General features: G+C 65.9%; 97 protein-coding genes, 1 tRNA gene, 1 pseudogene and 1 riboswitch (2 of these 100 only partly in view). Of the genes and pseudogenes, 56 read left to right on the forward strand and 43 right to left on the reverse strand.

Annotated features, from left to right (window positions below; translation table 11 throughout):
- Positions 1–445, reverse strand: the 5' portion of a protein-coding gene (locus HMA55_RS07705; RefSeq protein WP_181192474.1) for a hypothetical protein. 437 nt of this gene lie to the left of the window's left edge; 445 of the gene's 882 nt are visible here — the first part of the coding sequence; it begins with the start codon at positions 443–445; its stop codon lies off the left edge, out of view.
- Positions 446–819: 374 nt separating this feature from the next.
- On the opposite strand from HMA55_RS07705, the gene glpK reads away from it, so the two are divergent.
- Positions 820–2,280, forward strand: coding sequence for a glycerol kinase GlpK (gene glpK, locus HMA55_RS07710; RefSeq protein ID WP_181192475.1), 1,461 nt, complete (start codon positions 820–822; stop codon positions 2,278–2,280).
- An 18-nt stretch (positions 2,281–2,298) separates the two neighbouring features.
- Here glpK and HMA55_RS07715 read toward each other — a convergent pair whose 3' ends face one another.
- On the reverse strand, positions 2,299–4,161 hold the full coding sequence (locus tag HMA55_RS07715; RefSeq protein WP_257802504.1) for an N-acetylmuramoyl-L-alanine amidase: 1,863 nt from the start codon (positions 4,159–4,161) through the stop codon (positions 2,299–2,301).
- Positions 4,162–4,320: 159 nt separating this feature from the next.
- On the opposite strand from HMA55_RS07715, the gene glf reads away from it, so the two are divergent.
- The 4 genes and pseudogenes from glf to HMA55_RS07735 all read left to right on the forward strand — a co-directional run bounded on the left by glf (position 4,321) and on the right by HMA55_RS07735 (position 10,431).
- Complete coding sequence (glf, locus tag HMA55_RS07720; RefSeq protein ID WP_181192476.1) at positions 4,321–5,511, forward strand: UDP-galactopyranose mutase; 1,191 nt, start codon at positions 4,321–4,323, stop codon at positions 5,509–5,511.
- A 237-nt stretch (positions 5,512–5,748) separates the two neighbouring features.
- Positions 5,749–7,347 (forward strand): cation:proton antiporter, encoded by a 1,599-nt coding sequence (locus HMA55_RS07725; RefSeq protein WP_181192477.1) that lies wholly within the window; start codon positions 5,749–5,751, stop codon positions 7,345–7,347.
- A gap of 24 nt (positions 7,348–7,371) precedes the next feature.
- A pseudogene (locus HMA55_RS07730) lies at positions 7,372–8,959 on the forward strand (cation:proton antiporter).
- A gap of 251 nt (positions 8,960–9,210) precedes the next feature.
- Entirely contained in the window at positions 9,211–10,431 is a 1,221-nt protein-coding gene (locus tag HMA55_RS07735; RefSeq protein ID WP_181192478.1) for an ATP-binding protein, read from the forward strand.
- A gap of 106 nt (positions 10,432–10,537) precedes the next feature.
- On the opposite strand, the gene HMA55_RS07740 is transcribed toward HMA55_RS07735, so the two are convergent.
- The 3 genes from HMA55_RS07740 to HMA55_RS07750 all read right to left on the reverse strand — a co-directional run bounded on the left by HMA55_RS07740 (position 10,538) and on the right by HMA55_RS07750 (position 12,417).
- Positions 10,538–11,164 (reverse strand): hypothetical protein, encoded by a 627-nt coding sequence (locus HMA55_RS07740; protein WP_181192479.1) that lies wholly within the window; start codon positions 11,162–11,164, stop codon positions 10,538–10,540.
- The gene (locus tag HMA55_RS07745; protein ID WP_257802517.1) at positions 11,164–12,009 is read right to left on the reverse strand and encodes a DUF3387 domain-containing protein; all 846 of its coding nucleotides are present in this window, start codon (positions 12,007–12,009) and stop codon (positions 11,164–11,166) included. Before HMA55_RS07745 ends, HMA55_RS07740 begins: the two co-directional genes overlap by 1 nt.
- 63 nt (positions 12,010–12,072) lie before the next feature.
- On the reverse strand, positions 12,073–12,417 hold the full coding sequence (locus HMA55_RS07750) for a hypothetical protein (protein WP_181192480.1): 345 nt from the start codon (positions 12,415–12,417) through the stop codon (positions 12,073–12,075).
- Between the two features lie 128 nt (positions 12,418–12,545).
- Here HMA55_RS07750 and HMA55_RS07755 point away from each other — a divergent pair, with 128 nt between their 5' ends.
- From HMA55_RS07755 to HMA55_RS07805, 11 genes are all read left to right on the forward strand, one after another.
- Positions 12,546–14,495 (forward strand): glycosyltransferase, encoded by a 1,950-nt coding sequence (locus HMA55_RS07755; protein ID WP_257802499.1) that lies wholly within the window; start codon positions 12,546–12,548, stop codon positions 14,493–14,495.
- The gene (locus HMA55_RS07760; RefSeq protein ID WP_181192481.1) at positions 14,485–15,003 is read left to right on the forward strand and encodes a phosphatase PAP2 family protein; all 519 of its coding nucleotides are present in this window, start codon (positions 14,485–14,487) and stop codon (positions 15,001–15,003) included. Before HMA55_RS07755 ends, HMA55_RS07760 begins: the two co-directional genes overlap by 11 nt.
- Positions 15,003–15,998 carry a decaprenyl-phosphate phosphoribosyltransferase gene (locus HMA55_RS07765; protein ID WP_181192482.1) on the forward strand — a complete coding sequence of 332 codons (996 nt, stop codon included), beginning with the start codon at positions 15,003–15,005 and terminating at the stop codon, positions 15,996–15,998. The genes HMA55_RS07760 and HMA55_RS07765 overlap by 1 nt, the downstream gene beginning before the upstream one ends.
- Before the next feature lie 25 nt (positions 15,999–16,023).
- A complete protein-coding gene (locus HMA55_RS07770; protein ID WP_181192483.1) occupies positions 16,024–17,835 on the forward strand; it encodes a hypothetical protein in 1,812 nt (603 codons plus the stop codon).
- Positions 17,836–17,901: 66 nt separating this feature from the next.
- The gene (locus HMA55_RS07775) at positions 17,902–18,915 is read left to right on the forward strand and encodes an alpha/beta hydrolase (protein ID WP_181192484.1); all 1,014 of its coding nucleotides are present in this window, start codon (positions 17,902–17,904) and stop codon (positions 18,913–18,915) included.
- Between the two features lie 197 nt (positions 18,916–19,112).
- On the forward strand, positions 19,113–21,068 hold the full coding sequence (locus tag HMA55_RS07780; protein WP_181192485.1) for an alpha/beta hydrolase-fold protein: 1,956 nt from the start codon (positions 19,113–19,115) through the stop codon (positions 21,066–21,068).
- A complete protein-coding gene (locus tag HMA55_RS07785; protein WP_181192486.1) occupies positions 21,068–21,559 on the forward strand; it encodes a DUF732 domain-containing protein in 492 nt (163 codons plus the stop codon). Before HMA55_RS07780 ends, HMA55_RS07785 begins: the two co-directional genes overlap by 1 nt.
- A gap of 21 nt (positions 21,560–21,580) precedes the next feature.
- Positions 21,581–22,528 (forward strand): cutinase family protein, encoded by a 948-nt coding sequence (locus HMA55_RS07790; protein ID WP_181192487.1) that lies wholly within the window; start codon positions 21,581–21,583, stop codon positions 22,526–22,528.
- A gap of 11 nt (positions 22,529–22,539) precedes the next feature.
- Positions 22,540–24,357, forward strand: a complete 1,818-nt coding sequence (locus tag HMA55_RS07795; RefSeq protein ID WP_181192488.1) for a FadD32-like long-chain-fatty-acid--AMP ligase — start codon at positions 22,540–22,542, stop codon at positions 24,355–24,357.
- A gap of 35 nt (positions 24,358–24,392) precedes the next feature.
- Entirely contained in the window at positions 24,393–29,093 is a 4,701-nt protein-coding gene (locus HMA55_RS07800) for a type I polyketide synthase (RefSeq protein WP_181192489.1), read from the forward strand.
- Positions 29,090–30,631, forward strand: coding sequence for an acyl-CoA carboxylase subunit beta (locus HMA55_RS07805; RefSeq protein ID WP_181192490.1), 1,542 nt, complete (start codon positions 29,090–29,092; stop codon positions 30,629–30,631). The genes HMA55_RS07800 and HMA55_RS07805 overlap by 4 nt, the downstream gene beginning before the upstream one ends.
- A 168-nt stretch (positions 30,632–30,799) precedes the next feature.
- Here the strand turns inward: HMA55_RS07805 and HMA55_RS07810 are convergent, their stop codons facing one another.
- Genes HMA55_RS07810 through trmB form a run of 7 tightly spaced genes read right to left on the reverse strand, consistent with a single transcriptional unit; the run spans position 30,800 to position 38,713 of the window.
- Positions 30,800–31,150, reverse strand: a complete 351-nt coding sequence (locus HMA55_RS07810; RefSeq protein WP_219910483.1) for a DUF3054 domain-containing protein — start codon at positions 31,148–31,150, stop codon at positions 30,800–30,802.
- Positions 31,151–31,160: 10 nt separating this feature from the next.
- Positions 31,161–32,447 carry an SAM-dependent methyltransferase gene (locus tag HMA55_RS07815; protein ID WP_181192579.1) on the reverse strand — a complete coding sequence of 429 codons (1,287 nt, stop codon included), beginning with the start codon at positions 32,445–32,447 and terminating at the stop codon, positions 31,161–31,163.
- A 16-nt stretch (positions 32,448–32,463) separates the two neighbouring features.
- Entirely contained in the window at positions 32,464–33,915 is a 1,452-nt protein-coding gene (locus tag HMA55_RS07820) for an FAD-binding oxidoreductase (RefSeq protein ID WP_181192491.1), read from the reverse strand.
- Between the two features lie 57 nt (positions 33,916–33,972).
- Positions 33,973–34,965, reverse strand: a complete 993-nt coding sequence (locus tag HMA55_RS07825) for a lysylphosphatidylglycerol synthase transmembrane domain-containing protein (RefSeq protein ID WP_181192492.1) — start codon at positions 34,963–34,965, stop codon at positions 33,973–33,975.
- Entirely contained in the window at positions 34,955–37,258 is a 2,304-nt protein-coding gene (locus HMA55_RS07830; protein WP_181192493.1) for an MMPL family transporter, read from the reverse strand. Before HMA55_RS07830 ends, HMA55_RS07825 begins: the two co-directional genes overlap by 11 nt.
- 10 nt (positions 37,259–37,268) lie before the next feature.
- The gene (locus HMA55_RS07835; RefSeq protein ID WP_181192494.1) at positions 37,269–37,943 is read right to left on the reverse strand and encodes an NYN domain-containing protein; all 675 of its coding nucleotides are present in this window, start codon (positions 37,941–37,943) and stop codon (positions 37,269–37,271) included.
- Positions 37,943–38,713 carry a tRNA (guanosine(46)-N7)-methyltransferase TrmB gene (gene trmB, locus HMA55_RS07840; protein WP_181192495.1) on the reverse strand — a complete coding sequence of 257 codons (771 nt, stop codon included), beginning with the start codon at positions 38,711–38,713 and terminating at the stop codon, positions 37,943–37,945. Before trmB ends, HMA55_RS07835 begins: the two co-directional genes overlap by 1 nt.
- Positions 38,714–38,984: 271 nt before the next feature.
- Here trmB and HMA55_RS07845 point away from each other — a divergent pair, with 271 nt between their 5' ends.
- A complete protein-coding gene (locus tag HMA55_RS07845; RefSeq protein WP_181192496.1) occupies positions 38,985–40,811 on the forward strand; it encodes a phosphoenolpyruvate carboxykinase (GTP) in 1,827 nt (608 codons plus the stop codon).
- Positions 40,812–40,931: 120 nt separating this feature from the next.
- On the opposite strand, the gene HMA55_RS07850 is transcribed toward HMA55_RS07845, so the two are convergent.
- Positions 40,932–41,681, reverse strand: coding sequence for a class I SAM-dependent methyltransferase (locus HMA55_RS07850; RefSeq protein WP_181192497.1), 750 nt, complete (start codon positions 41,679–41,681; stop codon positions 40,932–40,934).
- A 4-nt stretch (positions 41,682–41,685) separates the two neighbouring features.
- Here HMA55_RS07850 and HMA55_RS07855 point away from each other — a divergent pair, with 4 nt between their 5' ends.
- On the forward strand, positions 41,686–42,750 hold the full coding sequence (locus HMA55_RS07855) for a glycosyltransferase family 4 protein (protein ID WP_181192498.1): 1,065 nt from the start codon (positions 41,686–41,688) through the stop codon (positions 42,748–42,750).
- Here HMA55_RS07855 and HMA55_RS07860 read toward each other — a convergent pair.
- The 4 genes from HMA55_RS07860 to HMA55_RS07875 all read right to left on the reverse strand — a co-directional run bounded on the left by HMA55_RS07860 (position 42,725) and on the right by HMA55_RS07875 (position 45,985).
- On the reverse strand, positions 42,725–43,177 hold the full coding sequence (locus HMA55_RS07860) for a DIP1984 family protein (RefSeq protein ID WP_181192499.1): 453 nt from the start codon (positions 43,175–43,177) through the stop codon (positions 42,725–42,727). The genes HMA55_RS07855 and HMA55_RS07860 overlap by 26 nt on opposite strands.
- A 336-nt stretch (positions 43,178–43,513) precedes the next feature.
- On the reverse strand, positions 43,514–43,750 hold the full coding sequence (locus tag HMA55_RS07865) for a three-helix bundle dimerization domain-containing protein (protein ID WP_181192500.1): 237 nt from the start codon (positions 43,748–43,750) through the stop codon (positions 43,514–43,516).
- 164 nt (positions 43,751–43,914) lie between these two features.
- Positions 43,915–45,348: a hypothetical protein gene (locus HMA55_RS07870; protein WP_181192501.1), complete on the reverse strand. Its 1,434-nt coding sequence runs from the start codon at positions 45,346–45,348 to the stop codon at positions 43,915–43,917.
- Positions 45,332–45,985: a porin PorA family protein gene (locus tag HMA55_RS07875; protein WP_181192502.1), complete on the reverse strand. Its 654-nt coding sequence runs from the start codon at positions 45,983–45,985 to the stop codon at positions 45,332–45,334. The genes HMA55_RS07870 and HMA55_RS07875 overlap by 17 nt, the downstream gene beginning before the upstream one ends.
- Before the next feature lie 37 nt (positions 45,986–46,022).
- Here HMA55_RS07875 and HMA55_RS07880 point away from each other — a divergent pair, with 37 nt between their 5' ends.
- The gene (locus HMA55_RS07880) at positions 46,023–47,075 is read left to right on the forward strand and encodes an acyltransferase family protein (RefSeq protein WP_257802496.1); all 1,053 of its coding nucleotides are present in this window, start codon (positions 46,023–46,025) and stop codon (positions 47,073–47,075) included.
- Here HMA55_RS07880 and HMA55_RS07885 read toward each other — a convergent pair.
- Together HMA55_RS07885 and HMA55_RS07890 are read right to left on the reverse strand one after the other, a co-directional pair.
- Positions 46,982–49,876 carry an alpha-(1->3)-arabinofuranosyltransferase domain-containing protein gene (locus HMA55_RS07885; RefSeq protein ID WP_181192503.1) on the reverse strand — a complete coding sequence of 965 codons (2,895 nt, stop codon included), beginning with the start codon at positions 49,874–49,876 and terminating at the stop codon, positions 46,982–46,984. The genes HMA55_RS07880 and HMA55_RS07885 overlap by 94 nt on opposite strands.
- A 15-nt stretch (positions 49,877–49,891) precedes the next feature.
- Positions 49,892–50,101 carry a DUF2613 family protein gene (locus HMA55_RS07890; RefSeq protein WP_181192504.1) on the reverse strand — a complete coding sequence of 70 codons (210 nt, stop codon included), beginning with the start codon at positions 50,099–50,101 and terminating at the stop codon, positions 49,892–49,894.
- 67 nt (positions 50,102–50,168) lie between these two features.
- Here HMA55_RS07890 and HMA55_RS07895 point away from each other — a divergent pair, with 67 nt between their 5' ends.
- Complete coding sequence (locus HMA55_RS07895; RefSeq protein WP_181192505.1) at positions 50,169–51,359, forward strand: glycoside hydrolase family 3 N-terminal domain-containing protein; 1,191 nt, start codon at positions 50,169–50,171, stop codon at positions 51,357–51,359.
- Between the two features lie 125 nt (positions 51,360–51,484).
- Positions 51,485–53,140 (forward strand): VanW family protein, encoded by a 1,656-nt coding sequence (locus HMA55_RS07900; protein WP_181192581.1) that lies wholly within the window; start codon positions 51,485–51,487, stop codon positions 53,138–53,140.
- A gap of 30 nt (positions 53,141–53,170) precedes the next feature.
- On the opposite strand, the gene HMA55_RS07905 is transcribed toward HMA55_RS07900, so the two are convergent.
- A complete protein-coding gene (locus HMA55_RS07905; protein ID WP_181192506.1) occupies positions 53,171–54,694 on the reverse strand; it encodes an HNH endonuclease signature motif containing protein in 1,524 nt (507 codons plus the stop codon).
- Between the two features lie 148 nt (positions 54,695–54,842).
- Positions 54,843–55,664 (reverse strand): alpha/beta fold hydrolase, encoded by an 822-nt coding sequence (locus HMA55_RS07910; RefSeq protein ID WP_235961862.1) that lies wholly within the window; start codon positions 55,662–55,664, stop codon positions 54,843–54,845.
- Between the two features lie 78 nt (positions 55,665–55,742).
- Positions 55,743–55,879: riboswitch (SAM riboswitch) on the forward strand.
- Between the two features lie 17 nt (positions 55,880–55,896).
- Between HMA55_RS07910 and HMA55_RS07915 the strand changes: the two genes are divergently transcribed.
- The gene (locus HMA55_RS07915) at positions 55,897–56,475 is read left to right on the forward strand and encodes a hypothetical protein (protein ID WP_181192507.1); all 579 of its coding nucleotides are present in this window, start codon (positions 55,897–55,899) and stop codon (positions 56,473–56,475) included.
- A 38-nt stretch (positions 56,476–56,513) separates the two neighbouring features.
- On the opposite strand, the gene HMA55_RS07920 is transcribed toward HMA55_RS07915, so the two are convergent.
- Positions 56,514–56,584: transfer RNA gene (locus tag HMA55_RS07920), tRNA-Gly, on the reverse strand.
- Between the two features lie 61 nt (positions 56,585–56,645).
- Between HMA55_RS07920 and dcd the strand changes: the two genes are divergently transcribed.
- Together dcd and HMA55_RS07930 are read left to right on the forward strand one after the other, a co-directional pair.
- Positions 56,646–57,209 carry a dCTP deaminase gene (dcd, locus tag HMA55_RS07925; RefSeq protein WP_181192508.1) on the forward strand — a complete coding sequence of 188 codons (564 nt, stop codon included), beginning with the start codon at positions 56,646–56,648 and terminating at the stop codon, positions 57,207–57,209.
- Positions 57,210–57,417: 208 nt separating this feature from the next.
- On the forward strand, positions 57,418–58,737 hold the full coding sequence (locus HMA55_RS07930) for a UDP-glucose dehydrogenase family protein (protein ID WP_181192509.1): 1,320 nt from the start codon (positions 57,418–57,420) through the stop codon (positions 58,735–58,737).
- 137 nt (positions 58,738–58,874) lie between these two features.
- Here HMA55_RS07930 and HMA55_RS07935 read toward each other — a convergent pair whose 3' ends face one another.
- The 11 genes from HMA55_RS07935 to HMA55_RS07985 form a co-directional block, all read right to left on the reverse strand.
- Positions 58,875–60,116, reverse strand: coding sequence for a pyridoxal phosphate-dependent aminotransferase (locus HMA55_RS07935; protein ID WP_181192510.1), 1,242 nt, complete (start codon positions 60,114–60,116; stop codon positions 58,875–58,877).
- 21 nt (positions 60,117–60,137) lie between these two features.
- On the reverse strand, positions 60,138–60,743 hold the full coding sequence (locus HMA55_RS07940) for a DUF1707 SHOCT-like domain-containing protein (RefSeq protein ID WP_181192511.1): 606 nt from the start codon (positions 60,741–60,743) through the stop codon (positions 60,138–60,140).
- A 53-nt stretch (positions 60,744–60,796) separates the two neighbouring features.
- Entirely contained in the window at positions 60,797–60,997 is a 201-nt protein-coding gene (locus tag HMA55_RS07945) for a hypothetical protein (RefSeq protein ID WP_181192512.1), read from the reverse strand.
- Positions 60,998–61,158: 161 nt separating this feature from the next.
- Positions 61,159–63,126 carry an ABC transporter ATP-binding protein gene (locus HMA55_RS07950; protein ID WP_181192513.1) on the reverse strand — a complete coding sequence of 656 codons (1,968 nt, stop codon included), beginning with the start codon at positions 63,124–63,126 and terminating at the stop codon, positions 61,159–61,161.
- Complete coding sequence (locus tag HMA55_RS07955) at positions 63,123–64,841, reverse strand: ABC transporter ATP-binding protein (RefSeq protein WP_257802493.1); 1,719 nt, start codon at positions 64,839–64,841, stop codon at positions 63,123–63,125. Before HMA55_RS07955 ends, HMA55_RS07950 begins: the two co-directional genes overlap by 4 nt.
- Positions 64,842–64,945: 104 nt before the next feature.
- Positions 64,946–66,184 carry a DUF418 domain-containing protein gene (locus HMA55_RS11510; RefSeq protein WP_181192515.1) on the reverse strand — a complete coding sequence of 413 codons (1,239 nt, stop codon included), beginning with the start codon at positions 66,182–66,184 and terminating at the stop codon, positions 64,946–64,948.
- Complete coding sequence (locus HMA55_RS07965) at positions 66,181–66,876, reverse strand: hypothetical protein (protein ID WP_181192516.1); 696 nt, start codon at positions 66,874–66,876, stop codon at positions 66,181–66,183. Before HMA55_RS07965 ends, HMA55_RS11510 begins: the two co-directional genes overlap by 4 nt.
- 17 nt (positions 66,877–66,893) lie before the next feature.
- Positions 66,894–67,745, reverse strand: a complete 852-nt coding sequence (locus HMA55_RS07970) for an ATP-binding cassette domain-containing protein (protein ID WP_181192517.1) — start codon at positions 67,743–67,745, stop codon at positions 66,894–66,896.
- Positions 67,746–67,827: 82 nt separating this feature from the next.
- A complete protein-coding gene (locus HMA55_RS07975) occupies positions 67,828–68,490 on the reverse strand; it encodes a response regulator (RefSeq protein WP_181192518.1) in 663 nt (220 codons plus the stop codon).
- On the reverse strand, positions 68,487–69,629 hold the full coding sequence (locus HMA55_RS07980; RefSeq protein WP_181192519.1) for a sensor histidine kinase: 1,143 nt from the start codon (positions 69,627–69,629) through the stop codon (positions 68,487–68,489). The genes HMA55_RS07975 and HMA55_RS07980 overlap by 4 nt, the downstream gene beginning before the upstream one ends.
- 179 nt (positions 69,630–69,808) lie before the next feature.
- Positions 69,809–71,176, reverse strand: coding sequence for an FAD-dependent oxidoreductase (locus tag HMA55_RS07985; protein ID WP_181192520.1), 1,368 nt, complete (start codon positions 71,174–71,176; stop codon positions 69,809–69,811).
- Between the two features lie 259 nt (positions 71,177–71,435).
- On the opposite strand from HMA55_RS07985, the gene HMA55_RS07990 reads away from it, so the two are divergent.
- The 9 genes from HMA55_RS07990 to HMA55_RS08030 are packed head-to-tail and all read left to right on the forward strand — an operon-like array spanning position 71,436 to position 79,094.
- A complete protein-coding gene (locus tag HMA55_RS07990) occupies positions 71,436–73,100 on the forward strand; it encodes a nitrite/sulfite reductase (RefSeq protein ID WP_181192521.1) in 1,665 nt (554 codons plus the stop codon).
- Entirely contained in the window at positions 73,097–73,360 is a 264-nt protein-coding gene (locus tag HMA55_RS07995) for a hypothetical protein (protein ID WP_181192522.1), read from the forward strand. Before HMA55_RS07990 ends, HMA55_RS07995 begins: the two co-directional genes overlap by 4 nt.
- Complete coding sequence (locus HMA55_RS08000; RefSeq protein ID WP_181192523.1) at positions 73,353–74,132, forward strand: phosphoadenylyl-sulfate reductase; 780 nt, start codon at positions 73,353–73,355, stop codon at positions 74,130–74,132. Before HMA55_RS07995 ends, HMA55_RS08000 begins: the two co-directional genes overlap by 8 nt.
- Positions 74,133–74,148: 16 nt before the next feature.
- Positions 74,149–75,063, forward strand: a complete 915-nt coding sequence (cysD, locus tag HMA55_RS08005) for a sulfate adenylyltransferase subunit CysD (RefSeq protein ID WP_181192524.1) — start codon at positions 74,149–74,151, stop codon at positions 75,061–75,063.
- Entirely contained in the window at positions 75,063–76,346 is a 1,284-nt protein-coding gene (locus HMA55_RS08010; RefSeq protein WP_181192525.1) for a sulfate adenylyltransferase subunit 1, read from the forward strand. The genes cysD and HMA55_RS08010 overlap by 1 nt, the downstream gene beginning before the upstream one ends.
- A gap of 10 nt (positions 76,347–76,356) precedes the next feature.
- A complete protein-coding gene (locus tag HMA55_RS08015; RefSeq protein WP_181192526.1) occupies positions 76,357–77,022 on the forward strand; it encodes a sirohydrochlorin chelatase in 666 nt (221 codons plus the stop codon).
- A complete protein-coding gene (locus HMA55_RS08020; protein ID WP_181192527.1) occupies positions 77,009–77,941 on the forward strand; it encodes a sulfite exporter TauE/SafE family protein in 933 nt (310 codons plus the stop codon). The genes HMA55_RS08015 and HMA55_RS08020 overlap by 14 nt, the downstream gene beginning before the upstream one ends.
- Positions 77,942–77,947: 6 nt before the next feature.
- A complete protein-coding gene (locus HMA55_RS08025) occupies positions 77,948–78,514 on the forward strand; it encodes a nucleosidase (protein WP_181192528.1) in 567 nt (188 codons plus the stop codon).
- Complete coding sequence (locus HMA55_RS08030; RefSeq protein ID WP_235961863.1) at positions 78,498–79,094, forward strand: endonuclease; 597 nt, start codon at positions 78,498–78,500, stop codon at positions 79,092–79,094. The genes HMA55_RS08025 and HMA55_RS08030 overlap by 17 nt, the downstream gene beginning before the upstream one ends.
- Before the next feature lie 290 nt (positions 79,095–79,384).
- Here HMA55_RS08030 and HMA55_RS08035 read toward each other — a convergent pair whose 3' ends face one another.
- Both HMA55_RS08035 and HMA55_RS08040 read right to left on the reverse strand, forming a co-directional pair.
- Positions 79,385–79,909, reverse strand: a complete 525-nt coding sequence (locus tag HMA55_RS08035) for a type 1 glutamine amidotransferase domain-containing protein (protein WP_181192529.1) — start codon at positions 79,907–79,909, stop codon at positions 79,385–79,387.
- A gap of 47 nt (positions 79,910–79,956) precedes the next feature.
- Positions 79,957–81,309 carry an AI-2E family transporter gene (locus tag HMA55_RS08040; RefSeq protein ID WP_181192584.1) on the reverse strand — a complete coding sequence of 451 codons (1,353 nt, stop codon included), beginning with the start codon at positions 81,307–81,309 and terminating at the stop codon, positions 79,957–79,959.
- Positions 81,310–81,514: 205 nt separating this feature from the next.
- Between HMA55_RS08040 and exaC the strand changes: the two genes are divergently transcribed.
- The 5 genes from exaC (at position 81,515) to HMA55_RS08065 (ending at position 87,604) form a co-directional block, all read left to right on the forward strand.
- Positions 81,515–83,035 carry an acetaldehyde dehydrogenase ExaC gene (exaC, locus tag HMA55_RS08045; RefSeq protein WP_181192585.1) on the forward strand — a complete coding sequence of 507 codons (1,521 nt, stop codon included), beginning with the start codon at positions 81,515–81,517 and terminating at the stop codon, positions 83,033–83,035.
- Between the two features lie 244 nt (positions 83,036–83,279).
- Positions 83,280–85,127 carry a molecular chaperone DnaK gene (gene dnaK / locus HMA55_RS08050; RefSeq protein WP_181192530.1) on the forward strand — a complete coding sequence of 616 codons (1,848 nt, stop codon included), beginning with the start codon at positions 83,280–83,282 and terminating at the stop codon, positions 85,125–85,127.
- A 30-nt stretch (positions 85,128–85,157) separates the two neighbouring features.
- The gene (grpE, locus tag HMA55_RS08055) at positions 85,158–85,844 is read left to right on the forward strand and encodes a nucleotide exchange factor GrpE (protein ID WP_181192531.1); all 687 of its coding nucleotides are present in this window, start codon (positions 85,158–85,160) and stop codon (positions 85,842–85,844) included.
- Positions 85,845–85,987: 143 nt separating this feature from the next.
- Positions 85,988–87,172, forward strand: coding sequence for a molecular chaperone DnaJ (dnaJ, locus tag HMA55_RS08060; protein WP_181192532.1), 1,185 nt, complete (start codon positions 85,988–85,990; stop codon positions 87,170–87,172).
- A 21-nt stretch (positions 87,173–87,193) separates the two neighbouring features.
- Positions 87,194–87,604: a heat shock protein transcriptional repressor HspR gene (locus HMA55_RS08065; protein WP_181192533.1), complete on the forward strand. Its 411-nt coding sequence runs from the start codon at positions 87,194–87,196 to the stop codon at positions 87,602–87,604.
- Positions 87,605–87,833: 229 nt separating this feature from the next.
- Here the strand turns inward: HMA55_RS08065 and HMA55_RS08070 are convergent, their stop codons facing one another.
- The 4 genes from HMA55_RS08070 to HMA55_RS08085 all read right to left on the reverse strand — a co-directional run bounded on the left by HMA55_RS08070 (position 87,834) and on the right by HMA55_RS08085 (position 91,982).
- On the reverse strand, positions 87,834–88,616 hold the full coding sequence (locus HMA55_RS08070; RefSeq protein WP_181192534.1) for a hypothetical protein: 783 nt from the start codon (positions 88,614–88,616) through the stop codon (positions 87,834–87,836).
- Between the two features lie 151 nt (positions 88,617–88,767).
- Positions 88,768–90,531: a pyruvate dehydrogenase gene (locus HMA55_RS08075; protein ID WP_181192535.1), complete on the reverse strand. Its 1,764-nt coding sequence runs from the start codon at positions 90,529–90,531 to the stop codon at positions 88,768–88,770.
- Positions 90,532–90,582: 51 nt separating this feature from the next.
- Positions 90,583–91,734: an alpha/beta hydrolase gene (locus HMA55_RS08080; protein ID WP_181192536.1), complete on the reverse strand. Its 1,152-nt coding sequence runs from the start codon at positions 91,732–91,734 to the stop codon at positions 90,583–90,585.
- Positions 91,731–91,982 carry a hypothetical protein gene (locus HMA55_RS08085; RefSeq protein WP_181192537.1) on the reverse strand — a complete coding sequence of 84 codons (252 nt, stop codon included), beginning with the start codon at positions 91,980–91,982 and terminating at the stop codon, positions 91,731–91,733. The genes HMA55_RS08080 and HMA55_RS08085 overlap by 4 nt, the downstream gene beginning before the upstream one ends.
- A gap of 91 nt (positions 91,983–92,073) precedes the next feature.
- Between HMA55_RS08085 and HMA55_RS08090 the strand changes: the two genes are divergently transcribed.
- Positions 92,074–92,904: a carbon-nitrogen hydrolase family protein gene (locus tag HMA55_RS08090; protein ID WP_181192538.1), complete on the forward strand. Its 831-nt coding sequence runs from the start codon at positions 92,074–92,076 to the stop codon at positions 92,902–92,904.
- Positions 92,905–92,920: 16 nt separating this feature from the next.
- Here HMA55_RS08090 and HMA55_RS08095 read toward each other — a convergent pair whose 3' ends face one another.
- Entirely contained in the window at positions 92,921–93,970 is a 1,050-nt protein-coding gene (locus HMA55_RS08095; protein ID WP_181192539.1) for a ferredoxin reductase domain-containing protein, read from the reverse strand.
- Between the two features lie 80 nt (positions 93,971–94,050).
- On the opposite strand from HMA55_RS08095, the gene HMA55_RS08100 reads away from it, so the two are divergent.
- The 4 genes from HMA55_RS08100 to panC all read left to right on the forward strand — a co-directional run bounded on the left by HMA55_RS08100 (position 94,051) and on the right by panC (position 100,239).
- Positions 94,051–95,379 (forward strand): sodium/glutamate symporter, encoded by a 1,329-nt coding sequence (locus HMA55_RS08100; protein ID WP_181192540.1) that lies wholly within the window; start codon positions 94,051–94,053, stop codon positions 95,377–95,379.
- Positions 95,380–95,544: 165 nt separating this feature from the next.
- Positions 95,545–98,091 (forward strand): ATP-dependent chaperone ClpB, encoded by a 2,547-nt coding sequence (clpB, locus tag HMA55_RS08105; protein ID WP_181192541.1) that lies wholly within the window; start codon positions 95,545–95,547, stop codon positions 98,089–98,091.
- Between the two features lie 266 nt (positions 98,092–98,357).
- Complete coding sequence (adhP, locus tag HMA55_RS08110) at positions 98,358–99,389, forward strand: alcohol dehydrogenase AdhP (RefSeq protein ID WP_181192542.1); 1,032 nt, start codon at positions 98,358–98,360, stop codon at positions 99,387–99,389.
- A 19-nt stretch (positions 99,390–99,408) separates the two neighbouring features.
- Positions 99,409–100,239 carry a pantoate--beta-alanine ligase gene (panC, locus tag HMA55_RS08115; RefSeq protein WP_181192543.1) on the forward strand — a complete coding sequence of 277 codons (831 nt, stop codon included), beginning with the start codon at positions 99,409–99,411 and terminating at the stop codon, positions 100,237–100,239.
- On the opposite strand, the gene panB is transcribed toward panC, so the two are convergent.
- Positions 100,236–101,054, reverse strand: a complete 819-nt coding sequence (panB, locus tag HMA55_RS08120; protein ID WP_181192544.1) for a 3-methyl-2-oxobutanoate hydroxymethyltransferase — start codon at positions 101,052–101,054, stop codon at positions 100,236–100,238. The two genes, panC and panB, sit on opposite strands and share 4 nt — an antisense overlap.
- Positions 101,055–101,115: 61 nt before the next feature.
- Between panB and HMA55_RS08125 the strand changes: the two genes are divergently transcribed.
- From HMA55_RS08125 to HMA55_RS08160, 8 genes are all read left to right on the forward strand, one after another.
- On the forward strand, positions 101,116–101,529 hold the full coding sequence (locus HMA55_RS08125) for a DUF4265 domain-containing protein (RefSeq protein WP_181192545.1): 414 nt from the start codon (positions 101,116–101,118) through the stop codon (positions 101,527–101,529).
- A 21-nt stretch (positions 101,530–101,550) separates the two neighbouring features.
- A complete protein-coding gene (locus tag HMA55_RS08130) occupies positions 101,551–102,393 on the forward strand; it encodes a sulfurtransferase (protein ID WP_181192546.1) in 843 nt (280 codons plus the stop codon).
- Between the two features lie 33 nt (positions 102,394–102,426).
- Entirely contained in the window at positions 102,427–103,377 is a 951-nt protein-coding gene (locus HMA55_RS08135) for a type III secretion system chaperone family protein (RefSeq protein ID WP_181192547.1), read from the forward strand.
- A 2-nt stretch (positions 103,378–103,379) separates the two neighbouring features.
- On the forward strand, positions 103,380–103,907 hold the full coding sequence (gene pyrE / locus HMA55_RS08140) for an orotate phosphoribosyltransferase (protein WP_181192548.1): 528 nt from the start codon (positions 103,380–103,382) through the stop codon (positions 103,905–103,907).
- Positions 103,900–104,553: a TrmH family RNA methyltransferase gene (locus HMA55_RS08145; RefSeq protein ID WP_181192549.1), complete on the forward strand. Its 654-nt coding sequence runs from the start codon at positions 103,900–103,902 to the stop codon at positions 104,551–104,553. The genes pyrE and HMA55_RS08145 overlap by 8 nt, the downstream gene beginning before the upstream one ends.
- 230 nt (positions 104,554–104,783) lie before the next feature.
- Positions 104,784–105,980, forward strand: coding sequence for a glycoside hydrolase family 76 protein (locus HMA55_RS08150; RefSeq protein ID WP_181192550.1), 1,197 nt, complete (start codon positions 104,784–104,786; stop codon positions 105,978–105,980).
- Between the two features lie 61 nt (positions 105,981–106,041).
- Positions 106,042–107,076 (forward strand): class II fructose-bisphosphate aldolase, encoded by a 1,035-nt coding sequence (fbaA, locus tag HMA55_RS08155; RefSeq protein ID WP_181192551.1) that lies wholly within the window; start codon positions 106,042–106,044, stop codon positions 107,074–107,076.
- 109 nt (positions 107,077–107,185) lie between these two features.
- Positions 107,186–108,358 carry an FUSC family protein gene (locus HMA55_RS08160; protein WP_181192552.1) on the forward strand — a complete coding sequence of 391 codons (1,173 nt, stop codon included), beginning with the start codon at positions 107,186–107,188 and terminating at the stop codon, positions 108,356–108,358.
- 112 nt (positions 108,359–108,470) lie between these two features.
- On the opposite strand, the gene HMA55_RS08165 is transcribed toward HMA55_RS08160, so the two are convergent.
- The gene (locus HMA55_RS08165) at positions 108,471–109,325 is read right to left on the reverse strand and encodes a PRC and DUF2382 domain-containing protein (RefSeq protein ID WP_181192553.1); all 855 of its coding nucleotides are present in this window, start codon (positions 109,323–109,325) and stop codon (positions 108,471–108,473) included.
- A 326-nt stretch (positions 109,326–109,651) separates the two neighbouring features.
- Complete coding sequence (locus HMA55_RS08170) at positions 109,652–110,446, reverse strand: hypothetical protein (RefSeq protein WP_181192554.1); 795 nt, start codon at positions 110,444–110,446, stop codon at positions 109,652–109,654.
- Between the two features lie 52 nt (positions 110,447–110,498).
- Here HMA55_RS08170 and HMA55_RS08175 point away from each other — a divergent pair, with 52 nt between their 5' ends.
- The 5 genes from HMA55_RS08175 to pta all read left to right on the forward strand — a co-directional run.
- Positions 110,499–111,788, forward strand: coding sequence for an adenylosuccinate synthase (locus tag HMA55_RS08175; RefSeq protein WP_181192555.1), 1,290 nt, complete (start codon positions 110,499–110,501; stop codon positions 111,786–111,788).
- 35 nt (positions 111,789–111,823) lie between these two features.
- Positions 111,824–112,039 (forward strand): YPDG domain-containing protein, encoded by a 216-nt coding sequence (locus HMA55_RS11560; RefSeq protein WP_374680606.1) that lies wholly within the window; start codon positions 111,824–111,826, stop codon positions 112,037–112,039.
- 216 nt (positions 112,040–112,255) lie between these two features.
- Entirely contained in the window at positions 112,256–113,329 is a 1,074-nt protein-coding gene (locus HMA55_RS08180; RefSeq protein WP_181192556.1) for a hypothetical protein, read from the forward strand.
- A gap of 142 nt (positions 113,330–113,471) precedes the next feature.
- Positions 113,472–114,665 (forward strand): ATP-grasp domain-containing protein, encoded by a 1,194-nt coding sequence (locus tag HMA55_RS08185; RefSeq protein WP_235961864.1) that lies wholly within the window; start codon positions 113,472–113,474, stop codon positions 114,663–114,665.
- Positions 114,666–114,744: 79 nt separating this feature from the next.
- A protein-coding gene (pta, locus tag HMA55_RS08190) for a phosphate acetyltransferase (protein ID WP_181192557.1) crosses the window boundary here: on the forward strand, positions 114,745–115,343 show its 5' portion. Its footprint extends 751 nt past the window's final position; only the first 599 of its 1,350 coding nucleotides appear in the window; its start codon is at positions 114,745–114,747; its stop codon lies beyond the right edge, outside the window.

A 115,343-nucleotide genomic window follows, 5' to 3' on the forward strand; every position in this document is an offset into this window, starting at 1 on the left:
TGTCGGTTGAATGCTCGATCAGCGCCCGGAACGGCCGGATCCCCGGGGCATGAGGCAGCGTTGCCGCCTTGGCCAGCAGGTACTCCGTGGTCAGGTGCTCGTGCTTAAAACGCGCCGACTCAATCTGCACCAGCGCTTCCATGCGGCCGTAGTAGCGGAACGTGTCGAACATCGCGCGGATGGCGGTGGCGGTGCGGATGCCGTCGTGCACCAGGTGCTCGTGGTCCAGCAGGCGGCCACTGCGGTAGATCCTGTCCGGGTACGTCTTCCCCCAGGACCGCGATCCACCCGGGAGTGCGAGATCAACACTGGTCACCCAGTTCAACGTGGACAAATCGAGCCACCTAGCAGCAGCCGGCCCGGTAATGACTGCGGTTTTGCACTGCGCGGCGACCCGTTGGATCAGATCCAGCTCAGCCTGGCGTTTGTTTGCTATTCCCCCCATGTGCGGAAGTATCCCACGCGTGGCGCGGGCCGTCCACGCGGAATGCCCGGTTTGCGGGAGCGGATTGGCGGGCCAGGGTTGCTCTCGGGAGCGGATTGGCGGGCCAGGGTTGTTCTCGGGAGCGGGTGGTATAGCAGGGTGGGCGGTGCCGCTATACCACCATGGGTTCGCCGGTTTGTTTCCCCAGGTGGTAATGAACCGCGGATTCAATAAGCAACACGTGGTATAGCAGGGCCGGCGCGCTGCTATACCACGTTGCCGTGCTATACCGCGTTGCCGCCGTGCTATACCGCTCGGGGCCAGGGCAGCACCACGCGCCGAGCGCACAGGCCGCGCCCGGGGGCAACAGAACCCGCCCCGATAGAATCGCGCGCATGGCTTTGATTGCGGCGATTGACCAGGGCACGACGTCGACGCGCGTGTACATCACACGCACCGACGGCAAGGTCATCGCCCAAACGCAGTACGAGCACGCCCAGCACATGCCGCAGAAAGGCTGGGTCGAGCACGACCCGATGGAGATCTGGCGCAACACGCGCCGGGCGCTGAGCGAGGCGTTGGCGGACAAGGACATCAGCGAGCAGGACATCGACGCGCTCGGTGTGACTAACCAGCGCGAAACGGCCGTGATCTGGGACAAAGCAACGGGCAAGCCGATCTACAACGCGATCGTGTGGCAGGACACGCGAACGAACCACGATGGGGACCCGGCGAGATACCTGCGTAAGACCGGTCTGCTGCACAACTCCTACCCGGCGGCGCCGAAGTGGGCGTGGATCCTGGATAACGTCGCAGGCGCCCGCGAGCGCGCTGAGAGGGGCGAGCTGCTCGCGGGCACGATGGATACGTGGCTGATCTGGAACCTCACAGGGGGTGCGAAGGAACCGGAGCAGGCGCTGCACCTCACCGATGTGACGAACGCGTCGCGCACCCTCCTCATGGACCTGGAGACGTTGCAGTGGGACAAGCAGCTTTGCGACGAGCTCCGCATCCCCCGCCAGATCCTTCCGGAGATCCGCGCGTCGGTAGGCAGCTTCGGCAAGATCCGCCGCCGCGGGCCGCTGGCGGGTGTGCCCATCACCGGTGTGCTGGGCGACCAGCAGGCGGCGCTGTTCGGCCAGGGTGGGCTGCGCGAGAACGACGCGAAGATGACGTACGGCACCGGCCTGTTCATGCTGCTCAATACCGGAACCACTCCGAGGTTCAGCGAGAATGGGCTGCTCACCACGGTGGCGTACCAGGTGCAGGGCCAGCCGCCGGTGTACGCGCAGGAGGGGTCGGTGGCGGTGGGCGGCTCGCTCATCCAGTGGTTGCGTGACCAGTTGGGCATCTTGCGCACCGCCGCGGAGTCGGAGACGCTGGCCAGCCAGGTCGAGGACAGCGGGGGAGTGGTGATCGTGCCGGCGTTCTCGGGACTGTTCGCGCCGCGGTGGCGCCCCGACGCGCGGGGTGTGATCGTGGGGTTGACCCGGTTCGTCGATAGGCGGCACATTGCTCGCGCGGCGCTGGAGGCGACGTGCCTCCAGGCGCGCGAGGTGGTGTGCGCGATGGGCGGCGAGCCGACCGCGCTGAAGGTGGATGGCGGGATGACCACGAACGACCTGCTCATGCAGATGCAGGCGGACGTTCTGGGGATCGACGTCGTACGCCCCGCGAACACGGAGACCACGGTCATGGGGGCGGCGTCGGCGGCAGGCATGGGCATTTCGCTTCTCGACGAACCGCTCACGCTCGGTTCCGCCACCACCTGGAAAAGCGAAATGGCCGGCCCCGAACGGGGCCGGCTCGTTGCCGCGTGGGAGGATGCGGTCGCCCGCTGCCTGAACCTGGCCTAGGCCCGAGTGTGCGAGGGCCTAGCGGGCGTTGATGTCCACCGCGTTGGTGGACGGGTTGTAGGTGATGAAGCCGCCTTCGAAGTCCACGCGCACGGTGTCGGCGGTGGGGTTGAAGGCCTTGCCCACCGGCATGCCCAGCGGGCCGGCGTCGAGGCCCTGTTGTAGCCAGGCCTCCGCGATCTTGCCGACGAGGGCGATGATCTCGCCTTGATCGTTGCGGGCGCCGATGCCGTTGGAGTAGAGGGCTACGGCCGGGCCGGTCGGGCCGCCAACTCCGGCGACCAGCTTGCCCAGGGTGGGCTCGAGCGTGGTCCATACCTGGGCGGCGTCGCTGGAACCGAACGCGTTGAGCGTCGGTGCGACTGCCGGGCTGATCTGCTTAGCCAGGGCGGCCGCCTGCGCGAGGGTCAGGCCCTCGAAGACCTGCACTTCGCCCATGGTGTTGACGGTGGGCAGCTTGTCCTGGCTGGCCAGGAACAGCAGTACCAGGCCGATGGCGGTGCCCGCCACCGTGGCGATGGCGGTTGGGTCGCCGGAGGACAGGGCCGCGAGGGTCCCGTCAACGGAGGGCGGTTGCTGCGGGTCGGCCGGTGCAGGCGCGGGGGCGGCGGTGGTCGGCGTGCTGCGGTCGAAGATCGACCCGGCTCCGGCCCGGTCCCCCGCGAGCAGCGTGCGGTATTTCATTGCGGCGGTGGCGCGGATCGTCGGCAGTTTGGAGTACAGGTTGTCGCCCGGGCACGTGTTGTAGTGGAAGTCCCGGTGAGCGTTGATGTTGTTAAACATCGCGCCCTGGCCTGCGGCGTACTTGGAGCCGCGGAAGTTGCCCTCCGCGTAGTGGTAGCTGGAACCGGTGGGGTCGAAGCCTGCCACCGCGGCCTTCCAGCCGATGATCTCGCCCATGGCGCGAAGCGCGGCCGGGGTCGGCTCAGCCACCTGGTAGTTGCCCAGCATGGACACGCCCCAGGTGTTCTGGTTGAAGGAGCCCACGTGTGCGCCCTGGGGGCCGCGGTCCATGCCGCCGGCGCGGCCTTCGTAGATGTTGCCGTACTTGTCCACCAGGGCGTGGTAGCCGATGTCGCCCCAGCCCAGGTTGTTGGCGTGGTAGTTCCAAATGCCGCGGACAATGCCCGGTGCCTCGGCCTCGGAGTAGTCGTTAGAGCCCGCAGTGTGGTGCACCGTCGCGGCCGTGGTGGGCTCGCTGTAGTACGGCGCACTGCTGCGGCCCGCCCCCCACTGCGCGCGGGTGATCACCTTGGGCATGCCCCACGTGTAGGAGTCCGCAACCGGCTGGATGCCGCCCTCGGCGTTGCCGAAGCCGCCGTCCAGGAACACCGCCTGAATATCGTTTGCGGTGGTAGGTGCCGAGGAGACAGCGCGGCCGTCTTCGAGGAGGTCGACGTTGCCGGTGGAGACCTGGACGCGTGTGGTGCGGCCCACGTAGATCGGCTCGGTGCCGAACTTGTCGCTGCCCGCCTGCGGGTCCAGCTGGTCCATCTGGAACCACTCGGACCACGAGCCGTCCGGGCGCTGCGAGCGGACGTAGGCGGCCACGTCGCGGTCGCCGTTCCAGGTCAGGCCAACGAGGGAGAACTCGCGGTCGTTGCTGAATTCCTTGACCACGCGTCGCACCTGGTCTTCGCCGCCCTGGGTGCGGATTGCGGCGTCGTCGACGGTGATGTTCGCGCCGGACGCGAAGGATTCGGAGGTGGTGTAGACCTCCGGGGCGTTTCCGCCGAGGGATTGGACCTGGAGGATGCGGTTGCCGCTGAACGCGTTGGCGGCGACAAGGGCGATGACGAGGAGGATGGACACGATCACGGGCATGATCGCGGCCCGGGCGGGTCGGGCCGCGCCACCCTGGATGCTGCGACGTTGATGCACGGAAATACTCCTGAGACGTTTAAAGTTCACTGCGACAGCAGTGGCAAATGTGACAGAAGCGTAGTGTAGTGGAAGTTCAAGTCTCAAGAAAGACTTGAGACTATCGGGGTGTGTCGTGGCGAAGCCTCGTCGATAGGCAACTGTGCGAAAATGGAGCCCATGGCATACGACCTCATTGTTGTTGGATCGGGTTTCTTCGGCCTCACGGTGGCCGAGCAGGCGGCGAGCGAGCTGGGCAAACGCGTGCTGGTGGTAGAAAAACGCAGCCACATCGGCGGCAACGCCTACAGCGAGAACGAGCCGGAAACCGGCATCGAGGTGCACAAATACGGCGCGCACCTGTTCCACACCTCCAACGAGCGGGTCTGGGAGTACGTCAACCGCTTCACCGACTTCACGGACTACCAGCACCGCGTGTTCGCCATGCACGACGGCACGGCGTACCAGTTCCCGATGGGCCTGGGCCTGATCAACCAGTTCTTCGGCCGCTACTACTCGCCGGAAGAGGCGAAAAAGCTCATCGAGGAGCAGCGCGAGGGCCTCGACCCGGCCGCCGCGACGAACTTGGAGGAGCGCGGCATCGCGCTGATTGGCAAGCCGCTGTACGACGCGTTTGTGAAGCACTACACCGCCAAGCAGTGGCAGACCGACCCGACGGACCTGCCGCCGGAGATCATCTCGCGGCTGCCGGTGCGCTACACCTTTAACAACCGCTACTTCAACGACACCTACGAGGGCCTGCCGGTGGACGGGTACGCGGCCTGGCTGGAGCGCATGGCTTCCTCGGATCTTATCGATGTGCGCCTGGACACCGACTGGTTCGAGGTGCGCGACGAGGTCCGCGCCGAGAGCCCCGACGCTCCGGTGGTGTACACCGGCCCGCTGGACCAGTACTTCGACTACGCCGAAGGCCGCCTGGGCTGGCGCACGTTGGATTTCGAGCAGGAGGTGCTCGAGGTCGGCGACTTCCAGGGCACGCCTGTGATGAACTACAACGATGCGGACGTGCCGTACACCCGCATCCACGAGTTCCGCCACTTCCACCCGGAGCGCAGCGAGTACCCCTCTGATCGAACGGTCATCGTGAAGGAATACTCCCGCTTCGCCGAGGACGACGACGAGGTGTACTACCCGATCAACACCCCGGAGGATCGCGAGAAGCTCGAAGCTTATCGACGCCTCGCTGCCGACGAATCCGAGCAGAACAACGTCCTGTTCGGCGGCCGGCTGGGCACCTACCAGTACCTGGACATGCACATGGCGATCGCGGCGGCGCTGACCCTGTTTGACAACCAGCTGCGCCCGTTCTTCGAGTCAGGTGCGCCCTTGAGCCAGCCCCGCGGGCACTAGGGGCGCGAGGTTCCGCGGGTGGTATAGCAGCGGGTGGGGAGCTGCTATACCTCCCGGCTTACTCGTTTACGTTTGCTCAGCTCGCTTGTTACTGGTGGGACCCGAAAGCGCGGCTCGTCTAGCAGGGAGGGGTCAGCCGCTAGACGGCCGTGTCCGTAACCGACGAGACATGGCCACGCGGCGGGCGCCAGCCACCGCGCCACACACCGAGTCCGTCTGGCCGTACACTGACCCTCCGTGGGAACTTTCATAGCACTCATCGGATTGTTGCTGGCCACCGTCTTCGTCGCCGCGATCGGTGAACGCACAGGCCTGCCGTGGCCGGCGCTGCTGACCGTGGTGGTGGCGCCGGTGATTTTCATCCCCGGTATCGACACGGTCTCCATTTCGCCGGAGCTCATCCTCCCGATCTTCTTGCCGCCGCTGTTGTGGTCGCTGGCGAGACGCACCAGCTGGGGGCAGATCGCCTCCCAGCTCAACGTGGTGCTGACCATGAGCGTGATCCTGGTGTTTTTCACCATCGCTGCGCTCACCGCCACCGCGATGTGGATGTTGCCCGGCCTGAGCCTGGCCACCGCGATGGTGCTCGCCGCCGCGATTGCCCCGCCGGACCCGGTGGCTGTGGACGCGGTGGCAGGCCCGGCCGGCATCCCGAAACGCATCACCGGCACCTTGCAGACGGAGGGCCTGTTCAACGACGCCGCCTCCATCGTCACCTTCAACGTGGCCATGGCGGCGGCGGTGGCGCACGGTGAAGTGGACTTCAGCAAAGGGTTCTTCCAATTCCTCTACGCGGCGATCGCCGCTGTGGTCATCGGCCTGGTGGTGGGCAGGCTCGCCGCCATGTTCGCCAACTCCGTGCCTGACTCCGTTATCCGCACCGCATTCACGTGGGTGCTCCCGTTTGCCATCTATGCCGGCGCTGAGGCGATCGAGGCCTCGGGCGTGATTGCCATCGTCATCGCGGCGGTAGAGATGTCCTCGCGCTCCGCCATGACGGCCGAGGACCGCCTCACCGGCCACTCTTTCTGGGAAACGGTGGAGCTGCTGTTCACCGGTGTCGCGTTCGGCCTGATTGGCATGAGCGTGCGCGACGCCATCGACACCGCCGGCACGCACATCTGGCAGGCGGTGCAGGTCGGCGTGGTGCTGTCCGTCGTGGCGTTCGCCGTGCGCTTCGGCTGGATGTGGGTGCTGTACCAGATGAACACGAAGCGCGGCCGCACGAACGTCTCCCCGCTGCGGCTACAGGAGGTGCTGCTGATGGCGTGGTCGGGCATGCGCGGCCTGGTCACGTTGGCGCTGGTGCTGTCCATCCCGGCGTCGGCGACGGGTTACCACCACGAGCTCTCCGTTATCGCCCTGACCGTCCTCACCTGCACGATGGTGGTGCCCGGGTTGCTGCTCCCGTGGCTGGTGGACAAGCTCGACCTGCAAAACGGGCCGGGAGGGGACAAGGCCGTTGAGGAGCTGAACCAGCGCGCGTGGGCCGCCGCGCGCAAGGCAGTGAAGCAGCACGGCGAGGAGTTCGCGCCGGAGGCCTACGCGATGGTGCAGGAGTGGCTCGATTCCATTGCGGAGAAGCGCCTACAGGACCCGGAGGGATCCGAGGAGCGCAAGGAGGCTTTCAAGCGTGCACGCGCTGGGGCGGCGCAAATGCAGGAGGTGGCGTTGCGGGCCGCGAGCAGGGAGCTGCAGCAGGCCCGCCGCGAGCGCCAGTACAATCCCGCCGACGTCGACGCGGTGCTGGCAGACCTGGACAAGCTGATCCTCGCCCGCGACCGCAGCGCGCTCGCCGCACCCAGCACGATGGTCAAGTGGGAGCCGGAAGAGTAACCGTCTCGCCTCTACACCGACCGGGTGGCAGTTTTTCTCATGATCATCGGCCTCGTGCTGGCCACCGTCTTCGCCTCCGCGCTCGGCGAGCGCACCGGCCTTCCATGGTCGGCGCTGCTGACCATCGTGGTGGCTCCGGTGCTGTTCATCCCCGGCATCGAGACGGTGAGCCTGGATACGCAGCTGATTTTGCCGATCTTCATCCCGCCGCTGTTGTGGTCCCTTGCCCGCCGCACGAGCTGGGCGATGATCCGCGCGCAGGTGCACGTGGTGCTGGTCAAGTCGGTGGTGCTGGTCTTCCTCACCATTGCCGCGCTAACGGCCACGGCCATGTGGCTCATGCCGGGGTATCGGACTCGCTGCGGCGATGGTATTGGCCGCAGCGATTGCGCCGCCGGACCCGGTGGCGGTGGACGCGGTGGCGGGCCCGGCCGGCATTCCGAAACGCATCACGGGCACGCTGCAGACTGAGGGCCTGTTCAACGACGCGGCCTCGATCGTCGCGTTTAACGTAGCGCTCGCAGCTCTCATCGCCGGCGGGGATGTGAATTTCGCCGACGGTGCGCTGAAGTTCCTCTACTCCTCAGTAGTTGCGGTGGTGATTGGCCTGGTTGTGGGACGTGTGGCGGCGTTCGTGGTCAACTCGGTCCACGATTCCGCTACCCGCACCGCGTTTACCTGGGTGCTGCCGTTCGCGATTTATATGGCGGCCGAGGAGCTCCACGCCTCGGGTGTCATCGCTATCGTTATCGCCGCCGTGGAAATGTCCTCGCGCGCCTCCTTCACCGCCGCGGACCGCCTGTCCGGCCACTCCGTCTGGGAGACCGTGGAGCTGGTGTTCACCGGCCTGGCGTTCGGGCTGATCGGCATGAGCGTGCGCGAGGCGATCGACACCGCCGGCACGATGGTATGGGAAGCCGTCGGCATCGGACTGGCACTCTCAATCGTCGCCTTTGTCGTGCGCTTTGCCTCCATGTGGGTGCTTTACCAATTCAAGAAACGCATGAACCGCACCGACGTCGCGCCCCTGCGCATGCAGGAGGTGCTACTGATGACGTGGGCCGGCATGCGCGGCCTTGTCACCCTCGCGCTGGTGCTGTCCATCCCGGCTGGCATCATGCCCTACCACCACGAACTTTCCGTTATCGCGCTGAGCGTGCTCACCTTCACCATGGTGATTCCGGGATTGCTACTGCCGTGGCTCGTGCACCGTCTCAACCTCGACGCCGGGCCCGATGCGAACGGCGACAACGTGGCTGCCGAGCTGAACACCCGCGCGTACGAGGCCGCGCGCCGCGCTGTCCAGGAGCATGGCCCGAAACTCGCGCCGGAATCGTACTTCATGGTCCAGGAATGGCTCGACGCGCTTGCAGCGCGCCGCCACGTGCACCCGGAGGGAGCGAAGCAGCGTCGAGAAGCTTTGGAAGCTGCATCGACCGCGGCGATCGAGGTGCAGAACATGGCCCTCGCAGCCGCCACCGCCGAGCTGGAGAAGGCGCGCACCGAGCGCCGCTACAACCCCGCGGATGTCGACGCGGTGCTCGCGGAGCTCGACGTCATGGTTTTCGCCGCGGAGCGCGACGCTCTCGCGCCTCCCCGGCGGTTGCGGTAGGGGCCTTTCGCTTATCGACGCCCCTTCGGCCCGCAGGTCACCCGACGCCATACAGCGATGGCGCTCAACGCGCCGATTTAGGCAGAAGACTGCCCGTTTTTTGGGCCTGCCATGCGCTATCGCCAACAGCCTTCGTTTTCAAAATGACAACCAAACGGCTTTCGATATGAAAATCAACTCATTTTCAATATGTAAATCAACACGCTTTCAAAATGTAAACCTGAGTCTTCTAGCTGCTACGATGCATGCCTATGAGTGGCGTGTATTTACCGCGTCTAGCGGATGGTGAACTGGAGAAGGCCCTGCGCCGGCAGGGCGGGGTGTTGATTCAGGGGCCGAAGGGTTGCGGAAAGACCGAGACGGCGAAGCAGCAGGCCGCGAGTTTCCTCAATGTGGAGACTGATCCCGGGGTGTGGCTGGCCATGGAAACGGATCCACGGCTGTTACTGCATGGGGCGACACCGCGCTTGATCGATGAATGGCAGCTGCAACCGCGCCTTTGGGATTTTGCACGACACACGATTGATGAGCGCCGGGCGAAAGGGCAGTTCATCTTCACCGGTTCGACTGCACCCGGGGCCGATGCGACAAGCCACTCGGGCGCGGGCCGGTTTGCTCGCATGACCATGTCGACGATGACGCTGTTTGAAACCGGTGAATCTGATGGGTCCGTTTCGCTTTCAGCGGTGGTTGCTGGTGACCCGTTGCCGTTCGCCGCCCCATCATTGACGCTGCCCGAGTTGGCAGAACGGGTTTGCCGAGGCGGCTTACCCTACAACGTTGGTCTACCGCTCGAAGACGCTCTGGAAAACGTCCGGGACTACGTACAGACTGTCGCGGACGTGGACATCCACACTCCTGGCGGGGTGAATCGTGACTCTGAGCGCGTGAGGCGGATGATCCGCTCGCTTGCTCGGGGCGTCGGAACCGAGCTGGAGCTGCAAACCATTGCGACCGATTCCGATTCATCGCGAGTGACCACACGGGACTATCTCGATGCGCTGGCGAGCATCTTCGTCTCCGTGGATCAGCCCGCGTGGTTCACGCACCTCCGTTCCAAGGCGACGTTGCGGAAGGCTCCGAAGCGCCACCTCGCAGACCCCTCCTTCGCCATGGCTGCACTCGATCGTGGGCCGGAGCACCTGCTCCGGGATCCTGCCTACTTCGGCCAACTCTTCGAGTCTCTCGTGGTGCACGAACTGCGGGCGCTCACAGGCAGAACGGTCTATCATGCCCGGCTGAACACGAAGCTGGAGGTCGACGCTGTCGCGAACGTCGGCGGCCGTGACGTGCTTGTCGAAGTGAAACTGGGCTACACCCCGGAGGTGATTGAGCATGCAGCTGACACACTCAAGCGGTTCGCGGGCCACCTCGATGACAACCCGGCCTTGGTGGTGATCACCTCAGGAGGACCCGCACTCCGCCGGAGTGACGGTGTCGCAGTGATTCCGATCGGGGCACTGGGGCCGTAGCACATAAAACATCGCTCGTGAGGGTTGCTCGACGCTGTGTAGGGGCCTAACGCTACTCGGAGGCAAAAGCTTTTTCTGCGAATGCGAGATCTTCACTTGTGAATTGTTATCTTCCAATTTCTCCGACAGTCGTTAAAAGGCGATCATCGTCTCGGTACCCAATGATGCGTACTCTTTCATCGTCAAGCTCACAGGCGAAAGTGAATGGTTGGCCGTGGAGTTCGACAAAGTGCTTAGTTATCAGACAGAAGAATCTCCCAAGAAGTTTGCGTTGATAGTCGAGTTCTTGCTGCCAGTCAACGTGCTCAATTGCAAGGGGATTTGCGTGAAGGATGCGACTGAGATGACCCCATTCCCTGACACTCTCTTCTTCGGATAGCGCGTCAGGGTGCCTTAACCACAACTGGCCCGTGCCGAAATCCTCCAAGGCGATGTAGCCTACAGGCCAGTAGCTAGCGTTATGTTTGCGTAAATGATTGCGAACGTCTTTCCATTTTTTAGGATCCCGCTTGGCCACCGAAGCGAGGAAGGATCGGTTCCCCACGAACGAGGCATAACCGACCTCTTCGATTGCCATTCTGATCTGTAGTGCGGAGTACATGACATCCCGTTCATCCTGGGCAGCATCGCAAAGCGTCTGTGCCTCCAGCAGCCGCCTGGCAACAGAGGTCATCAGCGTTTCATATCTATGGATATCTGAGGGAGGAACAGGAAACTCGCGGTGGAGATCCATCACGCTGCCTCCGACCAGCGCGGTGCGAAGCGTTCCATCTGTTCGACGACGAGCACGACGGCTTCGTTGCGTTTTTCCGGCGGGTACTTGTGCTTGCGCAGCAGGGTTCTGATGGAGCGCCGAAGCTTGGCGCGGACATCGTCGCGCACGGTCCAGTCCGTCTTGGCGTCGCGGCGAAGGGTAGCCACCAGGTCGCGGGCGATCTGCGCCAGAACGTCGTCTTCGAGCACTTCGTCGTCAGATCCGTTGGTGGCCATCACGTCGTAGAACGCGAGCTCGTCATTACTCAGCGGAGGGCTGAATTGTTCACCGCGATTGCTCTCCGCGACGATTTCCTTGGACAGCTCGATGAGTTCAGCGATCACTTCCGCCGAGGTGAGTTGCTGGTTGGTGTAGCGGTTCATCAGCTCGCGGATGCGCTCGGAGAACTGCTTCGCTCTTACCTCGTTGTTGCCGGTGGCGTTGCGGGATTCTTGGAGGAGGGCGCGCCGGAGGGCGTCGATAAGCAATGCTGTCTCGGATTCGTCCTTAGACTTGAGGTTCAGCGCATCGATGTTCAACTCCTGCAGGTTGGGCAGGTCCCGGCCTATTTCGCCGTAAACGTCGACGACCTCCGACGACACGGTGGAATCGACAACGAGTTGGCTCAGTAGAGTGAGGATCTCATCGCTCAGCGGCTCCCCGTTTGCACGGCGATCGGCGGCTTCCATCTTGATTAGCTGGTTGCGCACGTCTGAGTAGAAACGCACGTCAGACTGCGCAGTAGACGTCCTTGAGGTCTTTCGCCGCAAGCGTCGGAAGTTCAGCGGGAGTCTGGAATTTTGGTCGAGGAGCGCTAGGAGTATTCACGAACTTCACCTTAAAGACGGAGAAAGTGGGTCATCTCGACGCTAGCCGACTGCCCCCGCCTACCGCCCGTCTCCGCCGAACTCGCGTTTGAAGTTGCCGTCCCAGTCGTAGTCGGCAGCCGGGTCCGGAAGGACGCTGCCTTGGCCACCTTGCGTGCCGTAGTACTCCTGCTCCAGCGCGTCGGGTTGCCGGTCGCCGGAGCCTTGAACGCCCATCAGCACGAACACTGCGCCAGCGACGGCGGCGGCGATGCCGACGAAGACGGCGGTCGCGCCGGAGAGGAAGGCGAACGACAGCACAGCGACCACGATCAAGGCGCCACCGATGGCGTAGTAGCGGCCGGGGGAGCCGGCGGGGCCGGAGGAGCGGGGGAGGCCGTCGGCGTCGTAGTCGGAAGATTGCATAGGCCCGAGCCTACGGGAGCTGGCCCGTGATGCGGTGGAAAGGATGACACCCCGCGAGCCACACCGGGGGATTTGCCACCCAGCGATTACGCTTGGACTCCGACTGCCCACAACAGAAAGTGAGAGCTGTGGAGACAAGCAAGACCCTCGCCGTGGACACGCTCGCGCGCGTCCTCATGCCGAAGAAGGGCGAGCCGCACGACGTGCGCATGCTGTACCTCATCGAGCAGGAGCACAACAAACAGCGCCTGCGCTGGTCGGACCGCACGAGCTTCGAGATCCCGGCGGGTAACGAGGTTTCCTTCGAGACGTACTTCAACGCCTTCCCTGCGAGCTACTGGCGCCGCTGGTCGCAGCTAGATTCCGTGGTGTTAGCCATGGAGGTCGAGGGCCGCGCGACTATCTCCGTGTACCGCTCCAAGCACGACGGCACCCGCATCAGCGTCACTAACGTCGAGGCCAGCGGGTACACCGAAATCCCGCTTAAGCTGGGCAACTTCGAAGACGGCGGTTGGCTGTGGTTCGACGTCACAGCCGAGGACGACACCCGCATCACGGACGCCGCGTGGTGCTCCCCGCAGGAGCCAAAAGAGCAGGTGCTTGACGACGGCACCGTGGTCGAACCCCAGCCCAAACAGGTCGCGGTCGGCATCCCGACGTTCAACCGCCCGCGCGACGCGGTGAACGCGTTGCACGCGTTGGCGGAAGACCCGTACGTGGAAGCCTGCATCAGCAACGTGCTCATGCCCGACCAGGGCGACCAGCACCCGGCGGACGAGCCGGACTTCGCCGAAGCGGAGAAGAACCTGAACGGCAAGCTGGAGATTTTCCAGCAGGGCAACCTGGGCGGCTCCGGCGGCTACTCGCGCATCATGTACGAGGCGCTGAACCGCACCGACGCGCCGTTCATCCTGTACATGGACGACGACATCGCCATCGAGCCGGACTCCATCGTCCGCGCCGTGCAGGCCGCGCGCTACGCGGCACAGCCGATCCTGGTGGGCGGGCAGATGCTCAACCTGCAGGACCGCTCGCAGCTGCGCACCACCGGCGAGACCGTGGACCCGGAGATCTTCATGTTCTCCGCCGCCAAGCACGCGGTGTACGACCACGACTTTGCCAAGTACCCGCTCGGCTACGTCGGCACCGAGGAAGAGGACCTGGACCCGCGCAAGACCACCTCGCGCCCGTTGCACCGCCGCATCGACGTGGACTACAACGGCTGGTGGATGAACCTGTTCCCCCGCGTGGTGGCGGAGAAGATGGGCCTGCCGCTGCCGCTGTTTATCAAGTGGGACGACAACGAGTACGCCCTGCGTGCCAAAGAAGCAGACTTTCCGACGGTCACCTGGCCGGGCGTGGCCATCTGGCACATGGCGTGGGCCGACAAGGACGACGCGATTGACTGGCAGGCGTACTTCCACATGCGCAACCGCCTCATCGTGGCTTCGATCTACGGGCCCGAGCGGCCGGACGCGATGCTGAAGAACATGCAAAAGTCCACGTACAAGCACTACGTGTGCATGGAATACTCCACCATCGCGATCCAGAACGAGGCGATGCGCGACTTCCTCGCCGGGCCGGATCAGCTCTTCGACATTCTCGAATCCTCGCTGCCGCGGATTCAGGCGATCCGTAAGGAGTACTCCGACGCGCAGGTCCTGCCGTCGGCGACCGCGCTGCCCGCGCCCACCGGCGCGCCGGGCGTTCCCACAGGCAAGCTCGGCGGGCGGCTGGCCAAGGTGAAGAAGCTGCCGTGGGCGGCCAAAGCCCTGCTGCACCAGCGTAAGGACGAGGACCGCGCGCACTGGGACGCGCCGCAGCTCAACCTCACCGCCGACGAGGCGCGCTGGTACGCCCTGGCGCGAGTGGATTCCGCCACCGTGTCCACCGCGGGCGGCACCGGCGTGGCCTTCCGCAAGCGCGACAAGCAACTGGCCGACACGCTGGTGGCGGAGCAGAAGCAGCTGCGAGCCGAGATCAAGGAGCGCTGGCCGGAGCTGAAGCGTCAGTACCGCGACGCGCGCGGTGAGCTGAGCAGCCACGAGAACTGGGGAAGGATTTTCGATGCCCAGTAAGGAAACCGACCTGCTCGTCGCCATCCAGGACGCGCTGTACACCCCGGGAACCGCGAAGGCGGCCCGCGCGCTGAGCCACTTCGGCGAGCACGATTTGGGGTGGCTTGCGGTTGCGACGGCTGGCGCCATCGCAACGAGCGTTGGGGACGTCGATAGGCAAAAGCGTCGCAAGTGGCTCGCCCTCGGCGCCGGCACTTTCGCCGCGCACGCCGCGACCGTGGTGCTCAAGCGCATCGTGCGCCGCCCGCGGCCGAACGATCCGCGAGTGAAGATCGGGGTGAAAACGCCGTCGCAGCTATCGTTCCCGTCGTCGCACGCCGCGAACACGGGCGCGGCCGCAGCGCACCTGGCGGACATCACGGGCACAAAGTGGCCGTGGTTGCTCGTGCCGGTGATGATGCTGTCGCGTAACGTGCTCGGCGTGCATTACCCAACCGACACCCTCGCAGGCGCGGCCCTTGGGGTGGCGACGGCGAAGGCGGCTATCGAGGTAGAGAAGAGGATCTAGTGGCACACACCCGTGAACCCGTGGACGAGCCCCTGATCAAGTCGGAGCCGCACACCTCCGGTGTTGACCAGGTGATGAAGAAGACGCCTCCGAAGAACTTGCCGGACGCGATGATCAAGGGCCTGCGGCCCAAGCAGTGGGTGAAAAACGTCCTCGTGCTCGCCGCGCCCCTGGCGGCCGGTGCGGACTCGTTCAGCTCGCGCACCGCCGTGGATATCCTGCTCGCGTTCGTGGTGTTCTGCTTCGGCGCGTCCTCGATCTACCTGATCAACGACGCCCGCGATGTCGAGTCCGACCGACGCCACCCCACCAAGCGCTTCCGCCCGATCGCCTCCGGCATGCTGCCGATCAACCTGGCGTACGCCATGGCGGCGATCCTCATTGCGCTGGCGCTCGGCCTTTCACTCCTGGCTACCGACGGCGCTTCGCTGGCCTGGGTCATCGGCATCTACATCGCCCTGCAGCTGGGGTACTGCTTCGGATGGAAACACATCCCGGTGATCGACATCGCACTCGTGTCTTCCGGCTTCATGCTGCGCACGATGGCCGGCGGCGTGGCCGCGGGCATCGAGCTGTCCCAGTGGTTCCTGCTGGTGGCCGCGTTCGGGTCCCTGTTCATGGCGTCCGGCAAGCGCTACGCGGAGCTGCTGCTGGTCAAGGAAACCGGCGCGGAGATCCGCCGCGCGTTGCAGGGCTACACCGAGACGTACCTGCGCTTCGTGTGGACGCTCTCCGCCACCGCGGTGGTGATGTCGTACGCGCTGTGGGGCTTCCAGCTCTCCAACGCGGTCGAGGGCACCGCGGCGATCTGGTACCAGGTGTCCATGGTGCCCTTCGTCATCGCGATTTTGCGCTACGCCTCCGTGGTGGACGGTGGCCAGGGCGGCGCGCCGGACGAGATCGCGCTGGAAGACCGTGTCCTGCAGCTGCTCGCCCTCGCCTGGATCTTCTGCATCGTCATGGCCGTGTACGTGGTGCCGAACTTAGGTTGGTAGGCGGACACCCACTAACATCATCCCAATGACCAAACACGCCCGCCTGTCCGCGCTCGTCGCAGCCGCAATTGCGGGCGTGTTCGCATTCTGGGGCGGCTGGGCGCGCCGGTGGATGTCCGACGACGGGCTGATTGTCCTGCGCACCGTGCGCAACCTGCTCGCCGGTAACGGCCCCGTATTCAACGCCGGCGAGCGCGTGGAGGCGAACACCTCCACGCTGTGGCAGTACCTGATCACGGCGTTCGGCTGGCTCACCGGGGCCCGCCTAGAAGACGTGGCCATGTGGCTCGCGCTCATCTTCACCGTCGCCGCCGCGGCGGTCGCTACCTACGCTACCGGCAGGTTTTGGGGCAAGGTTGGTCCGGTCATCCCGCTAGGCATTGTTATCTACCTGGCACTGCCACCCGCCCGCGACTTCGCCACCTCCGGCCTGGAGTGGGGGCTGTCGCTGTTGTGGATCGCGGTGTGGTGGGCGGCGCTTGTGGCCTGGGCTTCGCCGCTGCGGCGCCGCGCGCCCCAGGCGGGGTATTTCCTTGCGTTCTGGTGCGGCCTGTCGTGGCTGGTGCGCCCCGAGTTGGCGCTGTACGGCGGCGTGACCGGCATTCTCCTGCTGGCGTACAGCCCGCGCAAGGCCGCCGGCATCCTCGCCGCGGCGCTGCCCGTGCCCGCGGCGTACCAGCTGTTCCGAATGGGCTACTACGGGCTGCTCACCCCGCACACCGCCGTTGCTAAGTCGGCGTCGGACTCCGAATGGGTGCGGGGGTTCGAGTACTTCTGGGATTTTGTGGGCTACTACTGGCTGTGGCTGCCCGTTATGGCTGCAGCCGCGTTGGTGGGGTGGATGCTGCGGGGGACCGGAGGACGTCGATTAGCAATTGTGCTGGTGGTGGCCGGATGCTCCCTCGTCCATGTCCTCTACGTGCTGCGCGTGGGCGGCGACTTCATGCACGGCCGCATGTGGCTGCTGCCCCTGTTCGCGCTGCTGCTGCCAGCAATGGCCGTGCCGTACACGCGCATCGGCGCAGCCATCGCTACCGCCGTGGTGGTGTGGGCGTGTGTCACCGTCGTGCGCGCGCACCCCATTGACTGGGAGGCGTACCAGACGGGGGAAAAAGAGCTCGGCATCGTGGACGAGCGCGAGTTCTGGACGCTCGCCGTCGGCCGCGAGCTGACGGACCCGCCACGCTACGCCGAAGACTTCTTGGGCTCGAAACTGATGCAGAACTGGCAGGAGGCGGTCAGTGACGGGGCGGAGGCCGACGCAGCCCAGCTCAACCTCGCGTACGTCTCCGCCGACCCGGAGATCTACCGGTGGTTCTACCGCGACCGCGAGGAACGGGAGACGGACCTGAGCGACCTGCCGATGACGGCCTACTTGATCAACCTGGGCATGACGAGCATGAATGCGCCCCTCAGCGTCCGCGTGCTGGACACCGTCGGCCTGGCCACCCCCATCGCGGCCCGGATGCCGCGCGACCCCGACGGGCGCGTCGGCCACGACAAACAGCTCGACCCCGCGTGGCAGGCGGCCGACACCGATACCTACCTCGACGGGCTCCCCCAATTCATCAGCACCCTGCGTGCCAAGCAGGCCCGCGCGGCGCTGCGCAGCCCCGAGATCTCGGAACTTTTGGCCACCTCCCGCGAACCCATGAGCTGGGATCGCTTCTGGGCCAACGTGCGCTACTCGCTTACCGACGGCCGCACGCTGCAGCTTTCCCCCGATCCGGGCGTCTACATCGACGCCGAGACCCGTCGCGCCATCCGCCGTGGGGAGGACCCGGGGCTTGAGGGTCCGCGCATCGCTTGGCCGGTGGAGGCGGGGAGCGGTAAATAGCGGGTCATGTTTCGAATTGGTAACGTGAACGTGTCTTTTACCTGAAAACACGTTTTGAGGGGATCTATGAACGCCAAGAACTCCGTGCGCCGCAAGCTCACCGCGCTGCTGATGGCCCTGCTGACCGGACTGGCGGCGGTGGTCGGTGCCCCGCAGGCATCTGCGGCGAACCGCGACTGGCTGCGCCCGGACTCAACCGGCCACTGCGAGTGGGACCGAGTGGGTTTTTGGGTGCAGCGCTGCACGGTGTGGTCGCCGGCGATGAACCGCCACATCACCGTCCAGATCCAGCCCGCCCAGCGCGGCGGTAACGCGGGCCTGTACATGCTCGACGGCCTGCGTGCGACTGAGATCACCAACGCGTGGGTCAACGACGTCAACGCGGCCCGCACCTTCAAGGACAACAACATCACCCTGGTCATGCCGGTCGGCGGCCAGTCCTCCTTCTACACCGACTGGAACGCCCCGGCCACCTACGACTTCAACCACCCGGTCACCTACAAGTGGGACACCTTCCTGACCAAGGAGCTGCCGCCGTACCTGCAGCAGCACTTCGGCGTCTCGCCCACGAACAACTCCATCCTGGGCCTTTCCATGGGCGGCACCGCCGCGATCAACCTCGCCGCGCTGCACCCGAACCAGTTCCGCCAGGTGCTGTCCTTCTCCGGCTACCTGACCACCACCATTCCGGGGGGCCAGACCGCGCTGCGCGCCGCGCTTCTCGACGGCGGGCTGTACAACATCAACGCCATGTGGGGTTCCTCGCTGAACCCGCGCCGTTTTGAAAACGATCCGTTCCTGAACATGGGCAACCTGCGCGGCAGGGACGTCTACGTCTCCGCAGGCTCCGGCGTGCCGGGCCCGGCCGACGCGAAGTACCTGCCGCAGCACCGCGCCGCCGGCATTGCGCTGGAGAGTGTGGCGAACGCGACCACCCGCGCGTGGTCCGCGAAGGCGACGGCGACCGGTGTGAAGCACACTGCGGTGTTCACTCCGACCGGCCTGCACAACTGGGACCAGTTTGGCAGCCAGCTCGAGGCCAACCGGGCCCGCATCCTGAATGTGATGAACGCCTGGTAGGGCTCGCGCTAGCCCTTTCATCCGGAACCGGCTACCTGCTGCACGATGTGGCGGGCGGCCGGTTTTCCGTTGTCTGGGGTGGGGAGCTTCCTGCCCCGTAACGCTGCGCGTGTCGCAGTCGATTAAACCCTCAAGTGAAACTTAAGCTTTAAGCCGATACTCTTGTGACACAAGTAGCCAGACGAGGTAGGAGACTCATGCGAGACAACCGAACCACCCCCACGCGGCTTGCCGCCGCAGTGCTGCCCGCCGCTGTTGCGCTGACGCTGGCGCCCGTCGTTGCGCCCGCTACCAGCGCCCAGTCGAGCCTGCCGGGTGACCTGTCCTCGCAGCTGTCTTCAAACCGCGGCATCTCCGACGGCCTGCGCCCGCACGACCCGCCGAAGCGCACCCCGATCGAGGTGGAGACGAACCCGCAGGTCCCGGGCCTGCCCGAGGGCGTGAAGGTGGACCGCATCGAGTGGATCACCAACCGCCGCGTGGCCGTGTTCATCAACTCCCCGTCCATGCCGCAGCACCCGATCCAGGTGCAGATCCTCCTGGCGCGCGACTGGCACTCCAACCCGACAGCGAAGTTCCCCGAAGTGTGGGCGCTCGACGGCCTGCGCGCGCGCGACGACGAGAACGGCTGGACCATCGAGACCAACATCGAGCAGTTCTACGCCGACAAGAACGTCAACGTGATCCTGCCGGTCGGCGGTGAATCCTCCTTCTACTCCGACTGGCAGCGCGAGAACAACGGCAAGCACTACAAGTGGGAGACGTTCCTGACCAAGGAGCTCATCCCGGTGCTGACCAACGAGTTCCGCTCCAACGGCTCCCGCGCAGTAGTGGGCCTGTCCATGGGCGGTACCGCCGCGGTCAACCTGGCGGAACGCAACCCGCACCTGTTCAAGTTCGTCGGCTCCTTCTCCGGCTACCTGGACACCACCACCACCGGTATGCCCACTGCCATCAAGGCCGCGCAGCTGGATGCGGGCGGGTACAACTCGGAGGCTATGTGGGGCCCGCTGGGCTCGCAGGACTGGATCGACCACGACCCGAAGCTGGGCATTGAGAACCTCAAAGACATGGCGGTCTACGTCTCCGCGGGCTCTGGCCGCGACGACTTCGGCAACGCCGAATCCGTGGCGAAGGGGCAGGCGAACCCCGCGGGTGTTGGCCTGGAGGTCATCTCGCGGTTGTCCACCCAGACCTTCGTGGACTACGCCTCCCGCACGTCTGTGAAACCGATCGTGCGCTTCCGCCCGTCCGGTGTGCACTCCTGGGAGTACTGGCAGTTCGAGATGGCCCAGGCTTGGCCGTACATCGCGAACGCTCTGAACGTGCCGGAAGCCGACCGCGGCTCGAAGTGCACCCCGATCGGAGCTATCGCGGAAGAGACGAAGGCCGGCATCATCGGCTCGTGCGTCAACGACGAGTACGACGCGGGCAAGGACACCAAGGGCAAGGCGCAGGACTTCCGCGGCGGCACCGCCTACTGGTCCCCGGAGACCGGCGCGCACGCGCTGTTCGGCGCGATCCTGGCCAAGTACAACGCGCTCGGTGGCCCGGCTGGCTGGCTCGGCTTCCCGGTCACGGGCGAGACCGCGGCGCCGGACGGCGTCGGCCGCTTCGTGCACTTCCAGCACGGCTCCGTGTACTGGACCCCGCAGACCGGCGCGTACGCCATCCCGGGCGACATGTTCGAGGCATGGGGCAAAAACGGCTACGAGCGCGGCGACCTGAAGTACCCGGTAGCTGAGGCCAACCAGGTGGGCAAGGGCTACGTGCAGAAGTTCCAGGGTGGCTACCTCACCCGCAACCCGGACGGCAGCCACTTCGTGGTCCACGGCGCGATCGGCGAGAAGTACGGCGAGCTCGGCACCGCCACCTCGGAGCTGGGGTACCCGACCGGCAACGAGATCGCGGTGCGGGGCGGCTTCTTCCAGCCGTTCGAGCACGGCAACATCTACTGGTCCGCGGCTACCGGCGCGCACACCATCCTCACCGGCGACATCTTCGACGAGTGGGGCAAGCGCGGCTACGAGCAGGGCGAGCTGGGCTGGCCGGTCAAGGACATGGCTAAGATCCCGGCGGGCGGGCTGACCATCGAGTTCCAGCGCGGCACGATCGAGCAGGTCAACGGCCACGTCAACGTGAGGAAGAAGTAGTGCGCAAGGTTGCATTGTGCCTGGCGACGGCCGCCAGCGCCGCCGCCCTCACCGCCTGCGGGGGCGCCACCGTCGATTCCGACGAGGTGACGGAGACCCCCACGGTGACGTCTGAGGTCACGGAGACTGAGTCTTCGTCGTCTTCGTCGGCTACGCCGTCTTCCGCTACGACGACGGCGCGGGAGCGGAGCTCGTCGATAGGCAATGGCCCCGAAGACGAGCCCGCGCGCGAGGTAACGGACGTGCCGCAACAGGCGAGCGCCTTTTCGCCGCAGGAGGAGGCGTACCTGGCGCAGCTCAGGGAAAGCGGAGTCAACGTCGACGGGATTGAAGACCAGCTCACAGCCACCGGGGCTACGGTGTGTGCGGACAACCTGATCACCCGCGACGCGGTGGCAGGTCAGCTTGTGGAGCAGCGCCGCACCGACATGGACGCGGCGGGCGTGGCGGCGCTGATTAGCGACACCGCGCGCGCCAACCTCTGCTCCTAACACAGAAGGGAGCCGTGGCTCATGCGCACCTCGCGCAACGTATTTGTCGTCGCCGCCGTGATTGTGGTGCTGTCGCTGATCGGGCTCGGCATCTACCAATGGCGCACCAGCTCCGAGAGTGGTTCGCCCGTGGCGGATGGGCCGCTGGAGACCTCCACCGAGGCGGAGCCGACAACCCCCGCCGAGCCTGCGTGGTGCCCCGCGGTGGAGGTTGTTTCCGTGCCAGGGACCTGGGAGTCCGCCGCGGACGACGACCCGTTCAACCCGCAGGCCAACCCGGCGAGCTTCATGCTCTCCATCACCCAGCCGCTGCAGCAGATGTACGACATCAACCGCGTGCGCGTGTTCACGGTCCCGTACACCGCGCAGTTCCGCAACATTCAAACGCAGCGCGGGCGAGCGGAGATGACGTACGACGACTCGCGCGCCGAAGGCACCGCCAAACTGGCGGGAGAGCTGCGGTTTGTGGCGCAGACTTGCCCGTCGACGAAGTTCGTCATCGCCGGGTTCTCCCAGGGCGCGGTGATCGTGGGCGACGTGGCCTCCCAGATCGGCAACAGCGCCGGTCCCATCGACCCGGAGCGGCTGCTCGGCGCGGTGATGATCGCTGACGGCCGGCGCGAAAATGGCGTGGGCGTCAACCCGGGTGCGGAGGTCACCGGCGTGGGCGCGGAGATCGCCATGCTGCCGCTGCAGCGGGTGGTCAACGCCGCCACGCCCGGCGCGACCATGACCGGCCCGCGTCCCGGCGGGTTCGGCCTGGTGGAGGACCGCGCGTTTGAGATCTGCGCGCCGGACGACACCGTGTGCGACGCGCCCCAGGGCGTGGGCAACGCCATCGAACGTGCGCAGGCGCTGATCGCCGCGAACGGCAACCACGCCATGTACGCAACCAACCCGGCTGTGATTCCGGGAACCACGGTGCCGGAGTGGACTGTAGGTTGGATCCGAAACGTAGTAGACAGCTAAGGAGTTCAGGCATGGATCTGCAACAGCTCATCGCGCAGTTCTTCGACGGCGACGGCCAGATCGCGCTGCCGGAGCACTTCACCCTCCCGCGCCTGAGCGAGACGATCTACCAGGCCCACCTGGCCGCCGGGGGCGGGGACGCCGTGAACATCCGCGACTGGGATTTCACCTCCGACCCCGGCGGCGAGGCCCGCACCTTCACCCGCACACAGGTCAACACCCGCATCAAGGCCGTCGCGGCGCGGCTCGCGCAGATCGGCCAGCCGGGGGATCGCGTGGCCATCATGGCGCCGAACTCCGCGGAGTACCTCATCGCGTTCATGGGCGCGCTCTACGCAGGGCTCGTACCCGTGCCGCTGTACGACCCGAACGAGCCGGGCCACGAGGCGCACCTGCGCGCCGTGCTCGGGGACGCGAACGCGCGCATCGTGGTGACCAACTCCACCGGTGCCCCGGCCGTGCGCGCCTTCTTCGCGGACTTGCCGGCCAGGGAGCGCCCCCGCATCCTGGCCGTGGACTCTCTGCCGGACACGCTCGCCGACTCCTGGGAGCCCATCGCCCCGGTCGAGGGCGAGGACACCGCCGGCGCCATCTGCTTTTTGCAGTACACCTCCGGCTCCACCCGCAACCCGGCCGGTGTGATGATCACCAACGAGGCCCTGGTCACCGACGTGCTGCAGATCAACGAGGCGCTGCGCTTCGAGGCGCCTCTGCGCATCCCCACCTGGCTGCCGCAGCACCACGACATGGGCGTTATTGTCGCCATCCTGGGTGTCGTGCTGGGCCAAGTGCTGGAGATCATGAGCCCGCGCGACTTCCTGCAGAACCCGAAGCGTTGGGTGGACATGCTCTCAAAGCGCGACGACGACCCTTCGGACGTCCACATCTACACCTGCATCCCGAACTTCGCACTCGACCTGGCCGCCCGCTACGCCGCGCCGGAAGACCCGCAGCAGTACGACTTCTCCGCGGTGGACTGCATCATCATCGGCTCCGAGTCCGTGACCAAGCCGGGGGTGGAAGCCTTCGTCGGCGCGTTCGGCGAGTCGGGGCTGGACCGCACCGTGCTGCGCCCCTCCTACGGCTTGGCGGAGACCACCCTGCTGGTGGCCACGGACCGCACTGAGGAGCGCCCGAAGTTCATCGAGTTCGACCGCGCCGCACTCGCCGAGGGCAAGGCGGTGCCCGCCGAGGGCGGGGTGCCGATGGCGTCCAACGGGCAGCCGGTGAAGTGGATGCACTTCGCCATCGTGGACACCGAGACGAGCAACGAGCTGCCGGACGGCGACATCGGCGAGATCTGGGTCAACGGCAACAACGTCGCCGCCGGCTACCTCGACCGCCCCGAGGAGACCGAGGCGACCTTCCGCAACACCATCGGCACCACCCTCCAGGAAGGCCTGCCCAAAGACAACTGGTGCGCCACCGGCGATCTGGGCACGGTGCTCGACGGGCACCTCTACATCACCGGACGCGTCAAGGACCTGGTAGTGGTTGCCGGGCGCAACCACTACCCGCAGGACATCGAGGCCACCGCGATGGAGGCCACTGACCACGTGCGCCAGGACTCCGTGGCCGCGTTTGCGGTGGCGGGCGACGACGTGGAGCGCCTGATCATCCTCGCGGAGCGCGCCGACGGCGCCACCGAGGACGGCGACGCGGCCGCCGAGGACGCCATCCGCTCGGCCGTGACCACTCACCACGGCATTTCCCCCGAGGTCGTGGAGTTCCGCGCACCGGGTGGCATCGCGCGCTCCACCGCCGGCAAGATCGCCCGCCGCGTCAACGCGAAGCAGTTCACCGAACGCGAACACGCTGCAGCGGAGTAACGGAACCGCCCGGCAGGCCGATAGTCTGGACTGTTATGAACGAGCATGAACTGATCCAGTGGCTCACCGAGTGGGTCAAGGGCGCCACCGGCGTCGACTCGGTGGACCCGACCACGCCGCTCGAAACCTACGGTCTTGCCTCCCGCGACGCGGTGATCCTCTCCGGCGAGCTGGAGAAGCTGCTCGGCCGCCGGGTCGACCCGACCGTCGCCTACCAGTACCCGACCATCGCGGCGCTGGCCAAGGCGCTGCTCACGCAGAAGCGGGCGGCGCCGACGGTGGAACGTCGAGAGGCGACGAGCTCCCACGACATCGCCATCGTGGGGTCCGCCGGCCGCTTCCCCGGGGCGCGCAACACCGACGAGTTCTGGCAGATGCTTATCGACGGCCGCTCCGCCACCAGCCCCCTTCCGGCCATGCGCTGGGACGAATACCTGGGCGACCCGGTCGTGCGCACCAAGATGGCGGAGGAGAACACCGACGGCGGGTACATGGACGGCATCGCGTCCTTCGACCACGAGTTCTTCGGGATCTCCCCGCTTGAGGCGCAGAACATGGACCCGCAGCAGCGCATCATGCTCGAGGTGGCGTGGGAGGCGCTGGAGGACGCGGGGCTGGCCCCGAGCGAGCTGCGCGGTGAGCCGGTGGGCGTGTTCGTCGGCTCGTCGAACAACGACTACGGCATGCTCATCGCCGCCGACCCGGCAGAGGCGCACCCGTACGCGCTGACCGGCGCGTCGTCGGCGGTGATCCCGAACCGCATTTCTTACGCGTACGACTTCCGGGGCCCGTCGATGAACGTGGACACGGCCTGCTCGTCGTCGCTGGTGTCGGTGCACCACGCGGTGCGGGCGCTGCGCGACGGCGAGGCGGATGTGGCCCTGGCCGGCGGCGTGAACATCCTGGCGAACCCGTTCGCGTCGCTGGCGTTCTCGGAGCTCGGCGTGATCTCGCCGACCGGGCGCATCCACGCGTTTTCCGACGACGCCGACGGCATCGTGCGTGCCGACGCCGCCGGCTTTGTGGTGCTCAAGCGGGTGGAGGACGCCATCCGCGACGGCGACCGGGTGCTCGCGGTGATCAAGGGGTCGGCGACGAACTCGGACGGCCACTCCAACGGCCTGACCGCCCCGAACCCGGAGGCGCAGGTGGACGTGCTGCGTCGCGCCTACGCCGACGCCGGGGTGGACCCGCACGAGGTGGACCTGGTCGAAGCCCACGGCACCGGCACCATCCTGGGCGACCCGATTGAGGCGACCGCGCTAGGCGAGGTGCTCGGCCGCGGGCGCGACGTTTCCGCGCCGCTGCTGTTGGGCTCGGCGAAGTCCAACATCGGCCACTCCGAGTCCGCCGCCGGCGTGGTGGCCATGATCAAGGTGCTCGAGGCGCTGAAGCACGACACCATCCCGGAATCCATCAACTTCACGGAGCCGAACCACTACGTGGATTTCGACGCCGAGCGCATCGAGGTCGTGCAAGACCCGCGCGAGTGGCCGCGCTACTCCGGGCGCCGCGTCGCCGGCATCTCCGGCTTCGGCTTCGGCGGCACGAACGCCCACGTGGTGGTGGCGGACTTCGACCCCGCAGATTACGACACCGGCGCACCCGAGGCGGAGCCGGCGTTCGAGGGCGTGGACACGGCCGCGCTGCCGGTGTCCGGCCTGCTGCCGTCGCGGCGCAAGGAGGCGGCCGGCGTGCTGGCGGACTTCCTCGAGGGCCGCGCCGACGCCGACCTGATTCCGGTCGCCCGTTCCCTGGCCAAGCACAACCACGGCCGCTCCGCCGCGGTCGTGCAGGCGAGCACGGTCGACGAGGCCGTGCGCCGGCTGCGCCAAGTCGCAGACGGCAAGATCGGCCCCGGCATCGCCGCTGCCGACGCGCCCACCCCGATGGGCCCGGTGTTCGTCTACTCCGGCTTCGGCTCCCAGCACCGCAAGATGGCCAAGGAGCTCATGGCCCGCTCGCCGCTGTTCGCGCGCCGCATGCGCGAGCTGGATGAGATGGTGAAGTTCCAAGCCGGCTGGTCCATGCTGGAGATCATTGAGAACGACGAGCTGACCTACGACACCGAAAATGGCCAGGTCACCATCACCGCGATCCAGATCGCGCAGACGGACCTGCTCGCCGCCGCCGGCATCACCCCGGCCGCCACGATGGGCATGTCCATGGGCGAGATCGCCGCGGCCTACGGCGCCGGGGGCTTAAGCGCCGAGGACTGCATCCTCATCGCCACCGCCCGTGCCCGCCTCATGGGCGAGGGCGAAGCCATGATCGCCGGTACCGACCAGGAAGGCGCGATGGCGGTTGTGGAACTGTCGCGGGAGGACCTTGCGGAGTTCGTCGCAAAGCATGAGCCAGCGGCGGGCGTGGAGCCGGCCGTGTACGCGGGCCCCGGCATGACCACCGTCGGCGGGCCGGGCAAAGCCGTCGACTACTTGGTGGCGGCGCTCGAAGCCGAGGAGAAGTTCGCGCGCAAGCTCAACGTGCGCGGCGCGGGCCACACCAGCGCGCTCGACCCGATCATGGGCGACCTCGCGGGAGAGATCGCGGGGATCGAGGCCAAGCCGCTGCGCGTGCCGCTGTTCACCTCGGTGGACCGCGGCGAGGTGTACCAGCCGGGACAGGTGGTCCACGACGACCAGTACTTCCTGCGCATGACCCGCCAGCCGGTGTACTTCCAGGACGCCACCGAAGCCGCCTTCGCGGCCGGGCACACCACGCTCGTGGAAGTCACCCCGAACCCGGTGGCGCTGATGGGCATGATGAACACCGCGTTCGCCTCCGGCAAACCCGACGCCCAGCTGCTCTACACCACCAAGCGCAAGGTGGACGAGCTGGAGTCGCTGCTCGACCTCGCCGCCAAGCTGTACGTCAACGGCATGGACGTGAACTTCGGCGCGTTCTACGGCGCAGGCGATGTCGTGCCGGCACCGAAGACCGTGTTCAAGCAGGTGGACCACTGGACGCCGGCGCGCCCGTCGTCCTCGCGTGCGTCGATGCTGGGCTCGCGCGTGACGCTGCCGGGCGGGGAGGTCGCATTCGCCACCGCCGCGGACCAGATCTTCAGCCCGCACCAGCTCATCGAGTCCGCGGCCGCCGAGGTTGCGCCCGACGCGCACGTGGTGGCCACCGAGGAGCACGGCTACCTGCCCGCGGACGGCGAGGTAACCACCATCGCCGCGTCCTCGCTCGGCGGCGTGTCCATCAAGGTCTACGACGGTTCCACGCTGGTCGCTGAGGGTTTCGCGTCCACCACCGACCGCGCGCCGGTCCAAGGTGTCATGGAACAACCGCTTGACGACGCACCTTCGGCCCCCACCCCCGACAGCGACATCGACGCGGTGCGCTGGGACCCCGCCTCCGGCGAGACCGTCGCCGACCGGTTGCGCGACATCGTTGCCGAATCCATGGGCTACGACGCGGAGGATCTGCCCGACGAGCTGCCGCTGATCGACCTCGGACTGGACTCGCTGATGGGCATGCGCATCAAAAACCGCGTGGAAAACGACTTCCAGATCCCGCCGCTGCAGGTGCAGACGCTTCGCGACGCCTCCGTCGCCGACGTGATCCGCATCGTCGAGGACGCCGTCGCCGGCCGCACCGACGAGCCGCAGCCGCTGACGTACAACGACGAGGCCCGAAACCCGGCCGCGGCCGCCGAAAAGGCCCACGGCGTGGGCGTAGCCCCGCGTGACGCGTCCGAGCGCATGGTGTTCGGTGCGTGGGCGAAGTACGCGGGGGCGGCGGCTGCTGGTGTGACGACAGCATTGCCGTCGATAAGCAAGGAGCAGGCGGGCGAGATCGCTGCCCACCTCACCGACCGCTCCGGCATCGAAGTCACCGCCGAGGACGTGCTGGGCGCGCAGACGCTCGAGCCGCTGGCGAACCTCGTGCGCGAAGGCCTGGAGACGCCGGTGGACGGCAACATCCGCGTCTTCCGCGACGGCGCGGCGGACAAAACTCCCGTGTTTGTGTTCCACCCGGCGGGTGGGTCGAGCTCGGTGTACACGCCGCTGGCGCGCCGGCTGGCGGATGACGTGCCGGTTTACGGCGTCGAGCGTCTCGAGGGCTCACTGGAGGAGCGCGCCGCCGAGTACGTCCGCGACATCACCCGGATCGCGGGGGAGCGCAAGGTTGTGCTCGCTGGCTGGTCGTTCGGCGGCGCCCTGGCTTACGAGGTGGCGCACCAGCTGGGCAACGAGCGCGTCGAGTTCATCGCGCTGCTGGATACGACGCAGCCCTCCGAGCCGATCCCGGACACGCTGGAGGAGACGAAGGCACGCTGGGGCCGCTACGCCGCGTTTGCCAAGGAGACGTACGGCCTCGAGTTCGAGGTGCCGTACGAGCTGCTCGAGACCGCTGGCGAGGACGCGCTGCTTGCGATGCTCACCGAGTTCTTGGCTACCACCGACGCCTCCGAGCACGGTCTGGCCGCCGGTGTGCTGGAGCACCAGCGGGCCTCGTTTGTGGACAACCAGATTCTCAACCACCTCGACTTCACCCGCTGGGCGGACGTGGACGTGCCGGTGCTGCTGTTCCGCTCCGAGCGCATGCACGACGGTGCGATCCAGCTGGAGCCGAACTACGCTCACATCGACGAGGACGGCGGTTGGGGCGCGATCGTTCGCGACCTGACCATCGTCCACCTGCCCGGCGACCACCTCGCGGTGGTGGACGAGCCGGCTGTGGGGATCGTGGGCAAGCACATGAACGCATGGATTGAGGGGAAGCGATGACCACCGCCGATAAACTCCAAGACCTGCGCGAGCGACTGGACAAGGCGCAGGACCCCGGCTCCGAGCGCTCCCGGAAGCGCCGCGACGACGCCGGGCGCACCACCCCGCGCCAACGCATCGACGCGTTGCTGGATGAGGGCTCGTTCGTGGAAATCGGCGCCCTGGCCCGTACCCCCGGCGACCCGGACGCGGTGTACTCCGACGGCGTGGTCACCGGCTACGGGCGCATCGACGGCCGGCCGGTCGCCGTCTACGCCCACGACAAGACCGTCTACGGCGGCTCCGTCGGCGTGACGTTCGGCCGCAAGGTCACCGAGGTCATGGAGTTCGCGATCAAGATCTCCTGCCCCGTGATCGGCATCCAGGATTCGGGCGGCGCGCGTATTCAGGACGCGGTGACGTCGCTGGCCATGTACTCCGAGATTGCCAAGCGCCAGCTGCCTCTGTCGGGCCGCGTGCCGCAGATCTCGATCATGCTGGGCAAGTCCGCCGGCGGCGCCGTCTATGCGCCCGTGACCACCGACTTTGTGGTGGCCGTCGACGGCGAGTCCGAGATGTATGTCACCGGCCCGAACGTGATCCGCGAGGTCACCGGCGAGGACATCACCTCCGCCGAGCTCGGCGGCGCGCGCGTGCAGGAGGCCGCCGGCAACATCCAGGCGGTCGTCGCCTCGGAAGAGGACGCTTTCGACTACGTGAAGGACCTGCTCGCGCACCTGCCCACCTCCACGTTCGATGCGGCGCCCGTGGTCACGGCGCAGCCCGACGAGGACCTGGATGACACGGCGCTGGATACATTTATGCCGGACGACACCAACGCCGGCTACGACATGATGGATCTGCTCGTGCAGCTCGGCGACGACGAGGACCTCGTCGAAGTGCAGTCCGATTACGCGGAGAACCTCATCTGTGCCTTCGGGCGCATCGACGGCCGCCCGGTCGGCTTCGTGGCCAACAACCCGATGCACCTGGCGGGCTGCATCGACGCGGACGCCGCCGACAAAGGCGCGCGCTTCATCCGCACCTGCGACGCCTACAACATCCCCATCGTCTACGTGGTGGACACACCGGGCTACCTGCCGGGTGTGGACCAGGAGCGGCAGGGCCTGATCCACCGCGGCGCGAAGTTCGCATTCGCGGGTGTGGAGGCGACCGTGCCGAAGGTGACGCTCGTTGTGCGCAAGGCCTACGGCGGCGCGTACGCGGTGATGGGGTCGAAGAACCTCAACGGCGACATCAACCTTGCCTGGCCCACCGCCCAGATCGCCGTGATGGGCTCTGCGGCGGCTGTGGTGATGTTGCAGGGCAAGCAGCTCGCCGCCATCGAGGACCCGGCGCAGCGCGAGGCCATGAAGAAGATGTTCATGGACTTCTACGACGCCGAGATGACCTCCCCGTACGTCGCGGCGGAGCGCGGCTACATCGACCAGATGATCGAGCCGTCGCAGACGCGCATCGCTTTACGACGAGCGCTTCGCCAACTAGCCTCCAAGCAGGAATTCGACCTGCCCAAGAAGCACACCATTAGCCCCCTCTAGAAAGGTTTCTGCCATGCTTTCTTCCTCCCTCGATATCCTCGGCGACCTGATCAGCATGCTGGTCTGGTTTATCAATGGTATCCAGACCGGAAACCCGGCCTGGAACTTCGGCATCGGCTTCTAATCCGCGCCGAAGCCCCGCGCACCCGCCTTTCCGACGGGTGCGTTTTAGTTTTTGCGCGCGAGTTTGGCCACGCCGCGCCAGCCGAGCATAAGCAGCGCGGACATGAGCGTGGCGACCACGACGAAGGACCAGTGGGGGAACGCCTGGTTGCGGATGCCCCAGATGACCAGGCCGGTGACCACGGTGACGATCCAGATGACCCCGCCGTTGTTCTTACGCGCGATCAGCCAACCCAGCGTGACCCCCAGCGCGAACGGCCACAGGGTGGACAGCCAGCCGGTGAAGTTGAAGGGCATCTCGTCGGACTGGTGGGCGGCGCGGGCGAGCAGGGCGAACACCGCGATGGCGACGTAGTCGGCGGCGATGGCGTAGGGCTTGGAGATGGTGTTGCGCATGCCGGCCATTCTAGAACACCGAGTCGTTCCACCACCGGCGCTCAGGTGTGCCGGCGCGGGAGCCGTCGCTCGCAAGCTTGATGCCCACGACCTGGTGCAGCTCCACGACGTCGTGCTCGAAACCCCATTCGGAGCCCGCCATGTACATGCCCCACAGCTTGGCGGTGTTCTCGCCGACGAGCGCGACTGCTTCATCCCAATTGGCCTTGAGGTTTTCGCACCAGTCGTGCAGCGTGCGCATGTAGTCGAAGCGGATGTTCTCCTCGTGGAAGACTTCGAAGCCGTGGTCCTGCATCTCGTGGATGATCGTGCCGGAGCCGGTGAGCTCGCCGTCCGGGAAGATGTAGCGGTTGATGAAGTCACCCCGCGGCGTTTTGTGGTTGTCCGGGTAGGTGATGCAGTGGTTGACCATCACACCACCCGGGCGCAGCTTGCCGGCGAGGAACTCAAAGTACGAGGCGAAATTTTTCACCCCGATGTGCTCAAGCAGACCGATCGACGAGATGCCGTCGAAGCCGGTCTCGGTGACGTCGCGGTAGTCCAGGAAGCGCACCTCTGCGAGGTCCTCGAGGCCCTCCTCCTTAATCTTCGCCTGCGCCCACTCAGCCTGCTCCTTCGACAGGGTGACGCCGAGGGACTTCACGCCCTGGCGGGCTGCGTAACGCACCATGGAGCCCCAGCCGCAGCCCACGTCGAGGTGCTTGTCACCGGGCTTAAGATTCATCTTCTCAAAGACGAGGCGGAACTTGTTTTCCTGCGCCTCGTCGAGCGTGGCGTCCGGGGTGGGGTAGTAGGCGCAGGTGTAGGCCATGGAGTCGCCGAGGAACAGCTCGTAGAAGTCGTTGCCCACGTCGTAGTGGGACGAAATGACCTGGGCGTCGCGTTCCTTCGAGTGCGGGGCGAGGCCCTGGCGGATGGTGCGCTCGAGCCAGGACGCTTGCTCCGCCTCCGGGATTGGCTGGATCTGTAGTGCGCCCATGGAGCGCAGGGAGCGCGCGATGCGGACGAGCTCGCGCGGGTTTGGGCGCTTGTAGTTGTTGTAAAGGGTACGCATGTCGTCGAAGACCTCGTAGGGGTGCGCGAGGTGCGCGCCTTCAACCGCCAGGCCGTCGGTGACCCAGGCGCGGGCGAGGCCGACGTCGCCGGGGTGGGTGACTATGTAGGACAGGCCCCCGGGGCTGTTCACCTTCACGGTGTGCTTGGCATCTGCCGGTCCCGTTGATGAGCCGTCGAAGGCTTCCCACTTGAATGGGGTGCCAGCGGGGAAAAGGGTGTCGACGATATCCGCCACGGTCATCTGCATGGTCATTCTCCTACGCGTTTTCCACTGTCTTTTCGTAGAGGCCCGGGAAGCGCCGGGCCGGGTCGTACTGGGCTTTCATCCTCTCCGGCAGGTCCCCGCCGTAGAGGCGCTCGAACTCGACGCGGTCGTAGAACGCCTCCGAGTACAGGGACTTGTGCCCGCCGAGGTCTGAGACCTTCCGTTCGATGACCTTGTTGAAGGCCCCCGGCTCCACCTCCGGGACGCCGGACCAGAAGCCGACGTTCACCCATGTCGTCGCCGGCTCGAGGGGGTAGAGCGGCCACGGCGCCTCCTCGTCGAGTCCGACGCCAGCGAGCGTATCGACGCCGTCTCGCAGCCGGATCGGACACAGCCAAACCGGTTCGATGTCGCTGGCCTTGAAGAACCAGTCGAGGAACTCGGCGACCTGCGTGTCGCGCACCTCGATGTCTTGCACGACGCGCTCGGTGCGCGGCAAGCCCTTCGGCTTCTTCAGGAACCGGTACTCCAGGTCGTACTTCTTGTCCAGGCCCACGAGTTTCCAGTAGAACGCGCTGCGACGCAGCTCGCGCGGCCAGAGCTTGCGCACCTTGGGGTTCTGCGTGCCGAAGGCGCGGGAGCACCAGAACCAGTCGGTGTCCCAGCGCCAGATGTAATCGCGGATAGTGAGGAAGTCGTGGTGCACGCCCGACGGGTGCTGCAGCGAGCGGTAGTACACGGCGTCGCGCGTGTAATCGGAGGTCCCCGGCGCTTCGCTCGTCTGGAAAGCGCAGACGAGGTATTGCTCGGTGGGAGAGAACGCGACGGCGTCGAGGCCGTGCAGGGCGCGCCCGCCCCACTCACCGGCAGCGGCAGCGTCGGCCAGAGCGTCCTGGAAGGCCGTGAGGTCGTCGTAACGCACGTGCTGGAGCTCGATGAACGGTTGGACCTCCTCGAGCTCGATGGTGAGGCGCACCGCGTAGCCGAGTGAGCCGTACGAGTTCGGGAACGCGCGGAAGAGCGCAACGTTGTCTTCGCGCGAGCAGGTGACGACGTCACCGGTGCCCACCAGCACATCCATCTCGAGCACGGATTCGTGCGGCAGGCCGTTGCGGAAGGAGGTGGACTCCACGCCCATGCCGGAGACGGCACCGCCGAGCGTGATGGTTTTCAGCTGCGGCACCACGAGTGGCACGAGACCGTACGGCAGGGTCGCGTCGACTAGGTCTTCGTAGGTGCACATGCCCTGCACATCGGCGGTTTTCGTCACCGGGTCGACGGCGATGACGCCGCGCAGGCCCTCCACGTCGAGCCCGGAGCTCCCCGTGTCGCGGGAGCGGAAAAGGTTCGACGTCTTCTTGGCCAGGCGCACGCGCTGGCCGTCTGGCACCCGCCGGAAGCTTTCCAGGAGCGCGGAAACCCCCTCCTCGTGCGCGTGCCAGCCGATGGGCACGACGCGTTCAAAATCCACGCTGCGTCCGTGAAAGTTCCTGAAAACGCTCATGCAGTGCAACCATAGACCCAAGTTGCGCACTGTGCGTGGATAAAACGTCACACAAGCTCAAACGGCTTCGCCAGCGGACGGACGTCCGGCCATGAAGCCGCGCCCGGCGTACACCGCGGCGTAGATGACCCACCCGATTGCGGTGATGAGCGCAAACGAAACCGCCCGGTACACCACCGTCGCCGCGGTAGCGGTTGCGAGCGGGAGCCCGCCGGCGACGAGCATGCCCACCGCCACGGGCTCCACGGTACCGAGCCCGCCGGGGGTGACCTGGGCGGAGCCGGCGAGTTTGGTCATGATGAGCGCCAGGCACACGCCCGCAAGCGGCGCGCCCTGGCCGGCCACGGCCCACACGGCGAAGACCATCGTGGCCAGGTCCAGAAGCCGGTTCGCGAGCGAGAGCCCCGCCGCCGCGAAAAACGCCGGCGCGGAGATACGGATGGCGGAGACCTGATCGATCACGCCCACCACCCGCGCGTGCACCTTCTCCGGCAGGAATCGCACCCAACGCTTGAGCACGGCGGGATGCAACGTGGCCCAGAACACCGCACCAATGGTCGCCACCGCCGCCAGCAGGCTCAGCAGCAGCGACCACGCGGATAACTCCGCCCCCGCCAGCGCTACCGCAACGACACCGATGAGCACCATCCACACCGTGGACAGCGCGCCGGAGACCACGAAGAACCAGCCGCACAGACCCACGGACGCGCCCCACAAGCGGTGCACCCGAAACGTCAGCCACGCGGAAATCGCCGGCCCTCCCGGCACCGTTGTGGACCAGGCGTTGGAGGCGTAGGTGATCGCGTTCGTGCGCGCCACCCCTGTGATGCGCCCTTCGACATTGAGCAAGATCTGCATGACCCCGGCCATCGCGGCCAGCGAGGCCACCGCGGTGGCCACCGCGGCCAGCAGCGGGCCTATCGACGCCGCCCTCACAGCCCCCCACGCCTCCCCAAAAAACGGCAGCTCGTCGCGCAGGATCACCAGCATCGCCACGAGAACGGCAACGGGGGCGAGCCAGCGCAGCCACTGGCGCCAGCTAACGCTCAAGTTCCTTCTTCTTCAGCTGCTCGATGGCGCGGCGCTGTTCCAAATCGCGCATGAGGTCGCTAAACGGCACCAGAGAGGTGTTTTCGGTGACGCTCACTCCGGCGCGGCCGGGCTGGGTGTCGGGCACCATGTCGGAGATGGGCGTTTCGCCGGAGGTGGGCGTCGATAGGCGTGAGCCCGCGGCCCGCTTCACCCAGCGCGGCGCCCACCAGCTGTCTTCGCGCAGGAGGTGCATCACGGCGGGGACGAACAGGAGGCGGATCAAGGTGGCATCGAGGGCGAGCGAGAAGATCATGCCGTAGGCGATGTACTTCATCATCACGATGTCCGACAGGGCGAACGCGGCGGCGACCACGATCATGATGGCGGCGGCGGCGGTGATGATGCCGCCAGTGTGCGCGGTGCCGCGTTTGATGGCCTCGTCGGTGCTGGCGCCGTCTTGGCGCGCCTCCACCATGCGGGAGACCAAGAACACCTCGTAGTCCGTGGAAAGCCCGTAGAGGATGGAGATGATCAGCACCAGGATCGGGCTCATCAGCGGGCCGGGGGTGAAGTTCAGCGCGCCCGCGCCGACGCCGTCGACGAAGACTGCGGTGAGGAAGCCGAGGGTGGCGCCGATGCCGAGGACGTTCATGATCACCGCCTTCGCTGGCAGGATCACCGAGCCGAACACCAGGGCCATGAGCAGGAATGTGGCGATGACCATGTACACCGCCATCCATGGCAGGCGGTTCAGCAGAGCCTCAATGGATTCGACCTCCATCGCCGGGGTGCCCGCGACGTAGGTCTCCACCCCGTCGGGCGCGTCGATGTTGCGCAATTGCTTCACGACGTCCGCGCCTCCGGCCCTGTCCGCCAGCGGCGCGGAGAGCACGGTCGTGCCGTCCTGCGTGGCGTGCGCGGGCTTCAGCGGCGCGGCGAGGCCCTCGACCTGGCGGGCCTGCAGGACGATGTCCACCAGCTGCTCGTTGGAGGCGCCGGTGACCACGAGTTTGACCGGGTCGGTGCGGAAGGCGGGGAATTCCTCGTTGAACTCGTCCTGGGCCTGGCGGGTCTCCTGGCTCGGCGGCAGGTAGGTTTCGTTGATGCCACCGAACGTGATGCCCACCATCGGCACGGTGAGCAGGAGCAGTAGCGCCGAGCAGCCCACCACGACGGTTTTTGCGTGGCGCATCGCCCAGGCGGGGATCTTGTACCAGACGGTGTCTTCTGTCTCGCCGTCGCGACGTGAGGAGCGACGGCGGACCGACCACTTGTCGATCTTCGGCCCTAGCGAGCCGAACAGCGCCGGCAGCACCGCCACCGAGATCACGGCGGCGAGCAGCACCGCGCTCATCGCACCGTAGGCGACGGACTTCAAAAACGCCTGCGGGAACATGAGCAGCCCGGACAGGGCAACCCCCACCATCAGGGCGGAGAAGAACACCGTCTTGCCCGCGGTGCTGGTGGTCACGGCCACGGCGTCTTGGACCTCGCGGCCGCGGTCGAGCTCCTCGCGGAAGCGGGAGACCATGAACAGGCCGTAATCGATGGCAAGGCCCAGCCCCAGCAGCGTGATGATGGACTGCGAGAAGATGTTCACCTGCTGGTACTGCGCCAGCACAGACAGCAGCGACAGCGAGCCAATGATGGACAGGATGCCCACGATCAGCGGCATCCCCGCCGCCACCACGCCGCCGAAGACGAACAGCAGGATCACCGCCACGAATACCAGGCCGACCTTTTCGGCGCGGGCGATGTCGTCCGCCATGCCCTCGTCCAGCGCGTCTGCGACTGCGGTGGCGCCGGCGACCTGCACGGTCCCGTACGGCACCTCCATCGCTTCGAGCGCGGGCTTGATGGTGCGGAAATCCTTCAGCGTCTGCTCGCCGTCGCCCTTCAGCCCGATCGCCGCAAACGCCTTGGTGTGCTCGGCGTTGACTAGCTGCGGGTTGGGGCGTTCGAAATAGCTGGTGATGTGGGCGATCTCGTTGGGGAACTGATCGCGCAGGCTGCTGAGCTGCGTGTTCATCGCTTCCACGAGCAGCGGGTCATCGACGCTCACCGGAGTCGCCGCATCCTCCGGCGTGCTCACCAGCACAATGACGTCGCCGGAGTTGTCGCGGCTGAATGTTTCCTGCTCGATGGCGGCAGCTGTGGTCGAGTCCGCGCCCGGGTCCTCCCACCCCTCCTGGGAGAGGCGCTCGCCCAGCTTGGAGCCGAAGAGCACCTGCATAGCGAGGATGAGCGCGATGACCACGACCGGGATCACGCGGCGGTGGCGGTACGCGAAGCGGCCCCACTTGTTAAACACTGGCGGCCTCCTAGTCCCGGGTGTTGTGCAGCAGGGAGCGCAGCGGACGGAACGGCTGCAACCAGGCACCGCCCTCCGGCAGTTTGTCCAGGTTCACGCGCGGCAGCGGGTTCTGGAACACGCCGGGGATGTCCTCCAAGTCCACGAACGTCACGTCCGGGGAGTTCACCGCCCAGGAGGCGTGCTCGTGGAAGCCGAGGACCGTGACCGGGATGCCGGCGTCGACGAGCTCGAGCAGAGGCTCCTGGAAGTTCTGCCCGTCCGCTGAGGCCACCACCACGCCCTGGAGCACGCCCTCGTCGCGGCGTCGCTCGATGTGGGCGAGCATGTCCTGGTCCACGTCGGAATCCTCGTCGCTCTTCGGCTTGGCAAAGACGGCGAAACCGACGTTGCGCAGCGCCTCCACCCACGGGCGGATCGCGTCCGCGCCGGAGGCCGCGACGTTGGTGAACACCGTCGCCTCCGGCTCGATGTCCCGGCCGAGTTCGTCGGCGCGGGCCTCGGCTTCCCCGATGAGCCAGCGGCCGATGGCGTCGAAGCGCGGGCGGTGCGCGGCGGTGGGGCGGCCGCCGAGAATGGCGCCCAAGCCCATATCCAGGTTCGGCGCGTCCCACACCAGCAGGTAGCTTTCCGGACCCGCGGGGGCCCCGGGGGTGTAGGGGTGCGACAGTGCTTGAAGGTCCATTACTTCTTCTCCCACAGGTACTCGCGGATGACGTGGTCTTTGTCGAGGCCCTTGCCCTCGAACTTGGTGATCACCTGGCGGTCCGTGAGCAGCGGCGCCTCGGGCCACGGCCAGCCTTTGTATTCCAGCATCGGCTCCACGCCGACCAGCTCGTCGATCCACGCCGCGTAGTCGGCGTGGTCGGTGGCCACGTGCAGCACGCCGCCCGGTTTCAGGCGGGTGGCGATGAGGTTCAAGGTGCCCGACTGGATGATGCGACGCTTGTGGTGGCGCGCCTTCGGCCACGGGTCCGGGAAGAAGATGCGCACGCCGTCGAGGGACTCCTCCCCGAACATGCGGGCCAGCACCTCCACGCCGTCGCCGCGCACCATGCGGATGTTGTCGATACCGCCGCGCACTACCGCGCCGAGCAGCTTGGCCAGGCCGGGCTTGTACAGCTCCACGGCGATGATGTTGGTGTCCGCCTCCAGCGGCGCCATCGCGGCGGTGGAGGTGCCGGTGCCGGAGCCGATCTCCACGATGGTGGGGTGCCCCGAGCGGCCGAACCACTCGTCCACGTCGATCCGCTCGTCCGAGCCCTCGGCGAGCACGCGGCCCAGGCGCGGCCAGTGCTTGTCGAACAGGGCCTCCTGGTTGTCTGTCAGCGTGCCTCGACGGAAAGTGACGGATCCGAGGCGCGGGTAGTCCAAACCGGTGTCGAACTCGGTTTGCAGCGGGCGGCCCGCCGGCAATTCGCCCGTTCCCGGACGGATATTTTCAGTATTATTCATCAGGTTTATTGTCCATATGAACTGGGCAAACGCAAGCTCCGCGCGTCACCCCCGGAGGCGTCGTGAAGCAGGCGTTCAAGAACGCGGTACGGGGGTAGTGCTCCACCCCCGTACCGGGCAAACGGCGTGCTCGGGCGCACTGGTTATATCCAGTTTGGCCGGAATGGTCAGAACTTTTGGCCAGATGAACGCCCGTTTCGATACCCTGAGAACGCAACAACGATGCATTTCGTACGCACGCTGGCCATAACCAGTTGAAAAAGGAGTACCTATGACCGCCGAAATTACTCGCCTGGAGGGACAGAACCCCACCGACAACGAGCAGCTCATTGCTTGGATCAACGAGGCGGTCGACCTCTTCGAGCCGGAGAAAGTCGTCTTCGCCGACGGCTCCGACGAAGAGTGGGACCGCCTCACCGCCGAGCTGGTGGACGCCGGAACGCTGATCAAGCTCAACGAAGAGAAGCGCCCCAACTCCTTCCTCGCGCGATCCCACCCGTCTGACGTGGCACGCGTGGAATCCCGCACCTTCATCTCCACCGAGAATGAAGAAGACGCCGGTCCCACCAACAACTGGATGAAGCCGGACGCACTGAAAGAGGAGATGCTGGAGCACTTCAAAGGCTCCATGCGAGGGCGCACCATGTACGTCGTGCCGTTTTGCATGGGCCCCATCTCCGACCCGGACCCGAAGCTGGGCGTGCAGCTGACCGACTCGGCGTACGTCGTGCTCTCCATGCGCATCATGACCCGCATGGGCACCCAGGCGTTGGAGAAGATCCAGGGCGACAACTTCGTGCACTGCCTGCACTCCGTCGGCGCCCCGCTCGAGCCGGGCCAGGACGACGTGGCGTGGCCGTGCAACGACACCAAGTACATCTCCCAGTTCCCCGAGACCAAGGAGATCTGGTCCTACGGCTCCGGCTACGGCGGCAACGCCATCCTGGCCAAGAAGTGCTACGCCCTGCGCATCGCGTCCGTGATGGCGAAGGAGGAGGGCTGGATGGCCGAGCACATGCTCATCCTGAAGCTCACCTCCCCGGAGGGCAAGGCCTACCACATCGCCGCCGCGTTCCCGTCCGCGTGCGGCAAGACCAACCTGGCCATGATCACCCCGACGCTCGAGGGCTGGACCGCCGAGGTCGTCGGCGACGACATCGCGTGGATGCACCTGCGCGAGGACGGCCTGTACGCGGTCAACCCGGAAAACGGCTTCTTCGGCGTGGCACCGGGCACCAACTACGCCTCCAACCCGATCGCTATGCGCAGCATGGAGCCGGGCAACATCCTGTTCACCAACGTTGCGCTTACCGACGACGGCGACGTCTGGTGGGAAGGCATGGACGGCGAGGCCCCGGCCCACCTCATCGACTGGCGCGGCGAGGACTGGACGCCCGAGTCCACCTCCAAGGCGGCCCACCCGAACTCGCGCTACTGCGTGGCCATTGAGCAGTGCCCGGCCGCAGCGCCCGAGTTCGACGACTGGCAGGGCGTGAAGATCGACGCGATCCTTTTCGGCGGCCGCCGTCCCGACACCGTGCCGCTGGTGACCCAGGCGCACAACTGGGAGCACGGCACCATGATCGGCGCGATGCTCTCCTCCGGCCAGACCGCCGCGTCCGCGGAGGCGAAGGTTGGCTCCCTGCGCCACGACCCGATGGCGATGCTGCCGTTCATGGGCTACAACGTGGGCGACTACTTCCAGCACTGGCTGGACATGGGTGAAAAGGGCGGCGACCGGATGCCGGAGATCTTCCTGGTCAACTGGTTCCGCCGCGGCGACGACGACCGCTTCCTGTGGCCGGGCTTCGGCGACAACTCCCGCGTGCTCAAGTGGGTCGTGGACCGCATCGAGGGCAAGGTCGACGCCGACGAGACCGTGGTCGGCTACACCGCCCGCGCCGAGGACCTGGACCTGACCGGCCTGGACACCCCGATCGAGGACGTGCGCGAGGCGCTGTACCCCGACCCGGAGCTGTGGAAGGAAGACCTCGCCGATTCCCGCCGCTACCTCGAGGGCCTCGGCTCCCGCGTGCCGCAGAAGCTCTTCGACCAGCTGACCAAGCTGGACGAGCGCATCCAGGCCGCTTCGAAGTAGCGGTTCGGGCCACGTGGTCCGCTGAAAGTCGAGTGCGGAAGGTCGAGTTCGGCACCAGAGCTGGGTGTTCTCGACCTCTCGCACTCGACTTCCGTGGGGTGAGGAATGCCGACCGCCCAGTCACGCCCGCAGGACGAGGACAAGGTTGGACACGGCGAACTCGCGGAGTACCGGCACACGGGTGAGCCACCACGCCCACCACGGGTGGTAGCGGGGGAACGCGGCCACGAGCTGGCCGGTGGACTCGGCCCATTCGAGCCCCTCGCGCGCGGAGATGGCGAACAGGGACTCCCCGAAGACGTTCTTCGGGTCGCGGCCGTGCACCTTCGCGTATCGACGCCGCGCGTACTCCCCACCCACGTAGTGCTGCCACAGCCCCGTCTCGTGCCCGCCAAACGGCCCGAGCCACACCGTGTAGCTGAGCACCACCAGCCCGCCGGGTGCGGCCACGCGCAGCATCTCATTGCCCATGGCCTGCCAGTTGGGGACGTGCTCGGCGACGTTGGAGGAGTACACCACGTCGAAGGATTCGTCGGCGAAGGGCAGGGCTGCCCCGTCGCCGCGCACCGCGCCGAAGCCGGTGAGCCCCGCCGCGGACAGCTCGGAGACGTTGGGTTCGAGGCCGACGTAGAAGCAGTCCGCGAACGCGTCGGCGAAGTAGCCTGGACCGCCGCCGACGTCGAGGACGGATGCACCTCGCAAGCTCGAAGCAGGGGATAAGGAGAGGTCGTGGCAGAGCGCGTCGAGAAGCGAGCGCGTGTCGCGGGCGAGCATGGAGTAAAAGATGCGCGGGCGGAACTGCTCGTAGGCGAACGCGCGTAACAGCCGGAGCGAGCGACGAAGGGTGGCCATCCGGCGGGTACGGTGCATAGCGATGAAGATACTGCTTCTATGTTGGCGCGATACCACCCACCCGCAGGGCGGCGGGTCGGAGCGCTACCTCGAGCGCGTCGGCGAGTACCTGGCCGCGCAGGGCCACGAGGTGGTCTACCGCACAGCGAAGCACACGGACGCGCCGCGCAGGTCAACCAGGAACGGCGTGCGCTACGAGCGCGCCGGCGGCAAGTTCGGCGTGTACCTCGCCGCGCCGCTGTCCATCTGGCGTAACCGGCCGGACGTGGTCGTGGACACCCAAAACGGCATTCCGTTTTTCGCGCGATTGTTCACGCGCGCGCCCGTGGTGTTGCTGACGCATCACTGCCACAGGGAGCAGTGGCCGGTGGCGGGCCCGGTGATCGGACGGCTCGGGTGGTTTTTGGAATCGAAGGTGGCACCCAGGGTGTACCGGGGGTTGCGGTACGTGACGGTGTCGGAGGCCTCGAAGCGGGACCTGGTGGCGCTGGGGGTGCGCGAGGCCGACATCGAGATCGTGGAAAACGGCGTGGACCCGGTGCCTGCGGACGTGCCTACGCTTCACGACGACCACAGGTTGCACCTGGTCACCCTCTCCCGCCTGGTGCCGCATAAGCGCATCGAGGAGGCGATCGACACGGTGGCGGAGATGGATAACGTCGTGTTAGACATCATCGGGTCGGGCTGGTGGGAGGACGAGCTGCGTGACTACGCCGCCCCTCACGGTGACAAGGTGGTGTTCCACGGGCACGTCTCGGAGCCGTACAAGCACGCGCTGCTGGAACGGGCCGCAGTGCACGTGTTGCCGTCGCGGAAAGAGGGCTGGGGCATTGCGGTGATCGAGGCGGCGCAGCACGGGGTGCCCACCGTGGCGTACGCGTCCGCCGGCGGGGTGGCTGATTCCATCCGCAACGGCGTCACCGGCAGACTGGTCAAGACTGGGGAGGATTTTGGGCGCGTGGTGGGGGAGACCATTGGACGTCGAGAGGCAATGGCTCCTGCCGCGCGGGCGTGGGCGGCACGGTTTTCCTGGGAGGGGACCGGCCGGAAGTTCGCGCGTGTTATTGCAGATGCGTGGTCCAGTTGAGCTGCTGGATCTTCGTGTCCAGCTCGCGGTAGGCCTTTGAGGCGCTGTCCGCCATGTCGCGAAGCGCCTTGACATCCACGGTGGGCACGAAGCGTACTTCGGAGCGCGAGTAGCGGGCGTTTGACATCGTCGCGGCGTCGGCGACCGCGGCGTAGAGGCGGCGGGAGCGCAGTAGGGCGTCACGGCGCGCGATGGCGTCGGTAAGCGTCGCACCCTCGAAGGCGGTCTTCGCGTTGGTGTGGTTGATGCGGCGCACCAGCGTTTCAATCTCCTGCAGCAGCCCGGCGACTTCCTCGAGCATGTCCGCCGGGTCCTCCGGCGGGGTGTCGCCCTCCTGCATCAGCGCGCCCTGGACCAGGCGTTCCTGCAATTTGTTCAGGCGGTCCTGCGCCTCGGCGCGGCGCGCCAGTGCCTCTGCGAGCAGCATGTGTGCCTCCTTGAAGTTGCTGTCCCCGTTCCCGACCCTCACGGCCGCATCCCGTACACCCCCAACGTCGCGGTAGTAAATCGTGCTCGGTTAAACCCTGTGGTGGGGGTTGTGCCCGTGTGCGTCGTGCAGGCCGCATGCGTTGTGCGTGTGAGCGGAATCGAACCGCTTCAGCCTTGATACGACCACAAGGCGCCATGCAAGGTGTCCTTTACCCCGGGCACAAGGGGTTGACGTTCGCTGGGTGCCGGCGCGGTTCCGCTACCGACAGTTTCTGCAGAGCATAGCAAAAGCGCCCGCCCTTGGGGAAGGGCTGGGCGCTACAGGCGGGCGCGATTACGCCGCGGAGGGGAACAGCTGGCCGTCGCGGAGACGGTCGCGCATTTCGGCCTCGACGAGCACGGGGACAAAGTCCTCGATCACTGCAGACTTGCGGTGCGTGCGCAGGACAGCATCGAATGCGTCGTTGATCTCGAGCGCGTCGAACTGGCCGGCGAACTCGGTGAGCAGGTCCTCGCGGATGTTTCGCAGGGCGCGCTCGCGGATGATGCTGAAATCGATGTTGTTAGCCATGGTGTGTTCCTCCTTGCAGAAGCTGTATCTGCTCCTTTGGTTCCATTCGGGGTCACGCTTTCATACGTAACCTGTTGTTCATCTTGCGTTCACTTTAGGCTAGAGGGCGTTAATCGTGCAAGAGGGTCAATGATTGGCGCTGTTCGATAATGGGCGCAGACCCACTAATTTCGGGAAAGTCGCTGGAAGGGGCCGTTTCTGGGCCTATTGTGATTTCCGACACATAGCACCAACGGCACCACGCACCACAGCCCGAACAACGCGATCCCCACCGCGGGCATTGGTTGGGCAGGCGCACCTGTGAACGTCACCGACCCGTCGGCGTGGACCACCACGCCGATGCCAAGTTTGCGCAACCGGGCGGGGTCGGCGGACTCGGCGAGCGCAGCCTGGGCCGCCGCCCAACGTTGCGACGGCGGATCCACCGCCACCCCGTCAACCATCAACGCGCCGGATTCAACCACGTTCATGGCCTTGGGGGCGGGGTCGGCGACAGGATGGCCGTCGATACGCATGAGCGCGGGGCGCGACTCGAAGAAGACGTCGCGGCCGCGGTGGTCCACGGCGGGGATCTCCACAGAGGTGGGGGTCAGGGCCGCTACCGCGACGGGCGCGTCAGGAACTTGCAGCAGCGCGAACGCGGTCGCGGCCAGCGCCCGGCGGCTATCCAGGGCGCCCGCGGCGGCGACGAAGGCGGGGACGGCGAGGATGAGCCACTTTTGGCCATCGCGCAGCAGCCCCGCGCCGGGAACGTGCTGGACCAGCGGCGCGGTCAGGCCCGCCCAGGACGCCAGCGCGACGGCGAAACCCGCGGCGGCGAGGAGCAGCCAGCGGCGAGGGACCGCGCGCCACGTGAGCGCGAGCAGCGCGAACAGCGCGATGCCGAACAGCGCGCACCCGGCGGACCGCGACGCTGGCACCGCTTGGCCGTTCCAGATGCCGCCGAGCCCCAGCAACGAGCCGAGGGTGCCAACCCACTTCTCGGCGCGCGGAGCGAACGCGGCGGCCGCGGCGGCGGAGGAGGTGCCCGGTGCGGAGGCGAAGACGCCGGCAACCACCCACGGCGCACAGCTCAAGGCAGTAACCACAAGACCCCGTCGCCCGCGGGCAAATGCTGCCGCCGCCAACGCCCCGGTAGGTGTCAGGGAGGCGAGCCAGTGCGCGAGCCCCGACATCGGGTGAGCGCCGAGCGCTACCAGCGGCAGCAGCCACGCCGCCGCGGCCAAGGACCATTGCCCCTGGAGGAGCCGCTCCACCACGAAAGGGTTCCATACCGCCACCGTCATCGCAGCGGCCCGCCCAAATGGGGAGCGCCCCAGCCGGTAGCCAGCCCATGCGCCGCACGCGGCGGCGGCGACCATGAACATGCGCAGGAACACCACCGGCTTCGGCAGGATACCCAGCAGGGCGTCCTGGGGGACGTTGCGCGCGGCGAGATCGCCCCAGCCGAGCGATGCGCGGGTGAGCGACATCGAGTCGAAGACCACCATGTCCCGCAGCGCGAACGCCTCGCCGGGCACAAGAAACGGCCAGGTCAGCCCGAGAACCAACAGCGCGCCGTACGCCGGCGCCCACCACCGCTCAGCGGCGGCGCGCATAGAACACCAGGCCCGCGATGAAGGCCGCAGCGGCGATGGTGCGGGTGACACCCGCCATGACCTGCAGGCCACGCAGCCACGCCACCTCACGTCGCGCCGCCGCAACCTGCGAGGACTTGGTTTCCTCCGCCAGCGTCCACTGGTCTTCGCCGCAGCCCCAGATTTCGTCCACGATGCGCCCGGTGCGCCGTTCCGCATCGACGGTGCGGGTGCAGCCGCCGGTAAGCTCCGCGCTGTACTTGTACGTCTCCAGCCCGCGCACTGAGCCCGGGCCGAGGTAGTCGAACGGGACGTCGGCCCCGGCCGCCGGGTCGAACAGCGGGTAGGAGCGTCGCTCGGGGCGGTACGGCATCAGGGGGCCCAGCCCTGCGCGTCCCTTGGCGGGGAAGGCGGTGGAGGGGTCGATGGGGAAGGCGTCCACCTCTTCACCGTCCACGGTCACCACCGCGTCGAGCCGCTTCGGGGCTTCGGTGAGGGTGATGGTGCGGGTGCGGGGCGAAGCGCCGTCGAAAAGCACGGTGTACTCCCCAGGGGCCAAGGTGCGCTGCTTGGCAATCACGATGGGGGAGGCGATGTTGAGCGCAGCGCAGACGACGATGATGCCTAGACAGGCGGCTAGTCGGCGTCGCAGGTTCACCCGTGTCACCCTACCGGGTGGCTAGACTTGCGCCATCGTGAATAGCCCCGCCATTTTGCCCGAGCTCGACGGTCTGCGCGCCGTCGCCGCGTACGGCATCGTGGCCACGCACGTGGCGTTTCAGACCGCGACGGATTCTGCACTACTGGAGCGCTTCGACTACTTCGTGGCCGTTTTCTTCGCGCTCTCGGCGTTCCTGCTCGCGCGCGGGGGCATCAGACCCGGCTACTACTCGCGCCGCGTGGCGCGCCTCGCGCCCGCGTACCTCGTGTGCGTGGCGGTGGTGCTGCTCGCGCTGCCGCCGCTCGCGGGAGTCTCGTGGGGGCAGGTGGCCGCGAACGCCCTGTTGGTGCAGGTCTACGTGCCGCACGGGCTTATCGACGGGCTCACGCAAATGTGGTCGCTGTGCATCGAAGCCGCGTTCTATGCGGTCCTGCCGCTGTATCTGCGCCTCGGGACGCGCAGGCGGCGCGTGGTGCTGGCAGGGGCGGTGGCCCTGGGCCTGGCCTGGCCGTGGGCGGTTGCGGGCCTTGGCGATCCGGCAGTGGTGAACCTGCAGATCTGGCCGCCCTCCTACGCGCCGTGGTTCGCCGTCGGGCTCGTGCTGGTGGAGCTGGAGCGCGCCGGGGTGCGCTACGCCGGGCCGCGATGGCCGTTTTTGCTGTTGTCGCTGCCGGTCGCGTGGTTCGCCGGCGTGATCGGCCCGCGGGGCCTGGAGCACCCCTCGCCTGCCGAGTTCAACGCGCGCGTGCTCCTCGGCGCGGTGTTCGCGGCGCTGGTGGTGGCGCCGTATGCGCTGGGGCAACGGATGCGGGGCACCGTGCTGTCCTCGCGGGTCATGCGCACGCTGGGCCACTGGTCGTACTCGGTGTTCCTGTGGCACATGGCGGTGTTGTACTTCGCTTTCCCGGTGCTGGGGGTGCCGATGTTCGCCGGGCGGTTCGCGCTGGTGTACCTGGCCACGGCGCTGGCCAGCACCGCGGTGGCCTACATCTCCTACGAGCTGGTGGAGGTGCCCGGCGCGCGGTTGGTCAGGCAGGCCACCGCAAAGCAGCCAGCCACGACGAGGAAGGTGGACGATCCCGCGTAGTTCGCCGCCGGCCAGTGGGCGCGGGCCAGCACTAGGCCGCTGACAGCCATGGTTGCGGCGGATACGGCGTGCATGGGCAGGACCGTGACGCGGCGCACCAACCACGCCAGCGCGGCGGCGGCAAGGCCATGAACGGGAAACGCTGCGATAACGGCGGCGGTGGGGGCCCAGTTCGCGTTGTCGGGCGGGAGGTAACGGTCCTCCTCGCGCCGCCACGGCACCCACAGGCACCAGGCGAGGATGAGCAGGCTGAACGCGCCGCCGAAGAGCAGCGAGTACCGGTAGGCGTCCTCTCCGGCGAAGCGCATGCGGAACTCGCCGGCGGCACCCTCGGGGACGCGGAAGGCTTGGGCGCCGGCGTCGATACGCACAGGCTCGAGCTCAGTGCCGCCGAGGGTGGCTCGCAAGCCCTCGTTGAACGCGCGGGTGGTCAGGATCAACCGGTCGCCAGCGCGGCTGGGAAGCGGCGCGCGGGAGAGCATGACCGTGTCCGCGCGGGTGAACAGCTCGTGCGTGCCGGCTTCGAGGAACACGGTGCCGGCGTGGCGTTCGCCGTCGATGGTGGCGGGGCGCGATAGCTGCCAGGTGGCGGGCTCGTTCGTGGTGAAGCGACGCTGGATCACCGTGTTTGCGGGGAAGTGGCGCTGAAAGAAGTAGCGGTCGGCGGTGCCCTCCACCTCCACGATGCGGCGCACGCCCACGTCGAGCTCGCGGATGCCCACTGGCTCGGTGAGCTGCAGGAGCGTGGCGTCGCCGCGGGTGAGCCTGCGCGGCTGGTCCTTCACCAAAGTGACGCGACGGCAGGTGCCGTTGCCGCCGCAGAGTTCCACGGTGGTGTCCGCGGTGGCGGTGACCGTGATGTGCTCCTGCCGGGACTGAAACTCGATCCACGCGTCCGCGTCGCCAGGGGCGGGCCACCAGGCGGTTTCCGACAGGCCGTCGAAGGCCGCGGTGAGCGACTTGGACGGGTCCGGGCCGCTGAACGCCCCGGCGTCCGCGGCCGACGAGGAGGCGCGAGCGGTGCCCTCCATCGCCACCGCGGTACGCGCGCCGGCGGAGGGGTAGTCCTTCACCCGGTTGCGCACCGTGGTATCCTCCCAGACCCCGTAGAGGTAGCCGGACTGGCCGTCGATAGTGCCGTAGTTGCGCACCGCCAGCGCCGGGGTATCCGTGACCACGTCGGCGTCTCCGCTGGTCAGCCGCGCGGGGAAGTAGCCCAGCTCGCGCCACAGCAGGGGGAGCACCTCGCCGCCGCCGTCCACGGTTACCGGCTCGCGGTCGGTGGTCATCACGTCAGCCGCCGGGTCCAGCAGGAAAATGTCCACGTCGCCGAAGCTCGCGTCCGGCTCGCCCAGATTCGGCGTTACCGGCTGGCGCTCTAGGTCCCGGCGCACCACCACCGCACCCACGCCGATCGAGCGCAGCGCCTGCCTATCGACGAGCTCCGCCTGCCCCTCCAGCCCCCGAATCGCCTCCGGGTCCACCAGGGGCACCGCATCCCGGAAGGCGAACCTTGCGCTGGTCAGGGCCTGGATCGGCTCGTCGCGGGTCCACCCCCAGGTCTGCCGGGCAAAGGACGCCGGCGGCACCACCAGGGTGCGGGTGCCGGCGGCGTGCTCGTCCAACCATTGCCCCGCCGCGACCCAGTCCGCGGAGACGTCCTTCCACGTGCCCTCCGGCAGCAGGCGCAGCGACCACGCCGGGGCCATCGCCACCGCGGCAGCAAGTGCCACGCCGACCGCCTTCGGACGGTTCACCGTCGCCGCCGTGTGCCCGACGCCGAGCGCGAGAGGCAGGTGCACCAGGGGGTCGAATTTGTGGAGATTGCGGAAGGGGGCGAGAGCGCCGTCGTAAAGCGATGTGGCCAGGTGGGCTGAACCGAGCACCCAAAACCCCACCGCAAACACCGCGAGCAGCGGCCCGCGCCACGGCATGTCGCGGCGCGCCAGGCCCGCGAGGCCCGCAGCGGCGACGAGGCAGGTGGCGATGATGAACGCGGGCTCGGCGACCAGCAGGTGGCCGGCGGCGCGCTCGGTGTCCACGAACGGGGTCCAGCTGGTGGTGCCTCGCAGGATCTCCACCGGGTTGAGCCAGGCGGTGGTCACGCCGGCGGACTCAATGAAATCCGTGAACGGAGGGGAGTAGCGGCCGAGTACCAAAAGCGGCCCCACCCACCACGCGGACACGGCCGCCGCGCCGAGCGTGAACCTGCCCGCGGCGCGGTAGGAGCGCCTGGCAATGAGCAGCGCAAACGCCGGCAGGCACGCCGCGATGGTGGCGGTGGCGTTCACCGCACCCATCACAGCCACAGCCACCACCGCCGGCGCGATACGCGGGGTGCGGCGCGTCAGAGGCACCAGGGTCCACGGCACGAGCGCCACCGGCCACGCCTCCGACGAGATGGCTGTCAGCGTGGTCAGGATGCGCGGACTCAACGCGTACACACCCGCGGCGAGAACCTGGGGGAACGTGCCCCGGATACCCATACGGCGCGCCAGCGTCAGAGCACCGGAATACGCCAGGCACAACAGCAGCAGCCACCACGCCCGCTGGATCAGCCAAGGCGGGAGGTGCAACAGGTGGCCGGCGAGGAAAAACGGGCCTTGGGGAAAGAGGTAGCCGTAAGCCTGGTTCTGCACCTGGCCCAGCGGGAACTCGTCGGTATAGGCGTGGGTGGCGCGCCGCAGAAACCGCAGCGGATCCGCCACCAGGTCGAACTTCGTGTCCGCGGCGACGTGACCCGGCGGCTGGGCGAGCACCACCAGCAGCAGCGCCAGCCAGCCCACGAGGTGCGAGCGCATCCCCCGCACCGGCGCCTACTTCCTCGAGCCGTACTCCGGCCCGCCCAGCACAGCATCGTCCGCTGACACAGCCGATCCCTGCGGCACAGTGGACTGGCCCGAGACCGCCGCGATGCCCAGCACCCCCACCACACCGAGCACCACACCCACGACCGTGCTAGCCAAAACGGGCGCGGTGGCGCGCCGGGCAAGCGACGCCGGCAGAGCGAATACTCGGTGGGACATGTCGGAAAAGCGTACCAGTGACGGGTACAGTGGCGGTGTTTTGAAACGACAATCGAGGGGTGACTAGATGCGGGCTCGAGCAGGTGCGGCAGCGCTTGCATGCGTCTCCACGCTCGGGCTTGCTGCTTGCTCCTCCCCGAAACCCGCCGTAGAGGAGTCGCCGGCGTTGGAGACCGCTGAGGTCCGCGAAAGCGCTGATACGCAACCCGCAATCGCCGCTCCGGCCCAGGTACACGCGCCAGCCCCCCTCTCGCCGGCCCAACAGCGGGTGCCGCACGACCTGCGGCAGAAGGTCGCTTCGCTCATGGTGGTGGGGGTGTCCAACTACGACCAGGCCCGGTTCGCTCTCGACCAGGGGGTCGGCGGACTGATCATCCCCAGCTGGGCGGACCCTGCGCTGCTCACGGAGGTCGGGCGCGACGTCAACGCACTGCGGACGCAGTACCACCGGCCGTTCAGCGTGGCCATCGATTTCGAGGGCGGCCGCGTGCAACGCCACACCCAGGTGCTGGGCGATTTCATGCCGCCACGTGCGCTCGCCGGCCAGCCCCCGGAGGTGATACGCGGCACCGGGTACGACATCGGCCGCGCGCTGCGGGCGCACGGCATCAACGTGGACTACGCGCCGCTGCTGGACCTCGACGTGAGCGGCCTGGACATCGTTGGTGACCGCTCGTTCCACGGCAACCCGGATGAGGTGGTCCGCGTAGCCGGCCTGTTTTCGCAGGGCCTTATGGACGCCGGGGTGACCCCCACCTTCAAGCACTTCCCCGGCCACGGCCGCGCTTCGGGAGACACGCACCACCAGCTCGCCCTCACACCGTCCTTGGGGGAGATGAAGGAGCTGGACCTGCGCCCCTATGGGCCGCTGCTTGAGCAGTTCCCCCGGGCGAGCGTGATGATGGGACACATGATCGTGCCGGGCCTGGGGCCGGAGGGCGTGCCAAGCTCCATGAACCCCGAGGCCTACCGCCTGCTGCGCACCGGCGATTACCCGGGCGGCGTCCCGTTTGAGGGGGCCGTGGTCACCGACGACCTATCGGGCATGCGCGGCATCCTCGACTACGCGCCCACCCGCGACGCTGTGGCCAGGGCCATCGGCTCGGGCGCAGACCAGGCGCTGTGGTCCTCGGGCGCGGACCTGCCCGGCATCATCGACCACATCGTGTGGTGCGTGCAGAGCGGCTACATCCCCGAAACCCGCATAGACGAGGCGGCGGCGCGGGTGCAGCAGCAGCTCATCGACGTCGGCTTGTAGCACACCGCCACTGCCACATCTAGGCGGCTTCAAAGATCTCCATTACTGTGGGACGGGTGACTACGGTGAAGGCAACCTCGCATAAGAAGGGCCGCTCCGGCAGCGCCCCCGGCGGTGCTGCTGTGATGGGCCGCGGAAGCAAGATCGCCCTCGGCACACTCCTCGGCATCCTTGCCGTGGCTCTCGCGCTGTACCTGACCGATCTGGCAATGCACCGCGGAAACGTGCCCCGCGGCACGCACGTGGGCGGCGTCAACATCGGTGCGATGGCACCGGAGGAGGCCCGCGATAAGCTCGAAACGGAGCTTGGCGGCGTTGCAGATGAGCCCGTCGAGGTCAAGGCGGGGGAGAAGCGCTCCGAGTTCGTCCCGGCAAAATCCGGCCTCGGCATCGACTTCGACGCGACCGTGGCGGCGGCCGGCATCGAATCCGCCAACCCGGTAGACCGCCTGCGCGGGTTGTTTACCACCCACGAAGTGGACGTTGTGCCGACGGTCGACGACGCTGCCCTGAACAGCCAACTCGACCGCCTGACGCACGAGCTGCACGTGGACCCCGTCGACGGCGCCATCCGCATTGAGGGCGGCAAGGCCGAAACATCCGACCCGAAACTGGGCCAGGACGTTGAGCGCCCGGCGCTCCGGGAAGAAGTGACCACCGGCTGGTTGAGCCCGGGTGGTATCGAGGTCGAACCCGCGAAGGTGCAACCGGCCATCAACGATGCCGCGCTGAAGGCAGCCCTGGGCGGACCGGTGCGCGCCGCTTTGGACGGGCCCGTCACGGTGACAGGTAAGGAGGGCGTGGCGGCAGCGGTGCCGCAAGACCGCCTCGGCGAAATCGTGCAGTTCCCCGGCGTAGACGGCCGGATCGAGCCGCGCGTGAACCAGGACGCAGCCCGCACCATCCTCGGCGACCAGCTTGCTCAAACGGAGGTGGAGGCCAAAAACGCCCGGGTGCTGGCAGGCGGCGGGGTCGAGCCGTCCGTGGACGGCTCCGTCGTGGACTGGGACGCAACCATGGTTGGCTTCGACCAGCGGCTGCTGGGCACCGAGCCGCGGTCCTGGGAAGCGGTATACAAGGACGTGCCGGCCCAGTTCACCACCGCCCAGGCGGAGAATGCGACGTTCAATGACGTAGTCGGCTCCTTCACCACCAGCGGCTACTCGGGTGCGTCCGGAACCAACATCGCGCTGGTGGCAAGCACTGTCAACGGCGCGATTGTGAACCCCGGGGAAACGTTCTCCCTCAACGGCTACACCGGCCCGCGTGGAACGGCGCAGGGGTATGTGGAGTCCGGCATTATCCTGGACGGCCACGCGGACACGGCGGTCGGCGGCGGCATCTCCCAGTTCGCCACCACGCTGTACAACGCCTCTTACTTCGCGGGCATGACGGATGTGGCGCACACGCCGCACTCCTACTACATCTCCCGCTACCCGGCCGGCCGCGAGGCGACCGTGTACGAGGGGGCGATCGACCTGCAGTTCCGCAACGACAGCCCCCACCCGGTGCGCATCGCGACCAGCGTCGGCGGCGGGGAGGTCACCGTGAGCCTCATGGGAGTCAAGACCGTCACCGTCGAGTCCGTCAACGGCGGCCGCTGGGCTCAGACTTCGCCGCAGCCGATGAACGTGCCAGGCTCCGGCTGCGTGCCGTCCTCGGGTGCACCGGGGTTCACCACCTCCGATACCCGAATCATCTACGACCTCGCGGGCAACGAGCTGGATCGCGAAACCCAAACCACGGTGTACAACCCGCAGCCGATCGTGCGCTGCGGCTAGGGGCGGCGGTAGAAACCGCACGCCCAACCCTCACGCCGTGTTGCCGGCACTTCCGTGGCCGGTGCGCGTGCTTGTGCCCAGGTCGAACAGTGGTGGGTCCGCCGACCTCGCGGTCGGTGGGTCATCGAACGCGGGATATCGTTCCCTGGCCCGGCGGATGGTCCTTTGACCTGGCGATTGCTCATACTGGTGGGTGCTGGTCCGAACTGGCGGGCCACCGTCGGCGGGGTGGTGGGTGATATCCCAAGTGGAGGGGTCTTTGGTGAAGTACCCCTTCCCACCCGCGCCGTCCCTGTTGTCGTTGTTGCACATGTGGTGCTCGCGGCACAGGAGGATGAGGTTGTCGAGGTCGGTGAGGCCGCCGTGCAGGTATGTGTGGAGATGGTGGGCCTCGAGTTCCACGCCCGGCTTGGTGCAGCCGATCCAGGCGCATACTTGCTGCATTGCAAGCAGCACCAGTTTTTGTTCCACGCTGGCCAACCGTGCGCGTCCCAGTGAGAGGGGCACGCCGGTGCACGAGTCGAGCTGGAGCGCGAACGAGTCGCCGGCTAATCCGAGACGGATCACGTCCAAGGCGTTAAGGGATACCGAGGTGTTGGTGGAGAACTCGGTGTACGCGTCAGCCCCGAGCAGTTCTTCCAGGGTCATCGTCACAACGACGGTGCCCACTCCCCGTCGTGCCGCGGTGGAGGCGTTGCCGTGGCGGTTCACAATGTCCATGAGCTGATCGAAACGGCGCTGCCCGCGCGTGCGTTTGTCCTCGACTCCGTCCGGCAGGTTGGCTCCGAGGGCCTCGCCAGCGGCGAGGGCGGCTTCGAATGCGGCGCGGCTGGCTTTGTCGAAATAGATCTTGCCCCAGGATCCCCCGTCGCTGTCTTCCTCCCCGAAGATCATGGTGCGCTCCTTGAACGCGGCGAAAGGATCCTTCTTACCCTCGTAATCCCTGCCTCTCCGGTTCGCGCGTTTGACCAGGTTCACCACGTACTTCCGCAGCTCCTCTGCAGACATGGTCTCGGAAGCTTCTAACGCACGGGCGTAGATCTCGTCCCGGCCGGGGTCAGCGTGCTCGTTGAGCTGCATTAACGCTCTTTCAATGATGCGCTTCTTCTCGGCGTTTGCTTTCGCGGCGGCATTTCTAGCGCGCTCCTTCGCTTTCCGGGCCTCATCTTTGCGGCGCTGTTCTTCCTCCGCACGCTTCCGGCGTTCCTGCTCATCCGCCGCGGGATCCGCTGGCGGTGCGGGCACTTCTACCTCGCCGAACATGGTCTTGGCCTGGCTGAGCAAGCTGAACGCGTCGGAGCGCGGCAGGCCGAGCTGTTTGGTCAGGTATTCCACGGGGTGGTTCGCCCCGACTAAGCGGCCAGCCCCGTCGCGTTCGCACAGGAACGCAAACGCGATATTGGCGTTGGACAACAGCGGCAGCGCTGCGTGCAACCGTTCCATCGCGTGGTGCGTGGATGACAGGTGGAGGGATTCGGGCTGCATCATGAGCGCCTCAAGCGCTGCAAGGCTATTGACGATCTGATCAACGTGGTGGTCAATTACCGTGGTCACGCCCGCGTTCCCTTCCCGAAACCCATCTTCAACGAACGAACACGCCACACGCTACGGCACGCGCCGACACGCCAGCCCAAAAAACGCACAGACGTTCGAATGTGGCCGCCCGGCCAGCAACTTTAGCTCGTCGATAAGCGCCAGCGTCCTAGTCGGGAAACCGCGGCGGCACGTGCTTACCCACCTCGCGTAGCAGCCCCCACACCGTGAGATCGGCGTAGAGCGGGTCGCGCGGCATGAGTGCGTGGAGCGGTGCGTACCCGTCGTACCACCGCCCGGAGTCGATGTTGGCCACGTCCGCACCCGGGCCGGCCTCCAACATGGACGCGGAGGCGGGTGTGACCACGGTGTCCGCGGGTGAATATATCGAGGTGTAGACGATCCCTGGCGCGGTGTCGGGGCCGCTCGCGAATTCGCGCAACCACGCCGAGCCTGCCAGCTGCTGCGCCGCCCCGGGCGCAAACAAGGCGGTGAAATGTGGGTGCCGAGACGCCACCTCGCCCATCTGCCCGGCGAGGCCCCGGAAATCCGTGCCGTGGAAATTGCCGCCCATCGCCACCACTCGCCGCACCTTCTCCGCGCCGCCGCGTGCGATGAACAACTTGGTCATCAGTGCGCCTTGCGAGTGCGCCACGATGTCCACCTGCTTCGCCCCCGTCTTACGCAGTACGCGGTCCACGTGCTCCTCCACGTCGCCGACGATCGAGTTCAAGTCGCCCGCGCCGAAGAAACCGGGTGCGATCATGTCCCCGTAGTCGTACCCCCACACCCAAAAGCCCTGCTCACGAAGCGTCTGAGCGTTGGATTCAAATGCCGCGGTCCGCGAGTTAATTCCGTGGATGTATAGCACCGGCGTGGGGTGCTCCGGCTTGAAGTTCCTGTCGTTGAACGGCATCGGCGGGCGGTTTTGCAGCCCGCGCACCGCTCCGTACCCGGCCGCAAGTGTCATCATCGCGCTGCTCAGTTTCATCCTTTGCAGCATATTGCTTATCGACGTCCTCCGGCCATCACTTGCAGTAGACAAAGCTGTCTGTTATCGTCTGGGGCGGATCACGAAGTCCGACGGCCCCGGCGCAACGGGGCAAAGCCTCCCGGCTCGTCGGCTGGCAACCGCGCACATCGCGCACGGTGCCCCCGGGAGAAGATCCGCCGGCACGTGCAGCCGCCGCGCCGGAAGAGCGATTCCCATCAGGAGTTTTCCCATGTCCTCCGACATGCCAGCAATGTCCAACCCCTTCGACTTCGCCGACGACTGGGTCCCGGCGACCCTCGGCAGCGTCAATATCAACACCGTCACGTTCAGGCTCGACGGCACAGGTGAGATCGTCACTGCGGAATTTCCCTCACCTATGGAGGCCTTCGATTTCGTCGGCCACACCGGCCCGAAGTTCGAATACTCCGCCATCGAGGGCGCCGTCCGCGACGCCAACGGCACCGCCGTCCCCCTGCCGGAGCCGCCCGCGGAACGCATCCCGTGCGGCCCCGACGAGTGCGACCTGATCGCCAACGGCCACAAGTCCCACTGGATTCCGGTGCTGCGCGCTGGCAACGGCCCCAAGGAGGACTGGCTGCCCATCACCATCATCGAACACGACGGGACGAAGCTCGTCTTTTCCACCGAAGACGGCGTGTACACCTGCTACAACCACGACCCGGAGCGCCTCGCCAACGCGAAGTACTACAACCGGGAGTGGCCCGTGATGCGTGGTGATTTCGACGGATACGGGTACCCGGTAAGCGTCGTCTCCTCCCGCCCGATCGGGCCCTGCAGCCACGCATAGGCCCCTCGGACCCAGCCTTCCCCCTAGGTAAAAACGAGAGCCGGCGACGAGAATCGAACTCGCACTCTCAGCTTGGGAAGCTGATGTTCTACCACTAAACTACGCCGGCAGCTCCGCTTACTTTAGCACCACGGATTCTGGGCCCAAAACGGGGAAGTACACTCGCACCCGTGCTGCTCTCAGATCACGATATCCGCGACGCTATCGACTCCGGCCACCTCGGCATCGACCCGTTCGACGCTGAGCTGATCCAGCCGAGCTCCATCGACGTGCGCATCGATAAGTTCTTCCGCGTTTTCAACAACTCGAAGTACACGCACATCGACCCGAAGCAGGAGATGCCGGATCTGACCACGCTCGTCGAGGTGCCCGAGGGCGACGCCTTCGTCTTGCACCCCGGCGAGTTTGTGCTTGCCTCCACCCTGGAGTGCTTCACGCTGCCGGCGGACCTCGCGGGCCGGCTCGAGGGCAAGTCCTCCCTGGGCCGCCTCGGCCTGCTCACGCACTCCACCGCAGGCTTTATCGACCCGGGCTTTTCCGGCCACATCACCCTGGAGCTGTCCAACGTGGCCAACCTGCCCATCGTGCTGTGGCCGGGGATGAAGGTCGGTCAGCTCGCACTGTTCAAGATGTCCTCGCCCGCGGACACCCCCTACGGCTCCGGCGCGCTCGGCTCGAAGTACCAGGGCCAGCGCGGCCCGACCCCGTCGAAGGCGTACCTGAACTTCCAATAGAGCGCGCTCCCGCACGGGTGGTATAGCAGCGGGGGTGTGTTGCTATACCACCTCGCCGCTATTGGTAATAAGCCCCATTATCACCTGGGCAAACACGGCATGTCGTCGCAGGCGGTATAGTAGGCAACCCCTGCCTGCTATACCGCCTTACGCGTGAGCTCCTCACTTACCCTGCCGGCCCAACCCGTCCACGGCATAATGGCCTGTTATGCGGATGACTGTGATTGGTACCGGTTACCTCGGCGCGACGCACGCGGCGTGCATGGCTGAGCTCGGCCACGAGGTGCTGGGCGTAGACGTTGACGAAAATAAGATCGAGGCGCTGAAGAACTCGAAGGTGCCGTTCTACGAGCCGGGCTTGCCCGAGGTGCTCGAGCGCAACATCGACGCAGGCCGCCTAAGCTTTACGACGGACTACGCCCAAGCCGCCGCCTTCGCAAACGTGCACTTTATTGGTGTGGGCACCCCGCAGCAGCGCGGGTCCTACGCGGCGGACACCCGCTACGTCGAGGCCGTCATCGACGACCTGGTGCCCCAGCTCGAGGGCGAGCACCTGATTTTGGGCAAGTCCACCGTCCCGGTCGGTACCGCCGCCGCGCTGCAGGAGCGCGCCGACAACCTGGCCAAGCCGGGCACAACGGTCGAAATCGCGTGGAACCCGGAGTTCCTCCGCGAAGGCTACGCGGTGAAAGACACCATCGAGCCGGACCGCATTGTCTTGGGTCACCGCGCCGACAACACCACGGCCGAGGCCATTGCCCGCGAGGTCTACGCCACCCCGCTGGCCAACGACACCCCGTTCATCGTGACTGATTTGCAAACCGCGGAGCTGGTGAAAGTCTCCGCGAACGCTTTCCTCGCCACGAAGATCTCCTTTATCAACGCCGTTTCCGAGGTGTGCGAGATCGTCGGAGCGGACGTGACCCAGCTGGCGGACGCCATCGGCTACGACGACCGCATCGGCCGGAAGTTCTTAGGCGCGGGCCTGGGCTTCGGCGGCGGGTGCCTGCCCAAGGACATCCGGGCGTTCATGGCGCGCGCCGGCGAGGTCGGCGCGGATCAGGCGCTGACGTTTTTGAGGGAGGTCGATGCCATCAACATGCGTCGCCGCCAGCGGGTGATCGATCTGGCGCGCGAGGAGCTCGGATCCCTGATCGGCTGCAACGTCACGGTGTTGGGTGCTGCGTTCAAGCCGAACTCGGACGATGTGCGCGACTCGCCAGCCTTGGCTGTGGCCGGCCAGCTCTCGCTCGCCGGAGCAAGCGTGCGCGTCTACGACCCGCAGGGCATGGGCAACGCCCGCAAGGTCTTTCCCACCCTGGACTACGCCGTAAGCCTCGAGGACGCCCTGCGCGGGGCGGAGCTGGTCATCCTCGCCACCGAGTGGCAGGAGTTCAAGGAAATGGATCCGGTGTGGGCGGCAGGGCTCGTCGATAGGCAATTGCTTATCGACGGCCGAAACGTCCTCCCCGTCACCGACTGGCAAAACGCCGGTTGGCAGCTGCGCGCCCTTGGTCGCAGCTTGTAGAAATTTCAATACGCCGAGTGGTGGCGCCCACGCGCCGCCCGTGGCCAGCTGCGGATGGTATAGCGGAGCCGGATGGTCTACTAGACGATCTGGGGTAGCACGAAGATGAGCGCTCAACGCCCCCGCTCCGCAGGCCCCTAGTGCTGGTGGTAATCCGACAGGAAGTTGCCCAACCGCTCGATCGCGTTTTCCAGCTGGGACGCCCACGGCAGGGTGACCACGCGGAAGTGGTCCGGGGTGGGGTAGTTGAAGCCGGTGCCCTGGACCATCAGGATCTTCTCGGATTTGAGCAAGTCCAGCATGAACTTCTCGTCGTCGTGGATGTTGTACATCTCCGCGTCGATCTTGGGGAAGCAGTACAGCGCGCCCTTGGGTTCCACCACGGAGATGCCCGGGATTTCGCGCAGCTTCCGAACTGCCACGTCGCGCTGCTTGTGAAGGCGCCCGCCTTCGGCGGTGAGCTGGTAGATCGACTGGCGCCCGCCGAGCGCAACCTGGATGGCGTGCTGGCCGGGCACGTTGGCGCACAGGCGGGTGCCGGACAGCAGATCCAGCCCCTCGATGAAACCGGCAGCGCGGCGCTTCGGGCCGGTGACCACCATCCAGCCAGCGCGGTAGCCGCACACGCGGTACGCCTTGGACAGGCCGTTGAAGGTGATGCACACCAGGTCGGGGGCGACTTCGGCCATGGAGATGTGCGAAGCGCCGCCGTAAAGCACGCGATCGTAGATCTCGTCGGAGAGCACCATGAGCTCGTGCTCGCGGGCGATGTCGGCGATGCCCTCGAGCACCTCGCGCGAGTACACCGCACCGGTGGGGTTGTTCGGGTTGATCACCACGATGGCCTTGGTGCGGTCGGTGACCTTCTCCCGGATGTCTTCCAACGACGGGTTCCAACCGTCTTCCTCGTCGCACAGGTAGTGCACGACCTTGCCGCCGGCCAGCGTGGACGCCGCAGTCCACAGCGGGTAGTCGGGGGCGGGGATGAGGATCTCGTCGCCGTCGTTGAGCAGCGCCTGCGTGGTCATGCTGATCAGCTCGGACACGCCGTTGCCCAGGTAGACGTCGTCGATGTCCACCGGCGGGAAATCGTCGATCATCTCGTAGCGGGTCACCACGGCGCGGCGGGCGGACGTGATGCCCTTGGACGTGGTGTAGCCCTGGGAGGTGGGCAGGTTGGCGATCATGTCGCGCATGATCACGTCCGGCGCCTCGAAACCGAAGATGGCGGGGTTGCCGGTGTTCAGCTTCAAAATCGTGTGGCCGTCGCGCTCCATCTTCTCCGCGGTGGCCGTCACCGGCCCGCGGATGTCGTAGAAGACGTTCTTTAACTTGTCCGCCTGGTCGAAATGGCGGTGCTCCTTCAGTGGCTCGCTCATGCCACACCACTGTAGGCCTGTTTAGGGTTTGCGGAAACGGTTTATCGTATTTTGCGCCGCGTCGAGCGCGTCGGTGGTCAGTTGGTTGATTTGGTCCTTGCGTTGCGAGCGCATGAGCGCCTGCTGGTGCGTCTTCGCGGACTCGATCTCCAGCTGCCGCATCTTGATGTCCTGGCGGCGCTGCTGCTCCAGCTGCCTCAGCGTTGGCGTGTACCAGGAGTCCGGGCCCACCTTCATCACGTACAGCAGGATGAACAGGGTGGGGATGAGCAGCAGGAATACCGGGTTCGCCACAGTCAGACCCATCGCACCCACGGTGCCCAGCCAGAACACGCCTGCGCGCATGCGCCTGCCCGAGCGCCGCGCTTGCATGATCTCGCGCCCGCTGTAGAAGATGTCGCCTGCGGGCACTTCTTGCTTAGCGACGGCACCTCCGGCCGGCACCGGCGGCAGATCCGCCAGGATCGGCTCGAGGTCTGCATGCGTCTGGGCCTCTGCCACCTTGCTGCAGCGCTGGTCGAACTCCGCCATGTCGAGCCGGCCTTCGCCGAGCGCGCGTCCGAGGGTGTCCATGGCGTCCATGCGCTCTTGGTCGCCGATCCTGAAATTGCCGTATGGGGTGCTCACCCCGCCAATATTAACGCCCCGGCGAGAAAGCGTGGTCGGGGCGCGGGGAGGGGCTAGCTGCGCGGCAGGTTGCCGTCGTTCCAGCGGGAGTTATCCTCGTGGCTCTCGGCTTCTTCGACGGTGCGCACGCCCTCACCCACGGGCAGGGTGTCCATGTCCTGGTTCGGGTTGGTCGCGCCAGTGGCGCCAGCACCGGTGGCGCCCGTCTTGTCGGTTTCGATGTTGGTGTACAGGCCTTCGTTTTCCGTAGTCATGTGGCTGATCCTACTTACTGCCAGCGCTCGTCGGCGCCGGTTTCGCGGTTTTCGTAGCGCTGCTTCGCATTGGCGTACTCGTCTTCCGGCAGTTGGTAGAAGTACACGCGTGGCAACACGGCTTCGACTTTGTCCAGGTAGGTGGTGACAAGCTCTGTCAGTTAACCGGCAAACTGGGACTCGTGCAGCCGCCAGTACGCGCCTCGCTTGGCGACGAGCTCCGCGTGCGACCCCTGCTCCACAATCCGCCCGTTATCCATCACCACGATCACGTCCGCGTCGCGGATGGTGGATAGCCGGTGGGCGATGACAAAGGAGGTGCGGTTGGACCGCAGCGCGTTCATCGCCTGCTGTACGAGCACCTCGGTGCGGGTATCCACCGACGATGTCGCCTCGTCCAGGATCAGCAGCGCCGGCTGGGACAAAAACGCGCGTGCGATCGTGATCAGTTGCCGCTCACCGGCGGAGACGGAGCCCCCATCTTGGTCGACCTGCGTTTCGTAGCCGTCGGGAAGCGAACGCACGAAGCGGTCCACGAAGGTGGCCTTCGCGGCCTCAATGACCTCCTCGTCGGTTGCGTCGAGGCGGCCGTAGCGGATGTTCTCCATGATCGTGCCCTTGAACAGCACCGCGTCTTGCAGCACCATGCCAATCTGGCCACGCAGCGCTTCGCGGGAGAGGTCCCGGATGTCCGTGCCGTCCAGGGTGATCGAGCCGGAATCCACGTCATAAAAGCGCATGAGCAGGTTGACCAACGTGGTCTTGCCAGCGCCGGTGGGGCCGACGATGGCCGCGGTCTGACCCGGCTCGACGCGCAGGTTGAGGTCCTGAATCAAGGGGGGAGCGTCGCTGCGCTCCGTCCCGTAATCAAAGGACACGTCCTTGAAGTCCACGCGCCCGTCCACGCGGCTGGCGAGACGCGTTTGGGCCGTATCGGCGTGTTCCTCTTCCGCGTCGAGAAGCTCGAAGACGCGCTCGGCGGAGGCGACGCCGGACTGGAGCATCTGCATCATCCCGGCGATCTCACCCAACGGTTGGTTGAACTGGCGCGAGTACTGGATAAACGCGGTGGCGTCGCCGAGCGTGAGCTTGCCTGAGGCCACTTTCACCCCGCCGAGTACCGCGATGGCCACGTAGGAAAGGTAGGAAATGAATTGCATGATCGGGTGCATCGAGTTGGCCAAGAACTGGGCTTTCTGCGCAGCGCCGGCGAGCTCCTCGTTGCGTTCGTCGAACTGCTCTTGCAGCTGCTCCGTGCGCCCAAAGATGACGGCGACGTCGTGGCCGGAGAAGGACTCCTCCACGTGCCCGTTGACGTCTCCCGTGGCCTTCCATTGGGTGGTGAACTGCTTCTGGGAGCGCGTGCCCACCAGGCCCATCACCAACCCGGTCAGCGGGATGGCCAGTAGTGCGACTAACGCGAGCTGCCAAGAGATGGCGAACATCATGATGATGATGCCGATCACCGTGAGCACAGCGTTGAACAGCGACGACAAAGACTGCTGCAGCGCCTGCTGCACGTTGTCCACGTCGTTGGTGGTGCGGCTCATCACGTCGCCGCGCTGGCGGGTGTCGAAGTAGCTCAGCGGCAGACGGTTGATCTTCGCCTCCACGCGCTCGCGCAGGTTGAACACGGCGTTCATGACCAGCCGGTTCAATATCGCGCCCTGGGCCCACATGAGTAGCGACGCCGCCACGTAGAGCACCAGCACCAACACAATCAGCTCGCGCAGGCGGTCGAAGTCGATGCCGCGTCCCGGGTTGAGGTCCATCGCGCCGGCCATGTCCGCAAACCGGTCCTGGCCCGCCGCGCGCAGCCCCTCGACCGCCTGCTCTTTGGTGGTGCCCGGGGGCATCTGCTTGGACACGACGCCGGAGAAGATTACGTCCATGGCCCGGCCCATCACGCGCGGGGCGTAGACCGCTAAAAATACCGACACCGCGTTCATAAGGAACACCGCAGTCAGCGCCACCTTGTACGGGGCGAGGAGCCCCAGCAGCCGCTTGGCGGAGGGCCAGAACTGCTTCGCCTTGCGGGGAGCGCTGCTGGAGTAGTCGTCTCCCGCCATCTTCTGCTCGTACTCGGCGAGCTGCTCTTCGCTCAACTCTGTCGCATGCTTCTCGCTCATGCGTCCACCTCCGCCTGGCTGCGCTCGATTGCTCGGTAAGTGTCGCTCGTTTGCAACAGTTCCTTGTGGGTGCCGCGAGCGACGATGCGCCCGGCCTCCATCACCAAAATCTGATCCGCGTTCCGGATAGAGGACACCTTTTGCGCCACCACAATTACGGTGCGCTCGCGCGCCGTGTCGCGCATCGCGGCGTTGAGGTTCGCCTCCGTTGTGGCGTCGAGCGCGCTGAACGAGTCGTCGAAGACGTACACCTTCGGGTCCGCCACCAGCATGCGCGCGATGCACAGACGCTGGCGCTGGCCGCCGGAGACGTTGGTGCCGCCCTGCGCGATTGGCATCCCCAGGTCCTCGACAAAGCCAGCCTGCGCGGTGTGCAGTGCCGCCCAAAGTTCTTCATCCGTGGCATCCGGGCTGCCCATGCGCAGGTTCGAGGCCACTGTGCCGGAAAACAGCCACGGCTTCTGCGGCACCATCGCGACGGCCTTGACCAAGTCCTCGCGCCGCATGCGGGAGACCGGATGGTCGTCGATACGCACGCTACCCGCCGTCGGGGAGTAGAGCCTGGGCAACAGCCCCACGAGCGTCGTCTTGCCGCTGCCGGTGGAGCCGATGATCGCTGTCGTCGTGCCCGGCCGCGCCTCAAACGTGATGTCTTCCAGCACCGGCTGCTCCGCGCCGGGGTAGGTGTAGGAGACGCCGTCGAAACGCACAACGCCCCTGCCTATGCCCTTGCCTATCGACGCCCCTTCGGTCCCCTCCGCCGCCGGCTCCTCCGCGAGCACCTCCTCGATGCGGTCCGCGCAAACAAGCGCGCGCGGCAGCATCATGAGCATGAACACGCCCATCATCACCGCCATGAGAATCTGCATCAGGTACTGCATGAACGCGGTGAGCGAGCCGACCTCCACCAGGCCGTCGTCCACGCGGTGGCCGCCGAACCACAGCACGGCCGCGGTGGCGAGGTTGAGGATGAGCATGATCACCGGGAACATGGTCACGAACACGCGGCCGATGTTCAGGCTGAGCCTGGTGATCTGCTGGTTCGCGTCTGTGAACCGCTCGGCCTCGTAGTCCTCGCGGGCGAACGCGCGGACCACCCGGATGCCGGCGATCTGCTCGCGCAGCAGGCCGTTGATTGCATCCAGCCGCTTCTGCATCTGCTTGAACAGCGGCATGAGAATCGCCGCGATGACGCCCACCACGACGGCGAGCACGACCACCGCCGTGACAACGAGCCAGGACATCCCCGCATCCTGGCGCAGGGCCATGATGATGCCGCCGATAGCCATGATGGGTGCGGCGACCATGAAGTTCATGAACAGCAGGAACGTCATTTGCACCTGCTGGACGTCGTTTGTGCCGCGGGTGACCAGGGTGGCGGTGCCGAAGCGGGCCATGTCCTCGCTGGTGAAGCCCGATACCCGGTCGTAGACGGCGGCCCTGATGTCCCGGCCGGTCTTCATGGCCACCTGGGAGGCGAACCACACCGCGCCGATGGCCGCCACGATCTGGACCAGCGCTACCAGCAGCATCGTGCGGCCCACGCGCCAGATGTACGGCACGTCCGCTTGCGCGACGCCGTTGTTGATGATGTCCGCGTTCAAGTCCGGCAGATACAGCGTGGCCAGGGTAGTGACCAGCTGTAACGCGATGACCAATGCGAATTGGCCGGCGTAGGGTTTGCCGAAGCGCGCGGTGAGTCGGATGAGATCCACGTATGCCCCTTCTTCTCGTTGCCCGGGCAATCCTAGACTTCTGTCGCATGGCGCACGGCTCGAGCGTGGGCACGGTGCCGTCCGGGCGCGTCTGCTCTGGGCGCCTAGCCGTGGTAGTGCTCGGGCAGGCCGTTTTTGCCGTACGACAGGCGACGGTGCAGCCATTCGAACGGCCCCGGCTTGCCGGCCCTCTCAAGCGCCCACGCACCAGCCACCGTGGCCAGCCACGTAATCAGCGCCCAGCCGAGTTTGCCGGAGATCGTCGCGTCGCGAGTTACCCACCAGAACGCGGGCTGGGTTGTCAGGGTGAAGAGAATCGTTTGCGCAAGGTAGCCGCTCATGGAACGTTTCCCCAGCGCCACGAGGGGTCGGGCTAGGTGTGGGAGAGTGCCGGAGGCGTTGATACGCGATTGCAACGGCCGGCACGCGAGGGTGATTGCGGCGAGGATACCGGGGCCGGTCAGCATGCCGACAAGCCCGTTGGCGGCAGTGAGCCCTGTAGCCCACCCGGGTCCGAGCGCGCCGATTTCCCCGTAGCCCCACGGGATGCCGATGGCCGCCATGACTATGGCCGCAAGAATCGCCCACCCGCGGAGCATCCGGGAGTTGCCGTTTACGTCGCCAAAGACGCCGCGCCGGCCCCAGATAAACCCGACCACGACAAGCGGGAAGAAAGCGAGCATCTCGATTACGCCAATTGCCGGGTACACCCAGAAGTTGGCCAGGCCGACGGCTATGCGCTCGCCGAGGTCAACGATGCGCGCGGGGCTGCCGCTTATCGGTTCCGCTGCCGACGAAAACGCGGCGAATACACCAGGGGCACGAAGTACCGCGTTCAGGGCGAACGCTGCACCTGCGAGCGTGTAGAGTGCTCGGTCGCTCCACCCGATGAACAGGCACAGGATAAGCGCCGCGATGCCGTACGCGGTCATGATGTCGTTGGTGAAAAACAGCGTCTTGTGCACTAGGCCGAACAGGAACAGGAACCCATAGCGGCGCGCGAGCACCATGCGCCGGGCGCGCAGCGGGTAGCCGCGCCGCTCGAGGCTGGCAAAGATCATGCCGACGCCAACACCGAGCAGGGTGGCAAACATGGGCAAACCGCGCACGTGCACGAAGAGCGTCTCGAAGAAGACGAGCAGCTTCTCCAACACGGTGCCGTCGCCGTTGTAGCCGCCGAGGCCCGCCGCGTGGTCGGCGCCCTCGACAGGGTCCCAGTCAGTGACCATGTTGGCCATCGCGATGCCGACGAGAGCGAACCCGCGGGCGAGGTCGGGGGCCACGAACCGCTGGTGGGCCGCGGTGCGCTCACCGGTGTGTGTTGTGGTCTCTGTTGCGGTCACTTCACTGCCCTCCGCTGAACGGCCGCATACGCGGCGGCGGCGAGGGCCACGACCCACACCGCGAGGGTAGCTACCCCGGCCGTACCGTTCCCGGCAGCGCCGCCCGGCAGGAGCTTCTCCAGGACCGCGGCCCACGGCTGGTTGATCGCACTGAGGGCAGTCTCCACGATGAGCAACTCGACGACCCAGACGAAGAAGGACGCGGTGCCCGAGCCGAGCAGCACGGCTGTCAGGGCCGCAAGCAGTGGGTAGGCGATCCACAGCTCTGCCTGGTAGCGCACCGCATCCGCGCTGTCGGCACCGCCCAGCGCGACGCTGTCGACGAACGCGTGCGCGCCGCCGAGCCCTATCGCCGAGGCAGCAAACGCCGTCAGTGTGCAGGCGAGAGCTGCGACGCCAACGCGGCAGGCAAGCTCCCAGCCGCGGTGGTTCGACGCGAGGTAGGCGTAGCCGATCGTGCCGCGCGAGTGTGCGCCGCCGGCGGGGAAGGCGCCTGCGGCGAGCGCCACGGGGAGCATCAAGCTGGCGGGGATGAGCAGCATCGCGGGGTCTGCGACGTTTGTTCCGTTGGGGCCGAGAAGCATCGCTACGGTTATGGGACCGAGAATGAGGGCGACCGCGACGAACGCGAGCAAGATGCGCGTCGCGGGGCGGGAGAAGACCTCTCGCAGGGTTGCTTTCAACGTATGCATGGAAAACCTCCTACGTCCTATTTCGTCGATTCCAGGAACACTTCTTCGAGGCTGCGGCGGGATTCCTGGAGGGAGTAAACCGTCACCCCGGAGCGCTGGGCGGCCTCGCCGACGTCTCGGGCGGTGGCATCGTCGACGACAACGGAGTCGCCAATGACCTGGCCGCCGACGGCCTCGGCCAGCCGCGCCGGGTCGCTGCAGGTCGCCTCAACCCGGTTGGAGCCCAGGAAGTCCTCGAGCGGGCCCTCGCCGGCGAGGCGGCCGCGGTTGATCACCACAAGGCGGTCCGCAGTGAGCTGCATCTCGCTCATCAGGTGCGAAGAGACGACTACCGCACGGCCCTCGGCGGCCATCTCGCGGATGCGTCCCCGCATCCAGGCCACGCCCTGCGGGTCGAGGCCGTTGACCGGCTCGTCCAGGATGACGTTGGATGGGTCCGCGATCAGCGCACTGGCCGCGCCGAGGCGCTGGCGCATGCCGAGGGAGTAGTTTTTCACTTCCCGTTTTGCCGCCTCCGCGAGCCCGAACGCCTCGAGCGCTTCGTCGGCGCGGGACTCCGGCACGCCGGCGTAGTCGGCGACCATCTTCAAGTGGCCGCGCCCAGTCATGTGCGGGGCGATCCATTCCGGGGTAAGCAGCGCCCCGACGACGCGTGCGGGTTGGTCGAGGGATCGGAAAGCGGAGCCGTCGATAAGCGCCTCGCCCTCGTTTGGGGTTTCTAGCCCGACGATCATGCGCATGGTCGTGGACTTGCCGGAGCCGTTCGGGCCCAAGAAACCGGTGACGGCACCGTCCGGCGCGGTGAACGATAGCGCGTTTACGGCGGTGGAGCTTGAATACCGTTTGGTCAGGTTGCGAACTTCGATCATGGTTCCCACCATCGCGCGTGGCGCGGGTGAAATCGTCCGCCCGCGGGTGTAAATCGGCGCGTACACCCTGGGGTGTACGCGGCTAGTGGCCCAGCAACTCGCCGGTGCCCACCAGGCCCGCGCGGAACGCGAAGAGGACGGCGTGGACGCGGTCGCGGGACTCGGTCTTGAACAGAATGCGGTGCACGTGCGTCTTCACCGTCGAGGGGGAGAGTGTCTTGGCCTCGGCGATCTCCTCGTTTGAGTAGCCGAGCGCCACCAAGCGAAGGACCTCCACCTCGCGCGGGGTGAGGCGCTCGAGCATCGCCTCGTTGCGTGCCGCCTCCCGCTGCTCGGGGGCTTGCGCGGCGCCGATGACGTGGCGCGTCACCTTCGGCGCGAGTACCGCGTCGCCACCGTGGACGGTGCGCAGCGCGTCGAGCAGCTCGTCAGGGTCTGCGTCTTTGAGCAGGAACCCGGAGGCCCCGGCGTCGAGCGCGCCGAGGACGAGGTCGCGCTCGTCAAAGGTTGTCAGCATGATCACGCGGGTGTCGGGGTGCTCGGCGAGTAACGCGCGGCAGGCCTCGATGCCGTCTGTGCCGGGCATCTGGATGTCCATGAGCACGATGTCCGCCGCCGGCTGCCCGGCCACCCCCGCGCCGTCGCCCGCCTGCCAGACCACGTCCATGTCGTCCTGGGAGGTGACGAGCATGGAGAAGCCGGCGCGCACGAGCGGCTGGTCGTCCACAAGCGCGACGCTGATCATCGCGGCACCTCCGCGGTCAGGACGAACTCGCCGCGGTCGTCGGTCACATTCACGCGCCCGCCGTGCGCCGCGACGCGCTCGCGGATGCCCACGAGCCCGAAACCGTCGGGGCCGTGCTTGCTTTTCGGCGCAGCGTTGACCGCCTCCACACGCACCGACTTCGCGTCGGCGGAAAAGGTGAGCGCACCTTCCGGTGCGGGCGCGTGTCGCAGCATGTTTGTGATGGCCTCCTGACAGACACGGTAGAGGGTGAAGAGCGTGAGTGGCGACACATCCTCTGGGAGCTCGTCGAAGCCCACGACGCTTAAGTCGAGGCCACGGGCGCGGGCTTCGTTGAACAGAGCGGTGAAGTCACGTTGGCCCGGGGCAGTGCCGGTGGGTGCTGCGGCGTCGTCGTCGCGTAACACGCTGAGCAGCCCGCGCATCTGCGACAGCGCGGTACGTGATTCGGCGCTGATTGTTTCAAGGGCGTCCCGGGCCACCTCCGGGTTGTGTTTGGATGCGTATCGCGCGCCGTCCGCCAATGCGGTGATGCCGGCGAGCGTGTGGGCGACGATGTCGTGCATTTCTCGCGCGATCTGGGTGCGCTCGCGGACGTGAGCGAATTCGATCTGCTGCTCCAGCTCGGAGATCTTTTCCCGCCGGTTGCGAAGCTGAGCACCGAGAAGGAGAAAGAAGCCGAGGACGACCCATGACAGAGCCACCGCGCGGGCCGCGACGGCGGCGGCATGCCCCGCCGACTGACTGCCCGGCCAGTCCGACGTGAACATGCCGTGGGTGAACAGCGCGACGGTGGGTATCGCGAGGAGCCAGACGGTCAGCCAGGTGCGGTCGCGCCGGGGCACCCGGGAGGTCGTGACGACCGCGCCGAAGGCGAGCGCTGGCTCCCAGTAGAGGGGGACGCTTAGCGCATTGAGGCACAGCGCGAAGCTGGCGCACGCGGCGATCCCGGCGACGGCTGTGACGGGGCGGACGTCGTGCACCGCGCAGCAGGCGCCGCACACGGCGATGAGCGTGGCGCCGACTGTGGTGCCGGCCGAACCGTACGGGGACTGCACCGTGACCCAGTCGAACACGGAAAGCGCAGTCAGGATTGCGATGAGCACGAGCACCGTCGCCCGCCGCCAAGTCGGCTTCAAGCGTCTGCCCCTTTTTCCGCAAAGAACCGCTGGCCATTGCATGCGAACCAGGATAGGTCCTCCCCGGTGGCCCAGCGGCGGTCAGACACCCACTCCCGTCGCGGTCGGTTCCGCAACAAAAATCGACACGTCGCGAAGACGTGCCGATTCGGTTGATGTGGCGCTCCCGCCGCGGGGCCCTACTGGCCTGCGCGGGAGTGGCCGAGCATCTCGTCCCACTCCACGATCTTCTTGCGCTCGCGCGGGAAGTTCGGGTCGGCGGCGCCGAGTGCGCGCTCGGCCTCGTCCAGCTTGTACCAGCCTTCCCAGGTGGCGTAATCCACGCCGCGCTCGCGGAGAAGGTCGAAGATGTCGTCCGCGCCGGTGTGCGACGGGGCTGCGAGAAGGCCAGCAGCTGCATCGGCGATGAGCATGTCGGTGGTCTCCTTGGCGTCGGACTTGGTGTTGCCGATCAGGCCGATCGGGCCACGTTTGATCCAGCCGGTGACGTAGAGCTTGTCCTCGACGCCGGCGCCTTCCTCGGCGGTGACGAGCACGTGGCCGCCGTCGTTGGGGATCACGTGTCGCTGGAGGTCGAAGGGCACGCCCTCCACCGGCTCGGAGCGGTAGCCCACGGCGTGGTAGACCTGCTGGACCGGCCAGTCGGTGAACTTACCGGTGCCTTTGATACCGCCGTTGCCGTCCAGCTCCTGGCGCTCGGTGCGGATACCCACGATCGCGTCGCCCTCGGTGAGCACCTCCACAGGCTCCTCGAAGAAGTGGATGTAGATCTTGTGCGGCGAGTCGTCCGGCTCGCGCATGGCGTACTGCTCCAGCACCTGGCAGTTCAGGTCGACGGACTTATCAGAGCGGCGGACCTGCTCGGACAGCTCGTCGTAGTCGATGTCTTCCGGGTCCACCAGTACCTGGATGGTGTCGGAGCCGTCAAGCTCGCGCAGCTCCTTGGGCGTGAATTTCGCCTGGGCGGGGCCGCGGCGGCCGAACATGTGCACCGTCTCGGCCTTGTTGTTCTTCAGGGATTCGTAGACGTTGTCCGGAATCTCGGTGACGGCCAGTTCGTCGCCGGTCTTGGCCAGGATGCGGGAGACGTCCAGGGCCACGTTGCCCACACCGACAACTGCGACTTCCTTGGCTTCGAGGTTCCAGTTGCGCTCGAACCGCGGGTTGCCGTCGTAGAAGCCGACGAACTCGCCGGCGCCGATGGACTTGTCCCCGCCCGGGATCAGCAGTTCCCGGTCGCGCACGGCACCGGTGGAGAGGACGACGGCGTCGTAGTAGTCCCGGAGGTCGTCGATAGTGACGTCCCGGCCGACGGTGACGTTTGCAATCAGGCGCAGCTTGTCCTTGTCCAGCACGTTGTGCAGGGATTTCACGATGCCCTTGATGCGCGGGTGGTCGGGGGCCACGCCGTACCGGATGAGGCCGAACGGGGCGGGCATCTGCTCGAACAGGTCCACGTGGATGTCGTGTTCCTCGTTGCGGATTAGCAGGTCGGAGGCGTAGATGCCGGCCGGACCGGCACCAACTACGGCGACGCGCAGGCTCATAAGACAAAGGTCCTTTCGCGGATGGGTTCGTTATTGCACGACACTATAGCGCATAGACAGAGCGGTCTTAAACTTACGGAGATTTTCATTCGCGCGCTCTCATCTTGCGTCGATAGACACCGGAAAAGATTACATTCAATGCTTTAACCGGCACTTTCCCGCACTCGGTTGTTTTAGACAGACTTGTCCGGCACACTTAGCTCCCAACACATTCGGAAGTCCCGGATATGAACCGATCTGTCTATGTGAGGGAGAGGCAATGAGCGCACCCACGAAAGCTCGGCCCCGCGCCAAGAAGCCGGAGGGGCAGTGGCTTATCGACGGCACAGCTCCGCTCAACCACGACGAAGAAATTAAGCAGGAATCTCCGGTCCTGGAAGTCAAGCAGCGCGTGATCGACACGTACTCCAAGCAGGGCTTTGATTCCATCGACCGCGAGGACCTCTACCCGCGCTTTAAGTGGCTCGGCCTGTACACCCAGCGCAAGCAGAACCTGGGTGGCGAGTTCACCGGCGAGGACAACGCCGTCCTAGAAGACAAGTACTTCATGATGCGGGTCCGCTTCGACGGCGGCATCTGCTCTACCGCCCAGGCCCGCGCGGTGGGCGAGCTCTCGCGCGACTACGCGCGTTCCACCGTGGATCTCACCGACCGCCAGAACATCCAGTTCCACTGGGTGCGCATCGAGGACGTGCCGGCGATCTGGGAAAAGTTGGAAGCCAACGGTCTGAACACCTGGGACGCCTGCGGCGACGTCCCGCGCGTGATCCTGGGCTCCCCGGTTGCCGGCATTGCCAAGGACGAGATCATCGACGCCACGCCTGCGATCCGCAAGATTCAGCAGATCGTTACCGACGATGAGTTCCAGAACCTGCCGCGCAAGTTCAAGACCGCGATTTCGGGCAACGCCCGCCAGGACGTGGTGCACGAGATCAACGACCTCGCCTTCATCGGCGTGGAGCACCCCGAACTCGGACCCGGCTTCGAGTGCTACGTCGGCGGCGGGCTGTCCACCAACCCGATGCTCGCGCAGTCCCTCGGCGCGTTCGTCACCCTCGAGCAGGTGCCGGACGTGTGGGCGAACGTCGTGCGCATCTTCCGCGACTACGGCTACCGCCGCCTGCGCAACCGTGCGCGCCTGAAGTTCCTGGTAGCCGAGTGGGGTGTGGAGAAGTTCCGCCAGGTGCTGGAAGACGACTACCTGGGCTACAAGCTCCCCGACGGCCCGAAGGCCCCCAACAACCTGGTCGACCGCGACCACATCGGCGTGCACGAGCAGAAGGACGGCAAGCGCTACATCGGTGTGAAGCCCACGCTGGGCCACATGTCCGGCGAGCAGCTCATCGCGCTGGCGGACCTAGCGGAGCGCTACGGTGTGACCGACCTGCGCTTCACCCCGTTCAAGGAGCTGCTGCTGTTGGGGGTGGAACCGGAGGACGTCGAGAAGCTGCAGGCGGACCTGGAAGAGATGGGCCTGTACTCCAACCCTTCCGAGTTCCGCCGCGGCCTGCTCAGCTGCACCGGCCTGGAGTACTGCAAGCTGGCGCACGTGACCACCAAGTCCCGCGCCATCGAGCTTGCAGATGAGCTGGAGGAACGCTTCGGCGACCTGGACTCCCCGATCACGATCTCGCTGAACGGCTGCCCGAACGCCTGCGCCCGCCACCAGGTCTCCGACATCGGCTTCAAGGGCCAGATGGTGGCGAACGAGGACGGCGAGAAGGTCGAGGGCTTCCAGGTACACCTGGGCGGCACCATCGGCGAAGGCGCGAACTTCGGCCGCAAGCTGCGTGGCCACAAGGTGCTCTCCACCGAGCTGACGGATTACGTCACGCGCGTGGTGCAGCACTACGTGGACAAGCGCGAGGATGGCGAGACATTCCGTCAGTGGGTCGCCCGAGCGGACGAGGACGACCTGCGATGAGCTTTCGCCGAGCGCCGAATCCGAACCGAAACTTCCCCTCGTTCTGCCCGTACTGTGGCGGCGAGGAGCTCTGGCCGAACGAGGAGACGGATTTTGCCTGGAAGTGCGGGGAGTGCCTGCGCATCTTCGAAGTGAAGTACCACGGCCAGGACGACCCGGACACCCCGCACGCGCCGGCGCCCTCGACGGAGGAGGCGCTGCAGGCCTCCCTTGCCCGACACGGACACACCGCAGTAGTGAAGGACCCAACCCATGATTAACCTGCTCAACCAGCCGGGCGGCAACTTCCGCGACCCCGAGATCAGCCCGGATGGCCCGAAGGAAACGGAGGCGCTGCCGGAGGACGTCGCAAAGCGTAACGCTTCCTTAGTAGAGGAGTGGGCGGACAAGCTTTACGACGCCTCGGCCGCCGACATCCTGAACTGGGCCCACGAGTACGCGCCCGGCAAGCTGGTGGTGACGCTGTCCATGGAAAACACCGTGCTGGCGGAGCTGGCATCGCGCCACCTGCCGGACGCGGACTTTTTGTTCCTGGACACCGAGTACCACTTCCCGGAGACGCTCGAGGTGGCGGACCAAGTGGAGCAGCGATATCCCTCGCACCGGCTCGTGCGCGCCAAAGCGCAGCTCACCCGCCCGGAGCAGGACGAGGTGTACGGGCCGAACCTGTACCTGCGCGCCCCGAGCGCCTGCTGCCGCATGCGCAAGGTGGAACCGCTGGCGTTGCACATGAGCCCGTACGCCGGCTGGATCACCGGCCTGCGCCGCGCCGACGGCCCCACCCGCGCCGAGGCTTCAGCGCTGAGCCTGGACAACACCGGCCGGTTGAAGATCTCCCCGCTGGTGACGTGGTCGCTGGAGGACACGGAGGCGTTTGAAGAGCGCCACAACTTGATCATCCACCCGCTGACCCGCCAGGGGTACCCCTCCATCGGCTGCGCCACCTGCACCTTGCCCGTGGCCGAGGGGCAGGACCCGCGCGCCGGGCGTTGGGCGTTCGCATCCAAGACCGAGTGCGGCCTGCACGAATAAAAGGAGAGTAAGGACAATGACTGAGGCAACGACACCTGAGCTGTCGCCGCACCTGAAGGACTTGGAAAACGAGTCCATCCACATCATCCGCGAGGTGGCAGGGCAGTTCGACAAAATCGGCCTGCTGTTCTCCGGCGGCAAGGATTCGTGCGTGGTGCTGGAGCTTGCGCGCCGCGCCTTCCACCCAGCCGCCATGCCGATAGAGCTTTTGCACGTGGACACCGGGCACAACTTCCCCGAGGTGATCCAGTTCCGCGACGAGATCGTGGAAAAGCACGGGCTGCGCCTGCGCGTGGCGCACGTGCAGGACTGGATTGACCGCGGCGACCTGCAGGAGCGCCCCGACGGCACCCGCAACCCGCTGCAGACCGTGCCGCTGGTGGAAACCATCGCCGAGGTGGGCTACAACGCAGTGCTCGGCGGTGCGCGCCGCGACGAGGAGCGTGCGCGTGCGAAGGAGCGAGTGTTCTCCGTGCGCGACTCCTTCGGTGGCTGGGACCCGCGCCGCCAGCGCCCGGAGCTGTGGGACCTGTACAACGGCGCGACCCTTCCCGGCGAAAACGTGCGCGTGTTCCCCATCTCCAACTGGACAGAAGCAGACGTCTGGGAGTACATCGGCGCGCGCGGGATTGCGCTGCCGTCGATCTACTTCGCCCACGACCGCGAGGTGTTCGGCCGCGACGGCATGTGGCTCACACCCGGCGAGTGGGGCGGCCCGCGCGAGGGCGAGGAGCTGGAAACCCGCCGCGTGCGCTACCGCACCGTGGGCGACATGTCCTGCACCGGCGCCGTCGACTCGAACGCCGCCACGATCGACGAGGTGCTCGTAGAGATCGCCAACTCCACCCTCACCGAGCGCGGCGCCACCCGCGCCGATGACCGCCTGAGCGAATCCGCCATGGAAGACCGCAAGAAGGAAGGCTACTTCTGATGACTGCTCCCACCACAGCAACGGCCGCTATCGCCGACCGCGAGACCCTGCGCCTGTGCACCGCCGGCTCCGTCGACGACGGCAAGTCCACCTTCGTGGGACGCCTGCTGCACGACACGAAGTCCGTGCTCGCGGACCAGCTCGCGTCCGTGGAGCGCACCAGCGCCGATAGGGGCTTCGAGGGCCTGGACCTTTCCTTGCTTGTCGACGGCCTCCGGGCCGAACGCGAGCAGGGCATCACCATCGACGTGGCCTACCGCTACTTCGCCACCGACAAGCGCACATTCATCCTCGCCGACACCCCGGGCCACGTGCAGTACACCCGCAACACGGTGACCGGCATGTCCACCTCCCAGGTGGTCGTGCTGCTGGTGGACGCGCGCAACGGCGTGGTCGAGCAGACCATCCGCCACCTCACCGTGGCCAAGCTGCTGGGCGTGCGCACCGTGATCCTGGCGGTAAACAAGATCGACTTGGTGGGCTACTCGGAGGAGACCTTCAACGAGATCAAGGCCGCCTTCGACGCGAAGGCCTCCGAGCTGGACATCGAGGACCCGCACGTGGTGCCGATCTCCGCGCTCAAGGGAGACAACGTCGCCGAGCACAGTGCCGAGACCCCCTGGTACACCGGCCAAACCGTCCTTGAGCTTTTGGAGACCATTCCGGTCAACCACGGCCGAGCGGACGACCTGGACTTCCGCTTCCACATCCAGTACGTACTGCGCGAGCACTCTTCCGACTACCGCGCCTACGCGGGCCGCGTGAATGCGGGATCCATCTCGGTGGGTGACGAGATCCTCGCGCCTCACGGCCGTACCACCACCGTGGCCGGCATCGACACCTCCGACGGCCCGGTGGACACCGCTCACGCCGGCGACTCGATCGCCCTGCGCCTGGCCGACGAGATCGACCTCACCCGCGGCGACCTTCTGGCCTCGAACACCCGGCCGGAAGGCACACGGGAGTTCCACGCCACCGTGGTGGGGCTGACCGAGAAAGAGCTGCGCGCGGGCCAGGCGGTGAAGCTGCGCATCGGCACCGCGTTCGTGCGGGCGCGGGTGGCCAGCGTCGACCGGGTGCTCGACATCGACGGCGCGGCCGGCGACAACACCGCCCCGGAGGCGGTGGCGCTCAACGAGATCGCGCACGTGACCATCCAGACCGCCGACGAGCTGCCGGTGGAGCCTTACGCCGCCCGCGGCGCGGTGGGCAACTTCCTGCTCGTGGACCAGTCCTCCGGCAACACGCTCGCCGCCGGCCTGGTCGGAACCAGGTTGCGGTAGGGGATCAATCATGACCGCGCTGATCACCCTCTCCCACGGCTCGCGCCACCCGCGCGCCAAGGAAGGCATCCGCGCGCTCACCGAGGCCGCCGCCTCTCAGCTCGGCGTGGAGTGGGCGGACGCCCACCTCGAGTTCGACACCCCCACCCTCGCCGACGCCGCCCGGGAACTCGCGCGCGCCGGGCACCGCGAAGCGGTCGTGGTACCGCTCCTGTTCACCCGAGCGTTTCACGCCAAAGTTGACGTGCCGGAGGCCGTGCGGCTGGCCGGCGAACACATGCGAGTGGTCCTCGCCGAACCACTCGGCACCGGCGAGGACATAGCGGACGTGCTGGCCAGCCGCGTCCCCGCAGACGCCAGCCGGGTGGTGCTCTACCCGGTAGGCACCTCCAACGAGGAGCAGGCGAAAAGGTACGAGGCGCTGGCAAGGGCCGTCGAGAAGCACACTGCTCGCCCGACGGCCGTGGTCGCCGCAACACGCGGCGGCACCGACGCGCTCCAGGAACTGGCCCCATTCCACCTCCTGCCGCTGTTTGTCACGCACGGCACGCTTCTCGACTCGGCGTACCGCGCACTCCCGAAAGGGTGCACCGCATCCGAACCGCTGACCACCGCGCTCGCAGGCGTGGTGGCACACCGTTACCTCCAGAAAGAGAAAGCTCATGTACAAGCTTGAGACGCTGGTGCTGATCGCACTGGCAGGCCTTGCCGCGCAACTCGTCGACGGCGGGCTGGGCATGGGCTTCGGCGTGACGTCCACGACCATGCTGATCATGCTCGCCGGGCTCACTCCGGCGGCAGCATCCGCAGTGGTGCACACCGCCGAGTTGGGCACCACACTCGCCTCCGGCATCGCCCACACCCGCTTCGGCAACGTAGATTGGCGAACCGCCTTTTCCATTGGCATCCCCGGCGCCATCGGTGCCTTCGCTGGTTCGACGATCCTGGTGAGGCTGTCTACAGAGGCGGCGAAGCCGATTATGTCGCTCATCCTCGCGCTGATCGGGCTGAACCTCGTGCTCCGCTTCGCCAGGGGATTGACGCAGCGCAAGTTGGATGCGAAGCCGCACTCCCGCGGCTTCCTCGCCGGCCTTGGCCTATTCGGAGGCTTCGTTGACGCTACCGGCGGTGGCGGGTGGGGCCCTGTGACCACCTCCACCCTGATGTCCGCGGGCCGTGCTGAACCGCGCCGCATCGTCGGCACCGTCAACACCGCCGAGTTTTTGGTTACCCTCGCCGCAACCCTCGGCTTCGCCATCGGCATGTGGGAGGACCTCGTGGCTAATCTCGCCGCGGTCCTGGCGCTGCTGGCCGGCGGTGTCATTGCGGCCCCAATCGCCGCGTGGGTGGTCAACCGCATGAACCCCATTGCACTCGGCGGGGTGGTGGGCACCCTCATCGTCTTCCTCAACCTGCCGGTGGTGCTGAAGTTCGCCGGTGTGACCGACGGGCTCGTCTTCGTCCGCATCGCGATCCTCGTTATCGGCGGAGCGCTGTCGGTTCGCGGCGTGCGTAAGGCGCGGGAAAACTCGCGGGCCGCCTCAGAGCGCGAGGGCGTCACGGTGGTGGAGCCGCAGCCTGCGCGCCTAACATAGGCAAACATGTCAGAACTGCTCATCGTCGCGGCCATGAAAGAAGAGGCCGCGAACATCATGTCCGGCGGAGACCACGAGGTGCTGATCACCGGCATTGGCACTTTGCCGGCCGCGATCTCCCTGACCCGCCGCCTGTCGGATGGCCCGCTGCCGGAGCGGGTGATCAACGTCGGCACCGCTGGCGCGCTGGTGGACTTGGAGCCCGGCGTTTACGAGGTCTCCGATGCCGTCAAGCACGACTTCAAGGTCGGCGGGACCTCCGATCTCACGGACTTTGTCTACCCGCGCTGGTTCTCTTTTGCACCGCTGACCGATCTGCCCAAGGCGAAGCTCGCTACCGGTGACGCGTTTGTGAACCGCTCCGACCTGCGCGACGAGCTCGCCCGCGAATGCCAGCTTGTGGACATGGAGGGCTACGCGCTCGCCGCTGTCTGCTCGACCTTCGGCGTGCCGCTGACGCTGCTCAAGCAGGTTTCGGACTCCGCAGACGAGTCCGCCTCCGAGGTGTGGGAGGCCGCCTTGGAGCGCGCCCGGGTCGAGCTCGAGCAGGCTGTGCGTGAACACCTTCGCTGAAGACGCGGGGATTCGGCTCCGCAACGAGCCTGAACCCCTCTACCAACTGTTGGTCCTGTGCATGCTGCAGGCCAAACCCATCCGTGCCACAGTGGCCGTCGGTGCCGCCCGCGGCCTCTTCGACGCAGGCCTGACCACCCCCGCCGCACTGCTAGCCGCGCCCCGTGAGCGGCTCATCCGCATCTTCGGCGCCGCCGGCTACGCGCGCTACGACGAATCTTCCGCCACCCGGTTGCGCGCCATGTCGCAGCTGCTTATCGACGAGCATTCTGCCGACCTCCGCACCCTGCGCGACACCGCCCCGAAATCCCTGCAGGCCTTCGACGGTGTGGGCCCTGCCTGCGCCACCATGTTCGCCCGTGAGGCCCAAGGCGTGTGGCCGGAGCTCGCCCCCGTCTTTGACAAGAAAGCCCTGCAGGGTGCCGCCAAGCTCGGCCTGCCCCAAGACCCGGAGGAGCTTGCCGCGCTGGTCTCCGAAGCTCCGGGTTCCCCAAGCTCGACCGACATCCCCGCGGGTGCCCTGGTGGACTTGCCCACCTTCGCGGCCTACCTGGTCAAGGTCGCCCTCGGCACCGGCTGACGTCTGAGGTTCGCGCGTGGTATAGCAGCAGGGCGTGGCCTGCTATACCGTCCGGTGTCCTCGGTAGAGTATCTCCAGGTGGTAATGAAAATCATGGTCAGTAAGGCGCGGATGGTATAGCGGCCCGTCCTTGCTGCTATACCATCCGCGCTTTCAGGTGGCGCTTGCGCTGTTGTGGCACTAGCAGATCCGCGCTCCGAGGTGATAGGCACGAAAAAACCCGCCGGCGCAGGGCCAGCGGGCAGTGGGCGGCGGGCTGTGGTGGGCTCGCGCGCCAGGGGAGGGGCGAACTACTTCGCAAACTCCTCGATGAGCTTGGCGTTGAACGCCGGCAGGTCATCCGGGGTGCGCGAGGAGATGAAGCCGGAGTCGACCACAACTTCCTCGTCGACCCAGTTGGCGCCCGCGTTGACCAGGTCGGTCTTCACATTGGCCACAGAGGTGAGCTTCACGCCCTTGAGCAGGTCGGCCTCGGTGAGGATCCAGCCGCCGTGGCAGATCACGCCGATCGGCTTGCCTGCGTCCTTGAACGCCTTGACTAATGCGACGGCGTCGGCGTCGGTGCGGATGGTGTCCGCGTTGACGGTGCCGCCGGGGAGGATCAGTGCGTCAAACTCGTCGGCGGAAGCCTCTGCCGTCTTCGCGTTGACGGCTACCTTCGCGCCCTTCTTCCCCTCGATCTCGCCACCTTCGGTGGAGATGACCTTGGTGGTCGCACCAGCGGACTCAACAGCCTCCTTCGGGGAGGTCAACTCCGAATCCTCGAACCCGTCGGTGGCGATGATCGCGATGTTCTTGCCGTTGAGGTCGGCCACGGTAACGTCCTTTCGTCAAGAAGCAATTACGGCACCCGACTGTACACTTATTTTTCGCCCTCGAGCGCGCGCGTGCGGCCCGGGACTTCGGTGTCCGGCTTAGTGGGAACCGCCTCGCCGCTCAACGGGACGCGGGTGGAGCCCAGCCCCTCTTTCACCGGAACCTTGGTGTTCGGCCTCTCCCGCTTGGCCATGCGCATCATGTGGTCGCGCACGGCAAGGAAGGACTCCTTGGAATCCATGGTCTGGGTCTGCTGGGTGGCCAGCTGTATTTCATCTGCGGTGATTTCCCCGGAACGCAGCGACACCATCTCCGCCCAGTAGCGCAGCCACACAGCGGCGACGGCTGCGACCGGCACCGCGAGGAAAGCGCCGACGATGCCGAACAGGGTGCCGCCCACCGCCACCGCGAGCAGCACCACCGCGGCGTGGAGGCCCATCGCCTGGGACTGCAGGATCGGAGAGAGCACGTTGCCCTCCAACTGCTGGACCGCGATGATGAGGATGAGCACGAACACCGCGTTCATGAACCCGTTGGACACCAGCGCGATGATCACGGCCAGGGCGCCGGCGGACACAGCACCGACGATGGGGATGAAGCCGGCGAAGAACGTGACCACGGCCAGCACCGGCCACAGCGGCACGCCCAGGAAGAGCAGGCCGAGGCCGATAAAGACGGCGTCCACCATGGATACGATGGCCTGGGTGCGGATGAAGCCGGACAGCGTGTTCCAGGATCGCATGCACACCTCGGTGAGGTGCCAGCCCGCGCGCACACCGGTGTACTTGCGCACCCACGGCAGGAACCGGTCGCCGTCCTTGAGGAAGAAGAACAGCAGCACCAGGGTCAGAGCCAGCGTGGTGCCCACCGACGTGATCACGCCGATGCCGGAGAAAACACCGGAAGCGATGTTGGAGGCCTGCCCCTTCGCAAACGCGGTGGCTTGGTCAACGGCTTGCTGGATGCGCTCCGGCTCCAGGAACGTGAAATCCTGCTGCTTCAGCCACTCGACGATCTGGTTGATGCCCTGCTCCGCCTGACGCCCCAGCTCGGTGCCCTGCGTCTTCACTGTCGGAGCCATCGCGGCGATGATGCCCCCGATGATGCCGAAGGAGCCGATGAGCGTGATGAACACGGCCAGGGCTGCGGGGACTTTGTGGTTGCGCATCCAGCGCACCGGGGGCCACAGCACGGTGGCCACGATCAAGGCGAGCAAGATGGGCAGCAGGCCCATCCAGACCCACTTGAGCAGGTACAGCAGGATCGCGGTGGCGGCGACGACGATGATGAAGCGCAGCGCCCACGCTGCGGCGGTGCGGCCGTCTGCGGCGATGATGTCTCCCCGGTCGATCGGCTCGTTGGAGAGCTCCTGGGCCGCGTCGGCCGGGGTGGGCAGCATCTCGACGTCGTCCACCGCGGTGTCCAGCGCGCCCACGTATTCGTTGTTGTTCTGATCAGTCACCCGGTCATTGTGGCAGAAGTCAAGGTAATTGCCTATGTGGGGAGGTCCGAAGGGGCGTCGATAGTAAAATTGCTCTAGACCACAGGGGTGAGAGTGTGTAATCTGGGCCACAATTAACTCCCTACCCATGAAAGGCCTGGACATGACCATCTACCCCAACCCTGGCACCGAGGGCTCGAACGTTAACTACCGCAAGCGCTACGACAACTACATCGGCGGCGACTGGGTCGCACCCGTGGACGGCGAATACTTTGACAACATCACCCCTGTCACCGGCGAGGTGTTCTGTCAGGTCGCCCGCGGCAAGGAAGCGGACATCAACTTGGCACTGGACGCCGCGCACAAGGCCGCACCCGCCTGGGGTGCGACCTCCCCACAAGACCGCGCGCTGGTGCTGCTGAAGATCGCGGACCGCATGGAGGAGCACCTCGAGGAGCTTGCGGTGGCGGAGACGTGGGAAAATGGCAAGGCGGTACGCGAGACGCTTGCCGCCGACATCCCGCTGGCCATCGACCATTTCCGCTACTTCGCTGGTGCCCTTCGCGCGCAGGAGGGGCGATTGAGCCAGATTGACGGGGATATGGTCGCCTACCACTTCAACGAACCACTCGGCGTGGTCGGCCAAATCATCCCGTGGAACTTTCCGCTGCTCATGGCTGCTTGGAAGCTCGCCCCGGCACTGGCTGCGGGTAACGCGATTGTGCTCAAGCCTGCCGAGCAAACTCCGGCGTCGATTCTGTACCTGATGGACCTTGTCGGCGATCTGATCCCCGCGGGTGTGCTCAACGTTGTCAACGGACACGGCAGCGAAGCGGGCGCTGCGCTTTCTGGCTCCGACCGCATTGCCAAGATCGCCTTCACGGGCTCTACCGAGGTGGGCAAGATCATTAACAAAGCGGCCGCGGACAAGATCATCCCGGTCACTCTGGAGCTGGGTGGCAAGTCTCCGTCGCTCTTCTTTGAAGACATCTTTGACAAGGACGACGATTTCAAGAAGAAGGCGATCGAGGGGTTCGCCATGTTCGCGCTCAACCAGGGTGAGGTGTGCACCTGCCCGTCGCGCGCGCTGGTGCAGGAATCCATCGCGGATGAGTTCTTGGAGCTCGGCGTGCAGCGGGTGAAAAACATCAAAACCGGCAACCCGCTGGACACCGAGACCATGATGGGCGCGCAAGCCTCCACCGAGCAGATGAACAAGATCCAGGAGTACCTGGAGCTCGGACCGAAGGAGGGCGCTGAGGTACTTACTGGCGGCGGTGTCAACAGAATTGAGGGCCTGGAAAACGGCATGTACATCGAGCCCACAGTGTTCAAGGGCACCAACGACATGCGCATCTTCCAGGAAGAGATCTTCGGCCCAGTCATGTCCGTGACCACCTTCAAGGACTTCGATGAGGCGATCACGATTGCCAACGACACCATCTACGGCCTCGGTGCCGGTGTGTGGGCCCGCTCGGGCACCACGGCATACAAAGCGGGCCGCGCCATCCAAGCTGGTCGCGTGTGGGTGAACCAGTACCACACCTACCCTGCCCACGCCGCGTTCGGCGGCTACAAGCAGTCCGGCCTTGGCCGTGAGACGCACTTGATGATGCTGGGCCACTACCAGCAGACCAAGAACCTCCTTGTGTCCTACTCCGAGCAGGAGACTGGCTTGTTCTAGGCAGTTGCTTATCGACGATTGCACCTCCGGTTGTGCCCGCAACCGGAGGTTTTTCGTGTGCCCTGAGCTGGGCGGATGAAAAAGTTGCGCGGAGCGGGAACAACTTTGGTTAAAGGGCCGTTGTTACCCATGAGTGCGACAGACTCAACAATGTCATCGCCGGTGTTATAGTGGTGGCCGTCAAGTTGAGTCGCAGCACATCAACTTACTGATAAACCACATCTCAACAGGAGGAATAACTCTTATGGCACGTGCAGTTGGTATCGACCTTGGCACCACGAACTCGGTCGTCTCCGTCCTCGAGGGCGGAGAGCCGGTTGTTATCGCAAACGCTGAGGGTTCCCGCACGACCCCGTCCGTCGTCGCCTTTGCCAAGAACGGCGAGGTTCTGGTCGGCCAGTCCGCAAAGAACCAGGCGGTGACCAACGTCGACCGCACGATCCGTTCCGTCAAGCGCCACATGGGCGAGGACTGGACCGTCAATATCGACGACAAGAATTACACCCCGCAGGAGATCTCCGCCCGCACCCTGCAAAAGCTGAAGCGCGACGCAGAGGCGTACCTGGGTGAGGAAGTCACCGAAGCTGTGATTACCGTCCCGGCCTACTTCGAGGACGCACAGCGTCAGGCCACCAAGGAGGCCGGCCAGATTGCGGGTCTGGACGTACTCCGCATTGTCAACGAGCCGACCGCTGCTGCGCTGGCATACGGCCTGGATAAGAACGAGAAGGAAGAGACCATCCTGGTCTTCGACCTCGGTGGCGGCACCTTCGACGTGTCCCTGCTGGAGATCGGCGACGGTGTTGTCGAGGTGCTCGCAACCGCCGGCGACAACGAGCTCGGCGGCGACGACTGGGATAACCGCATCGTGGACTGGCTGGTAGACAAGTTCAAGTCCCAGAACGGTGTGGACCTGTCTAAGGACAAGATGGCCATGCAGCGCCTGCGTGAGGCAGCGGAGAAGGCGAAGATTGAGCTGTCTTCCGCACAGCAGGCATCCATCAACCTGCCGTACATCACGGTGGACTCTGAAAAGAACCCGCTGTTCTTGGACGAGACGTTGACCCGCACCGAGTTCCAGAAGATCACCTCCGATCTGCTGGACCGCACCAAGACCCCGTTCAACCAGGTTGTGAAGGACGCAGGCATGTCCGTCGGCGACATCGACCACGTGGTTCTGGTCGGTGGCTCCACCCGTATGCCGGCCGTGTCCGATCTGGTCAAGGAGCTCACCAGCAAAGAGCCGAACAAGTCCGTGAACCCGGACGAGGTCGTGGCCCTCGGTGCTGCGCTCCAGGCAGGTGTCCTGCGCGGCGACGTGAAGGACGTGCTGCTGCTGGACGTCACCCCGCTGTCCCTCGGTATTGAGACCAAGGGTGGTGTGATGACCAAGCTGATCGAGCGCAACACCACCATCCCGACGAAGCGCTCGGAGACCTTCACCACGGCCGAGGACAACCAGCCGTCCGTGCAGATTCAGGTCTTCCAGGGCGAGCGCGAGATCGCATCCGCGAACAAGCTGCTCGGTTCCTTCGAACTCGCAGGCATCGCTCCGGCACCGCGCGGCGTCCCGCAGATCGAAGTCACCTTCGACATCGACGCCAACGGCATCGTGTCCGTGTCCGCCAAGGACAAGGCCACCGGCAAAGAGAACACGATCAAGATCCAGGAAGGCTCCGGTCTCTCCGATGAAGAGATCGATCGCATGATCAAGGATGCCGAAGCTCACGCGGACGAGGACAAGAAGCGCCGCGAGGAGCAGGAGACCCGCAACAACGCGGAGACCATGGCGTACCAGACCCGCAAGTTCATGGAGGAAAACGGCGAAAAGCTGCCGGAAGACGTCAAGGGCCGCGTGACCGAGGCTGCTGACGCCGTGGACGAGGCGCTGAAGGGCGAGGACCTGGATGCCATCAAGTCCGCAGTGGAGAAGCTGACCACCGAGTCCCAGGCGATGGGTACCGCGCTCTACGAGGCCCAGGCCAACGAGGGCGCTACCCAGGCTGACGCGCCGGCCGGCGACGACAACGTGGTTGACGCCGAGGTTGTTGAGGACGACGACGCGGCTGACTCCGAGTCCGACAACAAGTAACCCGACTACGCCAGAAGGAGGCGACGTCTGATGACGAACCCCCAGAACGAGCAAATGCCGGATAACCCGGGCGCTCCGGAGTCCACAGACGAGCAGTACGTGTCCCCCGACCAGGCCGAAACGCTTGCGGATGAGGCTGCGGAATCTGAGGCGCTCGCCGCGGACGAGGATCCCCTCTTAGCCGCCGACGCGGAGCTCGAAGACGCGGCTGAAATCGCCGACGCCGAGGTCAACCCGGACGCGGACGGCGGCGGCGCTGTCAGCGACATCGAGCTCCAGCTCGCCGAGCGTACGGAGTCCCTGCAGCGCGTCAGCGCCGAATACGCGAACTACCGCCGCCGCACGGAGCGTGAACGCAGCCAAGCGGGCGACAACGCCAAGGCCAAGTTCGCCACCCAGTTGCTGCCGCTGTTGGACGATTTGGATCTGGCAGAGCAGCACGGCGACCTGGCCGAGGGACCGCTGAAGGCCTTCGCCGACAAGTTCCGCACCATCGTGGCGGGTCAGGGCATCAAAGAGTTCGGTGCCGAGGGTGACGAGTTCAACCCGGAGATACACGAAGCAGTGCAGGACCTGTCCCAAGGTGACACCAAGGCCGTGGGCACGGTGCTGCGTAAGGGCTACACGATCGGTGACCGCCTGGTGCGCAACGCCATGGTGATCATCGCCGATCCCGCCGAGCCGGCCGACGAGCCAGAAGCCGACACCGCCGAGTAGATACCACGCTCGGAATGTAGGGCCGGGGAATGAGGTAGCGCGACCCACGCGGCCTCTTCCCCGGCTTTTGTACTTAGATGATTTAGTGAACAAACATTATTTAGACGGACTCAACACTCTTGAGACGGAAAGGAGGGTGCGAGATGGCGATGCAACAAGAATGGGCTGACAAGGACTATTACGGCGACTTGGGCGTGAGCTCGTCGGCAAGCGCCGCAGATATTAAGAAGGCCTACCGCAAGCTCGCGCGCGAGAACCACCCGGATTCGCACCCCGGCGACAAAAAGGCCGAGGAGAAGTTCAAGCGGGTGGCCGAGGCGTACGACGTGATCGGCGATGAGCAAAAACGTAAGGAATACGACCAGCTGAAATCCATGATCAGCTCGGGCGGCTTCGGCCGTTTCGGGCGGGGAGGAGGCTCCGGATTTCCCGGCGGGTTTCGCGGCACGGAAGCGGAGTTCGACCTCTCCGACATCTTCGGATCAACCGCTGGTGGACAAGCTGGAGACGGCGGCCTTGGTGATATCTTCGGTGGCTTCTTTGGCGGCCGCGGCGGTGCTGGCAGGAACGCTCGGCCGTCGCGGGGGGCCGACGTCGAAACGGAAATAACCCTCGACTTCCGCGAGGCAGCCAAGGGCACGACCATCCCGGTCGAACTCACCGGTGACGCACCCTGCACCACCTGCCATGGCTCTGGCTCCAAGGACGGGAAGACGCACACCTGCCAGGTGTGTTCCGGATCCGGCTACATCCGCGAGAACTCCGGTGCGTTCGGCATGGCGAGACCGTGCACGAACTGCGGCGGCACCGGCGAGGTCATCGAGGACCCGTGTCCCACCTGTGGCGGCACCGGCACCGTCCGCCGCACCCGGTCCATCACCGTCCGCATTCCTGCGGGCGTAATCGACGGGCAGAAGGTGCGTCTCGCCGGTCAAGGCGAGGCGGGCCCGAACGGCACGCCCGCCGGCGACCTCTTCGTCACCGTGCATGTGCGCAACGACGACGTATTCTCGCGCACCGGCGACGACCTGGAGGTCACCGTCCCGGTTGCGTTCTCGGAGGTAGCGCTCGGCGCGACTATCGCGGTGCCCACTCTGGACAACCCAGTCAAGGTCAAGGTGCCGGCCGGCACCCCGAATGGGCGCACCCTGCGGGTGAAGGGCCGCGGTATTCCGAAGAAGGCCGGCACCGCGGGTGACCTGCTGGTTACCGTCGAGGTAAAGGTGCCGAAGGACTTGGACCCCTCCGCCACGTCCGCTCTGCGTGCGTACGCCCAAGCCGAGAAGGACTCTGGCTTCGACCCGCGCGCCGGGTGGGCAGGCCTCTAGGCCAGAAAGGAGGTGTAGACGATGCCTGAAGATCAGGAGTATTACGTCATCTCCGTCGCCGCTGAGCTGACCGGCATGCACGCGCAAACGCTGCGCACATACGACCGGCTCGGTCTCGTCACGCCGATGCGCACCAAGGGCGGCGGCCGCCGCTACTCCCGCCGCGACATCTCCATGCTGCGCCGCATCCAGTACCTCTCCCAGGAGGAAGGGGTCAACCTCGCCGGCATTAAGACGATCATCGAGCTCTCCGAGCAGATCGAGGAGCTCGAAGGCGAGCTGGAAACCCAGCGCGGCCACAACGAGGAGCTGCGGCGGAAGCTCAACTCCGGTTCGCGCCGGGGCGGGGAGCTGGTGCACGTGCCCCGCTCCACCGCGGTGGTCGCGTGGGAGCCGGCAGCTTCACGACGCCGTCGGCGCTCCGCGCGGTAGCGCCCCGACTGGGAGCAGGCCGGTCCTGCGAAAAGCCGTTGTCTGGCGCGAAAGTCGAGTCCGGGAGGTCGAGTAGGCCCCGATTCGGGAGCGAACTCGACCTCCCGGACTCGACTTTTGCGGCTTGGAAAAGTGCCCCGGACTGTTCACAACCGAACAGCCCGGGGCACTTTTGAAATTCGAAGCGTTTTCACCCTGCACGTTGCCGCGCGAGGCTAACGCCTGCGGCTTAGCGGCGGGTGGTCACAACCTGCTTCTCGTCGCGGTTGAGCACGGAGCGTGCACCAGCGGTACCCGCGAAGGCGGAGATCACGGCGCCGAGGAGCAGGCCAGCGAAGGTCCACCAGGTTCCCTCAGCGGCATCGTCGGAGTACTCGTTGTACGCGTCGCGGGCCTGGTTAGCAGCGTCGTTGGCTGCGTCGCGGGCCTGGTTTTCTGCGTTGTTGAGATCATCCTGGGTTACGTTGTCCTGCACGGTGTTGGATGCGTCCTGTGCATCCTCGCGGGTCACGTTTGCGGCGTTGCCAGCGGTCTCGGCGAGGGTGCCGGTGACGTCGCCGAGCACGGAGCCCAGGCCGCCGATGATGGAGGAGCCCAGCCAGCCAGCCAGGATCAGGGATGCGATGAGCGAGGTGGCCCACGTGCCCAGGCCGTGGAACAGGCCAGCGCGCACGCCGAGGGCACCGGAGACGTAACCGGCCGCCGCGAAGGCGATAGCCAGGGAGATCAGCGCGAAGATGCCGGTGGCAAGGCCGCCGGAGCCCTGCAGGCCCATCGCAGCTGCACCGACGCCGAGCAGGATCATGATGGCCAGGAAGGTCACCACGCCAGCGAAGATCGCGCCCCAGGACACATTGCCGTTGGACACCTCGGTGGAGTCGGTGCCGATCCAGGCCTCTTGGCCGATGTGCTGGTCGTCGTCGGCGACGGTCTCAGCGCGCACAGCGGTGCTGGAGGTCACCGGGCGGCGGGTGGTGCGCTCTGCGCGGCGCGGGTTCTGCGGAGTAGTCATGAAACAAACCTTTCTTACGAAATCAATGACAACTCACGCGACAATACGGCCTAGATACGATCTTTGGGTCGCATTTCGATAACGCTTGGCAAACAAAATGGGCTCGTCGATAAGCAATTGCCTATCGGCGAGCCCAAGGCCCGCAACCGGACTATCCGAACTCGATGGTTGCCGCCCCACCGATGTGGCGGAGGTTGGACTTAGCCAGGTTGAACAGGCGGCCGACGCCACCTTCCAGGAAGGCGGTGCGTGCGCCCGACTTGGTGAAGCCCTTCATCATGTCCCAGGTGATCCCCGGCGGCAGCGAGAGCGCCTCGGGGTCGGTGACAATGTCCACGAGCACCGGGCCGTCGTAGGCAAGCGCTTCCTTCAGTACCGGCTCGAGATCGTCCGGGTCCTCGATGCGGAACGCCTTGATGCCCACGCCCTTGGCAATCTCGGCGTAGTTGGCCTGCTCATGATCGGTGCCGAAGTACGGCATGCCGGCCACCATCATCTCCAGCTTCACCATGCCCAGCGAGGAGTTGTTGAAGCAGATGACCTTCACTGGCAGCTGGTGCAGCTTGATGGTGAGCAGCTCGCCCATGAGCATGCCCAGGCCGCCGTCGCCGGACCAGGAGATCACCTGGCGGTCCGGGAACGCGGCCTGCACGCCGATGGCCATCGGCAGCGCGTTGGCCATGGTGCCGTGGAGGAAGGACGCGGCTTCGTCGCGCTTGCCGTTGGGGGTGAGGTAGCGCGAGGACCACACGTTGCACATGCCGGTGTCCACGGTGAAGTAGGCGTCATCGTCGGCGAGCCTGTCCAGCACAGAAGCGGCGAGCTCGGGGTGGATCGGCTTCTTGGACTCCGCTGCCTTGTGGGTGTAGCTCTTCACCACATGCTCCAGCAGCTGGTAGTGGCGCTTGAGCATCTTGTCCAGGAACTTGCGGTCCTTCTTCTCTTCGATGTGGGGAAGGATGTTTTCGATGACGCTCTTTACGTCGCCGACTACGGGGTAGTCGACCTTGGTGCGGCGGCCGATGTGGGCACCGTTGATGTCGATCTGGGCGACGTTCTCATCCGGCAACCAGTCGGTGTACGGGAAGTCGGTGCCGACCATGATGAACAGGTCGGACTCCTCCATTGCGTCCACGCAGGCGCCGTAACCGAGCAGGCCGGACATGCCTACGTCGTAAGGGTTGTCGTACTCGAAGTACATCTTGCCGCGGAAAGAGTGGCCGATCGGAGACTTGATCTTCTCTGCAAGCGCGAAGACCTCATCGCGTGCATCGCGCGCACCATAGCCGCAGAACAACGTGACCTTGTCGGCCTTGTTAATAGCCTCCACGAGGCGGGCAGCCTCGTGCGGATCCGGGTAGACACGCTTGTTCGCGCCGGTTGCGTACACGGAATCCGCGGTGTGCGGGCCCTCTGCCGTGTCGGCGGCGAAGACGTCGCCCGGCACGACCATCACGGACACGCCGTTGCCGGCCAGGGTGTTCTGCAGCGCGTTGTGCAGCACGCGCATGCCCTGGTCCGCCTCGTGCACGACCTCGCAGTACGAAGAGCACTCCTGGAACAGCAGCTCCGGGTGGGTCTCCTGGAAGAAGGAGGAGCCGATCTCAATCGTCGGGATGTGGGACGCGATGGCGAGCACCTTCGCGCCGTTGCGGTGGGATTCGAACAACCCCTGAACGAAGTGGGTGTTGCCCGGGCCGCAGGATGCGCCGCACACCGCAAGCTCGTCGGCGGCGAGGGAATCGGCGCCGGCGGCGAAGGCGGCAGCCTCCTCGTTGCGCACGTGCACCCACTCGATGTCGCTTTGACGCACGGCGTCAGACAGCGGGTTGAGCGAGTCGCCCACCAACCCGTAAATCCGCTTGACGCCTAAGTCCTCCAGGCGGTGTACAACCTGTTCAGCGAAATTTGGCATTGTCTTCAATTCTCCTCAAAAGGTGGTTTCTTTCGGTGCACGCCATGGTAACTACATTCCTGCAGGACGGTCGGCGCGCTGTTGCAAAGCAGACACAAAGGATGGATCTGTGAAGTAATCGCAGTGCCCGCCCCGAACTCCGTGCACCGGCTCGCCGCCCCAGCCTACATACGACGGCGACGCGCCGAGGGCTGCCGACGGGCCGGACCGCAGCAGCAGGATTGGATCGGTGGGGGAATCGACCACGTGGATCGTTGATTCTGGCCCGGCGAGCATGAGCTCTGAGGAGTGTCCGCCGGAAACGCCTGCGCTTCCGAGGAGCCAGAGGTCATCCGCAAGCAACCCGTGGTCCTTCGCAGCCTTGGTGGCCAGCAATGTGCCGTAACTGTGGGCGATCACGGTTTTCTGCGCCTCCGGGTACCGCTCCTCCAGCGCCGCCTGGAACATAGCCAAATCATCGGCGCCCGCGTGCGCGCGGTGAGGTGAGAGCGCATCTGTCAATAACGGAGGCGGGGCATAACCCTGCCACACCACCACCGCCGCGCCGGTCTGCTCCGACAGGTACTTCGCTTTCTCTAGCTCGCCCGCCAACTGGGAGGGTTTGCCGGTGGTGGCGCCGGCGACCATGGTGATCACCCGCGCCGGGTCGACGGCATCGCCGACGATGACCGTGGTTGCGTAAGGCCCTGCTTCCAGCACCACCCCGCCCGCGGCTTCTACCACCTCCAAGGTGGATGCGGGCACGGTCTGCGCGTGCCTCGCGTGGAGCGATTCCAAGGCTTCGTCGGGGTGGGCGAACAACGGGTCGTAGACCTGCTCCTTCTTATTCGCGCCAAGAAGCGAACGCGACAACTGCAGATCCAGCATCATCGACATCGCGTTGAGCCACAGCACGCCCCGGGAGTGAAAGTGTTTCGCGGCGAAGGCCGCCGCTTCGTCCAGCTCCTGCTGCATCCGGGCGGCGGTGTCAAGCACGCCCGCGGCCGCGGTGAGTCGGGCGGCGCTGGCGCTCAACGACGCCTCGCATTCCGCCAACCGTGCCGAGGAAGCGTCGCAGGCAGGCCCGCGGAACCCGGATTGTGCAAGTGCCGTCGCAGAAACCGGGGCATACGTGGCGCGTTCCGTCGCTGAAGTCGCAGCCAAGCGGACCAAATCCGCCGCAGTGCGCAATTCGTCTGTATCGAGTGCGGGGGCGTACATCATGGCGCCAACACCTCGCCGAGGTGGGCATCCACCCGCTCTACTTCAGCGGCAAACGCGGCGACTTCAGTCAGGTGCGTGGTGATCCGTGTGGTGATGGCGTGGATAAGTGTGTGCTCTTTGTCCTGCATCGACGCGAGCGCGATGGAGGAGTGGGAGGGGCGCAGGCGCGCGGCAGGAAGCGCTGGGAAGCTCCGGATACAACGCTGCGCGGCCGAGGCGGTGTGTGTAGTCAGTTCGATGAATGTCATGTGCACGACAATCTACGAACGCAACAAGCGATTCAATAGGGCGCGAGCAATCTGTGGATAACTGCGCAGTTTCGCACCTAGAGTTATCCACATGAAGATTGCGCTGTTGCAAATCGCCTCCGGCGGCGACAAGATGAGCAATTTGGCCATGATCACCCCTTTGATCCGTGATGCCGCTGCGAAAGGGGCCACCCTCATCGTCCTGCCCGAAGGGGCCAGTCAGGCCTTTGAACAGGGGCGGCTAGACACGCAGGCGGAAGATTTGGACGGGCCATTCGCCACCGCCTTGCGCAGGCTCGCCGGGGAGCTGGGAGTGACCGTCGTCGCCGGCATGTTCCGCCCAGCGGACAAGAGCACTGTGGATGGCAAGGAGCTCAACCGCGTATACAACACCGCACTCATTACCGGCGACGGAGTGCACAAGGGCTACGACAAGATCCACACTTACGACGCGTTCAGTTACAAGGAATCCGACACGGTGCGCCCCGGCGAGGAGCTTGTCACGTTCGTGCACGAGGGGGTCACGGTGGGCGTGGCCACCTGCTTCGACATCCGCTTCCCCGAACAGTTCCAGCAACTTGCAGAGCGCGGCGCGCGGGTGATCGTGGTACCCACAAGCTGGGCCGACGGTGACGGCAAGGTGGAGCAGTGGCGCGTCCTCACGGTCGCGCGCGCCCTCGACACTGGGGTGTTCATCGCGGCGGCGGGGCAGGCGCGGCCCGATTACGAAACCAAGGCTGGCGAGCCATCCGGCCCCACCGGCGCTGGCCACTCCGTGGTAGTGGGCCCGACGGGCCTGCGCCTGGCGGAGGCCGGCTACGGCCCCGAAACGCTCGTCGTGGACATCGACCCGGAGGATACTGCGGAGGCGCAACGGCAGCTGCCGCTGGCCGCGATGCGCAAACGCAGCGTCATGCGTTAAGACCGGCCGGCAGCAGTTAGAACCACCCCGCAGGAGCGTCGTAGGCGACAACTTGAACGTTGTCCGCTCCGGCTGCATGCAGGGACGCAGCAATGCTCGCTGCGCGTTTCTGGCTAGCGCATATGATCACCGCGCGGCCCCACCACATCCCGGCGCCAGAGACCACCTGCTCGAGCGTTGCCCCCACCCGCGATTCCACAACCTGCGTCAATTCGAGCCAGTCCTGTGTGGCGGCGAGCGCATCCAACGCGGCGGTGTCGTACAACTCGCTGGGCTCAACTGCACCAATTACGGCGTGCACCTCTGGTGGCTGCTCCTGCTCCAGGTAGTGGAATAGCAAAGCCTTTGCCGCCGCGAAGCCGCCGTCTGCGGCAATGAGGAGCAGTGGCCCGTCCAAATCGCCACGTACCCCACCCCTCGGTGCTCCCAAAGTCAGCCACTGCCCAGGGGCCACCGGAACCCGGCCGGGGACGTGGAACTCCAACTGCCCAAACGCATTAGACGGCAGCGCCGGCACCAGAGAAATCCACTCCCCGGGGCGCGACGGCGACATCACGGGAATGACTTGGCCGGGGCAGTAGCGTACCTGAGAGCCCGCCTCCAGCCGCACCACCTGGACCTCCCCGTGATCCTCCATGCTGGTCACCTGCGCCGCAGTGGCGGCGGGCACGCCCTCGTAGTCGAGCGTCGACGCCGTCTCGCGCATAATCTCCGCCGCTTCGGAGAGCGCGGCGAGGTCTGCCCTGGCGTCAGCGTGATCGTCGGCGACGAAGGAGCTGACGGAGCTGATTGCGTCGATAAGCAAGTGCACCGCTTTGGGGTACTCATCGGCCGGAAAACCGGTGCGGCGCAGGTCCGACGCCAACGCCTTCAGACGATCCGACACCTCCGCAGGGGAATATTCGAGCACGGATAACGCGGCGCGGATGAGCATCGGCGGCATCTCATCGCCTGGCGGCAGCATCATCTCCGCCTGCGGGTACGCCTCGGTGAATCGGCCGCGCCAGGCTTCGCTGATCTCTGGGCCGCGGGTGCGTATTAATGCTGTGTAGTCGGCGGAAGACATAAAAACAGGTTACCCAGCGCTTGTGGGATAGAGTTGCACGCGGTTTTAACGTGATAAGTGGATAGAAAAGAGGTGCCGCGATGGATTTCACCCCGTATACGCTGCTCACCGACATCGGATGGATCTCCGTCCTCCTCATCGTCGGCAACATTCTCCGCAACCGCCTGAAGGTGCTGCAGGCGCTGCTCCTCCCGGCGCCTATCACCGCGGGTCTTCTGGGCCTGCTGCTCGGCGATGAAGTCCTCGGTGTCATCCACTGGTCCAGCCAGGTGGGTACGTACACCACGCTGCTCATCGCGGTGGTGTTCGCCTCCATGGCGTACTCCATGGAGCTCGGCGGCTCCGTCGCCTCCGGTGCGCGCAACATGTGGGGGTATTCCACAGCGATGTTCATGGGCCAGTGGGGCCTGTTTGTGCTGCTCGGCGTGTATCTGTTTGCACCGTTGTTCGGCACCGAGCCCTGGTTCGGCATGATGCTGCCAGTCGGCTTCGTCGGTGGCTTTGGCACCGCCGCGGCCGTGGGTTCCGCCCTGGAGGAGATCGGTATCGAAGGTGCCTCTTCTATTGGTTTTACCTCCGCCACCGTGGGCACGCTCGTCGCCATTGTGGGCGGCGTGATCATGGCCAACTGGGGTATCCGCAACGGCAAGGCCTCCCAGCTCGCCGGCACTTTGCCGGAAGACTTGCGCACCGGCTACATCACCAACGAGGCCGAGCGCCCCTCCATCGGCAAGGCCACAACCAACCCGTCTTCTATCGAGCCACTGGCCCTGCACGCGGGTTTTATCGTGTTCACGGTACTGATCGCGTACACGGTCAACGGGTTCATCAAATCCCAGTGGTCCAACGTGTCCATCCCGTTGTTCGCCATGGCCTTTGTTATCGGCCTGATCGGCCGCTTGCTGCTTAAGCTCGCGGGCCGCCCGAACTACCTGGACAGCTCCACCATCAACTCCGTATCCGGCGCCGCTACGGATTACATGATCGCCTTCGGCATCGCCTCCATCGTCCCTGCGGCCCTCGCAGGCTACTGGCAGGCGCTCGTGCTCATGTTCGTCCTCGGCACGGTGTTCTGTGTGGTGTGGATGTTCTGGGCCGGCCCGACCTTCTTCGGCGACAAATGGCTCGAGCGCGGCCTGTTCGGCTGGGGCTGGGCCACCGCCGCGGTGGCGACCGGCATTGCGCTTTTGAAGATGGTGGACCCGAAGCTCAAGTCCGGCACGCTCAACGAGTACGGCGTAGCCTACGTCGGCTTCGCGCCCTTCGAAATCGGCACCACCATCATCGCGCCGATCGCGGTCATCGCGGGGTTTACGGTCATGTTCGGCTGGATCGCCTTCGCAATCGCGCTCGGTGTGGTGGTACTTGCTTACGCGATGAAGTGGGTGCCCGTCAGGACATCGTCGTAGAGCATTGTGCTTATCGACGTCTATAGGGGCCCTGCGATATGCAGGGCCTTTCGCGCATTGAGCCGACCCTGCGCAACTTTTTTCGCATTGACAGGAACAGACTCAACTTCTCGTGCGTTACACCTAATGCGAAACACACATTAGGCAAGAAAGGACCATGGATTCATGGCGAATAAATACACGCAGAAGACGCAGGAGGCCCTGCAGCAAGCACAGATGCGCGCCTCTGCCGCCGGCAACCCGGAGATGCGCCCGGCGCATGTGCTGGAGGCGCTGCTGAAGCAGGAAGACGGCATTGCCGCTCCGGTACTGAAGGCCACGGGCGTGGACCCGGAGACGGTCGCGCGCGAGGCCGGCGAGCTGATTGGCACCTACCCCAGCGCACAGGGCCAGAACATGGCTAACCCGGGCATCAACCGTGACCTGCAGACTGCTCTGCAGCACGCGCAGGATCTTGCGGGCGAGCTCGGGGACGAGTTTGTGTCCGCCGACGTCCTCCTCGCCAGTATCGCGAAGGGCAACGACGACGCGGCGGAGCTGTTGACCAAGCGCGGCGCCACCTTCGACGCGCTGAAGGAGGCCTTCTCCTCCGTGCGCGGCGGCAAGACGGTGACCTCCGAGAACCCGGAAGACCAGTTCCAGGCGCTGGCGAAGTACTCCACCGATCTGACCGCGCGTGCGCGCGAGGGCAAGATCGACCCGGTGATCGGGCGCGACTCTGAGATCCGCCGCGTGGTGCAGGTCCTGTCCCGTCGCACGAAGAACAACCCGGTGCTCATCGGTGAGCCGGGCGTGGGCAAGACCGCGATTGTGGAGGGCCTGGCACGGCGCATCGTGGCTGGCGACGTCCCTGAGTCGCTCAAGGGCAAAACACTGATCTCGCTGGATCTGGGCTCCATGGTCGCGGGTGCGAAGTTCCGCGGCGAGTTCGAGGAACGCCTCAAGGCTGTGCTCGACGAGATCAAGGAATCCAACGGTCAGATCATCACCTTCATCGACGAGCTGCACACCATTGTTGGCGCCGGCGCGTCCGGCGACTCGGCCATGGATGCTGGCAACATGATCAAGCCGCTGCTCGCCCGTGGGGAGCTGCGCCTGGTTGGCGCGACCACGCTAGACGAGTACCGCCAGTACATCGAAAAAGACGCAGCGCTGGAGCGCCGCTTCCAGCAGGTCTACGTCGGCGAGCCGACGGTGGAGGACACTATCGGCATCCTGCGCGGGCTCAAAGAGCGCTACGAGGTGCACCACGGCGTGCGTATCCAGGACTCGGCCCTCGTGTCCGCCGCCGAGCTGTCCAACCGCTACATCACCAACCGCTTCTTGCCGGATAAGGCCATCGACCTTGTCGACGAGGCCGGCTCGCGCCTGCGCATGCAGATCGACTCTTCCCCGCAGGAGATCGACGAGCTCGAACGCATCGTGCGCCGCCTGGAAATCGAGGAGATTGCCCTCCAAAAGGAATCCGACGCCGCCTCCCAGGAGCGTCTGGAGCACCTGCGCGAGGAACTCGCGGACCAGCGTGAGCGCCTCGGCGAGATGAAGGCCCGCTGGGAAAACGAGAAGGCGGAGGTGAACAAGGTCCAGTCCGCGAAGGAGGAGCTCGAACGCCTGCGCAACGAGTCTGAGATCGCGGAGCGCGAGGGCGACTACGCCAAGGTCTCCGAGCTGCGCTACGGCCGCATCCCGGAACTCGAAGCCGAGGTTGCGCGCGCGGAATCCGAGGCCAGCAACAAGACCATGCTGGAAGAAGAAGTCACCCCGGACATCATCGCGGACGTCGTGTCCTCCTGGACCGGCATCCCGGCGGGTAAGATGATGCAGGGCGAGACCGAGAAGCTGCTCAACATGGAGTCCGTGCTCGGGGAGCGCGTGGTGGGCCAGAAGGAAGCCGTGGTTGCGGTCTCCGACGCGGTGCGCCGCTCCCGCGCCGGTGTGGCGGACCCGAACCGTCCGATCGGCTCTTTCCTCTTCCTCGGCCCCACCGGTGTGGGTAAGACGGAGCTGGCCAAGTCGCTGTCGGAGTTCCTCTTCGACGATGAATCGGCCATGATCCGCATCGACATGTCTGAGTACGGCGAGAAGCACTCCGTCGCGCGCCTGGTCGGTGCCCCTCCGGGATACGTCGGCTACGACGCCGGCGGCCAGCTCACTGAGGCCGTGCGCCGCCGCCCGTACTCGCTGGTGCTTTTCGACGAGGTGGAAAAGGCCCACCCGGACGTCTTCGACGTGCTCCTGCAGGTGCTCGACGAAGGGCGGCTGACCGACGGCCAGGGCAGGACAGTGGACTTCCGCAACACCGTGGTCATCCTCACCTCCAACCTGGGCGCCGGCGGCAACCGCGAGCAGATCATGGAGGCGGTTAAGCACCACTTCAAGCCGGAGTTCATCAACCGCCTCGACGACGTGGTGGTCTTCGAGTCGCTGAGCCAGGACCAGCTCGTCGGCATCGTGGACATCCAGCTCGAAGGGTTGGCCGAGCGCCTCGCCGCCCGTCGCCTGACGCTGGATGTGTCGGATTCGGCCAAGAGCTGGTTGGCGGACCGTGGGTACGACCCGGCCTACGGTGCCCGCCCGCTGCGTCGCCTGATCCAGCAGGCTATCGGCGACCGGTTGGCCAAGAAGCTGCTCGCCGGAGACATCCGCGACGGCGACACCGTCCACGTGGATGTGGCCGACGGCGGTGAAACGCTCGACGTCTCCGCTGCATAGTTCTCCACAGCTGCGAGGGGCTGGGATTCTCCCGGCCCCTTTTTGTGCCCGTCTCGGTGGCTAGATGCTTACCCGAGGGTGCTTATTGCCCGCCGTCGATGAATGGGGCCCAAAATCGGGACGTCGAGGAGTAAGCACCCTGGAGTAAGCATCTAGCCCCGGTAAGCATCCTGGAGTAAGCATCCTCCTCCCGAAAACTGCTCCTGACCAGCCCAATAAAAGGTATGTTGAAGGCGTACCCCCGGTTCGCTGGAAAGGAGCGCTCCATGTCCACCCCAACCGAAATGAGAGCAGCCGTCGCCGAGCAATTCGGTTCGACTGTCAACGTCAAAGAGATTGATCTGCCCACCCCGGGCCCATTCCAGGCGCTGGTGAAGCTGCACGCCAGCGGCGTGTGCCACACCGACCTCCACGCCGTTGAAGGTGATTGGCCAGTCAAGCCCCAGCCGCCGTTCGTCCCCGGGCACGAGGGTGTCGGCGAGATCGTCGAGTTGGGCCCGGGCGAACACTCGGTCGAAGTCGGCGACATGGTGGGCAACGCTTGGCTGTGGTCTGCCTGCGGCGAGTGCGAGTTCTGCCGTACCGGTCGCGAAACCTACTGTAAGCAGGCTCAGTACGGCGGCTATACGGTAAACGGCTCGTTCGGCCAGTACATGCTGGTGGACACCCGCTATGCACCGCGCATCCCCAAGGGCGCGGATCCGGTAGAGATCGCTCCGATCCTGTGCGCGGGCGTGACCGTCTACAAGGGGCTGAAGGAGACTGGCACGAAGCCGGGCGAGTTCATGGTCATCTCCGGTATCGGCGGTCTCGGCCACTTGGCGGTGCAGTACGGCGTCGCAATGGGCATGCGTGTCATCGCGGTAGATATCGCCGACGACAAACTCGAACTGGCCAAGGAGCTCGGCGCTGAGTTCGCCGTCAACGCGGCTACCACGGATCCCGGCGAGGCGATTCAGGAGTTCACCGGCGGCGGCGCCCACGGCATCCTCGTCACTGCCGTGCACACCGATGCGTTCGGCCAAGCCATCGCGATGTGCCGCTCCAACGGAACCATCGTGTTTGTCGGCCTGCCGCCGGGGGACTTCCCGGCACCGATTTTCGACATCGTCTTGCGCGGCATCACGATCAAGGGTTCGCTCGTTGGCACGCGCCAGGACATGGCGGAGGCGATCGACTTCTACGCCCGTGGCAAGGTCAAGCCGCACGTCACTGCTTGCGAGCTTGACGACATCAATGATGTCTTCGAAGACATGCGGAACGGCAAAATCGCCGGCCGGATCTCCATCAAGTACTAATCAGCGAGATAATCGGGGAATGACCGAAGTTGTTCATACCCCGGAAGCACTACAACAGGCCCTGGCTGCCACGCGCGAAAGCGCCAGCCAGGGCCCCGTCTCCCTCGTTCCCACCATGGGCGCGCTTCATGAAGGCCACCTCACCCTGGTGCGTGAAGCGCGCAAACTCGGCAACCCCGTGGTGGTAAGCATCTTCGTCAACCCGCTGCAGTTCGCGCCGGGTGAGGATTTGGATGCGTACCCGCGGACGTTGGAGGAAGACGTGGCCAAACTCGAGGCGGAGGACGTTGCCGCCGTGTTCGCACCAACGCCCGAGACGATGTACCCGCACGGTCCGCGCACCACGGTCCACCCGGGCCCGCTGGGGTCGGTGTTAGAAGGCAAAACTCGGCCGACCCACTTCGCGGGTGTGCTGACGGTGGTGGCGAAGCTGTTCAACCTCACCGGCGCCACTGACGCGTTTTTCGGTGAGAAGGATTACCAGCAGCTGGTGCTGATCCGGCAGATGGTGGATGACCTGCATTTGCCTGTGCGCATCCACGGCTGCCCGATTGTGCGCGATGCCGACGGCCTCGCGCTGTCCTCGCGTAACCGCTACCTCTCCGCCGCGGAGCGCGCCACCGCGCTGGCCATCCCGCGGGCGCTAGCAACCGGCAGCCTCGCCAAGGCGCGCCAGCTTCTCGACGCCACCGAAGGCCTCCACCTCGACTACCTCGTCACCACCGCGCCGGACCTCTCCGAATTGCCCGTCGGCTACACCGGCCCTGCCCGGATGTTGGTGGCCGCGAAGGTGGGCACAACGCGGCTGCTGGATAACGCCCCGATCGAGGTAGAAGCCCCCACAAACTAGAACGCGTGCTCGGGGCCGGGGAACTCGCCTTGGTGCACCGCGCGCTTGTACTCCGCGGCGGCGGCTGCCAAGTCTTCGCCAACAGTGCCGAAGCGGCGCACGAACTTTGCCCTGTGGTCGCCTGCGGGAAAGTCCGCCATGTCGTGCCAGACCAGCACCTGCGCGTCGGTACCGCTTCCTGCGCCGATGCCAATGGTGGGGATGGGGCTTTCGGCGGTGAGCTCGGCTGCCAACTCCGCGGGCACCATCTCGAAGACCACCATGTCGGCGCCGGCGTCGACGACGGCCTGGGTGTCCACCCGCAGCCGCTCCGCCCCGGCGTCGCGGCCTTGCACCTTGAACCCGCTTAAGTTGTCCACGGACTGCGGGGTGAACCCGACGTGGGCGCACACCGCCAACCCTGCGTCTTTGAGTGCACGGATGCGCGGGGCGATACGCTGCCCGCCCTCCAGTTTCACCATGTGGGCGCCGGTGCGGTGCACTAGTTCGGTGGCGGTGCGCACGCATTGTTCGTCGCTGGCCTCGTAGCTGCCGAAGGGCAGGTCCATCACTACCAGGGCATTGCCGGCGCCGCGGACGACCGCAGCGCCCAAATAGGCCATCTCGTCCACGGAGACCTGGTTGGTGGTGTCGTAGCCGTAGACCACGTTTGCGGCAGAGTCGCCGACCAGCAGGCACTCGATGCCGGCCTGGGAAAACACGCGGGCTGTGGCGTAGTCGTACGCCGTGAGCATCGCCCACTTTTCCCCGTCGGCTTTCTTCCGTGCAAGGTCCGCGACCCGCACTTTCTTCGTGGGAGCAAGGTAACCAGTCACGCTTGCAGTCTAGGCCCCGCCAGTGCCCACCCGGCACTCTGAAGCGTTTACACTGCCGCTTATGCAAGCAACCACCACGATCCTCACCCGCGTTGCTGTCCCCGGCGTCGAAAGCGAGCAGCTGCAGGCGCACCAGATTGGGCAGAATCACTTTGTGGTGGCGAGCGTTCCGTTCGTCGATACGGCGCTTGCGATGGGCGACATCGTGGAGTGTGTGACGGTCGGCGGGGCGTTTCACGTGGACACCGTGGTAGTGCGGGGCGGCGCGTCGACGGTGCGGGTATTGCCCGAAGACGAGAGCACCGATGAAATTGCCAGCACGCTGCTCGCGTTCGGCTGCCGGGTGGAGCTCGGCCCGGGCGGGATGCTGGCCGCCAGCATTGGCGCGGACTGTCCTCGTGAGGGTATTACGGAGTGGCTCGCTGGCCTTGAGGAGCAGGGGGCGATCCAGCTCGCTCCCGGGTACATGGCGTAAATCCCCGTTACACTTGCGGCCATGAGCGTCTTTGTCTCCGCCGCTGAACTCAACGAGCGAATCCAGGCTGGCCAGAAACAGACCATCATCGCCGCGCTGTGGGAGCCGAAAGAAGGCAAAGCGTGGTCGAAGTTCCAGTCCGAGCACATTCCGACGGCTCTGTACTGCGATCCCTCTGCGCAACTGGCCGGGATGCCGGGCCGGAAGGTCGGGCGCAACCCGATGCCCAGCATCGATACGGTGAGCAAAGCGGCCGCGAGCTGGGGTGTCGAGGCCGGGCGCCCGGTTGTCATCTACGACGGTGGGAACGGCCTTTTCGCTGCCCGCGCGTGGTGGATTCTGCGGTGGGCGGGTGTGCAGGACGTGCGCATCCTCGACGGCGGCTTCGCGGCCTGGGACCGCGAGGGTCTGCCCACTGTCGCAGGCCCTGGCGGGCTCGTCGTCCCGCGCGAGATTGAGCTCGCTGCAGGTAGTCTCCCCGCCGCCACCATGGACGACGTGAGAGCATTTGAGGGATTGCTTATCGACGCCAGGGGTGCCCGCCGTTTCGAAGGCCGCCGCGAGATTCTAGATTTGCGCGCGGGCCACATTCCCGGGGCCCAGAACCTGCCCGTGAACGACCTCTTCGACCAGGAAACAGGCAAGGTGAAGGACGGCGATGTCGTCCGAGATCGCTTTGCCCGGCTCGGCGTCACCCAAAACACCGACCCGGCCAGCGTGATCACCTATTCCGGTTCAGGCAACCACTCCGCACTCCTGCTGGCTGCGATGGAGCAGGCGGGTCTGCCTCTGCTCACGCACTACGTCGGCGGTTGGTCGCAGTGGAGCGCCAACCCGGACAACCAGGTGGCCACGGATATCTAGGCCGTGTCGGGGCGCGCGGTAGCATAGTCCGCGATGGTCACCCTGTTGTTTCTTCTCGCACTTGCGGCGCTGCTGGGCGCTGTGGCGCTGTTCGCGTCGGATGCGCGCGAGCGCTCCGGCAGCTTGGCGGCGCCCGCGAGGAAGGTGGGTGACGTACCGTCCGACACACCCGCCAAGACCCGGGCGCCGGGCAAACGCGCCCGCCGCACCTGGGCCCGCGACCGGGGCTACTCCTTCGAGGCCGCGGATGATCTGCTGGCCAGCGAGTGGTCCCGTGGTGCCGCCGCTGGGGGAGCGGGTGCGCGCAACGTCGTCACCGGCAGCGCATACGGGCACGATGCTCACGTCGCGGACCTGGGGGAATCCACCGTGATTGCCATGGGTACCGGTGCGGAAACCCGCGCGGTGGTGGATTTCCGCAGGGAGGGTTTCACCGCGGAGGGGTCCGACGACCTGGTGAAGCTGGATCTGTACAACGGGTTTGTGGGGTTCGCTACGGAGGTGGGGGCGGGCCGGAGGTTCGTCGATAGGCGAGTGCTCACTGCGCTCGAGCAGCTGCCACCCGCCGTGCAAACCGTGTGGTTCGAGGGCGCGTGGGTCATCGCGCAGCTCACCCGCGAAGCCGGGCCGGAGGAGTGGGACGCCACGTTAGCGCCGCTGGCGCTGCTCGCGGATGCTGCGCGAGTACTGCCGCCTGTGGACGACGCGCCGCTCGTCCTGCCGTACCCCACCCGCGACATCCCCGGTGCTGAGCCCGCGGCGGAGCCCCAGCCTGACCTCGAACCGGTGATGCAGCGCCCCGAGGACCCCGTGGAACTGCCCACGCGGACCACCGGCGGCGTGCGGGGCGAGGTGGACGAGAAAGAGCTGGGCGGCGACGACGTAGAGGCCATCGCGGGCGACGAACGCCACGTGGTGGACCTCACCCGCGTGCGCCGGGTGCAGGGCCCGAGCTCGATTTTCGACGAAGACGAACAGGAGTAAACATGAAGGAAAAACTCGCTGAACTGGTCAAAGAGCTTGCCGTGGTGCATGGCAAGGTGACGCTGTCCTCCGGCAAGGAGGCGGACTACTACGTGGACCTGCGCCGCGCGACGCTGCACCACGAGGCCAGCCCGCTCATCGGCGCGCTGCTGCGTGAGCTCACCGCCGACCTGGAGTTCGACGCAGTCGGCGGCCTGACGTTGGGCGCAGACCCCGTCGCCACCGCGGTCATGCATGCCGAGGGCCGCCCAATCGACGCGTTTGTGGTGCGCAAGGAGGCCAAGAAGCACGGGATGCAGCGGCGCATCGAGGGGCCGTCGATCAAGGGCAAGCGCGTCCTGGTGGTCGAGGACACCACCACTACTGGCAACTCGCCGCTGACAGCCGTCGAGGCCTGCCGCGAAGAGGGCGCGGAGGTGGTCGCCGTGGCTACCGTTGTGGACCGCGCGACCGGCGCCGACCAGGTTCTGCACGAGGCTGGCTTGGAGTACCGCTACCTCCTCGGACTCGAAGACTTGGGCCTTGCCTAACGACGAGCTCCGCGGCCCCACCGAATGGAACGAAGGCCGACACGGCGTTGGCCCCTGGGAGGGTGAGTGGCCCGACGACCCCCGCTACGACCCCACCTTTTTGGAGGAGGGCGACCGCCGCAACGTTGTTGACGCCTACCGTTACTGGTCCCTCGAAGCCGTGGTGGCCGACCTGGATACCCGCCGCCACCCGTTTCATGTGGCTATCGAGAACTTCGAAAACGACATGAACATCGGCACCGTGGTGCGCACCGCCAACGCGTTTTTGGCGCGGGAGGTGCACATCGTGGGCCGAAAACGCTGGAACCGGCGCGGCGCGATGGTGACGGACCGCTACCAGCACATCCGCCACCATGACACGGTCGCGGACCTGATGCGGTGGGCCGTCGCGGAGGGCGTGCCGGTGGTGGCCATTGACAACACGCCTGGCTCAGTGCCCCTGGAGACCGCGGAGCTGCCGCGCGAGTGCGTTCTGCTGTTCGGGCAGGAAGGCCCCGGCGTGAGCGAGGCAGCCCAGGAGGCTGCGGTGATGACCTGTTCCATTGCCCAGTTCGGATCGACACGCTCCATCAACGCGGGCGTGGCCGCCGGTATCGCCATGCACGCCTGGATCCGCCAGCACGCGGACCTGTCCCAGGCGTGGTAGGGGCCAACTCCGGCCCGGGGTGCGCACGATTTCACATGCGGACCGGGCTATAAGTCTGCTGCCTGCGGGTTTATACTTGGACGGCCGCGTCAAATGTCAAATCGTGCGCACGTCTTCGCAGCGGGCCACCCACGGACGTCAAAGACTCGAAAACCCGCAAAACCAGTGAAACGAAATCGACACCTCTGGCAATATATATACGAACCGTTTGACCCCTGAGGAGACACCCCGTGCCGGAAACGTGGGCGCACCGCGCCGACCTGGCTGAATCTGCCGTTACAGAGCGCCACGCGCAGAAGCTTTGGGGTATGCCCAAGACGAACCTCGCGGTGGTGGCGTGGCCGCCGGGGCCGAAAGACCGGGTGTTCTGGCACTGGCACTACTGGTGGCAGGCCCAGTATGTGGACTGCCAGGTGGATGCGGCGATTCGGCGGGCCACGAAGACCCGCCGCCGGCGGATCGCAGACACGCTCCGCGGGATTCAGCGCCGCAACCGCGGCAAGCTGCTCACCAATGTTCATTACGATGACAAGGCGTGGCTCGCCCTCGCGTGGAATCGGGCGATCCACCTGGACGGCATCAAGCGCAACCGTCACTTGGACGACCTGGAGTTTGACCTGCTCGCCGGCATCGATCCCGTCACCGGTGTGCTCCCGTGGCGAACTGGCGAGACGTTTTACAACGTGCCCTCCAACGCCACCGCGGCGCTGCTGTTCGCGCGCACAGGAAGGTTGGATAAGGCCAGGGAGATCGTGGACTGGATCTTCGACAACCTGGTGCGGGAGGATGGGCTACTCAACGACGGGATTCGGATGCGTATGGGGGGACCGGAGGTCGTCGATAAGATTTATACCTATAACCAGGGCACCGCGCTCGGGGCGAGCCTTGAGATCGCGTTGGCGTTGCGCGAAGACGTGGGGTTGGCGCCCGATGAGCAGATCGATTCCTTCGAATATTCGGAGCGCGCGGACGCGTCCATGTTCTACATCACGCACATCCGCGCCATCGTGCAGGCGGTCGCGCTGCACATGGCCACGCCGCAGGGTGTGCTGCTCAGTCCGCCGGAGGAGTCGGGCGAGGGCGACGGGGGCCTGTTCAAGGGCATCCTCGCGCGTTACCTGGCGGAGGTGGCCGAGAGGCTCCCGGAAGACTCGAAGGAGAACATCGCCACCAAAAAGATCGCGGCGCGACTAGTTATGCAGTCGGCGGAGTCGCTGTGGTCGCACCGCCTTGAAGTGGACGGCCTGCCTGTGTTCGCGGCGGAGTGGACCCAGGACGCGAGGTTGCCGCACAATTACGGGCTCGGGCCGTCGTCGATAAGCGAGGCGGTGGGGCTGGTGCGCATCGACGAGCGCGACCTTTCCGTGCAGCTGTCCGGCTGGATGCTGCTGGAGGCGGCGGCGAGGGTGGCTGCGGCGCAGGGGTAAAAGGGGCATACTGGGTGCGTAACTGAAAGCCGTACCCGATACCCGTTAGCAGGAGGATCCCATGCCTATCGCAACCCCCGAGGTCTATAACCAGATGCTTGACACCGCCAAGAAGGGCGGCTTCGCGTTCCCGGCGATCAACTGCACATCTTCGGAGACCATCAATGCCGCGATCAAGGGCTTCGCGGAGGCTGAGTCTGACGGCATCATCCAGTTCTCCACCGGCGGCGCTGAGTTCGGCTCCGGTCTGGCCGTGAAGAACAAGGTTGCGGGCGCGAAGGCGCTGGCGGCGTTCGCGCACGAGGTGGCGCAGCACTACGACGTCAACATCGCGCTGCACACTGACCACTGCCAAAAGGAAGTGCTGGACGACTACGTACGTCCGCTCATCGCCATCTCGCAGGAGCGTGTGGACCGCGGCGAGCTGCCGCTGTTCCAGTCCCACATGTGGGATGGCTCCGCTGTGCCGATTGACGAGAACCTGGAGATCGCCCAGGAGCTTTTGGCTAAGGCCCACGCCGCGAACATCATCCTCGAGGTGGAGATCGGTGTCGTCGGCGGCGAAGAGGACGGCGTTGAGGCGAGGGCCGGCGCAAACCTGTACACCAACGAGGCGGATTTTGAGAAGACCGTCGACGCTCTGGGCACCGGCGAGAACGGCCGCTACCTGCTGGCCGCAACGTTCGGCAACGTCCACGGCGTGTACAAGCCGGGCAATGTGAAGCTGCGTCCGGAGGTGCTGGACATGGGCCAGAAGGTCGCCGCTCGTAAGCTCGGCTTGGACGGGGGCGCCCAGCCCTTCGACTTCGTCTTCCACGGCGGCTCCGGCTCCGAGAAGGAGAAGATTGAGGAGGCGCTGCGCTACGGCGTGATCAAGATGAACGTGGACACTGATACCCAGTACGCGTTCACCCGCCCGGTCGCGTCCCACATGTTTGAAAACTACGACGGCGTGCTGAAGATCGACGGTGAGGTGGGCAACAAGAAGGCCTACGACCCGCGCTCGTACCTGAAGAAGGCCGAGCAGGCCATGTCCGAGCGCGTCATCGAGGCGTGCCAGGACCTCCACTCCGTGGGCAAGTCCGTGTCCAAGTAAGCGCCGCCTGCTTATCGACGAACCTCCGGCCCACCCCCGGGGGTTCTTTTCGTGCCCGCCCCGTCCGCGCCCTCCGCCGCCGTAGCCCATCGGCCTAGACTGTCTAACCATGGCAAAACAGAGAATGAGCACGCGGGAGCGCCTCCAGCTGGTGGACAAATCCGTGCATGCGCGCGTGAAACGGGTACAAAAGCGCCTGCTGCCGATTATGCAGATCGGCCTTGCTTCCGGCTTGGCGTATTTCCTCGCTCACGACGTCGCGGGGCACCCGCGCCCGTTCTTCGCCCCGATCAGCGTGGTCATCATCATCGGCATGACGGGCGGAGACCGTATCTCCAAATCTGTGGACATGGCGCTGGGCTGCGTCCTTGGTGTGTTGGTGGGCGACCTCATCTTCTACAGGTTGGGCGACGGCGGCTGGCAGATCGCGGTCATCGTCGCCGGCTCGCTGCTCATCGCGTCCTTTTTCTCTAGTTCCATCCTGGTGAATAATCAGGCCGCCATCGGCGCGATCCTCATCGCCACGATCATGCCGCCGGGCGCGGAGGTCACGGGCATCGACCGCACCGTGGACGCGCTGATCGGCTGCGCGGTCGCTATGGTCACTATCGCGTTGATCCCGCAGGCGCCGATGCAGTCTGCCCGCGCTGAGGTGTCGAAGGTCATGGGCATCATGTCGTCGGTGCTCGACGATGTGTCCGATGGCCTCCGCGACAACAACCCGGCGGTCATCGACGAGGCGCTCGAGCTGATCCGCGGCACGCAGACCGGCATTGACGATCTCGCGGCCGCCATCAAGTCCGGCGAGGAGGCCTCCCGCGTCTCCCCGTTCCTGTGGGGCACGCGCCGCTACATCAACTCGCTCGCACGCGTCATTCCCCCCGTCGACAATGCTGTGCGCTCGGCGCGCGTCCTCGCCCGCCGGGCGCGGGTGCTTGCAGACGACAACGATTCCGCCACCCCCGCGCAGATCGAGCTCCTGGATTCCCTCTCTCAGGTTTGTTTGGAGCTGTCGGAGGTCTACGACGTCAACTCCCGCGTCGCCCAGGCCACCGTGATTCCGCACTGCGTCAACGAGTTACGCCAGGTGGCCCAACAAGCGGGTATGGATGTCATCCCCGAAGACGGCGTGTTGTCCGCCTACGCCATCCTCGCACAGACGCGTTCGCTCACCGTGGACCTGCTCATGGTCTGCGGCATGTCCCACGAGTCGGCCCTCGCCGCCCTTGCGCCGACCTCCTCGACCCCGCGAGTGGAGCCGGAGAGCTTCGACTTCGACTAAGCGGCTCCCGCCTATCGACGACCTTCGCCTCCCACTACCCGGGCACAGCAAAACCCCGGCTGGAATGCTGTTCCAGCCGGGGTGAATGCGTTAGCGCGTCAGCGCCGAATGCTTAGCGGTTCTCGTCGCGCAGGTCGCCCTCGACCGCACCGTCGGTCTCGAAGCGCTCCTTGCGGACCTCCTCGGAAACACGCTCGGTGTCCTGGACGGTGTCCTTCTCCAGGGAAACCTTCTCCACCGGGACGGACTCCTTGGAAACGTTCACACGGTCCTCGTGCAGGGTGACGGATGCTTCCTGCTCGCCGATGGTGCCGTCGTAGTTAGCGCGGTCAGCGTCGGTGATCGGCTCGCGGACAACGCGGACCTCTTCGCGCTCAACCGGAACCTCAACGGTCTCGGTCTCGTTCACAACGTACTTGCGCAGACGGACCTGGCCGGTCTCAACGCGGTCCTTGGAGACGTTGAGCTGCTCCTCGGAGCGGACGATCTCGTCGTTGTTAGCAACGTCGCGGCGGTCACCCTCGACAACGTCGCGGCGGTCGGTCTCAACCTCGCGCTCGCCAGCTGCGTAGCCAGCGCCTGCAGCAGCACCGGTGCCAGCAGCGCCGGCCTGTGCGGTGCGGTTGTCGGTCTCGTAGGTGGTCACGTCCTGGGTGCCCTCAAGACCGTAGTGGCGGTAGAACGCCTCCTGGTCCTCGGTGGTGAGGTGGCCGTTCTCGTCCAGATCCGGAGCGTCCTCGATGCGCTCCTTCGGGAAAGCGAGGTGCAGCTCGCCGTCGCGCAGGGTGTGGCCACGCAGCGGAACGATGGAGTCGCCGCCACCGAACAGGCCGTGGTTGACGGACACGAAGTCCGGCTGGCCAGTGGTGTCGTTAACGTAAACGTCCTTGACGCCACCGACCTTGTCGCCGTTGACATCGACTGCGGTTGCGTTAGCAAGGTCCTCGATGCGGTTGAAGTCAGCCATAATTTCTCCTTAAAGATTTCGGCTAGTAAATTTGTTGCGCTTCCGCAATCCCGGATTGCCGGTTGTTGCGGGAACACCCACGAACTTAGGCAAGCACCGGGGCCCGCGTGTGGACAAACGTTCAACTTAACAGTTTCGAACAGATGTTTGGGCGACAAACCTGGCACTTTCCGGTAGCCATGCCCCCCACCCCCTGACGTGCATGTTTCCAACGCAGCGCTTGGCAAAACGTAAAGGACTACAACACTTTGCTATCGCGGCGAGGTAACGATTCGCTAACCAAACGCCTCAAAAATCACACTGTGATATAAATCACGTTTGGATTTTCAGGCCGCGCGGACGCTCTGAATGTCGCGGAGGTGGCGGTAAAAGGTGACGCGTTGGACGGGGCGGGGACGCAGAATGCCGTCGATAAGCACATTGATCTCCTCACCCCCGGACTGCAGAGCGCGACCAGCGAGGACGCGGGAAGCGTCGGTGCGACGCACCGGCTGGCGTCGCAGGAAGCGGCGCGTGGGCACCAGCGGGCTGATGTACGGGATCGCGACAAGGCCGGGGGCGTCAACCGTGGGTACAAGACGCGCGCCGTACTCGGACCCACCGACGAGCACCTCTGAGTCCACGACGACCTCGCCGGTGAAGGGGGCGGAGCCGTTACCGGTCCATAGCTCCGCGGAGCCTGCGACCACCTCGCCGAAGTCCGTGCGCACGCACGGGATCGGGCGCACTGCCCCCTCAACCGCGCGCGCGGCGTCACCTGCTCCCCACACGAGTGCGGCGGGCGACTGCCTATCGACGGGCACGTAGGCGACCTCCACCCACATCACATCGGCCCGCATGAGGCGGGTGAGGACAAGGCCGAGCGCGCGGTCGTCGCCGGAGACAACAATTCGGACAGGCTCGCTGGGGTGCTGCGGGGCGAACTCGGGCTCGCCCAGGTGGGAGACGGCCGGGTTGGACTGGATGTCTTCGAGCGACGGCGTCGGGTCCACGGGCAGAACTTCCCGCGCGATGTCCGTAAGGAAGCGGAGCTCCTTCTGGCCGGGGTGGTGGGGGAGGTCGACGCGGAAGGCACCCGGGATGGCCGGTGCCTCGCCGCAAGCGCAGTGGATGAGCCGCATGGCGCTCACGCTACAATATGGCCGATATTGCGCCGTATATAAGGAGTATCCGATGTCCGCCATCATCATCGTGGGCGCCCAGTGGGGCGACGAGGGCAAAGGCAAGGCAACCGACATCCTCGGCGGAAAAGTCGATTATGTGGTCAAACCCAACGGCGGCAATAACGCGGGCCACACCGTTGTTGTGGGCGGGGAGAAGTACGAGCTGAAACTTCTGCCTGCCGGCGTGCTCTCTGAAAACGCCACCCCGATCCTGGGCAACGGCGTGGTGGTGAACCTGGAGGCGCTGTTCGAGGAGATCGACGGGCTGGAGGCCCGCGGCGCCAACGCCTCGCGTTTGAAAGTGAGCGCGAATGCGCACCTGGTCGCCCCGTACCACCAGCAGCTGGACCGCGTGCAGGAGCGCTTCTTGGGCAAGCGTGCCATCGGCACCACCGGCCGCGGCATTGGCCCCACCTATGCCGACAAGGTCGCACGCGTTGGTCTGCGCGTCCAGGACGTGTTCGACGAATCTATTCTGCGCCAGAAGATCGAGTCCGCACTGGACGTGAAAAACCAGATGCTGGTGAAGATGTACAACCGCCGCGCGATCAGCGTGGAAGAGACGATGGACTACTTCGGCCGCTACGCCGAACGGCTTGCGCCCATGGTCATCGACGCGGAGCGGGTGCTCAACGACGCGTTGGACCAGGGCAAGCACGTGCTCATGGAGGGCGGCCAGGCCACCATGCTGGACGTGGACCACGGAACCTACCCGTTTGTCACCTCCTCCAACCCCACCGCGGGTGGCGCGTGCGTGGGCGCGGGCATTGGCCCGACCCGTATTACGGCCTCGCTGGGCATTATTAAGGCGTACACCACCCGCGTGGGCGCCGGCCCGTTTCCCACCGAGCTCTTTGACAAGTGGGGCGAGTTCCTCCAGGTCACCGGCGGTGAGGTGGGTGTAAATACCGGGCGTGTGCGCCGGACCGGCTGGTACGACAGCGTGATCGCGCGCTACGCCTCCCGCGTCAACGGCTTCACCGACTTGTTCCTGACCAAACTGGACGTGCTCACCGGCATCGGCGAGATCCCCATCTGCGTGGCCTACGACGTCGACGGCACACGTTTCGACGAGATGCCGCTGACCCAAACCGACTTTCACCACGCCGAGCCGATCTACGAGACCATGCCGGCGTGGGACGAGGACATCACCGAGTGCCGCACGTTCGACGAGCTGCCGCAGAAGGCGCAGGACTACGTGCTGCGGCTTGAGGAGCTCTCCGGTGCGCCCATCTCCTACATTGGCGTGGGTCCCGGCCGCGACCAGACCATCGTGCGCCACGACGTGATGGAGCGGTAAACAGCTCTTGCCTAGCGACGAAAGCTTCGCCGGCTATCCCTTTCAAGGACAAGGACGGCAAGGACACGACGGCTCCGGAGGGCACGGAGTTCACCCCAGGTGAGAATGCGCCCGAAGGTGTGACTGTTGATCCGGATACCGGTGAAGTCACAGTGAAGGTTCCGGAGGATGCGAAGCCGGGTGACGAGATCACGGTTCCGGTTGAACTGAGGCTGGCTCTTCCGAGAAGAAGTAAGCCCGCTGCGCGTTAGCTAAACGCACATCACCCGCGCCGCCCCCGTCTCCTGCTCACATGAGGCGGGGGTGGCGCCTTTTCAGCCCCGCTGAAAAGTGTGTTGTAACGAAAAAGTCACTCCGGAGCGATACACGGGACAGGTCGACGGCAAGGGCGCGTTGTGCGGCAAAAGTGTTGGCATTCACGTCTTAACCGGAACTGATCCGTCGTTTTTTCTTTGAAAGGGAAATTCATGACCAAGAACATCATCGCCCGCCGGGGCGTCTTCGTCGCTGCAGCTCTTTCTGCAGCTCTTGTTGCTCCGTCGCTGGCGCCGGTCGCTTCCGCGGAAACCACTCAGCCTGCTGATCAGGCCTTGACTTCCAGCGGCGACACGGCCGGATCCTCCGTCAATGGCAATGTCGACACCGGTGCGGCAACCGGGTCCAACTCCGACGCGAAGTCCCTCAACTTTGAGCGAAATGTCACGGTAAAGAGGGGCGAGACCACAGGCGTGGACCTGGACACGATCGCTTCCTTGCCGCTCGGCACCCAGATCAAGATCAAGGCTGGCAGCGATATCGCTTCCGTGGACGGCTCCAACCTGAAGCTGACTGCGCCGAAGGAAGGCACCACCAAGGTCGTGGTCACGGCGACCCCCAAGGTTGGTCCTGAGCTGAACTTTGCGTTCAATGTCTCTGCAGGCGACAAGAACAGCATCACCGAGAACAAGTCGGGTTTGGAGGCACTGGGTGATCTGTCCTCCACCGAGGGCAACGGTTCTTCCCTCGACAACACCGGTTCCTCCACCGAGGGTGACATTTCCATCTTCGGTTCTTCGGATAACTCCGGCATCTCCAACAAGTGCAAGGTGGCGCTCGTTGGCCTCGGTGTCCCGCTGCTCGCGCTGATCCCGCTGGGCATCATGTCCCAGCTGGCGCTCAGCGGAACGGCCAACTTCACGGATCAGATTGGTGCCCAGATTCGCGGCATCAACGCGCAGATCCAGGACCAGGCTGGTGTCCTGAACCCGGAGCTCGCCGCTCAGGTTGAAAGCGTGAACAACACGCTGAAGCAGTTCGGCCTCAACGCCGGTTCCGCAGCTCTCGCGACCGTTGGCGTCGGCGCAGGGTTGGCAATCACTGCTGCAGTGCTCTCGGCCTGCCTCGGCAACGACTCCGGATCTTCTGAGAATGGTTCTTCCGCTCAGTGGAACGGCGATACCCGCACCGACAAGCCCACCGATGGCGAGGCAGACTCGGATAATTCCGGCTCCTCGTTCCAGCTCGATGGTTCTTCCAAGGCGGACGTCAAGGTGACCAAGTAAGCCTGACCGCAACTGCTTGATCTGCAGCGCACCGCCCCCGCATCCCTAAAAGGGAAGCGGGGGCGTTTTGGGTCCGACGATCTGTGCACGTCACCCGCTTGCATTCCAGCGCGTACAGGCAACTGTGGGATAATTGGCGACCATGACTGTTCCGCACTCTGCAGAGCACCCCTCCGAGCACTCCGCCGAGGACACGGGCGATATCCCCACCGTCCTCGCCGCGCCTGCTGCCAGCGAGGAACCGATGGAAATGCCGCGCCGTGCGCTGATTTTGGGCGAGTCCGCGATGGCGCTGGACCTGGAACAGGCCTACAAACGCCTGGGGTTTGAAACCCGCGTCGGCGCCGCGAGGATTGCGGAGGAGTTCCGACCGGGGATCATCGTCACCTCGGGCGATGCGGAGGACACGATCGGGGATGTGGAAGCGGCCGCAGAACGCACCGGTGCGGTTGTGGCTCCGAACGTGGCTGCGTGCCGCCACACCGCGGACCGGATGGCGGTGCGAAAGCAAGCCAACGAGGAGCTGGGGCTTCCCACGCTGGACTACGAATTTGCCCAGACACCGCAGGAGATGCAGGACGCTATCGAGCGCATCGGTTATCCGTGCGTGGTCAAGGCGCCGACGTCGAACGACGGCGAGGGCTTCAGCCTCGTCCACAGCAGCGCCGACCTCGCGGATGCGTGGCGCGAGGCCGACAGGGGAGTGGGCCAGGGCGCGGTGGTGGAGCGCTTCATCGACTTCGATTTTGAGGTGACCATCCTCGCGGCGCGTTCCATCGACCCGGAAACGGGCCAGTTGGCAACGTGGTTCTGCGAGCCGATTGGCACCCGGCACCGCGAGGGCAAGCTTGTGGAGGCGTGGCAGCCCGCGCCGTTGCCGGAGGGCGCGATGGACAACGCGCGCTCGATCGCTGCGCGCATCACGGGTGCGCTGGCCAGCTGCGGGATCTTTTCGGTGGAGATGTTCGTCTCGGGCGAGGACGTGTATTTTTCGCAGGTCACCCCGCGCCCGAGCCGGGACGGTTTGGTCACTCTGGTCACTCAGCGCGTCAACCAGTTCGACCTTCAGGCGCGCGCCACGCAGGAGTTGCCGATTGATTCCACGCTGGTCAGCCCCGGGGCGGTGAGGTTTCTGCCGGGCCGGTGGCCGTCGCAAGGCGCGCTCGCAGCGGCGTTGGCGGTGGAGGAGACCACGGTGCGAACGTTTGGCGACGGCACGCTCGTCCTCGCCACGGCCGATTCCGCAGGAGAGGCCCGCCAGCGCACCGACGAGGCCGTAAGGGAAATCAACCGTATCGACGGCAAGCCGGACACGCCGCCCACGATGGAGAATTAGATCACACCTTTTCTGTCCGTCGGTGTGTCGGTGTCGCCGCTAAACTGGTGGATGTTTGCCCACGACGAAAGGTGAAGCCATGTCTCAACGCCAATCTTTGCTGGTTACCCTAGCCAACCGCACGTTCGACGGGCTGGATCTGCAGCGGCTTGCCAGCCGCCTGGATCTGCCGGTTGTGCGCCTGACGGGTGACAGCGTGGCCGGAATCTTCAACTCTGATCAGGTTTCTGGGGAGCCGACGCTGTACGTGGGCACCGGCGACTACAACTTTGACGCTCAGCTGGCTGCGGCCATCGGTGCTCCGGTGGTGCTCGCCGCGGGTGATGAGGCGGTGGCTGACCTCGCGAAGGTGCGTATTGAAGAGTTGGGGGCGGTCGTAGCGTCGATAAGCACTGGCGATCTGGGGGATCTCCAGGTGGAAGACGTCGATGCCCGGCAGGTGATGAGCCCCGTGGTGTTCGAGCGCCAGTTGATCGAGCAGGCGCGGGCCAACCGCAAGCACGTGGTGTTGCCGGAGGGCGAGGACGACCGCATTCTGCAGGCCGCGGACCAGCTGCTCAAGCAGGGCGTGGCTGAGCTGACCATCCTCGGCGACGTGGACGACATGAACCGGCGCGCGCAGGAGCTCGGCCTGGACCTTTCCGGCGCGAACCTGGTCAACCACCTCGAGTCCGAGCT

Origin of the sequence: Corynebacterium wankanglinii (assembly GCF_013601005.1) — a bacterium.
GTDB lineage: Bacteria > Actinomycetota > Actinomycetes > Mycobacteriales > Mycobacteriaceae > Corynebacterium > Corynebacterium wankanglinii.

Bases quoted from the DNA above. Each gene is read 5' to 3' on its own strand.
- glpK (WP_181192475.1), top strand. From the start codon at position 820: ATGGCTTTGATTGCGGCGATTGACCAGGGCACGACGTCGACGCGCGTG.
- glf (WP_181192476.1), top strand. From the start codon at position 4,321: ATGGCATACGACCTCATTGTTGTTGGATCGGGTTTCTTCGGCCTCACG.
- HMA55_RS07735 (WP_181192478.1), top strand. From the start codon at position 9,211: ATGAGTGGCGTGTATTTACCGCGTCTAGCGGATGGTGAACTGGAGAAG.
- HMA55_RS07740 (WP_181192479.1), bottom strand. From the start codon at position 11,164: ATGGATCTCCACCGCGAGTTTCCTGTTCCTCCCTCAGATATCCATAGA.
- HMA55_RS07750 (WP_181192480.1), bottom strand. From the start codon at position 12,417: ATGCAATCTTCCGACTACGACGCCGACGGCCTCCCCCGCTCCTCCGGC.
- HMA55_RS07760 (WP_181192481.1), top strand. From the start codon at position 14,485: ATGCCCAGTAAGGAAACCGACCTGCTCGTCGCCATCCAGGACGCGCTG.
- HMA55_RS07770 (WP_181192483.1), top strand. From the start codon at position 16,024: ATGACCAAACACGCCCGCCTGTCCGCGCTCGTCGCAGCCGCAATTGCG.
- HMA55_RS07775 (WP_181192484.1), top strand. From the start codon at position 17,902: ATGAACGCCAAGAACTCCGTGCGCCGCAAGCTCACCGCGCTGCTGATG.
- HMA55_RS07780 (WP_181192485.1), top strand. From the start codon at position 19,113: ATGCGAGACAACCGAACCACCCCCACGCGGCTTGCCGCCGCAGTGCTG.
- HMA55_RS07790 (WP_181192487.1), top strand. From the start codon at position 21,581: ATGCGCACCTCGCGCAACGTATTTGTCGTCGCCGCCGTGATTGTGGTG.
- HMA55_RS07795 (WP_181192488.1), top strand. From the start codon at position 22,540: ATGGATCTGCAACAGCTCATCGCGCAGTTCTTCGACGGCGACGGCCAG.
- HMA55_RS07800 (WP_181192489.1), top strand. From the start codon at position 24,393: ATGAACGAGCATGAACTGATCCAGTGGCTCACCGAGTGGGTCAAGGGC.
- HMA55_RS07805 (WP_181192490.1), top strand. From the start codon at position 29,090: ATGACCACCGCCGATAAACTCCAAGACCTGCGCGAGCGACTGGACAAG.
- HMA55_RS07810 (WP_219910483.1), bottom strand. From the start codon at position 31,150: ATGCGCAACACCATCTCCAAGCCCTACGCCATCGCCGCCGACTACGTC.
- HMA55_RS07815 (WP_181192579.1), bottom strand. From the start codon at position 32,447: ATGACCGTGGCGGATATCGTCGACACCCTTTTCCCCGCTGGCACCCCA.
- HMA55_RS07820 (WP_181192491.1), bottom strand. From the start codon at position 33,915: ATGAGCGTTTTCAGGAACTTTCACGGACGCAGCGTGGATTTTGAACGC.
- HMA55_RS07835 (WP_181192494.1), bottom strand. From the start codon at position 37,943: ATGGACCTTCAAGCACTGTCGCACCCCTACACCCCCGGGGCCCCCGCG.
- trmB (WP_181192495.1), bottom strand. From the start codon at position 38,713: ATGAATAATACTGAAAATATCCGTCCGGGAACGGGCGAATTGCCGGCG.
- HMA55_RS07845 (WP_181192496.1), top strand. From the start codon at position 38,985: ATGACCGCCGAAATTACTCGCCTGGAGGGACAGAACCCCACCGACAAC.
- HMA55_RS07850 (WP_181192497.1), bottom strand. From the start codon at position 41,681: ATGCACCGTACCCGCCGGATGGCCACCCTTCGTCGCTCGCTCCGGCTG.
- HMA55_RS07855 (WP_181192498.1), top strand. From the start codon at position 41,686: ATGAAGATACTGCTTCTATGTTGGCGCGATACCACCCACCCGCAGGGC.
- HMA55_RS07860 (WP_181192499.1), bottom strand. From the start codon at position 43,177: ATGCTGCTCGCAGAGGCACTGGCGCGCCGCGCCGAGGCGCAGGACCGC.
- HMA55_RS07865 (WP_181192500.1), bottom strand. From the start codon at position 43,750: ATGGCTAACAACATCGATTTCAGCATCATCCGCGAGCGCGCCCTGCGA.
- HMA55_RS07870 (WP_181192501.1), bottom strand. From the start codon at position 45,348: ATGCGCGCCGCCGCTGAGCGGTGGTGGGCGCCGGCGTACGGCGCGCTG.
- HMA55_RS07885 (WP_181192503.1), bottom strand. From the start codon at position 49,876: ATGCGCTCGCACCTCGTGGGCTGGCTGGCGCTGCTGCTGGTGGTGCTC.
- HMA55_RS07890 (WP_181192504.1), bottom strand. From the start codon at position 50,101: ATGTCCCACCGAGTATTCGCTCTGCCGGCGTCGCTTGCCCGGCGCGCC.
- HMA55_RS07895 (WP_181192505.1), top strand. From the start codon at position 50,169: ATGCGGGCTCGAGCAGGTGCGGCAGCGCTTGCATGCGTCTCCACGCTC.
- HMA55_RS07900 (WP_181192581.1), top strand. From the start codon at position 51,485: ATGGGCCGCGGAAGCAAGATCGCCCTCGGCACACTCCTCGGCATCCTT.
- HMA55_RS07910 (WP_235961862.1), bottom strand. From the start codon at position 55,664: ATGAAACTGAGCAGCGCGATGATGACACTTGCGGCCGGGTACGGAGCG.
- HMA55_RS07915 (WP_181192507.1), top strand. From the start codon at position 55,897: ATGTCCTCCGACATGCCAGCAATGTCCAACCCCTTCGACTTCGCCGAC.
- HMA55_RS07930 (WP_181192509.1), top strand. From the start codon at position 57,418: ATGCGGATGACTGTGATTGGTACCGGTTACCTCGGCGCGACGCACGCG.
- HMA55_RS07935 (WP_181192510.1), bottom strand. From the start codon at position 60,116: ATGAGCGAGCCACTGAAGGAGCACCGCCATTTCGACCAGGCGGACAAG.
- HMA55_RS07945 (WP_181192512.1), bottom strand. From the start codon at position 60,997: ATGACTACGGAAAACGAAGGCCTGTACACCAACATCGAAACCGACAAG.
- HMA55_RS07950 (WP_181192513.1), bottom strand. From the start codon at position 63,126: ATGAGCGAGAAGCATGCGACAGAGTTGAGCGAAGAGCAGCTCGCCGAG.
- HMA55_RS07965 (WP_181192516.1), bottom strand. From the start codon at position 66,876: ATGCATACGTTGAAAGCAACCCTGCGAGAGGTCTTCTCCCGCCCCGCG.
- HMA55_RS07970 (WP_181192517.1), bottom strand. From the start codon at position 67,745: ATGATCGAAGTTCGCAACCTGACCAAACGGTATTCAAGCTCCACCGCC.
- HMA55_RS07975 (WP_181192518.1), bottom strand. From the start codon at position 68,490: ATGATCAGCGTCGCGCTTGTGGACGACCAGCCGCTCGTGCGCGCCGGC.
- HMA55_RS07985 (WP_181192520.1), bottom strand. From the start codon at position 71,176: ATGAGCCTGCGCGTCGCCGTAGTTGGTGCCGGTCCGGCCGGCATCTAC.
- HMA55_RS07990 (WP_181192521.1), top strand. From the start codon at position 71,436: ATGAGCGCACCCACGAAAGCTCGGCCCCGCGCCAAGAAGCCGGAGGGG.
- HMA55_RS07995 (WP_181192522.1), top strand. From the start codon at position 73,097: ATGAGCTTTCGCCGAGCGCCGAATCCGAACCGAAACTTCCCCTCGTTC.
- HMA55_RS08000 (WP_181192523.1), top strand. From the start codon at position 73,353: ATGATTAACCTGCTCAACCAGCCGGGCGGCAACTTCCGCGACCCCGAG.
- cysD (WP_181192524.1), top strand. From the start codon at position 74,149: ATGACTGAGGCAACGACACCTGAGCTGTCGCCGCACCTGAAGGACTTG.
- HMA55_RS08010 (WP_181192525.1), top strand. From the start codon at position 75,063: ATGACTGCTCCCACCACAGCAACGGCCGCTATCGCCGACCGCGAGACC.
- HMA55_RS08015 (WP_181192526.1), top strand. From the start codon at position 76,357: ATGACCGCGCTGATCACCCTCTCCCACGGCTCGCGCCACCCGCGCGCC.
- HMA55_RS08020 (WP_181192527.1), top strand. From the start codon at position 77,009: ATGTACAAGCTTGAGACGCTGGTGCTGATCGCACTGGCAGGCCTTGCC.
- HMA55_RS08025 (WP_181192528.1), top strand. From the start codon at position 77,948: ATGTCAGAACTGCTCATCGTCGCGGCCATGAAAGAAGAGGCCGCGAAC.
- HMA55_RS08040 (WP_181192584.1), bottom strand. From the start codon at position 81,309: ATGCTGCCCACCCCGGCCGACGCGGCCCAGGAGCTCTCCAACGAGCCG.
- exaC (WP_181192585.1), top strand. From the start codon at position 81,515: ATGACCATCTACCCCAACCCTGGCACCGAGGGCTCGAACGTTAACTAC.
- dnaK (WP_181192530.1), top strand. From the start codon at position 83,280: ATGGCACGTGCAGTTGGTATCGACCTTGGCACCACGAACTCGGTCGTC.
- grpE (WP_181192531.1), top strand. From the start codon at position 85,158: ATGACGAACCCCCAGAACGAGCAAATGCCGGATAACCCGGGCGCTCCG.
- dnaJ (WP_181192532.1), top strand. From the start codon at position 85,988: ATGGCGATGCAACAAGAATGGGCTGACAAGGACTATTACGGCGACTTG.
- HMA55_RS08065 (WP_181192533.1), top strand. From the start codon at position 87,194: ATGCCTGAAGATCAGGAGTATTACGTCATCTCCGTCGCCGCTGAGCTG.
- HMA55_RS08070 (WP_181192534.1), bottom strand. From the start codon at position 88,616: ATGACTACTCCGCAGAACCCGCGCCGCGCAGAGCGCACCACCCGCCGC.
- HMA55_RS08075 (WP_181192535.1), bottom strand. From the start codon at position 90,531: ATGCCAAATTTCGCTGAACAGGTTGTACACCGCCTGGAGGACTTAGGC.
- HMA55_RS08080 (WP_181192536.1), bottom strand. From the start codon at position 91,734: ATGATGTACGCCCCCGCACTCGATACAGACGAATTGCGCACTGCGGCG.
- HMA55_RS08085 (WP_181192537.1), bottom strand. From the start codon at position 91,982: ATGACATTCATCGAACTGACTACACACACCGCCTCGGCCGCGCAGCGT.
- HMA55_RS08090 (WP_181192538.1), top strand. From the start codon at position 92,074: ATGAAGATTGCGCTGTTGCAAATCGCCTCCGGCGGCGACAAGATGAGC.
- HMA55_RS08095 (WP_181192539.1), bottom strand. From the start codon at position 93,970: ATGTCTTCCGCCGACTACACAGCATTAATACGCACCCGCGGCCCAGAG.
- HMA55_RS08100 (WP_181192540.1), top strand. From the start codon at position 94,051: ATGGATTTCACCCCGTATACGCTGCTCACCGACATCGGATGGATCTCC.
- clpB (WP_181192541.1), top strand. From the start codon at position 95,545: ATGGCGAATAAATACACGCAGAAGACGCAGGAGGCCCTGCAGCAAGCA.
- adhP (WP_181192542.1), top strand. From the start codon at position 98,358: ATGTCCACCCCAACCGAAATGAGAGCAGCCGTCGCCGAGCAATTCGGT.
- panC (WP_181192543.1), top strand. From the start codon at position 99,409: ATGACCGAAGTTGTTCATACCCCGGAAGCACTACAACAGGCCCTGGCT.
- HMA55_RS08125 (WP_181192545.1), top strand. From the start codon at position 101,116: ATGCAAGCAACCACCACGATCCTCACCCGCGTTGCTGTCCCCGGCGTC.
- HMA55_RS08130 (WP_181192546.1), top strand. From the start codon at position 101,551: ATGAGCGTCTTTGTCTCCGCCGCTGAACTCAACGAGCGAATCCAGGCT.
- HMA55_RS08135 (WP_181192547.1), top strand. From the start codon at position 102,427: ATGGTCACCCTGTTGTTTCTTCTCGCACTTGCGGCGCTGCTGGGCGCT.
- pyrE (WP_181192548.1), top strand. From the start codon at position 103,380: ATGAAGGAAAAACTCGCTGAACTGGTCAAAGAGCTTGCCGTGGTGCAT.
- fbaA (WP_181192551.1), top strand. From the start codon at position 106,042: ATGCCTATCGCAACCCCCGAGGTCTATAACCAGATGCTTGACACCGCC.
- HMA55_RS08160 (WP_181192552.1), top strand. From the start codon at position 107,186: ATGGCAAAACAGAGAATGAGCACGCGGGAGCGCCTCCAGCTGGTGGAC.
- HMA55_RS08165 (WP_181192553.1), bottom strand. From the start codon at position 109,325: ATGGCTGACTTCAACCGCATCGAGGACCTTGCTAACGCAACCGCAGTC.
- HMA55_RS08170 (WP_181192554.1), bottom strand. From the start codon at position 110,446: ATGCGGCTCATCCACTGCGCTTGCGGCGAGGCACCGGCCATCCCGGGT.
- HMA55_RS08175 (WP_181192555.1), top strand. From the start codon at position 110,499: ATGTCCGCCATCATCATCGTGGGCGCCCAGTGGGGCGACGAGGGCAAA.
- HMA55_RS08180 (WP_181192556.1), top strand. From the start codon at position 112,256: ATGACCAAGAACATCATCGCCCGCCGGGGCGTCTTCGTCGCTGCAGCT.
- HMA55_RS08185 (WP_235961864.1), top strand. From the start codon at position 113,472: ATGACTGTTCCGCACTCTGCAGAGCACCCCTCCGAGCACTCCGCCGAG.